Here is a 108,822-nt window from a genome sequence, read left to right on the forward strand (position 1 = left end):
CACGCCGCGGGCCTGCCGGTGCCGCGCCGGGACCGGTTCCTGCGGTTGGTCACCGCGCTGGAGCTGACAGTGGCCCGGCTCGCCGACGACCGCACCGAGGTCCGGGCCGCCGCCGCTCGCCTGCTGCGCACCCGCCCGGCGGAGGCCACGCCGACCCGGCTGCCGACGGGGGTGACCGGTTCCGCCCCGACGGCCGGTGGTGGCGGCGCCGCCGACGACCTGGACCTGCGGGCGTTCACGGGTACCGCGCTGGGGCTGGTCGAGTTGGCCGACGGGGCGCTGCCCACCGCCCGGTTCGTCCGGGCCCGGGCGGCCGCTCGGGAAGCCGGCCGGCCGCGTACCGAACTGGTCGCCGCGAGCCGCGCCGCGCTGCTGCTCGCGGTGCGCGGCGAGCTGCGGGCAGCCGAGCAGGCGGCCAGGGACGCGCTCGGCATGCCGCCCTGTCGGGGCTGGTCCTGTCGGCTCGACTGCGGCCACGCGTACCTGGCTCTCGCCGTGGTGGCGCTGCTGCGCGACCAGCCCGAGGAGGCCACCGCGAATCTCGCCCTCGCCCTCCCTGCACTCGACGTGACCGGCGGCTGGGCCGGCGACCCCGAGGTGGGCGGCGACTGGCCGGCCGCCGCCTCCGACGAACCGGTGGCGGCGGCGGTGGCCGCGCTGTGCCGGGCGCAGCTACGCCGCGACTCCGGCGACCCGGCGACCGGCCAGCGGCTGCTCGTCCGGGCCCGGGAGGCGCTGGCCGACCGGCCGTCCGCCGACGAGCTGACCGGTCTGCTGCGGGCCGCCGAGGCCGAACTGCGGGCCGCGCGGGGTGACCTGGACTCCGCCCGCGACCTGCTGGGCGACGCCGCGAACGAGGGGGCCGACCCGGTGCTCGCTGTGACGTTGGCGAAGGTGCACCTGCGGGCCGGCGACGCCGCCACCGCCGAGCGGACCCTGCCGGACTGGCAGGCGCCGGCCGCCACGGCCTGGCCGCTACCGGTACGTCTGGACGCCGGTCTGCTCGACGCGGTGCTGGCCCAGCGCGCCGGGGACGGGCGTCGGGCGGGTCGGATCCTGGAGCAGACGCTGGACCTGGCCGGCCCACAGGGCTGCCGGAGGGTCTTCACCCGCGCCGACCCACCCGTGCGGGACCTGCTGGCCGCGCACCTGGACGCGGGCACCGCGCACTTCACGCTGGTCAGTGACCTGGTGCGGGGCGCGGGACAGGGCGCGGCCGGGCCGGCCGCCGGGCCGAGGGGCGCGCTCGACGAGCCGCTCACCGAGCGGGAGCTGACCATCCTGCGCTACCTGCAGAGCATCCTGTCCAACGTGGAGATCGCCAGCGAGTTGTCCCTCTCGGTCAACACCGTGAAGACCCACGTCCGCAACATCTACCGCAAACTCGACGCGACCCGCCGGCGCGAGGCGGTCCGGCGGGCGCGCGAGTTGCGGCTGATCTGAGCGGGTCAGGCGTTGGCGGCGGCGTCCGCGGCCGTGAGCAGGTCGGGCAGGTCGTACCCGCCGTCGTGCCGGATGCCGTTGACGAACAGGGTCGGGGTGCCGTTCACCCCGCTGCGGATGCCCCCCACGAAATCCCGGCGCACCCGGTCCGCGTGCGCACGGTTCTCCACCTCGGCGTTCAACTCGTCCGGCGGCAACCCGACCTGCTCGACGCCGAGCGAGAGGTGCACCGGGTCGAGCTGGTCCTGGTGCTCGTAGAGCCAGTCGTGCATCTCCCAGAACCGGCCCCGCACCCCGGCGGCCTCGGCCGTCTCGGCGGCCCGTTCGGCGTACGGGTGCACGTTGGCGATCGGGAAGTACCGGTAGACCAGCCGTACGGTGTCGGCCCGCTGCCGCAGCAACTCGTGCAGGTTCGGGTACGCGGCACCGCAGAACTGGCACTGGAAGTCGCCGTACTCGACGATGGTCACCGCCGCGTCGGCCGGCCCCCGGATGTGGTCGTCGGTGGTCACCGGGTCTCGAAGTCGGGCGGTGACCTGCAGTGGCGTACTCATCCGGCCATCACCTTCCGATCGGCGGCGAGTTGGTCCAGCGCGTCGAAGATGCCGTCCGCGCCCGGGTTGACGTCGGGCGGCGACAGGTAGCTCCAGGTCACCTTCCCCGCCGGATCCAGCACCACGAGCGCGCGGGCCGCCTCACCGTTCGGCATGTACGCGCCGTAGCTGCGGGCCACCTCGCCCTTGGGCTCGAAGTCGGCCAGCAGGGGGAACTCGATGCCCCGGCTCTCCGCGAACGCCCGGTGTGACCAGATGCTGTCCACCGACAGGCCGAGCACCACCGCGCGGTACTGGGCGAAGACGGGAGCCGCCGACTGGTAGAGCGACATCTGGTCACCGCAGACCGGGCTCCAGTCGGCGGGGTAGAAGGCGAGCACGACCGGCCGGCCACGGAACTGCTCGGGCCCCAGCAGAGCCCCGTCCGGGGTGGCCGGCAGGGTGAAACCGGGCGCGGTGCGTCCCGGTTGGATCAGCCCGTTCGGATCACTCATGCCACCAGCCTGCTCCCGGGGTGGGTGAGAAGGACTCACCCACCCCGGGTGGTTCCGCGCCCGTTCAGCGCCCGCTGAGCGGGTGCCCGCGCCCGCTCAGCGCAGCACCGGGGCGACAGCGATGTGGTTCTGCACCTCCCGGATTCCCGGCGCGGACCAGGCCACCTGCTCGACCTCGGCCCGTTCGGGCATCGAGTGCACCAACCCGGCGAGTATCGCTGTGTCGCCGTGCACCCGGACGCTGATCCGTTCGGCCTCTGTCGCTCCGGCCCGGGCGAGGGCGTCGACGATCCGGTCGGCCAGGTCGCGGGCGTCCGGCGCGGTGGCCGGTCGGACGGTGATGCCGTTGCTCACCCCGCGTACGCCGGTCAGCCGGGCCACCGCGCGTTCGGCGGCTCGCCGTTGGTACTCCCACTCGACGTCGCCGTGCAGGGTCACCCAGCCGGCCGAGACGGTGACCTGGAGCTTCTCGATGGGCACGAACGCGTCCCACTCCAGCCCGTGGCTGGCCGCGGCGGCCAGGTCGGTGTCGGCGCGCTCGGTGTCGTCGGTGAGCTGTACGGCCACGTCGTTGGCGACCGCCCGGACCGAGGCGACCCGGTGGGCGGCCCGTTCGGCGGCCCACTTCTTGGCGTAGCTGTCCACGCGGCCGGTCAGGGTGACGACGCCCTCGGCGACGGTCACGCCGATCTCGTGCGGCTGCACCCGCGGTTCCCAGGTCAGCTCGTCGAGCACGGCGGACTGGATGTCCTGGTCGGTGCGGTTGATCTCCGCGATGGCCATCTGTCCCTCCTCCGCTGTTCCGATGGCGGACCGGGTGGTGGCCGCGGCCTGAGGTCCGCCGTGCTGCGATCCTGCCGCCGCCCCGGGTGAGCCGCCCTCGCCCGGACCGGGTGACGGCGCGGCCCGACCTGGGCGGCAGAGGTGGGAAAGGCTGACGAACATCGATGATGGGAGCGCTTCCAAAGCGAGCCGATTTCGGTTACGGTAATCGCGTTCCTCGATCGCGGGAGCCGTCGCGTCGGGTGGTGGAGCCAGGGCAGCTCTGCCCGTCCCCGTCGTCGTGCCCGTCCCCCGGGCCACGGCGTCACCCAGGCGATCGACCCCGTCCCCCGGGGCTCCATCCCGAGAGGAACCGCAGATGCGGAGAAGTCTCGCCGGCACGGTCGTGTCCGTGCTGGCCGCCGCCACAGCCGTCGTGGTGGTCCCGTTCACCGCCGCCGGGTCGGCCCCCACCCCGGCCGCGGCGGAGGCGTACACCTGGCGGAACGTCCCCGTGGGCGGTGGTGGCTTCGTGCCCGGCATCGTTTTCAACCCCACCGAGAAGAACCTCATCTACGCGCGCACCGACATCGGCGGGGCGTACCGCTGGGAACAGACCAGCCAGTCCTGGACGCCGCTGCTCGATTGGGTCGGCGCCGACCGGTGGGGCTACAACGGCGTGGTCAGCATCGCCACCGACCCGGTGCAGACCAACCGGGTGTACGCCGCCGTCGGCATGTACACGAACGGCTGGGACCCGAACAACGGCGCGATCCTGCGCTCGGCCGACAAGGGCGCCACCTGGCAGGCCACCGAGCTGCCGTTCAAGAACGGCGGCAACATGCCGGGCCGGGGAATGGGGGAGCGGCTCGCCGTCGACCCCAACCGGAACAGCATCGTGTACTACGGCGCCGAGGGTGGCAACGGGCTATGGCGCAGCACCGACCACGGCGTGACCTGGGCCCGCGTCGCCGCCTTCCCCAACGTCGGCAACTACCGGGCGGATCCCAGCGACCCGAACGGCTACAACGGCCAGAACCAGGGCCTGACCTGGGTCAGTTTCGACAAGAGCACCGGCACCGCCGGCTCCACCACACAGACGATCTACGTGGGCGTGGCGGACAAGGAGAACCCGGTCTACCGCAGCACCGACGGCGGCGTCACCTGGGCGCGCATCCCCGGTCAGCCCACCGGCTACCTGGCCCACAAGGGGGTCGTCGACCCGGTCGGTGGTCACCTCTACATCGCCACCAGCGACACCGGCGGCCCGTACGACGGCGGCAAGGGCGACGTCTGGAAGTTCACCCGGTCGACCGGGGCCTGGACGCGGATCAGCCCGGTGCCCTCCACCAGTGCCGACGCCTACTTCGGCTACAGCGGGCTGACCATCGACCGGCTTCGCCCGAACACCCTGCTGGTGGCCACCCAGGTCTCCTGGTGGCCGGACGCCATCTTCTTCCGCAGCACAGACGGCGGGGCGAGCTGGACGCGAATCTGGGAGTTCAGCAACTACCCGGAGAGGTCCCGCCGCTACACCATGGACATCAGCTCGGTGCCCTGGTTGACCTTCGGTCTCAACCCGGCACCCCCGGAGGACGCGCCCAAGCTCGGCTGGATGAACGAGTCGGTGGAGATCGACCCGCACGACTCCAACCGCATGATGTACGGCACCGGCGCCACCATCTACGGCACCACCGACCTGACCAGGTGGGACACCGGCGGTCAGTTCACCCTCCGGCCGATGGTCCGGGGGCTGGAGGAGACCGCCGTCCTCGACCTGATCAGCCCGCCCAGCGGCGCACCCCTGATCAGCGCGCTCGGCGACGTCGGCGGCTTCCGACACACCGACCTGGACGCGATTCCGTCGATGCTGTTCACCCAGCCGGTGTTCACGTCCACCACCAGCCTCGATTACGCCGAGAGCAAGCCCGCGGTGCTGGTGCGCGCCGGCAACTTCACCGACGCCGACCGGCCCAACGACAGTCACGTCGCCTTCTCCACCGACGGCGGCGCCACCTGGTTCCAGGGCACCGAACCGTCCGGGGTCAACCTCGGCGGCACGGTGGCCGCCGCGGCCGACGGCAGCCGCTTCGTCTGGGCACCCGGTGACGCGGGCCAACGCGTGGTCCACTCGGTCGGTTTCGGCAACTCCTGGGCAGCGTCGACCGGCATCCCGGCGAACGCCACGATCGAGTCCGACCGGGTCGACCCCACCCGGTTCTACGGCTTCAGCGGCGGGCGTTTCTACCTGAGTACCGACGGCGGGGCCAGCTTCACCCCGACCGCTGCGACCGGGCTGCCCAGCACCGACGTGCGGTTCAAGGCCCTGCCGGGCCGGGCCGGCGAATTGTGGCTGGCAGGGCCGGGTGGCCTGTGGCGTTCCACCGACGCCGGCGCCAGCTTCACCAGGCTGGACGGCGTCAGCGCCTCCGGCAACGTCGGTTTCGGCAAGGCGGCACCCGGGCGGACCAACCCCGCCGTGTTCCTCTACGGCACTGTGAACGGTCAACCGGGCGTGCACCGCTCCGACGACGCCGGCGCGACCTGGGTACGCGTCAACGACGACCGCCACCAGTACGGCAATCCGACCGAGGCGCTGACCGGCGACCCGCGTGTCTACGGTCGGGTCTACCTCGGCACCAACGGTCGCGGCATCCTGGTCGCCGATCGCACCGGCGGCGACCCCCCGACCACGCCGCCCCCGACCACGCCGCCGCCCACCACGCCGCCCCCGACCACTCCGCCGCCCACCACGCCGCCCCCGACCACGCCGCCGCCCACCACACCGCCCCCGACCACTCCGCCGCCGTCCGTCGGCTGCGCGGCGACCTACCGGGTGACCGGCTCCTGGTCCGGCGGTTTCCAGGCCGAGCTGGTGGTCCGCAACACCGGAAGCGCCCCCATCGCCGGCTGGACGCTGGGTTGGACCTTCACCAACGGCCAGCGGATCGACCAGCTCTGGGGCGGCACCCACACCCAGACCGGATCGGCCGTGTCGGTCCGGGACACGGGCTGGAACGGCGCGCTCGCGGCCGGGGCCAGCACCACCGCCGGCTTCCTCGGCTCGTGGGCCGGTAGCAACACGTCCCCGGCCATCACCTGCACGAGCCGCTGAACGGGTGATCCGGGTCGGGACCCCCGGATCACCACCAGACACCGGTCCGCCGGGCCGCCTGAGGGGTCCGGCACCCGGCGGACCGGGTCCACCCCGGCACTGCGGCGGGCCCCGCTCGACCTGAGTCGATCGGGGCCCGCCGTGGCGCTGTCGTTCAGATGGCGGGGGAGTTGGGGCGGTCGACGTCGACGAACTCCACGTCGTCGACGGCACTGTCGTCCCGGCTGCCGGCGGCCCGCGCGGCGGAGCCGACGGCCCAGCCGACGGCCGCGCCGACGAGCGCGGCGCCGATCAGGAGCGTCCACGGCAGTGCCGGCTGGCGGCCGGCGAGCGCGTCGAAGGCCAGCGAGGCGCGACGTCGCGCCTCCTCGGCGGCGGATCCCACCAGGTCACCCGCCCCGTCGGCAAGATCGCTGCTGTTCTGGCGGGCCGAGCGGGCGGTGTCCCGCACACTGTCTCCGGCATAGCTGACGGCCGAGAGCAGGTGCTCCCAGGCCTGGTCCGCGATCCGCTCCGGCTTGCTGCGGCGGTCCAGCAGGTTGGTTCCGAACATCGTGGTTACCTCCTCGGGTGCCGAAGCCGCCGGCCACTTCGGACTTCGGCGTCTTTCCAGCGCGTCACGGTGTCGCCTACCCCGCAGTGCCCCGCGTCAGCCGGACGCAAACCCCGACCTCCGTCGGAGCACCGGTAGCTCGGCGCGCCGGGACTCGGCGCGCCACCGAATCAGCGCACCGCCGACACGGCGACACCGCGGGCGAAGTCGTCGTCGTCATCGTCGTCATCGTCGCCCCCGCCACCGAAACCGCAGGCCAGGACGAGGGCGAGCAGAACACCGACGCCGGCCAGCCCGGCAAGTCGCTTGATCATCGAAGATCCTCTCCGTCGCGGTGGTGTCCCGGTCGATGCTAGGGCGCGTCGGCAACCGGGGCACGGGTCGCGCCGGCCGGCGGTGGGCGACACGCCGACGGCACACGGGGCAGGCGTACGTCATGGGCCGGTTGTCGGGCGCGCCGGGCCCGGACCGCTACCCTGGTTCGGCGGCGGGCCGGTCACGACCGATCGTCGATGGTCAGATAACGAAAAGTCTTGAGTAATCAGATACTGAAAAGTGCGGATATGGGTGGCTTTGTGGGCCCGGATCCGCGAATTGCTCATCCCGAGGGGTGGCGACCGAGGCCGTCGGAGGAATACTCTCGGTCGCGGCCCGCGTACTGATGAGGCGCCCGGGGGACGGGCGGGTGGAGGTGCTCGCGTGAGCCTGTCGATCGTGAAGTCGGTTCTGTCCGGTGGTGTCGTGGAGATCGCCCCGCGGGGTGAGATCGACGTCGACACAGCGTACGAGGTGCGCGAAGCGATCGCAGAGGTACTGGCCAAAGGCCGCCCTCTGCGCATCGAACTCAACATGAGGTTGGTCACCTTCATCGACTCGGTCGGCATCAGCGCCATGGTCGCCGGCTTCCAGACGGCCGAGGTCAGTGACGTCAAGCTGGTGGTCACCGAGCCGAGTCGGTTCGTGCACCGGCAGCTCTGGGTGACCGGCCTGCTCGGCCTCTTCGGCGCCCCGGAGCCCTACTTCGCCGGCGCTGCCACCCCCGAGGTGCTGCCCGGCGCCTGAACGCGCCGGGCGTCCCCGTCAGGGCTGCTCGTCCAGGCCGGTCAGGTCGATGTCGGTCGCCTCGGTGACCGCTCGGACGGCCGTCACCGACGCGTACCCGGCGGCCAGCAACGCCACGTCGGTGCCCGGCTGTGCGGCCTGCCCCGGCTCCTCCAGCGAGGTACGGACGAACCCGTGGCCGGACTCGGCCACCGTCATCTGCACCTGACCGAAGCTGGCCAGGGTGCCGCGCCGCACCCCGCGCAGCTGCCCGTGCGGCAGGTCCGGGGTGTTCACGTTGAGCACGCTCTCCATCGGCGCGGAGGTCAGGCGGGGGAGCAGGTCCAGGGCGACCCGCGCGGCGGTGCCCCAGTGCCGCTCGGCGTCGCGTACCCGGGCTGCGGCGTCCACGGCGGCGCCACCGCTCGCGGCCGTCGCCTCGCCGGCCGAGAGCACGTCCAGGGAGACCGCCATCGCCCGGCAGCCGTTGGTGGCGGCGGTGAACGCGGCCCCCACGGTCCCGGAGTGCAGCACCGCCCGGCCGGCGTTGGCGCCCCGGTTGACGCCGGAGAGCACCACCGACGGCGGTGGGCCGAACGCCCCGTGCAGGGCGATCAGCGTGATGAAGCCCGGGGACCCGGCGACCCCGTACGCCGGCACACCCGCCAGGTCCGGCAGCGGGTGGTCGTTCACGACGACTCGCCCGTCGCGCTCCATGGCGCTCATCGCGGCGCTGGTACCGCTCGCCTCCTCCATCGGCGCGGCCACCACGACGTCCAGGCCCCGCTGCCGTGCCGCCCAGGCCAACGCCTGGATCCCCGGCGCGGCGATCCCGTCGTCATTGGTGATCAACACCCGCAGCGTCATCGCTCGACCACCCGGCCGGCCAACTCGTCCGGGGTGGTCCGCTCCTGTTGCCGGCTGTCCGCCGGCACCAGCCGGACCCGGTCCACCAGGCCGGTGATCGAGTCCAGTCGTCCGGTGCCCAGGCCGTGCCGGGTCACGTTCAGCGCGCCGGCGGCGGCCCCGGTGCGGATGGCGGTCCGAATGTCCCCGCCCTTGGCCACGACCGCCGCCACTCCGGCCGTCATCGAGTCGCCAGCGCCGCGTGGGTCGGCGGCCTCCAGCCGGGGCATCTCGACCTGGAACAGCTCCCCGTCGATGAGCGCCAACGCCGGCTGGTCGGCGCGGCTCACCACCACCGTCTCGGCGCCGCCCGCGTGCAACTCGTACATGGCCCGGGTCAGCTCCTCGGTGTCGTCGCTGCGGGCGCGGCCGTCGCGGATCAACTCCTCGTGACTCACCTTGAGGAAGAACACCCCGCTCTCCAGCACCGAGCCGAGGTGATCGCCGGAGAGGTCGACCACCACCCGGCCGCCGTTCGCGCCGAGGTCGGCGGCGAAGCGTCGGTACAGGTCGGCCGGTACGAGCCACGGTTCGTTCGGCCCACTGAGGATGCTCACCGAGGCCCGTAGGCCCTCGCCGAGGGCGAGGTTGTACAGCTCGTCGATCTCGTGCCGGCTCAGCGGCTGCCCGGGCACGTCGGCGACCTCCTGCCGGGAGCCGTCGCGGCGATCGTGCACGTACCCGCCGCTGCCGGAGTCACGGACCACCACCTTGAGGTCCACGCCCTCGCTGACCAGCAGCGGCTCCAGCACCTGGCCGATCTCACCGCCGAGGGCGGCGCAGAGCACCACGTCGACTCCGAGGGAGATCACCATCCGGGCCTGCCAGACGCCCTGCCCGCCAGGGTGCAGGTGCAGCTCGGGGTGGTCGTTGGGCTGGTCCACGGTCACCGTCAGCTGTGGAGTGGGCGCGAATACCATCACGTGCCCGCTCATCGGTCGTCGCCGTTCATGCTGGCCGCCCTCCGGCATCTTCGGAAGATTTTGTACTAACCGACCTTAGTGGCGCAGGTGGTGGCGGGTCGTCGCATCGGCCCGGTCCGCGCGGCGCTGAGGGCCCGGGGCGTTGCCAGCCAGACATCGGTACGGGACGATCGGGCGACCAACGACGGCGGGAGACGGTGTGCTCAGCAGCGATACCTTCAGCTACACCGTCCAGGCCCGGTGCTCACCCGCCGAGGCGGCAGCGTTGCTCAGCGACCTGACCCGGCAGGGCGAGCTGCATCCGCTGATCGTCCGGGTTCGCCGGGTGCCGCCCCGGCCCGGCGCCCAGGCCAGCTACACGATCAACGACCGGTTGGCGGCGGGTCCGCTGCGCTTCCGGACCACCTACCACGCGGACGTGCTGATCAACGAGGCCGACGAGATCGTCATGGTGGCCCGCCAGTGGCCGGCCACCACAGTGCGAAACCACACCCGACTGCGCGCCGAGCCGGACGGCCTGGTCCGCATCGACGTCGAGATCACCCTGACCGCGCCGACGCCGCTGTTCCGGTACGCGTTCCGCCAGGCCCAGGCCGCTCATCTCGCCCTCGCCACCCGGCTGGGCGCCGCCCTCGACCGCACCGGCACCCCCCCAAACCCGGCCTGACCAGCCCCCCGCCCCACCCTGCCCCGCCCCACCCCCTGCGTCGATCTTGCAGTTTCGGTTGTCGATATCGGTGGGATGCCACATGTGTCGGGACAGTAAGTGCAAGATCGCGGGGCAGGGCGGGGCGCGACGTGCTTGGCGGGGGTTGCGTCTAGATCGTTGTTGCGGCGCGATCACGGGTTGTGCGGGCCGCTCGGGTGGCGGGACGCCGGCCCCACGGCTTGTAGGTGGACAGCACCGTCGCGATGACCATCAGGCTGGTCGACACCGCCGGCGCGATGACCAGGTCGGCGCGATCCCGGGCGGGCAGGGCGGCCCCGACCGCTCCGGCGTGACGCAGGTTCGGGGTGAGCAGGAACAGCACCAGCCCGACCATCACCGTGGTCAGCACGAGCTTGACCAGCACCCAGCGGTGGCGCAGCAGGCCCCACGGGGTGAGCAGTGAGCTGGCGACGCCGATCAGCCAGACCAGGACGCTCAGCGGCGCGAACAGCACAGTGCCGACCAGGGCCGTGACCGGATAGACCACCGCCGGGTCGGCGCCCCGCTGAACGGCGATGCCGAGGGTGAGCAGCACCAGGTCGGCGCCGAGCCAGCCGAGCGAGGTGACCAGGTGCAGGGTGAGCAGCGCCTTGCGGGTGCTGGGTCGGATCCGAGGCATACCGCGATGCTGCCCGCCGACCGCTGCCGGGTCGTCCGACGAGCGACGACATCAGGGGTACGCCCGGCGACGTAGCCCGGCCCCGGACGCACGTGATGCCTGTGAGCCACCGGGGTGACTCACAGGCATCACGACGCGTGGGTCAGTAGACCGACAGGTGTACGTGGTTGGTGTGGTCGGTCGACGGGGTGCCGTGCGCCCCGCTGTACGACTTCCACCCGCTGCTGGGCAGCCAGATCTGCCTGTACCAGATCACGTAGAGCACGGCGAGCCGGTCCGCGTTGCGGATGAAGTACGCGGCCAGGTTGTTGCCGTACGTCTTGTCGCCGCCGGTGGCGTCCCCGCCGAAGCCGCCCTTCTGCGCCGCGAAGTCGCAGGCCCGGCCCTTCGGGTGTTCACCGGAGCCGCTGGGGCGGTGGCACGAGACGTACCGGGTGAATCCTGCGGCCTTGGCCTGGTTGAGCGCGTGCAGGGTGCGTGGGGTGATGCAGCCGTTGGCCGGGGTGGGGTCGTTGACGCTGCACGACTCGGAGGGCCAGGAGCCGTCGGAGTTGCGCGGTGCGGCCTTTGCGTTGGCGCTGGAGGTGCCCCGGTTGGAGCCGCCGTCGGCGGTGGTCTGCGGTTTGGGTGTGGTGGCCACGGTCAGGGCCCGTTCGGCCTGCTCCTTGCGCTTGGCCATCACCGCGACCTGCTTGCGCTGTTCGTTGATCTCGCCGTCCAGGGCGATCCGGGTGCGGTTGGCCTTGTCCTTGCTGTTCAGCAGGTCGCGCAGCACCCGGTCTTCGTTGGCCGCCACCGCGTCCAGCGCGGCCGCCCGGTCCATGAAGCCTTCCGGAGTGTTGCTGTTGAGCAGCGCCGACATCGCACCGAGCCGGCCGGTGCGGTAGGCCACCTCGGCGATCTCGCCGACCTTGCCGTTGCGCTGGCCGATCTCGACCTCGATGGTCGTCAGCTGGGTGGCGAGCTGCTTCTGCCGTTGCACGGAGGTGTCCAGGGCGCGCTTCGCGTCCAGGTAGCCCTTGCTGGCCGCCTCGAGTTGGGCGCGCAACGCCGGGGTGCCGCCCTCCTCGTCGGAGTCGGGTGCGGCGGCCCGCAGGCCGGTCGGGGGGGAGGCCGAGGCGGTGCCGGCCGGAAGCGCGACGCCGAGGGCGAACATCGCGACGATCAGTGCCGCCAGTCGGGCGGCGGGTGGTCGTGCTGGTGCCACTGCGCATGTCCTTCCGTCAGCCGCCGACCGGGTTAGCTGACGGGTTCGGGACGGAAGATCCCTACCGCTGACGCGGATACACCCCAGGAACATGGTTCCCCGGTTCGCCCAGTTGGGCGATTAGGCGGCGACCGCCACCGGCGCCGGGAGGGCGCCGCCTGGTGGAGGCCGGGACCGAGCCTACCGGTGCCGATGGGGCCGCTGCAGCCAATGTGACGGACGGTGCGTGCGTCAGCACGGAAAATTACGGCTCCGTCACCATTCGATGGAGCCGCACGCTCCGGAAGCGGCGCCGGGCTCGATCTGCAACGTCGCGTGCTCGATGCGGAAGTCGTCGTGCAGGGCCGTACGCGCCGCGGTGAGCACCGCGCCGACCTCCGCGCCGGGTGCCATGGTCAGGTGAGCGGAGGCCACCTCCATGCCCGAGGTGAGCGTCCAGACGTGCAGGTCGTGCACCTCGACGACACCGGGGACGGCGGCGAGCCGGTCGTGCACGGCGGTCACCTGGAGGTGTTCCGGGGCGGCCTGCACCAGGATGCGGACGGCGGCGCGGGCCAGCCGCCAGGTGCGCGGAAGGATGAACACGCCGATGGCGACCGCGACCAGGGGGTCGGCCCACCACCAGTCGGTGACGGTGATGAGCAGCGCCGCGCCGATGACGCCGAGCGAGCCGAGCAGGTCACCGAGCACCTCCAGGTAGGCGCCCTGGAGGTTGATGCTCTCCCGGGCTCCGGCGCGCAGCAGCGCGAAGGCGGCGATGTTGGCGAGCAGGCCGAGCACGGCCACCGCGAGCATCGGGCCGGCGACGACCTGGTGCGGGTCGCCGAAGCGGCGGATCGCCTCGATCACCACGTAGATCGCGACGCCGGAGAGCAGGACGGCGTTGGCCAGCGCGGCGAGCACCTCGAGTCGGTAGAGCCCGAAGGTGCGCTGCGGGTCGCCGGTGGCCCGCCGGGTCGCCGTGATGGCGGCGAGCGCCATCCCGATGCCGAGCACGTCGGTGAACATGTGCCCGGCGTCGGAGAGCAGGGCGAGCGAGCCGGTGTGCAGGGCGGCCACCGCCTCGACCACCATCAGGGTGGTGAGCAACCCGAATGCCGCCCAGAGTCGACCTCGGTGCTGGTGTGCGGCATTGGCGACGGACCCATGGTGGTGGTCATGACCTGCGCCCACGAGAACCACCTTCCGCCGCTGGTCGGGACCCGGTCAAATGTATGCTCACATCGCTATGTGTGCAAGTGTACGGGCGGCGCCTTGCGCCGGCGGCAGTCCGCGCGCGTCAGCCGGTCGGGTCGATGGTGGTGAGCCGCTGGGTGGCCCGGGAGAGCGCCACGTACAGGGTGCGCACCCCGGCACCCGGATCCGCCCGGATCTCGCTCGGCGCGACCAGCACCACCCCGTCGTACTCCATGCCCTTGGCCTCCAGGCTGGTCACCACCTGCAACCTCGGCGCGCCGAGCGCGCCCAGCCACCCGGCGACCTCGTCCCGGCGGGGGACCGGCGTGATCACCCCGACCGTCCCCTCCACCTCGGCCAGCAGGCCGGCGGCGGCCTCCACTGTCGCGGTCTCCAACCCCGTCGCGGGCACCACCAGCTCCACCGGCTCGACCCCCGTGGAGCGGACGGCGGTCGGCAGCGGCAGGTCCGGGTAGAGCCGACGGATCTCCGCCGCCGCCACCGCGAAGATCTCCGCCGAGTTGCGGTAGTTGGTGGTGAGCGTGAAGTCGTGTCGCTTGCGCCGGCCCAGCGCCTGGTCGCGGGCCCGGGTCAGCTCCTCCGGATCGCCGGTCCACGCGGTCTGCGCGGGGTCGCCCACCACGGTCCAGGAGGCCAGTCGGCCGCGTCGACCGATCATCCGCCACTGCATCGGCGAGACGTCCTGCGCCTCGTCCACCACCACGTGCGCGTACTCCCGGTAGTCCTCCGGACGCTCCCGGGCCGCCGCGCGGGCGGCCCGCTGCCGTTCACCGAGGGTGCTCAGCTCACGGACGCCGCCGGCGAGCTGGAACGGATCGCGTCGCGCGCGGGCCGGCTGCGCGGGCTTACCGAGCAGCGCGTCCAACTCGTCCAGCAGTGCCACGTCGGCGATCGTCAGCCCGGCCGGGTCCAGGTTCCGGTACGCGGCGTTGAGCAGCCGGATCTCCGCCGAGGAGAGGATCCCCCCGGCGTACCGGCGTAGCCGGTCCGGTTGCGCCAGCCAGCCGAGCACGTGTCGGGGGTGCAGCCGAGGCCACCACGCCTTGAGGAACTCCCGGAACTCCGAGCGCTCGGCGATCTCCGCCTCGAAGGCCGGTTGCTCCGGCAGCCGACCGCTGCTCAGCTCACGGGCCTGCGCCCAGAGCGCGGCGAACACACCGTCGAAACCGGCCCGGCGCACCTCGTTGCGTCGTGCGCCGCGTTGCAGCGCGCGGTCCCGGATCCGGTCCAGCGCGGCCCGGTCCAGCCGCAGCAGCGTGCCCCGATAGAGCAGCCGCAGCTCACCCGGGCCGCCCGGCACCGCGTCGCGGGCCGCCCGCTCCAGCACCCGGCGCATCCGCAGCGAGCCCTTCACCGCCGCCACCTCGGGCGGGTCGGGGCGGGTGGCGGTCATCCCCGGAAAGAGGGTGCCCAGCGAGTGCAGCGTCGCGGTGTCCTCACCGAGCGACGGCAACACGGAGCCGATGTACTCGACGAAGACCGACGACGGGCCGACCACCAGGATGCCGCCGCCGGCGTAGCGGCTGCGGTCGGAGTACAGCAGGAACGCGGCCCGGTGCAGGGCGACAGCGGTCTTGCCGGTGCCGGGGCCGCCCGCGACGATCGTCACCCCGGAACCGGGCGAGCGGATCGCCTCGTCCTGCTCCCGCTGGATGGTCGCCACGATGTCGCGCATGCCCCGGCCGGTGGCCTTGGACAGCGTGGCCAGCAACGCGCCGTCACCGACGACAGTCATCCCCTCCGGGGCGGCCGTCGGGTCCAGCAGGTCGTCCTCGATCCGGGTGACCCGCTCGGCGCGGGACTGGATGGTGCGCCGCCGCACCACGTCCAGCGGCTGCGCCGGGGTGGCCTGGTAGAAGGCGGCCGCGGCCGGCGCGCGCCAGTCGACGACAAGCGTGACGGCGTTCTCGTCGCGGATCCCCAGTCGCCCGACGTGCAGCACCTGACGGTCGCGCAGGTCCAGCCGGCCGAAGACCAGCCCCTCGTGCTCGGCGTCCAGGGTGTGCCGCCGCTGCGCCGCGTGGAAGACCATCGCGTCGCGCTCGACCAGAGCGCCGTGCGTGCCCACCCGGGCCATCCGGTAGCCGTCACGCTCGGCGCGGACGGCCGACTGCCGCAGCTCGGCCAGTCTGGCGTACACCCGGTCGAGGTGTCGTTGCTCGACGGCGATCTCCTGCTCCAGGCCGGTCTGGTCGGTCAACGCACGCTCCTTCAGAGGTCGCCGGCAGGCGGCGGAAACCGCGCGGGCCAACCGAGAAGAGTACGGCCCTGGACCCGACCCGCCGCGCCCGAGGTGCGCGAACGTGCTCAGGCACCCGACCCGGCGGTGGCCGCGCCACGGTGCGCCGACGCCGATGCGCCACGGTCGGACGGCGACGATTCGGCGAGCACCCGTCGTACGACGCCCGTGAGCGCGGCGTTGACCTCGTCCGGACGTTCCATCATCAGCATGTGCCCGGCGCCCGGGCAGACGGTCAGCTCGGTGGCCGGCAGAGCCGCCGCGATCGACTCGGCGCACGGCGGTGGGGTCAGTCGGTCCCGGTCGCCGACCAGCGCGGCGGCCGGCAGGTGGGCCAACGCGGCGAGGGTGTCCAGGCGGTGCTGGGTGCCGATGGAGGCGCGGAACCCGCCGATCGAGCGCAGCGAGGCCCGAGCCACCGCCGACGTCACCAGCCGGATGTCGGCCGGCTCGCAGCGGTCACCGAAGAGCATCCACCGGATGCTCGGTTGCAGCGCGTTCAGTAGTGCCCGGGGCGCGCGCCACGAGCCACACCGGGCCAGCACGCCGGCGCCGGTCGTCTCGGCCAACCGGATCAACCGGGCGATCCGCGGCGAGAGCCCGTACACGGTGTGCGTGTGCCCCTCGGCGGTGGTCGAGACGAAGACCAGGCCGGCGGTACGGGCGGCGAAGTGCACAGGGTGGCGGTGGGCGTACTCCATGATCGTCATGCCGCCCATCGAGTGCCCGACCAGCACCACCGGGCCGGTCGGCGCGACAGCGTCGATCACCGCGGCCAGGTCGTCACCCAACTGGGCCACTGTGGCAGTGGGCAGCGCCATGCAACTGGACCGGCCGTGTCCCCGCGCGTCGTAGGCGACCACCCGCACCGCACCGCCGAACGGCGGCGCCGTGAGCGCGTCGACCTGTCGGTGCCAGGCGCGCCCGTCCAGCGTCCAGCCGTGCAGCAGGATGACGCTGACCTGGGCGTCCGTCGGACCCGTCGCCTCGACGTTGAGCCGTACGCCGTCCGGCAGACCGACCTCGAACCGCTCCGGCATCGCCACCTCCCCAGGGCCGCCCAGTACCACCAGCACCTCCGATACCCGGCGGTAACACCGGCTACCCGCCATGACACCACGCCAATCACGCCCTGGCGAAGATTCCCGACCTCGCCCGTGCCGGACGGCGGCGGGCCAAGCTGAACGGCATGGGGTCGTCGGGAGCGCCCATGGGTGCGACGTCGGGGCAGGGGCGGCAGGCCGGCGGCACGCCCCGCGCCGCGCTGGCCGACCTGCTCGCCGGCAATCGGCGGTTCGTCAGCGGCCAGCCGGTGCACGGACACGACGTCACGGCCGCCGCCGCGGCCTCCGGCGACCAGCAGCCGTACGCAGTGGTGCTGGGCTGCATCGACTCCCGGGTGCCGCTGGAGGCGATCTTCGATCAGACCTTCGGCGCGATCTGCGTGATCCGTACCGGAGGGCACGTCCTCGATCGCGCGGTCTGCGGCTCGATCGAGTACGTGGTCGGCCAGCTCGGCGTACCGCTGGTGATGGTCCTCGGCCACGAGCGGTGCGGCGCGGTGCAGGCCACTGTGGAGGCGCTGCGCACCGGGCAACGTCCCGGCGGGTCGCTGGCGCACCTGGTGGACGAGATCGCCCCGGCGGTGACCGAGGCGGGGCTCGGCGATCCGGCGGTGCAGCCGCTGGCGATCCGCCGGCACGTCCGGCGCACGGTGCGCACCCTGCGCGAGGACGTCCTGCTGGCCGGGCCGGTGGCCGCGGGCCGGGTGGCAGTGGTCGGCGGCCTCTACGACCTGGCCACCGGCGAGGTCGCCCTGCTCGATCCAGGCTGACCCGGCCCGCCGCGCAGCCCTCCGGACGTGCGAAACCGCCCGGCGGGACTTCCCGGCGGGCGGTTTCGTTGGTGCGGTGGGGGAGGGCTCAGCCCTCGAAGACGCCGGCCGCGACCAGGCGCTTCTCGGTGGCCTCCCAGCCGTCACCCGGGTGGGTGGCAGCCAGGTTGTTGATCTCCGCCCGGATCTTGGCGGCGTGGCCGGCGGCGGCCAGCACGCGGATCTCCTCGACGAAGGCGTCGGAGTCCGTGCGCAGGTGCGCGGTCTTGCCGTTGGTCAGGTTCCGCACGTAGGCGTGCTTGCCGCCGTTGAGCGGGATGAGGTACTTGAACTCGCCCAGCACGCTGAGGGCGCCACCCTGGCCAGCCTGGCCGGCCCGGACGGACGCGCGCGCGGTCTTAGAGGTGTTGCTCGCCACGGAGGTACTCCTTGCAAGACGTACGGGAGGACTGGACGTCCGGGGGCTGTGTGCGGGTCGTACGTGACTCGACCCGCGAAGGTGTAACGCGGCATAAGCCGCCGGTGGAACTGTACAGGACCACGACATCATGCTGGTCGTCGCGGTGTCCTGAGAGGCAACGGCGACCACCCGTCCGGCTATTCCACCCGGCGATTTTTCCGATTCCCTGGCGCACCACGCGTCACAGGAGTCATCATGTGTTGCAGCAGCCACCTGGGTGGACGAGGTCGTAGGGGAAGACGCACCTCGCTCTCCGGGAGGTCACCGTGCCAACGCGTGGCGTCGTATACGTCCATTCGACCCCGCTCGCCGTGTGCTCACACGTCGAGTGGGCGATCGCGCGCGTCCTAGCCGCGCCGGTCAACCTGCAGTGGACGGGTCAGCCCGTCGACCCCGGCGCACGCCGGGCCGAGTGCGGGTGGACCGGTCGTCCGGGGACGGGCGCCGAGCTGGCTGCTGCCCTACGGCAGTGGCCCATGATCCGTTTCGAGGTCACCGAGGAGCCGAGTCCCGGTGCCGACGGTGAGCGCTTCATGTACGTGCCGGCCCGTGGCCTGTTCCGGGCAACGGTCGGCGTGGCCGGCGACATCCAGCTCGGCGAGGACCGCCTTCGGGCGCTGATGGCGGCCTCCCGGGCCCCCGAGGCGCTGGCGCACGCCCTCGACAAGGCGCTCGGCACGGCGTGGGACGCTGACCTGGAGCCCTACCGGTACGCCGGCGACGGCGCCCCGGTGACCTTGCTCACTCGGGTTGGCTGACCCGGTCGGCCGGCCGCTGGCCGTGGGCCGTCACACCGGTGACGACCGGTAAGGTCAAGTTGCCCCGATAAGGGAGAAGCTGGTGGGATGGGCGGCGTGTCGAATCGCCCGTGGCGCGCCAGTGTCGCTGTCGCCGCCCTGACCGCCCTGCTCGTCTCCGGCTGCTCAGGTGACCCGGAGCGTCCCACCCCGACGCCCAGCCCGGTCGGCACGTCCGCGGGCCCGAGCGTCCCGGCCGCGCCGCCGGCCAGCGACCCCGCCGGCCGCGCCGCCGCGCTGGTGGCGACGCTGTCCGACGAAGACCTGGTCGGCCAGGTGCTGATGCCGTACGCATACGGCGACTCGGCGACGAAGGTCTCCGCCGGCTCGGCGGCCGGTAACCAGGCCCTCGCCGGGGTGGACACCCCCGCCGACATGATCGCCAAGTACCGACTGGGTGGCCTGATCCTGGTCGGCTTCAGCGCCGACGACCCGACCAAGGGCAACCAGGAGACCACGAACGTCGACAACCCCAAGCAGGTGCACGAGCTCACGGCCGGGCTGCGAACCGCCGCCGGTCGGCTCGCCGCCGGTTCGGCGCCGCTGCTCATCGGCACCGACCAGGAGTACGGCGTCGTCACCCGCGTGACCGACGGGGTCACAGTGCTGCCCAGCGCCCTCGCGGCCGGCGCGGCAGGTGACCCGAAGCTCACCGAGGCCGCCTGGCGGGCCGCCGGCGCCGAGTTGGCCGCGATGGGCATCAACATCGACTTCGCCCCGGTGGCCGACGTGCTGGCCACCCGCAGCACCGTGATCGGCTCCCGGTCGTACGGCGCCGACCCGAAGCAGGCCGCCGCGCAGGTGGGCGGCGCGGTCCGCGGCCTGCAGGCGGTCGGGGTCGCGGCCACCCTGAAGCACTTCCCCGGGCACGGCCACAGCGCCGACGACTCGCACCAGGACCTTCCGGTGCTCACCCAGTCCGCCGCGGCGTTGCAGAGCGGGGCGTGGCCGCCGTTCACCGCCGGGATGGACGCGGGCGCGATGGCCGTGATGTCCGGTCACCTGGACGCGCGCGCGATCGACCCGGGGACCCCGGCGACGTTCTCGCACAAGCTGCTCACCGACGTCCTGCGCGGCCAACTCGGCTTCCAGGGCGTGGTGATCACCGATGGGATGAACATGCCGCCCGCGATGCGCTGGGCTCCCGGCGAGGCGGCGGTCCGGGCGCTCAACGCCGGTAACGACCTCATCCTGATGACCCCGAACGTCGGTCAGGCGTACGACGGGCTGCTCGCCGCGCTGCGCGGCGGCTCGCTGACCCGCACCCGGCTGGTCGAGGCGGTCACGCGGGTGCTGACCATGAAGTTCAAGCTCGCGGAGCTGCCGGCGGCGCAGATGTCCACGCTCAACGCCCCGGAGCACCGGGCGGCGGCCGACGCGCTGGCCGCCGCCGCCGTCACGGTGCTGAAGGGCGCCTGCGGCGGAGCGGTACGCGGGCCGGTCACCGTCACCTCGTCCGGCGGTCGGGACGGCACCCGGGCCACCCTCACCGCCGCGCTGACCGCCGCCGGGGTGCAGGTCAAGCCCAGCGGCGGCACGATGGTGCACCTGGTGGGCTACGGCGACGGCGCCAAGGACCTGAGCCCCGACGCGGCGGTCACGGTCGCCATGGACACCCCGTACGTGCTGGCCGACGCGAAGTCACCGACGCTGCTGGCGACGTACTCCTCCAGCCGGGCGTCGATGACCGCCCTGGCCGCCGTGCTCGCCGGCAAGGCCCGGCCGGGCGGCCGATCCCCGGTGGCCGTTCCCGGACTGCCCGCGACGACCTGTCGCACCTGACCGACCGGGAGCGGACGGCGCAGCGCCCACCTCACTCGCCCTTCGCGAGCCCTCGCACCGCGAGCCGGTACGCCGGCAGCACGTCGGTCCGTTCGGTGATCAGCCCCTCGTTGACCGCGAAGACCAGCGTCTGCCCCGCCGACTGGACGGCCAGCGCCCAGTTCCGCGACTCCTCCTCGGCCAGCGGGTTGGTGGCGAGCCAGGTCATCTCGGTGGCGTCGAAGCCGCCGGCGCGGAGGTCGCGGAATTGTTGACCGGCGACCGTCTCGCCGGCCCCGGCGGCGAAACTCTCCAGCGCGGCGCGCGGCGTGACAGTCGGCGAGTCCGCCGCCCAGATCCGCAGGAATCCGCCGCCGGCCGAGCGGCCGTCCACCTCGCAACGCACCGTGCTGCCGCCGCGCTTGGTGAGCGCCTCGCCGACCAGCTCGGCCAGCTCACCCTTGGCAGGCTCGACCGCCTTCGCCGTCCACCCGTCGGCCAGCGGAAACGTCACCGGTACCGGGCAGGGGGAACCGGTGCCGCCGGTGGTGCCGCCGGTCGACGCCGGGGTCGTCTCGTCGTACCAGGGCTCGCCCGTGGCCTGTGGGGCCGGGCCGCCGGCCGCGGACCCGGCGGGATCGGCGGCGTCGTCGCCGCAGCCGGCCAGCAGGCCGAGGGTGAGCGCCGCCGACACGGCGACGCGGGTACGAATGTCCATCGTGGTGATCCCCGTCAGTCGATCTTCAGTTGGCCCATCTAAGCCGTGCGGTCCCTCGACGTCAATCGGGATCGTGCGCCCGCGCCACGGAAACCCGGTCGCCTCCGCGCCGGTCGGTCTGACAGCCTCACCCCATGGGAGCGGCAGCAGGATTCCGGCACGTGCAACGGGCGGACGGCACTGTGGTGATCACCCACCACGGCCGGGTCGCCGGCACGCTGCGCGGCGCTCGGGCCGCGGAGTTCCTGGCCGAGGTCGACGACGACCCGCAGTTGGTGATGGCCCGCTGGACCGGCAACTACCGCCACGGCAACGAGCGCACCGCCAAACAGCACCCCCGCAACCGAGGCTGAACGACGAAAGGGCCCCTCCTCGTCGAGAGAAGGGGCCCTTTCGCAGGATCTCAGGGGCGGGCGAAGACGAGAGCCACGTTGTGGCCGCCGAAGCCGAACGCGTTGTTCAACGCGGCCGGGATCTCCATGTGGCGGGCCTTGTGCGCGGCGACATCCAGGGTGAGGCCCGGCTCAGGGTCGTCGAGGTTGATCGTCGGAGGGACGACGCTGTCGCGGATCGCCAGGATGGTGGCGATCGACTCCAGCGCACCGGCCGCACCGAGCAGGTGACCGGTCATCGACTTCGTCGCGGACAGCACCGGGTGGTCGCCGAGCGCCTTGTGCAGCCCACCGATCTCCAGCATGTCCCCGACCGGGGTCGAGGTGGCGTGCGCGTTGACGTGCACGATGTCCCGCTTGGCCACGTCCGCGTCGGCGATCGCCTTGGCGATGGCCCGGATCGCGCCCTCGCCCTCGGCGTGCGGCTGCACGATGTCGTACGCGTCGGAGGTGATGCCGGCACCGGCGAGGCGCGCGTACACCCGGGCGCCCCGGGCCGCGGCGTGCTCGGCCCGCTCCAGCACCACGATGCCGGCGCCCTCGCCGAGGACGAAGCCGTCCCGGCCCCGGTCCCACGGGCGGGAGGCCCGCTCCGGGTCGTCGTTGCGGGTGGACATGGCCCGCATCGAGCTGAAGCCGGCGATCGGCAGCGGGTGGATGACCGCCTCGGTGCCGCCGGCCACCACCACGTCGGCCCGGCCGGAGCGGATGATGTCCAGGCCGAGGGCGATCGCCTCGGCGCCGGTGGCGCAGGCGCTGGCCACCGAGTGCACGCCGGCCTTGGCGCCCAGCTCCAGCCCGACCCAGGCGGCCGGACCGTTCGGCATCAGCATCGGGATGGTGTGCGGGGAGACCCGCCGTGGCCCGGACGCCTCCAGGATGTCGTCCTGGGCGAGCAGCGTGGTGGCACCGCCGATGCCGGAGCCGACGCTGACGGCCAACCGCTCCCCGTCGAGGTCGGAGCCGGCGAGGCCGGCGTCCGCCCAGGCCTGCTGCGCCGCGATGATCGCGATCGCCTCGGAACGGTCCAGGCGGCGCAGGCGGACCCGGTCCAGCACCTCGGACGGCTCCACGGCCAACTGGGCGGCGATTCGGACCGGCAGTTGCTCGGCCCACTCCTGGGTGAGGGCACTCACCCCGGAGCGGCCGGCGAGCATTGCGTCCCAGGTCGACGCGACGTCCCCGCCAAGCGGGGTCGTCGCGCCGAGCCCGGTGACGACGACGTCTGGACGACTCATGATCAGGACTGCGCCGCGATGTAGCTGACAGCGTCGCCGACGGTCTTGAGGTTCTGCACCTCGTTGTCCGGGATCTTGACGCCGAACTTCTCCTCGGCCGCGACCACTACCTCAACCATGGAGAGCGAGTCGACGTCGAGGTCGTCGGTGAAGGACTTCCCCTCGGCCACGTCGTCCGGGTTCACCCCGGCAACCTCTTCGAGGATCTCGGCGAGGCCGGTGGTGATCTCGTCACGGGTCATTGCGGTTGGTTCCTTTCATCGGGGTTCTCCGGCGGCCGGCGTCGCCGACCGCCACTCCTGGACGCGTACGCGCCCGAGGGGGTCAGGGGCAGCGGACGACCTGACCGGCGTAGGTCAGGCCACCGCCGAAGCCGAACAGCAGCACCGGTGCGCCCGAGGGCACCTCCCGGCGCTCTACCAGCTTGGACAGGGCCAGCGGCACGCTCGCCGCGGAGGTGTTGCCGGACTCGACGATGTCCTTCGCGATGATCGCGTCGGGGATGTTGAGCCGCTTGGCGATGCCGTCGATGATCCGGGCGTTGGCCTGGTGCGGCACGAACGCGGCCAGCTCCGACGGGTCGACCCCGGCCCGCTCGCAGGCCTGCAGCGCGAGCGGCGCGATAGCGGTGGTGGCCCAGCGGAACACCGCCTGCCCCTCCTGCTGGATGTACGGGCGCCAACCCTCGATGCGGACCGCGTCGCTCTTGTCCGGCACCGAACCCCAGACGACCGGGCCGATCCCGGTCGGCTCGTCGTCGGCGGTGGCGGAGACCACCGCGGCGCCGGCTCCGTCCGCGAAGATGATGCAGGTGGAGCGGTCGGTCCAGTCGGTGAAGTCGGACAGCTTCTCCGCGCCGATGACGATCGCGTTGCGCGACGCCCCGGCCCGGATGGCGTGGTCGACGGTGCCCAGCGCGTACGCGAAGCCCGAGCAGGCGGTGTTGAGGTCGAACGCGCCAGGGGCGGTGATGCCCAGCTTGGCGGCGACCCGGCAGGCCACGTTGGGGCTGCGGTCGATGGAGGAGCAGGTGGCGACCACGACCAGGTCGATGTCGGCGGCGGTCAGGCCCGAGTTGGCCAGCGCCTTGCCGGCAGCCGCGGCGGCCATGTCGGCGACCGTCTCACTGTCGGCGATCCGCCGGCTGACGATGCCGACCCGGTCGCGAATCCACTCGTCGTTGGTGTCGACGAGCTGGGCGATGTCGTCGTTGGTCACCACCCGGGAGGGCTGGTAGTGCCCCATCGAGACGATGCGACTGCCAGTCATGAACGACCTCCGATACGGGCGATCAGGTCCCGTGCGGCCGGCAGGTCGTCCGGGGTGTTGAGGGTGACGATCTCCGGGGCGCCGTCGCCCTTGAGTTCCCGCTTGACCAGGCCGGCGAGGGTGCCGGCCGGGGGCAGTTCGATCACGCCGGTGACCCCGAGGTCGGCAAGCGTACGCATGCACAGGTCCCACCGCACCGGTGCGGTGACCTGACGAACGAGGCGCTGCACCATGGCCGCGCCGTTGTCGACCGCGGTGCCGTCGAGGTTCGACAGCAGGGTCCGGGCCGGGTCGGCGGGGGTGATCCCGGCGGCCTCCGCGGCGAGCGCGGTCTCGGCCGGAGCCATGTACGGGGTGTGGAACGCGCCGGCCACCTGGAGTCGGATGATCCGGGTCCGTGCCGGCGGCGCGGCGGCGAGTTTGTCGAGCCCGTCCAGGGCGCCTGCGGCGACGATCTGCCCAGCGCCGTTGCGGTTGGCCGGGTAGAGCCCGTTCGCCTCGATCGCGGCGATCACCTCGTCGGGGTCGCCACCGAGCACCGCGGCCATTCCGGTCGGCTCCAACGCGCACGCGGCGGCCATCTCCCGGCCGCGAACCCCGGCCAGGGTGATCGCGGCGTCGGCCGACAGCACACCGGCCAGGGCGGCGGCACCCAACTCGCCGACGCTGTGGCCGGCGGTGAGCGCGACGCCGTCCAGGGGCAGGTGCTCGGCCGCGAGCAACGCCGCGGCGACCAGCAACGGCTGGGTGCGGGCGGTGTCCTTGATCTCGTCGGCGTCGGCCTTGGTGCCCAGGTGCAGCAGGTCGACCCCGGCCAACGCCGACCAGTCGCGCAGTCGCGCCTCGGTGCCGGTCAGGTCGAGCCAGGGGGTCAGGAAGCCGGGTTTCTGAGAACCCTGGCCGGGACTAAGTACGGCGAGCACGTCTATGACTCTCCCGGATAAAGGCGGGTAACGCGGTGCCGCCTTCGACCAAACCACACTAGGCCCTTTAGAGGTTTCCTACAAAGATCGGCGGGGATCATCCTCGGTTTGGGCGGATTTCCGGGTAGCCGGGGTCATTGTCTGAGTCGGGACCGACGAGGCCAGCGGGGCGACCGGATCCAACCGACCCACGGTCAGCGCGACCTGAAGGGCGAACGCGTCGCGCGGCGACAGCGGCGAGAACCCGGTCACCTCGGCGATCCGGCGCAACCGGTAGCGCACCGTGTTCGGGTGCACGAACAGTGCCCGCGCCGCGCTCTCCAGCGTCCCACCTGCGGCCAGGAAGGCGTCCAGCGTCGCCAGCAGTTCCCCACCGGCGCGCACCAGCGTCGCGTACACATCGTGACGCAGCCGCCGACGGGCCTCGGCGTCGCCGGCGAGGGCCCGCTCCGGCAGCAGGTCCGCGGCCGGCACCGGCCGGGGCGCGCTCGGCCAGGCTGGTGCGGCCCGAAAGCCGGACAGCGCGGCCCGCGCCGACTCGGTCGCCTCGTCGAGACTCGGTACGGCGGGACCGACCACCACCGGGCCGTCCCCGAACGCGCTCAGCAGCTTCGCGGTGGCGGTCAGCGGGTCAGGTGCGCCGCCCAGCACGATCACCAACCGGTCGCCGTGGACGCCGCCGATCACCTCCACGCCGATCCGGCGGGCCTGCCGGTAGACCACGTGCAGCACCGCGGAGACCTCGCCGCCGGGCGACCGACCGACAGCCACCGCCACCGGCGGCGCGTCCGCCCAGCCGAGCGCGGCGGCCCGACTGGCCAGGACGTCCGGCGAGTCACCGCGCAGCAGCGCGTCGACAAGCAGCGCCTGCAACCGGGCGTCCCAGGCGCCGCGCGACTCGGCGGCCCGCGCGTACACCCGGGCGGCGGAGAACGCGATCTCCCGGGAGAAGCGCAGCACCGCCTCGCGTAGCTGCTGCTCCTCACCCTCGGCGGCCAGGTGCGACACCTGCTCCTCGACCACGTCGATCGTCACCTTGATCAACGCCACGGTCTGCTGGAGGGTGATCGACCGGGCCAGCGCCTGCGGGGCGGCGGCGAAGACCTCGTCCGAGACCTCCTGGGTGCTGTCCGCAGTGCCACCGCCGTCGCGCAGCCACTGCACCAGCGACCTCGCGCCCGCCTGGGCCACCAGCATCACCCAGGAACGCTGGTCGGCCGGCAGCGCCCGGAACCAGGGCAGCGTCTCGTCCATCCGGGCCACGCTGGAGGTGGCCAACGCCCCCGCCGATCGTTCGATCCGGCGCAGCGTGGCCGACAGCTCCCCACCGCCCGGCGTGCTCACCGCCCTAGCCTGACACGTCGTGAGCAGGCCAACCACGCCGGCACCGGTCCGCCGACCACCGTCGGTGCCCGTCTCACGGCTGTGGGGGAGCGGGCAGGCCCACCTCCTGGGCAAGGATCGCTGCCTGCACCCGGCTGCGCAGGTCCAGCTTCGCCAATATCCGGCTCACATGGGTCTTTGTGGTGCTCTCCGCCAGCACCAGTCGATCGGCGATCTGCTGGTTGGACAGGCCCAACCCGAGGCAGGCCAACACGTCACGCTCACGCGGGGTGAGGGTGCCCAGCGCCGCCCGCGCGTCCGCCGACGCGCCCGGCGCGGTGGCCGCGAAGGCGGTGATCAACCGGCGGGTCACAGTGGGCGCGATGAAGCCGTCGCCCCGCGCCACCGTCCGTACCGCGCTCACCAGGCCCTCGGCGTCGGTGTCCTTGAGCAGGAACCCGGCCGCGCCGGCCCGTAACGCCCCGAAGACGTACTCGTCCAGGTCGAAGGTGGTGAGCACCAACACGTCGGCGAGCCCGTCGCCGACGATCGCCCGGGTCGCGGAGATCCCGTCCCGACGCGGCATCCGCACATCCAGCACCGCCACGTCGGGGCGCAACTCCCGGCACAGGCGCACCGCGGCGTCGCCGTCGGCCGCCTCGCCGACCACCTCGACGCCCGGTGAGCTGTTCAGGATCAGGACCAGTCCGGCCCGTACCGCCGGCTGGTCGTCGGCGAGCACCACCCGTACCGTCGCCGGGCCCGCGTCGTCCGGTGGCCTTGCCGGCCCGGTCACCCGCCCTCCCCGGTGGGCAGGGCCGCCCGCACCTGCCAACGGCCGTCGTGCGGCCCGGCGGTGAACCGGCCGGCCAGCAGCGTGGCCCGCTCCCGCATGCCGATCAGCCCGGCCCCGGCGCCCGGCAGCCCGGCCCCGCCCCGGCGCACCGGGTTCTCCACAGTCAGCACCACCTCGGCCGGCCGGTACGCGATCGTCAGCTCCGCCTCACCCGTGCCGTGCTTGAGCGCGTTCGTCAGCGACTCCTGCACGATGCGGTACGCGGCGAGGTCCACCCCCACCGGCAACGCGCCCGGCGTGCCATCGGTCCGGACCCGCACCGCGAGGCCGGCCGCCCGGACCCGGTCGACCAGTCCGTCCGCCTCGGCCAGCCGCGCGGTGACCACCTCCGGCGTGGCCGGGTCTGCGCTGGTCCCGGGCTCGCGCAGCACCTCGATCATCTGGCGCATCTCGGCGAGGCCCTGCACACTGCTCTCCCGGATCACCCGCAACGCCGATTCCACCTGACCGCGATCCAACCCGGGCACGGAGAGCACGGCGGTGGCGTGGATGGCCACCGCGCTGAGGTGGTTCGCGACCACGTCGTGCAACTCCCGGGCCATCCTGGCCCGTTCGGCGCTGACCGCCTGCCGACGGTCCAACTCGACCAGCCGGGCGGTCTGCTCGGCCCGCGCCCGCTCGGCGGCGGCCTGGTCGCGGTACTGCCGCACACTGATGCCGGTCAGGACCGGCAGCACCCCGGCGAGCACCACCAGGACCCCGAGCGCCGCCCCGCGCCACTGGCCGTACCCGAGCACGCCGACGACCACCCCGACCAGGCTCAGCGTCACGGTGATCCGCAGCAACCACCGCCACAGCCGGGGCGGGCCGTACACGCAGGCGTCGTAGAGCACCTGCGTGTAGACCAGGACCGTGCCCAGCGAACTGCCCAGCGCCGTGTCGACCACCAGCGCGCCCGTCCCCACGGCCAGGCTGGCGCGTGGTGCGACCCGCCGTAGGCCGACGGCGACGCAGACCGCCACCAGCGGCGGCAGGAACAGCGCCGACGGCACGTTCCCGTCCGGACGGACCTGCGGTTGCCAACCCAGGCCGTGCAGCACCAGGCCACCGGCCAGTGACGCGCCGGCCAGCACGAGGTCGCGGCCGAGGGTGCCGGAGTCGAGCCACGGTGGCGCACGCATGCCCCGATCCCACCACAGCCGTCGCCCGCCGAACTCCCACCGGGGGAGGACCTCGACCGCGCCGCCATGCGCCGAAAGGGGTACGCGGACCCTTGCCGACCGCCGGTGTGTGCCCTCGGCCGGGACGCCCCGGGTGAACGGCACCAGAAGAAGCTGTGAACTGCGTAACCGGCCCCCGCGCTCAGCGGCGTCTTCGAGGACCGGCCGGTCCGGACCCCGGGTACGCTGCGCGCGGCCCGTCGGTCCCGGCCAGTACGGTGACAGGGCACCTCGGGGAGAGCACCCGAGGGTGAGGCGAGCGTGAGGAGACCGGGGATGGCGCACGGGGAGGCCGAGCACGGCTGCGCCCAGGGCGAGCCCTGCCGGCCGGGGCACCACGACCCGCAGGCGGCTGGCAAGCACCGCCGGCCGGTCGGCGGCGCACCATCGCACCCGGTGGAGCCGCTGCACGGGCGCGTCGACGACGAGCCCCTGCTGCCGCGTCAGCGCTCCGCCGAGCCCGCCGGTCTCGCCGAGCCCGACTCGGACGTTCCCGCTGGTTGCCTCAGCGAACTTCCCGGCTGGGCCGGGGCACATCGGCACGGCGCGGTCCGACCGCGGCCGCGGGCCACCCGCCGGGAGCGCCCACCGCGCCGCTGGTGCTGAACACCGGCGACGCACCCGCTGACCAGCGAGTGCCTCGGGTCAGCGGGTACGCCGGCTCAGCGTGTGCGGCGGCGGATCAGTAGGGCGATCCCGGCGAGGCCGACCGTGATGGTCAGCATCACGCCGACGTTGAGCAGCAGCAGGCGTTGCAGGTCGCCGAGCGCCTCGTCGAGGTCCTTCGCCGGGTCGAGCGTGTCCTCCGGGAGGACTCGCTCGCCGCCGCCCGCGCCGCCACTGACCGTGTCGAACTGCCGCTCCAGCGGCACACCGGCGGTGCGCAGGGTCTCGGACATGCTGAGCCGACCCAGGAACCAGCCGGCGCTGGTCTTGCGGCCGTCCGGCTGCTTCGCCGGCCGGAAGACGCGGGGGCCGCCGATCGCCTTGGGATAGAGGTCGTAGGTCTGCTTCGGCGTCTCGCCGGCGAGCACCACGACAGTGTATTTCGGACCGAGGTTGGCTGCCTTCGGACCGGTCGGCATGCCGGTGCGAGCGAGGAAGTTGACCTGGTCGATGACCGCGCCCACGAGGGCGGGCTCCTTGTCCGCGTGCAGCCGCAGCGGCGCGGACAGCCCTGTGCCGGTGATGTCCACTCCGGCGGGTGCCGGCTTCGGCGCCGCCGAGGCCGAGCCGGCGGTGCCGAGCGACAGCAGTGCCACCGTCAGCGTGCCCGCCAACACGGCGGCGAACCGCCTCATGTGTCGGACCATCCCGCCTCCTCGCCCCGTTCGATGGATGGCTTCGTCGTGACGTCTGGACCGATCTGCCGGTGCGGCATCGACCGGATGGTCGCGTCCACTCCTACAGACTCCGCAGAACGTCGATGAGTTGCAGCTTTCGGAACAGTATTTGGAACTATCTGCGATCTCTGCTCGACTAATGAGGAGCCGTTTGATCAGCGGGCGGATCGTACCCTTACGGAGGGGTTCATGGGGGGCAGGGTTACACGTACGGTGCGGGTCATGCCAGTGGTGCTCGGCGTGGCGTTCGGTGTGTCGTTTCTGGTGCCGGCGACCCCGGCCGCCGCCCACAACCAGCTGACCGGCAGTAACCCGCGTGACGGCGCCCGCGTGGCGTCGGCACCCGCCCGGGTCGAGCTGCGGTTCCTCGCCAAGCCGTCGCCGACCACGACGAAGATCACAATAACCGGACCGGACAATGTGGTCGCTGGCGGGACTCCCGCCTTCGACGGCAGTCGGGTGCGGGTGCCGTTCAAGCCGGCCGCCGCGGGGCTCTACATCGTCGGCTACCAGCTCGCGTCGTCCGATGGGCACCCGGTGAAGGGCGAGGTGCGGTTCACCCTCACCACCGGCACCGCGGCCGACCCGTCCGCCTCGCCGTCGGCCGCCGGCACCAGCCCGGCCGGCTCGCCCTCGGCTGCCACGTCGGCCGAGGGCGCACCCTCTGCCGGGCCCGCGTCGGTGACCCCCGGCAGCTCGACGGCCTCCACGGTGCCGGCGGCGTCGGAGCGGTCCGACTCCGGCGGTCGCTGGTGGATCTGGGCGCTCGGCGGCCTGTTGCTGCTCGCCGCACTCGGGGCCGGCCTCGTGTTCCGCCGACAGCGACGAGCTCGGTAACCCTCTGATCCTCGCCGCCCCCCGGTGGGTCAGGTGCGCGGGTCATCCTTTGCTCTGCACCCGCGGATGCGACGGCTACGGTCTGCGACCGGCGCCTATTGGGGTGCAGAGCAAAGGACAGGGCGATGCGGAGTTGCACCGGCGACGCGCTCGTGACGCGTCGACGAGCGACAGTCAGACCAGGCGCAGGCGGGCGGCGCGCATCCGGGTCAGGGTGCGCTCGCGACCGAGCACCTCCAGCGACTCGAACAGCGGCAGACCCACGGTGCGGCCGGTGACCGCGACCCGCACCGGCGCCTGCGTCTTGCCGAGCTTGAGGCCCCGCTCGGCGCCGACCGCCTCCAGGGTCGACTTCAACGACTCGGCGTCCCAGGACTCCAGCGCCTCGAACGCCGCGACGGCGTCGTCCAGCAGCTCGGCGGAACCGTCCTTCATCGTCTTGGTCCAGGCGGCCTCGTCGATCAGCGGTGAGGCCAGGAAGAGGAAGTCGACGTTCGGCACGATCTCGCTGAGCACCGCGATCCGCGTCTGGGCCAGTGCCGCCACGGCGGCGAACGCGTCGGCGTCGAACTCCTCCGGCTGCCACGGCGGCGGCGCGATGGTCCCGGTGCCGGTCAGCCACGGCTGGCAGGCGTCGATGAACTCGGCCACCGGCAGCGCGCGAATGTACTCGCCGTTGAACGCGCGCAACTTCTTCTCGTCGAAGAACGCCGAGGAGAGGTTGACCTCGTCCAGCCGGAACTCGTCCTCGATGACCGACCAGGGAACGATCTCCCGGTCGCCGGAGGGGGCCCAGCCGAGCAGCATGAGGTAGTTGCGCATCGCGCCGGCCAGGTAACCCTCGTCGCGGTACGCCTCCAGGGCGACCTTGTCCCGGCGCTTGGAGAGCTTCTGCCGCTTCTCGTTTACCACCACCGGCACGTGCGCCCAGATCGGCGGCTTGACCCCGAGGGCTTCCCAGAGCAACTGCTGCTTGGGAGTGTTGGGCAGGTGCTCCTCGGCCCGGATCACGTGGGTGATGCCCATGGTCATGTCGTCGACGACGTTGGCCAGCAGGAAGACCGGCGAGCCGTCGCCCCGGGCGATGACGAAGTCCTCGATGAGCTTGTTCTCGAAGGTGGGCTCACCACGGATCAGGTCGACCACCACTGTCGCGCCCTCGTCAGGCGTACGGAAGCGCAGGGCGTGCCCCGGGCCGGGGCCGAGGCCACGGTCGCGGTGGTAGCCGTCGTAGCCCTGGTACTGCGAGCCGGTGCGGGCCTGCACGTCCTCGCGGGTGCAGTCGCAGTAGTAGGCGCGGCCCGACTCGTTCAGGCGCGCGGCGGCGGCCCGGTGCTCGCCTGCGTTCGCCGACTGGAAGTACGGGCCCTCGTAGCTGCCCCGGGAGATCCCGATCCAGTCCAGCGCGGAGAGGATGCCCTCGGTCCACTCGGGCTTGTTGCGCGCCGCGTCGGTGTCCTCGATGCGCAGCACGAACACGCCGCCCTGCTGCTTGGCGTAAATCCAGTTCTGCAGCGCCGAGCGGGCGCCGCCGACGTGGAACATACCGGTCGGGGAAGGGGCGAAGCGCACACGTACTGTCACGTCCCCCAGCCTACGGCGGTACACGACTGCTTTCCGCCACCGCCCCCTAGGGCACCGAGCGGATCTTGACGACCAGCGCGCTGCCGAGCAGGGTGACCACTGCGGTGACCGCGTAGAGCGTGGGATAACCGCCCAGGTACACCACGAGCGGGGCGGAGAGCGCCGGGCCGAGCACCTGCGGCGCCGAGTTGGCGATGTTGATGACGCCCAGGTCCTTGGCCCGGTCGGTGGCCCGGGGCAGCACCTGGGTGATCAACGCGGCGTCCACCGAGAGGTAGACGCCGTAGCCGGCGCCGAGCAGCAGCGCCGCGACGATCGCCATCGGCCAGACCGGCGCCACCGCGAGCAGCAGCGCCGCCACCGCCATGATCAGCCCGGAGACGATCACGTAGATCTTGCGGCGGCCGGAACGGTCGGACATCTGGCCGGCGACCACGGCGGTCAGCATCATCCCGAGCGTGTAGAGCAGGATCAGCACCAGCAGGCCGCCCTCGGGGTCGGGGTGGCGCACCCCGTCGCTGAGGAAGTACAGCAGGTAGAGGGTGCCCAGGGCATTGCCCAACTGGACCAGGAACCGGGTGATCCAGGCCCACGCGAAATCCGGGTGCCGGCGGGGGCTGATCCACATCGAGGCCAGCAGCGCCCGCGTCCGGATCGCCGGTCGATGGGTACGCGGCAGCGGTTCGTCGGGGGTGAGCAGCGCGAACGGCAGCGACAGCAGCAGGATGGCCACGGCGATGGCCAGGTAGCCGGCGGCGTTGCCGGTGACCACGGCGGTGACCAGCACAGCGCCGAGTACCAACCCGAGCGCCTGCGGGATGCCCACCCACCCCGAGACCCCGCCGCGCTGCCGCACCGGGACCCGGTCCGGGATGGCGGCGGTGAGGCTGGCCAGCATCGCGTTGAAGCAGACCTGCGCGGCGACCCAGCCCAGGGCGACGCCGAGGATGGTCCGTTGTTGGGCCAGCAGCACCAGGGCCGCCGCGCCGAGCACTGCCCCGCCCGCCGTCCAGACGTGCCGACGACCGAACTCGCGGCCGGCGATCCGCAGGCAGGTCCGGTCGGAGAACGCGCCCGCCAGGGGGTTGGCCAGCACCGCGGCCAGCGCGCCGAGGCCGGTGACCACGGCCAGCATGTTCTCCTTGTCGCCGGGCGCGATCTGCTCGATCTGCTGCGGCAGCAGCACCTGGATGGGCGTGAAGAACGCCATCCACACGCCGAGGTTCGCCGCGAAGATCAGGCCGATCCAGCCGCGCCGCACCGGCACCGTCGGTTCGGCGAGCGCCGCCGGCAGCGACGCCGGCGTCGGGTCGAGGGTGGTCACCGCGCCGACCCCGGCCGGCTGGCCGTGATCACGTCCCGCAACCAGGTGTACGACGACTTCGGCGTACGCCTCTGGGTGGCGTAGTCGACGTGCACCAGACCGAAGCGCTTGGTGAACCCCTCGGCCCACTCCCAGTTGTCCAGCAGCGACCAGACGAAGTACCCGCGTACGTCCACCCCGTCGTCGATGGCGGCGCGGACCGCCCGCAGGTGCCCGTCGAGGTACGCGATCCGCTCCGGGTCGGCCACCTGCCCGTCGGCGTCGGGTGCGTCGTCGTACGCGCAGCCGCCCTCGGTGATCTCGATGGGGGGCAGCGCGTCGCCGTAGGTGTCGCGCAGCCAGCCGAGCAGCTCGCGTAGCCCGTCGGGGTCCACCGGCCAGTCGAAGGCGGTGCGCGGGTAGCCGTCCAGCGGCACGAGGTCGAACGGCAGTGGTGAACCCTCCTCGGCCGCCCGTACGCCGGTGGGGTTGTAGTAGTTCACCCCGAGCACGTCGATCGGCGCGGCGATCGTGTCGAGGTCGCCGGGGTGGATGACGCCCGGGTCGAAGCCGGGCAGCTCCGGGTAGCCGCGGCCGAGCAGCGGGTCGGTGAAGAGCCGGTTGTGCAGCGCCTCGTACGCCGCCCCGGCGGCCCGGTCGGCGTCGCGGTCGCCGAGCACCCGCACCGGCGAGTAGTTGTTGGCGATCGCCACCGGGCTGGCGGTGTGGCTCCGCAGCGCGGCGACGGCGAGCCCGTGCCCGAGCAGTTGGTGGTGGGCGACCGGGAAGGCGTCGAAGAGCAGTATCCGGCCGGGGGCGTGCACACCCATGCCGTAGCCGAGGCTCATGTGGATGAACGGCTCGTTGAGGGTGATCCAGAGCCGGACCCGGTCGCCGAGGCGGGCGGCGCTCTTCTCGGCGTACTCGGCGAAGCGGGCGGCGGTGTCGCGGTGCATCCAGCCGCCGGCGTCTTCGAGGGGTTGCGGCAGGTCCCAGTGGTAGAGGGTGGCCACCGGGTCGACGCCGGCGGCCAGCAACTCGTCCACCAGGCGGTCGTAGAAGTCCAGGCCGGCCGGGTTGACCGGGCCGGCGCCGGTGGGCTGGACCCGGGGCCAGGCGATGGAGAACCGGTACGCGGAGACACCCAGGCCGGCCAGCAGCGCCACGTCCTCGGTGTGCCGGTGGTAGTGGTCGCAGGCCACCTCGCCGCTGCTGCCGTCGCTGATCCGCCCGGGGGAGCGCGCGAAGGTGTCCCAGATGGACGGAGCTCGGCCGTCGGCCGTGGTGGCGCCCTCGATCTGGTGGGCCGATGTGGAGACGCCCCAGCGGAAGCCGGTGGGGAACTGGGGCATCGGTGCGGTCGACATGCGCCCTCCCGGTCAACGTGAAACGTGCTCGGGACTTTAGGGCGCTCTCGATGAATGCGCCATAGGCCGGCCTGGCGCAATGCGCAATGGTTGATCGGCGTGTCTTTTTCCGAACCCGTCCAGGTAAGTCCGATTTAACGCATAGAGTGCCGATATCGTGTGATGTCCTCACCGGAGGAAAGACGGAAATGATCCTCGTGGAACGCAGTGCGCACGTGGCGGCGCCAATTGAAGTGGTCTGGGATGTCGTACAGCGGGCCGAGCAGTTGCCGGCCTGGCTGGCCGGGGTCCGAGCGGCCGAAGTGCTCTCGGGAGAGGGCTTCGGGCGGCGACAACTCGTCCAGGCTGGGCGCGGCTCGGCGCATGAGGCCGAGGTGATCGCCTATCAGGAGCCGACGCTGATCGGCTGGCGGGAACGGGCCAAGGGCGCTGGATCTCGGGCGGAGGCACGCACCGAGATCTACGTCCAGCTCACCGGAGACGAGGAGGAGGGCGGGACCATCGTGCGCCTCATCGTGGTCCGCTGGCCGGCCGGCCCGGTCAAGGCGGCCATGCTGCGCCTCGGACTGCGTCGGGTCGGCGCCGACCTGGAGGACTCGCTGGCCCGGCTCACCGACCTGGCCGCCGTCGGCTGACGAGCGCCCATCCTCCCGGCGTCACCCGCGACGGCGGTGGTCCGGATCCCCGCCAGGGCCCCCGGACCACCGCCGCTCCGTACCCCAAAAGGGCCCGGCGCTGATGCGCCGGGCCCTCCTCAATGGTGCTGAATCAGCTGTCGCCGCCGGTCTCGCCGACCGGGGCGGCGTTGACGTCGTCGATCGCGTACTTCTTGGCGGCCTCGGCCGGCACCGTGGTCGCCACCGCGCCGCTGCGGGCGAGCTGGCGCAGCGTGGCCACCACGATCGACTCCGCGTCCACGTGGAAGTGCCGGCGCAGCGCGTGCCGGGTGTCCGACATGCCGAAACCGTCGGTGCCGAGCGACGTGTAGTCGCCGGGTACCCAGCGGGCGATCAGATCCGGTACCGCGCGCATGAAGTCGCTGACCGCGATCTTCGGCCCGTCCGCCTCGGCCAGCTTCTGCTGGATGTACGGAACCTTCGCCTCGGCGCCCGGGTTGAGCAGGTTGTACTCCTCGGTCTCCACCGCGTCGCGGCGCAGCTCGGTCCAGGAGGTCACCGACCAGACGTCGGCGCCCACCCCCCAGTCCTGGGCGAGGAGCTGCTGGGCCTTGAGCGCCCACTGCATGCCGGTGCCCGAGGCGAGCAGGTTGGCCTTCGGGCCGTCGACCTGCGGTGCCGGCGAGTAGCGGTAGATGCCCTTGAGCAGGCCCTCCACGTCCACGTCGGCCGGCTCGGCCGGCTGAAGCGTCGGCTCGTTGTAGACCGTCAGGTAGTAGAAGACGTTCTCCTGCGCGTCCCCGTACATCCGGTGCAGACCCTGCTCCAGGATGTGCGCGATCTCGTACGCGAACGCCGGGTCGTACGCCACCACGGCCGGGTTGGTCGCGGCGATCAGCAGCGAGTGCCCGTCCTCGTGCTGAAGGCCCTCACCGTTGAGCGTGGTCCGACCCGCTGTGGCGCCGAGCAGGAAGCCCCGGGCCATCTGGTCGGCCGCGGCCCACAGCCCGTCGGCGGTCCGCTGGAACCCGAACATCGAGTAGAAGATGTACATCGGGATCATCGGCTCGTCGTGCGTGGCGTACGCCGAGCCGGCCGCGGTGAACGAGGCCACCGAACCGGCCTCGTTGATCCCCTCGTGCAGGATCTGCCCGGAGGTCGACTCCTTGTACGACAGGAACAGCTCGCGGTCGACCGAGGTGTAGCGCTGGCCGTGCGGCGAGTAGATCTTCGCGGTCGGGAAGATCGAGTCGAGACCGAAGGTGCGGGCCTCGTCCGGGATGATCGGCACCCAACGCTTGCCGAACTCCTTGTCCTTCATCACGTCCTTGAGTAGACGGACGAAGGCCTGCGTGGTGGCCACCTTCTGCTTGCCCGAGCCGCGCTTGATGTCGGCGAACCGCTCCGGGCCGGGGATGGCCAGCCGCTTCGTGCTGGTCCGCCGGGAGGGCAGGTACCCGCCGAGCTGCTCGCGCCGCTCCTTGAGGTACGCCAGCTCCTCGGACTTCTCGCCGGGGTGGAAATACGGCGGCAGGTAGGGGTTGTCCTCCAGCGCCGAGTCCGGGATGTCCAGGTAGAGCCGGTCGCGGAAGGTCTTCAAGTCCTCCAGCGTCAGCTTCTTCATCTGGTGGGTGGCGTTGCGGCCCTCGAAGTGCGAGCCGAGGGTCCAACCCTTGATCGTCTTCGCCAGGATGACTGTGGGCTGACCGGTGTGCTCGGTGGCCGCCTTGTAGGCCGCGTAGAGCTTGCGGTAGTCGTGCCCACCCCGCTTGAGGTTCCAGATCTCGTCGTCGCTGAGCGGCTCGACCATCTTGCGGGTCCGTGCGTCACGGCCGAAGAAGTGCTCCCGCACGTACGCGCCGGACTCCGCCTTGTAGGTCTGGTAGTCACCGTCGGTCGTGGTGTTCATCAGGTTGACCAACGCGCCGTCGGTGTCCGCGGCGAGCAGCGGGTCCCACTCACGACCCCAGACGACCTTGATCACGTTCCAGCCGGCACCCCGGAAGAACGCCTCCAGCTCCTGCATGACCTTGCCGTTGCCCCGGACCGGGCCGTCCAGCCGCTGCAGGTTGCAGTTGATCACGAAGGTGAGGTTGTCCAGCTCCTCGCGGGCGGCGACGCCGATGGCGCCGAGCGTCTCCGGCTCGTCCATCTCGCCGTCGCCGAGGAACGCCCAGACGTGTTGCTGGGAGGTGTCCTTGATGCCGCGGTGCTGCAGGTACCGGTTGAACCGGGCCTGGTAGATCGCGTTCAGACCGCCGAGGCCCATCGAGACGGTGGGGAACTCCCAGAAGTCCGGCATCAGCCGAGGGTGCGGGTACGAGGGCAGCCCACCACCGGGGTGCGACAGCTCCTGGCGGAACCCGTCGAGCTGGTGCTCGCTGAGCCGCCCCTCCAGGAACGCCCGCGCGTACATGCCCGGGGAGGCGTGGCCCTGGTAGAAGATCTGGTCGCCACCGCCCGGGTGGTTCTTGCCCCGGAAGAAGTGGTTGAAGCCCACCTCGTAGAGCGACGCCGAGCTGGCGAAGGTGGAGATGTGCCCGCCGACGCCGATCTCCGGGCGCTGCGCCCGGTGCACCAGCATGGCGGCGTTCCACCGGACGTACGCCCGGATTCGCCGCTCGACGTGCTCGTCACCCGGGAACCAGGGCTCGCGCTCCGACGGGATGGTGTTGATGTAATCGGTGGTGGTCAGGGGCGGAACCCCGACCTGGCGCTCACGGGCCCGCTCCAGCAGGCGCAGCATGACGTAGCGGGCGCGTTTGGCTCCGCGTTCGTCGATGACACCGTCAAGCGACTCGACCCATTCGCTTGTCTCTTCAGGGTCGATGTCCGGAAGCTGGCTCGGTAGGCCGTCGCTGATCACCGGGCGCTTGCGTTCCGTAGCCACAGGCGTTCCCTCGGTTGTGTGTGGGATAGGTCTCTAGCGCCATCCTGCCCCCTGGTGGCACCCGTCGTCACGTCTAGGTGCCCCCGACGCGATGCTGAACACAGGTACTCGCCGGTAACTTAGCGCGACGGCCCTGTGGAACCTGAGCGGTTTGACCGCCACTCCTACCGTTACCGCCATGAACGGACGCCGTGTCGCGGTCGCCGCGAGCATGATCGTTTTTGGGGTGGTTGGCCTGGTCATCGGCGCGGTCGCCCTCGCCTCCGGCAGCCTGCCGATGGTCGGACTGGTGGCCGTCGGCGCCCTGGTGGCCGTGCTCGGCGCGGGCCTGCTGCGCGACGCGATCCGCGCGGCCCGTCTGAGCGGCCAGGATGGCCGTCGTCGCGGGCGTCCGGACCCGGACGGCGGCGGGTACCACTTCCACCCGATGCCCGCCGGTGACGCCGGGAGCGGGCACGTCGGCCGCCAGCGGGACGGCGACCACGACCGCTCCGACGATCCGGAGCCCGCCGGCGGCAGCAGCGACTCCGGGGGAGGCTGGTCCGGCTGGGGCTGGTCCGGCGGTGACTCCGGTGGCGGGTGGTCCGGTGGCGGCGACTCTGGCGGCGGTGGCGGCAGTTCCTGACCGCACCCTGCGGCAGAATGCGACGTATGCGCAGCGACGTGATCACCGTCCAGACCGGGTCCCGACCGACCGTCCGGGACATCACCGCGGAGGCCCAGCAGTTCGTCTCGGGCGAGGGCGACGGCCTGCTGCACGTGTTCGTGCCGCACGCCACCGCCGGCCTGGCGATCATCGAGACCGGGTCGGGGTCCGACGACGACCTGCTCAGCGCCGTGGACGACCTGCTCCCCACCGAGGACCGCTGGCGGCACCGACACGGCTCGCCCGGCCACGGCCGCGACCACGTGCTGCCGGCGTTCATCCCGCCGTACGCCACGCTGCCGGTGCTCGGCGGTCGACTGGCGCTCGGCACCTGGCAGTCGATCTGCCTCGTCGACACCAACGGCGACAACCCGACCCGCCAGGTCCGCTTCTCCTTCCTCCCCGCCTGACCACCGTCCCGGTCCGTCGTCGCCGTCGTCCCGCCTCAAGATCCGCACAACATCCCGGAAACTGCTGCCTCAATGCACGGCGAGGCAACAAGATCCCTGATGTTGCGCGGATCGTGAGGCGTAGAGCGGGTTACGGGCGGACGGTCTCCTGGTGGACGGTCTGCTGGCCGGGGTCCGCGGACGGCGCGGCAGTGCGAGCCGCTGACGGGAGCGGGTTGTCCGCCGTCTGGTGCAGGCCGGGCACCCGGTCCTCGATCACGAACGAGGCCCGCGTGTACGCGGGCGCGTCCGGCCGAGTGACGTACGGCAGTACGTCGAAGTCGGCCGTGAGCTGCCCCGGAGTGATCGTCGTGCGGACGTACCCCCGCAGGTTGTTCTGGAAGCGTAGGTGCGGGTTGAACGCGAACCACGGGTGCGAGCCGGAGACCGAGTCCGCGCCGTCGCCGGTCGAGGTGATCGACGAGCAGACCAGCTCGGTGCCGACGGTGCGTGAGGTCGGGTCGGAGTAATCCAGCTTGAGGTCGCTGGCCCAGTGCGCGTGCACGTCGCCGGTCAGCACCACCGGGTTGCGCACCCCGGCGCCGAGCCAACCCCGGGTGATCCGGTCCCGGGAGGCGACGTAGCCGTCCCAGGCGTCCATGCTGGTGACGGTGAGCGGGCCGGCGTTGTTGTCCCGCTGGGCGAAGAAGACCTGCTGGCCCAGGATGTCCCACCGGGCGTCCGAACGGCGGAAGCCGTCCAGCAGCCACGCCTCCTGCTCCGCACCGGTGATGGAACGGCCCGGGTCCGATGCCGCCGCGCAGTCCCGGTAGCCGTCGCCGCAGGCCTGGTCGTCGCGGTACTGCCGGGTGTCGAGCATGTGGAACGTGGCCAGCCGCCCCCAGCGCACCCTCCGGTAGAGCTGCATGTCGATGCCCCGGGGGATCGAGGTGCGTCGTAGCGGCATGTTCTCGTAGTACGCCTGGAACGCCGCCGCCCGACGCGCGGGAAACTCGGGGTCCGGCGCCTCGGGCACCTCGTCGGCCCAGTTGTTCTCCACCTCGTGGTCGTCGAACACCACCACCCAGGGCGCCACCGCGTGCGCGGCTTGCAGGTCGGTGTCGGTCTTGTACTGGGCGTGCCGTTGCCGGTAGTTGGCCAGCGTCCGCGTCTCCGGTCCCTCATGGTCACGCGGGTTGCCACCCGGGACGTTGTACGTGTCCGGGGCGTATTCGTACTGGTAGTCGCCCAGGTGCAGGATCAGCTCCGGCTCGGTCTCGGCGAGGCGGCGGTAGGCGGTGAAGTAGCCGTGCTCGTACTGGGAGCAGGACGCGAAGCCCATCGCCAGGGCGGCCGGCATGCTCGACGGTGAGGGAGCGGTGCGGGTGCGCCCGATCGGCGAGAGGTGTCGCTCGGCGCGGAACCGGTAGAAGTATTCGCGCCCGGGCAGCAGGCCGGCCAGCTCCACGTGCACGCTGTGCGCCGAGCGGGTGCGGGCGACCGCGACCCCACGGCGCACCACGTGCCGGAACCGCTCGTCGGCGGCCAGCTCCCAGTGCACCGGCACGTCGCGGTCCGGCATGCCGCCGAGGCCGTCCTCGGCCAGTGGTTGCGGGGCCAGGCGGGTCCACAGCACGAAGCCGTCGTGGTCGGGGTCGCCGGAGGCGACACCGAGGGTGAACGGGTAGGTCAGCGGCCGGTGGGCCGCCGCCGCGCCGGCCGCCACCGGCAGCCCGGTGACCGCGCCCGCGGCGCCGAGTGCGGCGCCGGACAGCAGGATGGTACGTCGGGACAGTGACACGAAATCCTCCCCAGAATCCGATCTCTCGTGACTAGGGGGAGCCTCGCGAGCGTTGGTGGCCGGGAGGTGACGGCGAGGGCCCCGGTCCGTCGCCGGCAGTCGAACACCGATGATCGCGGTCGATCCGCCCCCGCGGGGTTCCAGTCCTCGCCGAGGAGTTTGATCGGTGACCTGGGCGGTGAGATGGCGTGCGTACGATGTGGTCGTGACGCGGCAAATGGGTTCCGCGGTGAGCGGTCCGGCGGATCGGGCCGGTCTCGCCGTCGATGTGGTGCGGCGGATGGCGCACGTCACCGCCGCGTTGCGACACCGGCAGGGTGCCGCGTTCGCCGATTTGGGGCTCACCCCGGCGGCGGCCCGGGCGCTGGGGGAGTTGGACCCGGACCACCCACTGCCGGCCCGGGATCTCGCCGGTCAGTTGGGTTGCGACCGGTCGAACGTGACGGTGCTGGTCGACAAGCTGGAGCAGGCCGAGCTGGTCGAGCGCCGCACCGACCCGACGGATCGGCGGCAGAAGACACTGGTGGTGACCGAGGAGGGCCGCGTCGTGCGAGCCCGGGTGATCGAGGTGATGTCCGACTCCCGACTCCTGTCCGGGCTGAGCGACGAGGAGCTGAGCACCCTTCGTGACCTGGTCTGGAAGGTGTCCGACGGCGGCTGTCCGGAGTCCTTCGGGCCGGAGTGAGCGCACCCCCGCCGGCCGTGTCCCACTGGGCGAGCGGGGCTTCCGTCGGTAATGCTGTCCGACGTGACCACCCCGCAAGATCTCGACGACCGGTTCCGGGAGACGCTGGCGGCGCTGCCTGCCGCCGAGCGGCGGCGTGACCCCGCCGACCCGGTCACCGACGACGCCCCGCTGAGCGGCGCGCAGGTGCTTGACCTGTTCGACGCGCAGGTGACCAGCCGGCAGCTCGACCTGGCCGGCCGCTGGTTGCGCAGCTTCGGGGAGGGCTTCTACACGATCGGCTCGGCCGGGCACGAGGGCAACGCCGCTGTCGCCGCCGCGCTACGTCCCACCGATCCGGCGCTGCTGCACTACCGCTCGGGCGCCTTCTACTGCCTGCGCGCCGCCCAGGTCGCCGCCGACCCGGTGCTGGCCACCGACTCCGAGCCGTCCGCCGACCCGACGTTGGCCACCAACTCCGAGCCGTCCGCCGCCGCCGACCAGGACGTCGACCGAGCGCGGGCCGTTGGCGTCGAGCGGTCCGCCGACAGTGAGTCGACAGTCGACGGGGCGTCGACCCGCGAACCCGAGTCGACCGCCGATCCGCAGGTGTCCGAATCGGAGCCGGCCGGGACCGCACCGACCTCGGCGACCGGAGCCGCCAACGGGTTCGCGGCGTACGCCGACGCGGCCCGGGACGTGCTGCGCGGAATGGTCGCGTCCAGCCTCGAACCGATCGCCGGGGGACGGCACAAGGTGTTCGGCCGGGCCGACCTGGCCATCGTGCCGACCACCTCGACCATCGCCTCGCACCTGCCCCGCGCGGTCGGAATGGGACTGGCAGTGGAGCGGCTGCGCCGGCTGGATAGCGCCGGACGGCGTACCGGGGCCGGCGTGCGGGTCGGCAGCGGCGCCGGCGCCACGCACGCCCCCTGGCCACCGGACGCCATAGTGGTCTGCTCCTTCGGCGACGCCTCGGTCAACCACGCCAGCGCCACCGCAGCCTTCAACACCGCCGGGTGGTACGACCACGCCGGGCTGCGGATTCCGGTGCTCTTCGTCTGCGAGGACAACGGGCTGGGCATCAGCGTCCGCTCGCCGGAGGGCTGGGTCGAGGCGACCCTGCGGGCCAAGCCGGGCATCCGCTACTTCAACGCGGACGGAGCCGACCCGGTGCGGACGTACGAGGTGGCGGCGGAGGCCGCGGCCTGGGTACGCCGCAACCGGCGGCCGGCCGTGCTGCACCTGCGCACCGTGCGGCTGATGGGGCACGCCGGGGCGGACGCGGAGTCGGCGTACCGGAGTCCGGCCGAGCTGGCCGAGGACCTGGCCCGGGACCCGGTGGCCGCCACCGCGCGGCTGCTTGTCGACGCCGGCGTCGCGACCGGCGAGGAGCTGCTGGCCCGGTACGACGAGACCGGCTGGCAGGTACGCCGGCTGGCCGAGGAGGTGCTGGGCGAGCCGAAGCTGGCCTCCGCGGCCGACGTGGTGTCGACGCTGGCCCCACGACGTCCGGTGCGGGTGGCGCGGGCGGTGGCCGACGCCGCGGCGCGGGCCAGCGGGCCGGGCGCCGGCGCCCGGGCGGAGGCGTTCGGTGGGAAGCCGCCGGAGCTGGCCGGGCCGATGACCCTGGCGCAGAGCATCAACGCCGCGCTCGCCGACGGGATGCTCGACCACCCGCAGATGGCGCTCTTCGGTGAGGACGTGGCGGCCAAGGGCGGCGTGTACGGGGTGACGAAGGGGCTGCGCGACCGGTTCGGGGCGGCCCGGGTCTTCGACACCCTGCTCGACGAGACGTCGGTGCTCGGGCTGGGCCTCGGTGCCGGGCTGGCCGGGATGCTGCCGGTGCCGGAGATCCAGTACCTGGCGTACCTGCACAACGCCGAGGACCAGCTGCGCGGTGAGGCGGCCACCATGCGGTTCTTCTCGCAGGGTGCGTTCCGCAACCCGATGGTGGTGCGGGTGGCGGGCCTGGCGTACCAGGAGGGGTTCGGCGGGCACTTCCACAACGACAACTCGGTGGCCGTACTCCGGGATGTGCCCGGTCTGGTGGTCGCGGTGCCGGCGCGGCCGGACGATGCCGCGCCCATGCTGCGGACCTGTCTGGCGAGCGCGGCGGTGGACGGCAGCGTCTGCGTGTTCCTGGAACCGATCGCGCTTTACCATACCCGCGACCTGTACACGGAGGGTGACGGGGAGTGGCTGGCCGGCTATCCGGAGCCAGGTGGGTGGGTGGCCGGTCACGTGCCGATCGGGCGGGCCCGGGTCTACCGGGTCGGCTCGGCGGACGACCTCACCATCATCACCTTCGGTAACGGGGTACGGATGTCGCTGCGGGCCGCAGCCGTCCTCGCCGAGGAGGGGGTGGGCACCCGCGTGGTGGATCTGCGCTGGCTGGCTCCGCTGCCGGTGGCCGACATCATCCGGGAGTCCTCGGCGACCGGCCGGGTGCTGGTGGTGGACGAGACGCGCCGCTCCGGCGGGGTCGGCGAGGGCGTGATCGCCGCGCTGGTCGACGCCGGATATGTCGGTGCCGCACGTCGAGTGGCGGGAGTTGACTCGTTTGTACCATTAGGTCCGGCAGCACGTCACGTACTGGTCTCCGCCGAAGCCATTACCGACGGTGCCCGTACGCTGCTGGCACGGTAAATTCCGTTCCACCCGGTGCGCCACTTGCGCGAAGACCAACAACTGTGTGGACTTTGCCTGACGGCGTCGCACCGACGCCGCGAGCAGGGACGAGATGAGGAGGCACGCGACAGTGAGCGCGACCGCTGGTCAGGCCGCCGACGGGGTACGCAGCCTGGCGGACCGGTTCGGAATCGAACCGGGGATGGTCGTCATGGAGATGGGGTACGACGACGACGTCGACCAGGATCTCCGAGACGCCCTGACCGACCGCTGTGGAGATCTGGTCGACGAGGACACCGACGAGGTGGTCGACGCGGTGCTGGTCTGGTACCGGGACGGCGACGGTGACCTTTTCGAGTTGCTCGTCGATGCCCTCGGCCCGCTGGCCGACAACGGCGTCGTGTGGCTGCTCACCCCGAAGGCGGGGCGCGAGGGTCACGTCGAGCCGAGTGAGGTCGCGGAGTCCGCGCCCACCGCCGGCCTTCAGCAGACCTCGACCGTCAACGCCGGCCGGGACTGGAGCGGCGCCCGTCTGGTGCTGCGTCGAGGGGCCAAGGCCAAGAAGTAGCCAGCGCCGATCCGCTCGCCCGACGGTCCGCCCACCGCCGGGTAGCAGGCTGACGCGGTCGCCCCGACTCGACGCGAGGAGAGTTCGCATGCCCATCGAGGTTGGTGCCGAAGCACCCGACTTCGTGCTCAAGGACCAGAACAACCAGGAGGTCCGCCTATCGGACTTTCGGGGCAGGCGCGCCGTGCTGCTGGTCTTCTACCCGCTCGCCTTCACCGGCACCTGCCAGGGCGAGTTGGGCGAGGTGCGCGACAACCTCGGCGAATACGTGAACGACGACGTGCAGGTGCTGACCGTCAGCGTCGACTCGGCCTACAGCCACAAGATCTGGGCCGACCGTGAGGGCTACCAGTTCCCGATGCTCGCCGACTTCTGGCCGCACGGCGCCGTCGCCCAGGCGTACGGGGTCTTCAACGACGTGGCCGGCTTCGCCAACCGGGGCACCTTCCTCATCGACAAGACCGGTGTGGTCCGCTTCGCCGAGATGAACGGCGCGGGCGAGGCCCGCGACCAGCAGGGCTGGCGCAAGGCCATCGCCGAAGCGACAACCTGACCGGGGTACGCCGTGCGCCCGGGTCGGTGGCGGGCAGGTAAGCTTGCCAGCCACCGGCCCGCCACACGGGCGATCCGGGCGCGTAGCTCAGTGGGAGAGCACTCGCCTTACAAGCGAGGGGTCGCAGGTTCGAAACCTGCCGCGCCCACCCTTCACCGCCAACGAAGCCTCCCCGAGAAAATCAGTTCCCGGGGCGGAGCACTCGGAGCAGGGCGGTACGCAGCGCGTCGGCAGCCTCGGCGTGGGTCATCCGGCCGGCGTCGACCTCCTCGCCTGCGGCGTGGCCGATCTTGATCGTGATCGCGGCGAGCCAGTCGGCGGGGAGTCCTCTGTCGAACTCGCCGCTCGCCTGACCGCGCTGGATCACCCGAGTTATTCGTTCGGCGACCGGGGCGTGGCGTGCCACGTCGACGTCCGGGCTCACCGGAAGTGCCGCGATCTGCTGGACCAGGACCGGATAGCGCGCCGCGATCTGGGCACCGGCCTCGAGCACCCGGATCAGCGCGTCTGCGGCGGCACCGGTGTCTGGCTCGGCGGCGTCCATCGCGGCGACGGCGTCGTCGGTGATCCGGTCGACGATGGCGGCCATCAGGTGCTCGCGGGATGGAAAGTGGGCGTAGACGGTCTGCCGGGTCAGCCCTGCATCGGTGGCGATGGCGTCGAGGCTGGCATCGGGCTGCGCGTCGAGTAGCCGGATTGCCGCATCGAGGATCGCCCTGTAGTTGCGACGGGCGTCGGCGCGACGGTTGCGCTCCACTGAACGACTCATCTCTTACACCTTGCCAAATTTCTCGGAGATAGATATTTACGAGCTGTAAAGATTCAGCGGGGATCACGAGCTGATGGTGGGTGAGATGGGCGCGCTCGATGGCACCGACCCGAAGAAGTTCATCACCGACTTCTTCACCTCCTTCATGAGCGACCTGGCTCGCGGTGACGAAGACCCGACGGTGATCGTTGATCGGTACCACACGCCCGACATTGTGCAGGTCGCCGACGGCAACCTGATGGACCGCGCCAAGCTCATCGCGCACACCCGACCGGCCCGGAAACACCAGACCGGCGCCCGGTGGGAGGTGCATGAGGCGATAGCGGACGAGGACCGTATCGCCGCCCGCTACACCCTGCACTTTCAGACCTCCAAGCGCGAGGGCAGCGTCGACGTCCACTTCTTCGGGCAGTTCGCTGCTGATGGGCGGATGCGCCGGGCGCACATGCTCACCCGATCGGTCCCCGCCAAGGTCAGCGGTGCCGCTCCAGCCGAGGTCAGCTCAGAGTCCTCGCCACCAGAGGCACCCGACCGACGGCAGTCGCCGGCATGACCGTCAGCAGCTATCGGGTGATCGGTATGGCCTGCGGGCACTGCGCAGGCTTCGTCACCGAGGAGATCGGACGGATTCCCGGTGTCACCACTGTGGCAGTGGACGTCGAACGCGACACCGTCACGGTGACGAGCGATGGACCTCTCGACATCGCCGAGGTACGTGCCGCAGTCGAGGAAGCCGGCTACGAACTGCCCTGACGTCCAGCGGTACCGCAAGCCCGGCGGCACACCTGGATCGGTCCAGGTCAAATACGAGCGATCCCTGGCAGTTCAGCAGGGCGGCACTCGGCGTTTCCAGTTGCTGAGTTGCCACCGATCAGGCAGAAGGCCAGCGCACCTAACGAGAGGTGACAGGGACGCAAATTGCCACCGGCGACGGCTCCAGATTCGGGCACCGCCATGATGGGCTGGTGCAGGACACCGTCGCCGTCGCGCTGATCACCTCACTGTCCACGCTGGCCGCCGCCGCCCTGACCGGGCTGGTCGGCGCGCTCAGCACCCGTCGGCAACTGGCCCACCAGCTCACCGTCGCCAGACACGAGAGTGTCGAGCGCCGGGCGACGCGTCGCGATGAGCTGCGGCGGGACGCGTACGTCGGGTTCCTGAGCGCCTGCGACCAGGCGTACCGGCAGTTGGACCGGCGGTGGCTCGACGTCGGCGGGGGCGAGCCGGTGCCCGGCTACGACGAGGCGTACGCGGCCATGCGCGCCGTGGACGAGGCGTACAACCTGGTGTTGCTGGAGGGCCCGGCGGAGGTCGCGGTGGCCGGCCGGGCCGTGTTGACCAGCCTCACCACCGAGTACGCCGACCAGCGCCGGCTCGCCGACGAGCCGGGCGACGGGGGCGCGCCGCTGCGCGACCGGCACCGGGAGCGCTGGCTCGCGGCGATCGAGGTACGGACGAAGCGCCGAATCTCGTTCGTCGACGCGGTGCGCGCGGTGTTGGGTCACGAAGGGTGACGAGCCGCGTTCCTGCGTTGAGGCCGGGCGGCGCCGGATGGCGCGGCGGCACCGCCCGGGTTCCTCAGCTGGTGAAGCCGCCGTCCACGTTGACCACCGCACCGGTCACGTAGCTGGCCTCGGGGCTGGCCAGGTGTGCGACGGTGGCCGCGATATCGGCGGGGCGAGCGTACCGGCCGACGGCGGTGAATCCGCTGATCGCCGCCGCGTTCGGTCCGTCCGCCGGGTTGGCGTCGGTGTCCGTCGGCCCGGGGTTGACCAGGTTGACGGTGATGGCCCGTGGGCCCAGTTCACGGGCCAGGCCCCGGGTCAGCCCGACCAGAGCGGTCTTGCTCATCGCGTAGAGCGTCAGCCCGGGAAATACCGCCCGTTCACCGACGTTGCTGCCGATGCTGATGATCCGTCCGCCGTCGCCCAGGTGCCGCAGCGCCGCCCGCGCGGCGACGTACGGTGCCCTGATGTTGACCGCGATCGTCTGGTCCACCTCTGCCGAGCCCAGCTCGTCCAGGGCGCCGACCAGGAACACCGCGGCGTTGTTGACCAGGATGTCCAACCGACCCAGTTCGGCGGCCGCCCGGTCGACCGCGCCCCGCACGGCGGCCGGGTCGGCGCCGTCCGCCTGGATTGCCAGCGCTCTGCGGCCCAGCGCCTCGATCTGCTTCACCACGGTTGCGGCCCGCTCGGCGTCCTGCCGGTAGGTCAGCGCCACGTCGGCCCCGTCCTGTGCAAGGCGCAGCGCGATGCCGGCTCCGATGCCCCGGGAACCCCCGGTCACCAGGGCGACCCTGTTGTTGAGTGTCGTCGTCATGCAAACGATCATCTGGCCGCGCAGCCCTCCCGTCTGGCGGCCATCGGACGTCTCGCTCCGACCTCGAAGTCCGATACCCGCGATCATCGACGGCCTGCGGACCCGGCGGTCCGCCATGATCCGCGCAACGTCGCGGATCCTGCCGCCTCACCAGGCGACGAGACAGCAGGATCACCGAAGTTGCGCGGATCTTGCGAGGTGGGGGAGGGTGGGGCGAGCGATTCGGGGAGCGTGGTCGTGGAACTGGCAGGCATTGGCGCGGTGCTCTTCGACATGGATGGCACCCTTGTCGACTCCGACGCCGCCGTGGAACGGGCCTGGGAGCGGTGGGCCGCCGAGTACGGCGTCGACCCGGCGGCGGCGTTGGCGATCGCGCACGGCAGCCCGGCCGACCGGACCATCCGCCGGCTGCTGCCCGCGCTCGACGAGGCGGCGGTCGCCGCCGCCGCGGCACGACAGCTCGCGTTGCAGTACGACGACCTGTCCGACGTGACGGCCACCCCCGGGGCGCACGAGCTGCTGAACGCGCTGGCCCGGCTGGGGTTGCCCTGGGCGGTGGTGACCAGCGCCGACACGCCGCTCGCCGAGGCCCGGCTCGGCGCCGCCGGCATCAAGGCGCCGGTGCTCGTCACGGTGGAGGACGTCAGCGTCGGCAAGCCGGACCCGGAGGGCTACCTGCGGGGCGCGGCGCTGCTGGGCGTACCGGTGGTGCGGTGCCTGGTCGTCGAGGACGCCGAGGTCGGCCTGCGGGCGGGGCGGGCGGCCGGGGCGATGACTGCCGCGCTGAAGGGCCTCGACGGCGACCTGCGCCTGCACGACCTGGCCCAACTGGCGCACCAGCTGGAGTCGGCACCCACTGTGCCCTGACCCGCTCGCGACGACGAAGGGGAGACGCTGTGGAGTTGACGTTGACGCCGATGACGGCACAGGAGTTGGCCCGCCTGCTCGGATCACTGGAGCAGGGGTACGCCGAGGACCTGGTGGCGCACCGGGGGATGACCCCGGAGGCGGCCCTCGACCGGTCGGTCAACCAGATCCGGGAGTCGCTGCCGGCGGGCGCGGCCACCGAGAGGGCCCTGCTGCGGGTGGGCCGGGTCGGCGACACCGAGATCGGCTGGATCTGGGTGACCCTGCCGACGGCCGCCGCCCCGGACCAGGCCTGGATCCACAACATCGAGGTGCACGAGGAGCACCGGGGACGCGGGTACGCGCGGCGGATGATCCAGCTCATCGAGGCCGAACTCGCCCAGCTCGGCGTGCCCGAGCTGGGTCTGAACGTCTTCGGTACGAACACCGTGGCGATCGGCCTCTACCGCAGTCTGGGCTTCGAGGTCACCTCGCAGCAGATGGCGAAGCGCCTCACCACGGCGGGCTGAGCCGGCGGCGGCCCCGCTGACGGGTCCCTTCGGCAGGACTGTTCACCTGCCCAGCGGGAAACCGGCGCGGACCGCACCTGGGGAGGAGCGACGGATGACGCACGGCGCCGGACTGACCATCGGTGTGCTCGGCTCGTACGGTGGGCGAAACCTCGGCGACGAGGCGATCCTCACCGGCCTGCTCACCGATCTGCGCACGCAGGAACCGAACGCCCGGATCATCGTCTTCTCTCGGAACCCGGAGCACACCCGGGCCGCACACCCGGACGTCGAAGCGGTGCCCTGGGAGGGCGTGAGCCGTACCGACTCGGCCCTGGTCCTGGCCCAGCTCGACCTGCTCATCCTGGGCGGTGGCGGCATCCTGTACGACCGGGAGGCCCGCCGTTACCTGCGGGTGGTCCGGGTGGCCCAGGAACGCGGCCTGCCGCTGATCACGTACGCGGTGGGGGTCGGGCCGCTCAGCGACGGGGTGGACACCGGCATGGTCCGGGAGACGCTCGCCAGCGCGACCCAGGTGACCGTCCGGGACCAGGAGTCCCGGATGGTGCTGGAGGAGGCCGGCCTGCTCAACCCGATCACGGTCACCGCGGACCCGGCGTTCCTCCTGCAACCGGAGGAGTTCCCGGCCCACCTGCTGGCTGAGGAGGGTGTGCCGGTCGGCAAGCGCCTCGTCGGGATCAGCGTGCGGGAGCCGGGCCGGGCCGCCGAACGCCTCGACGTGGACGGCTACCACCGGCTGTTGGCCCAGATCGGTGACTTCCTGGTGCACCGGATCGACGCGTACGTGCTGTTCGTGCCGATGGAGCGCGACGACATCCGGCACTCCCACGGCGTGCTGTCGCACATGGTCGCCGCCGAACGAGGTCGAATCCTGCACGGCACCTACTCTCCGCAGCAGGTGCTGGGGCTGATGCGCCACTTCGACCTGGCCGTCGGCATGCGCCTGCACTTCCTGATCTTCGCGGCGATGGTCGGTACGCCGTTCCTGCCCCTGCCGTACGCCGGCAAGGTCTTCGACCTGGCCCAACGGCTCGGCGTGCCGGCGCTACGCGGCGTGGAGCGGGAGGTCGAGGGGCCGCTGCTGGCCGAGGTGGACCGGCTCTGGGACGAGCGGGAGCAACGCGCCGAGGCCACCGCACGACGGGTGGCGGAGGTGTGCGATCAGGCGCGGGGCACCTCGGAGGTCACCCGCGGCGTGTTGGAGAGCCTGCGCAGCCAGGCCCTCACCCGGGTCTGAGCGGGCGGTCACACCGCCGGGCCGGTCCACCGGTAGCGCCACTCGCGGGCCTCCTCGCGGGCGGTCTCCAACTCGTAGATCTGCGCGTTGGCCAGCCCACCGGAGCCGAGGTGGTGGTGGGTCAGCGGCGGGCGGCCGTTGCTGTCCAGTTCGACGGTGATGGTCTGCCCGTCCGCCGTGCCGCCGACGAGAAGGATCTGCACGGATGAAGCCATGCGCCCATCCTGCCCGGCGAAGCGCCCGACCGCAGCGGATAGCGGGGCAGCGGGGCGCCCGGCCCGTGGCTAGGGTCGGCGGATGGAGCAGACGATCGATCCCACGCTCGGTCCGGTGCTCGCCCGCACCGGCGACGAACGCGCCGTCCTGACCTCGTTCCTCGACTTCCACCGGGCCGTGGTGCTGCGCAAACTGCGCGGTCTCTCCGACGCCGACGCCCGACGCCGGCTGGTGCCGTCGACGACCACGCTCGCCGGGTTGGTCAAACACCTGACAGTGGTCGAGCGGAACTGGTTCCCGACCCTGTTGGCCCCCGAGCCCGGCGACGTCTACCTGACCTCCGAGGAGGACGCGCTCGCCAGCTTCACGCTGAGCGACCAGGAAAGCATCGGCGGGCTCACCGAGGCGTACGAGCGGGCCTGTGCCCGCTCCCGGGCGGTCGCCGCGAGCATCGACCTCGACCACGTGGTGCCGCACCCGCAGCTCGGTGAGGTGTCGCTGCGCTGGATTCTGGTGCACATGATCGAGGAGACGGCCCGGCACGCGGGCCACGCCGACATCCTGCGCGAGCTGACCGACGGCGAGGCCGGCGCGCTCTGAGCCCCGCGATCTTGCACATTCTGTGGCGACAAAAGGTGCACTGTTCGCAGAACGACGACACGAACTGCAAGATCGCGCAGTGGGCCGGTGGGTGCGGCCGTCAGGTCGGGCGGGCCGCCTATTCTGGGGGCGGGCGGCGACTAGGGGGAGCAGGTGCTGGTCATCCACGGGCTGTGGTTGCCCGGCGGCAGCTCGACGGGCGGCCTGGCCGTCTGGGCCGAGGACAGCGCCGCACCGATTCCCGCTGCGCGTTCGGGCCGGCCGGCCCGGGAACGCCGGCATCCCTTCGCCGCCGGGCACACCGACCTGGCCGCCGTCCTCGCCGACGCCGCCGAGCCGAGCCGGCCGGACACCGCGCTGCTCACCCTGCCCACCCTGGCGGGCGCGCCGACCGACTCACCAGAGCTGATCCGGACCACCGTCGCACCTGCGGTCCGCGGCCGGCTCACACTGGCCGGGTGGCGGGTCCCGACCCTGGTGTACGCCCCGGACGACGCCCTGTCGCTGCTGCGAGCCCTGGACGACATCCCAGCGGTGGCCGGGGCCACAGTGCGGCACCTCGCCGAGCTGGCCGACTTCGCCGCCGACCTGGTGACCCGTGGCCGCGTCCTCCCCGGCGTGCGCACGACGACGGGCGACCAGCCTCCCGGTGCTGGCACGACGGCGGGTGACCGGATGCCCGGCGCTGGCGCGGCGGCGGTGTCGGGCGATGCCGGGCAGGTGCCCGCGCAGGCGGTCTGGCGTCCGCTGCTGACCGGCACCGACGCCGCCTGGGCGCGCTCGCTGGCGCTGGCCCTGCCACCGGCCGCCCGAGCCGCCGTCCTGCCGCCTGCCGTCGCCGCGCTAACGGCGCCGACCGCCGCCGCGCAGGGGCTCACCGGGAGCGCCGCCACGTCTGCTGCGGCGACCGTTGGTTCGGGTGGGCCTGAGCTGACCGCTGCCGCCCTGGTCGCGGATGCGTTGGACGCGTTGACCGACGCCGCCGCGAGGGCTGCGCTGGCGAGCACCACGCTGGCCCGGGGGCTGCGCCCGGGTGGTCCGGCGCCGGCCTGGTTGGCAGCGCTCGCCGGCCCGCAGCGGGACTTCACCATCGACCCGGCCGGGCTGTCCACTCTCTCCGCCGAACTGGACGCCTGGCAGCGCGACGCCGCCGGTGGCCCGGTGCGGGCCAGTTTCCGCCTTGTGGAGCCGGCCCCCGACGAGGTCACCGAACCGATCCTGGCCACCCGAGCGGTGCCCGCCGACGGTATGCCGGTGCCTGCCGACAGCGCGCCGGTGTCGGTCGGGTCGATCGGTGCCGGGCGCTGGCGGTTGGAGTTCGGATTGCAGGCCGCGGACGAGCCCGGCCTGCACGTCGACGCCGGGGACATCTGGCGGGCGTCGCAGACCCTCGGCGGCCTGGTCGGCCGGACGTCCAGCCCACAGGAGACGCTCCTCGCCGAGCTGGGCCGGGCCAGTCGGCTCTGGCCGGACCTGGACGCCGCGCTGCGTACCGCCGCCCCGGAGGCGATGGAACTCGACGTCGAGGGGGCGCACCGGTTCCTCAGCGCGGGTGCCCCGGTGCTGCACGCGGCCGGTTTCGGGGTGCTGCTGCCGTCCTGGTGGCAACGTCCGTCGGCGCGACTGGGCGCCCGGTTGCGAGCGCGCAGCCGCACCGCGCCGGGCACTGTGGGTGGCGCCGATGCCGGAGTCGGCCTGGACGCCCTGGTCGACTACCGCTGGGAGATCGCGCTCGGTGACCAGCCGCTCTCCGCCGAGGAGTTGGCGGCGCTGGCCGAGACGAAGACCCCGCTGGTGCGGCTCCGTGGCCGGTGGGTGGAGCTGGACCCGGGGCGGCTCGCGGCTGGGCTGCGCCTGCTCCGCTCCGCGGGCGAGCTGACCGTCGCCGACCTGCTCCGCCTCGGGCTGGCCGACGGCGAGGCCACCGGCGAACTGCCGGTGCTGGAGGTGACCGCCGACGGGGCGCTGGGCGACCTGCTCGCCGGCGCTGTCGAGCGGCGGCTCACCCCGCTGGACCCGCCACCGGGCTTTCGGGGGACGCTGCGGCCGTACCAGCAGCGAGGGCTGGCGTGGCTTGCCTTCCTGCGCTCGCTCGGTCTGGGCGGTGTGCTCGCCGACGACATGGGGCTGGGCAAGACGGTGCAACTGCTCGCGCTGCTCGCCGGGGACCCGCCGGAGGCCGGGCCGACGCTGCTGGTCTGTCCGATGTCGCTGGTCGGCAACTGGCAGCGGGAGGCGGCCCGGTTCACCCCGGAGCTGCGGGTGCACGTACACCACGGTGCCGAGCGGGCGCGGGGGGCGGAGTTCACAGCGGCCGCGCACGGCGCGGACCTGGTCCTCACCACCTACTCGGTGGCCGCCCGTGACGCCGCCGACCTGGCCGGCATCGACTGGCACCGGGTGGTGGTGGACGAGGCGCAGGCGATCAAGAACGCGTCGACCCGGCAGGCCGAGGCGGTTCGCGCGCTGCCCGCCCGACAGCGGGTGGCGGTGACCGGCACGCCGGTGGAGAACCGCCTCGCCGACCTCTGGTCGATCATGCAGTTCGCCAACCCGGGTCTGCTCGGGCCGGCCGCGACGTTCCGCAAACGGTTCGCCGAGCCGATCGAGCGGCACGGCGACGTCGAGGCCGCCGAGCGGCTCCGCCGGATCACCGGCCCGTTCGTGTTGCGCCGGCTCAAGACCGACTCGTCGATCATCTCCGACCTGCCGGAGAAGCTGGAGATGGAGGTGCTCTGCAACCTCACCGCGGAGCAGGCCGCGCTGTACCGGGTGGTGGTCGACGACATGCTCGCCCGGATCGAGACCAGCGACGGCATCGAACGGCGCGGCCTGGTGCTGGCCACCATGACCCGCCTCAAGCAGGTCTGCAACCACCCCGCCCAGCTGCTGCGCGACGGCTCACCGCTGGAGGGCCGCTCCGGCAAGCTGGCTCGGCTCACCGAGATCCTGGAGGAGGTGCTGGCGGCGGGGGAGCGGGCACTGCTCTTCACCCAGTACGCCGAGTTCGGTGCGATGTTGCGGGGTCACCTGTCGGCGCGGTTCGGCCGGGAGGTGCTGTTCCTGCACGGTGGCCTCGGCAAGGCCGAGCGGGACGCCCTGGTGCAGCGTTTCCAGTCGGCGGAGGGTCCGCCGCTGTTCGTCCTCTCCCTCAAGGCCGGCGGCACCGGGCTGACCCTGACCGCCGCGAACCACGTGGTGCATGTGGACCGGTGGTGGAACCCGGCGGTCGAGGACCAGGCCACCGACCGGGCGTTCCGGATCGGGCAGCGCCGACGGGTGCAGGTCCGCAAGTTCGTCTGTGCCGGCACTGTCGAGGAGAAGGTGGCCGCGATGATCGCCGACAAGCGCAGCCTGGCCGAGCGGGTGGTCGGCACCGGCGAGCAGTGGATCACCGAGTTGTCCACCGGCCAGTTGCGGGACCTGTTCGCCCTGGAAGCCGGCGCGGTGGTCGAGTGACGGATTTTGCCGACTACGGGCGCCCGCGTCGGGTCGACGGGGGTCTGCGGGCGCGCAGTGCCCGGGGCGCGATCGGCCGGTCCTGGTGGTCGCGGCGTTTCCTGGAGGTGCTGGAGTCGTTCGCGCTCGGCACCCGGCTGACCCGGGGCCGGTCGTACGCGCGGGCCGGTCAGGTGCTCACCCTCGACATCACACCTGGGCGGGTCAAGGCGGTGGTGCAGGGCTCCCGGCCGCAGCCGTACCAGGTGTCTATCGCGCTGAAGCCGTTCCCGGCGGCGCTCTGGTCCCGAATCGAGGACGAGCTGGCCGGGCAGGCGTTCTTCAGCGCCCGGCTGCTCGCCGGAGACCTCCCCGACGAGTTGGAGGAGCTGTTCGCCGCCGCCGGCGCGCCGCTCTTCCCGGCCGCCGTGGACGAGTTGACCCAGCGCTGCAACTGCCCCGACTTCGCGGTGCCGTGCAAGCACCTCGCGGCGACGTTCTACCTGCTGGCCGAGGCGTTCGACGCGGACCCGTTCGAGCTGCTGCACTGGCGCGGTCGGTCCCGGGCGGAGTTGCTCGACGCACTCCGCGCCCGGCGGGCCGCGACCACCGGTGCCATACCGCCGCCCCCGCCGGTCGACCCACCGTCCGGACCGGACGGTGCGGTGTCGACAGTGGACGCCGGTGCGCCGGTCGGTGCCGCCCGGGCGCTCGCCGGGCTGTCGGCGACGCCGCTGGCGGAGGCGGCGGACCGGTTCTGGTCAGCGTCGGTGCCGCTGCCGGATCGGCCGCCCCGGCTGGTGACCGGCACCGACCTGCTGCTGCGCCAGCTCGGAGCGCCAGCCCCGGCCATCGGTGGGCCGGGACTGCTCGAACGGTTGCGCCGCGCGTACCGGGCGTTCGGTCCGGCCGACAGGTGAGCTGTCACGTCCACCGGTTGAGCCGTCCCGTCGAGCGGTCGAGCAGTCACGTCCAGCGGCGGCGGAACCGCCACATGATCGCGGCGTTGGCTACCAGCACCACCGCGCAGATCGCGCCGGTGAGTCGGCCGGCGAACACGGCTATCGCCGGCAGCGACGCCCACAGCACGATGGTCAACAACATCAGGTAGCGGCCCCTGCGGGCTCGGGCCCGATGGTCCAGCCGGTTGAAGAAAGCCGGGTCACTTTCCCGGAGCTGACGGGTGATCTGGTCGAATCTGCGCTGATCCTCTTTGCTGAGCATGGCGCTGCCTTCCCCTCACGCGTTCAGCGGTTCGGCGGCATACCCGCTGCGGTGGCGGCTCACGCTCGCCCGTTGCTGCCACTTTTCCTCCACGCGAGCGCGCTTCATGTCCGGCTTACCTGAACCTTAAGTTTGCCTTTGGTGGTGAACGGCGCCGAAACTGTCGCGTACGGCAGCGTGGTCCGATCCGTGCTCGGCTGCCGCGCGTAGGCCCTGCTGGGAAGGTCTGCGGGCAGATCGATCCCACCGCCCACCGCCGGGGTCGCGCTGAGCGCTGTCTTAAGTGCCCTCACGAGTGGGTTCCGGCCACCTTGAAGGGCCCTGGGGCCTTGGTTACCTTGCCGTAGCAACCCCCTCAGGCAACAGTCGCCGCACCTGCCGCACCTGCCCGGTAGCAGCTTCCGGCGCTCATCAGAAATCGGGATTGGTACATGGCCGACCAGAATGTGCCACCACGTCGACCGCGGGACGACCGCGGTTGGGACGGACATCAGCACCCCAGCGCTGACGGCTACGGCGACCCCCACACGCCCGCGCCCTACGGCTACGACTCGCCCCACCCCCACCAGGGCGGCTACGCCGCGCCGGCCGACCCGCGTGAGCAGTACGCCGGGCAGCCCGCGCCCGCCCCGCGCGGTCCGCAGTGGGTCGGCCCGGAGGGCCTCGGCCGTCCGGCCCCGGCACGACCGGCCGGCACCGGACTGCCCACCCTCGACGATGACAACGAGCCGGGTCGCAAGGTCGGCCGACGTAAGGCGATGGTGGCCCTCGGTGGCACCGCCGCCGTCGTCGCCGGTGGTGCGGCGCTCGCCATGACCCCGCAGATCCGTGGCCTCTTCGGCGACGAAGCGGCGGCCGGCGACGCGACCGGCAGCACGGTGACCGACGGCACCGCGGCGCGGCCCAGCGGCCAGCAGCCCAGCACCGTGCGTACCTACACCGAGCAGAACGAAAGCTACATGGGTTCGCGGGCCGGTGAGGCGCTGAAGAAGAACGCGCCGGCCGGTGGGCGGACCTTCTCCGGCCCGGCAGCGGCCGCGGCGGCGACCAAGGTGACAGTGAAGACGGTGCTGGCCAAGGACCCGATCCTGCACCTGGCCCGGCGCGCCACCTTCGGCGCGACGCCCGCTGTGGTCGCCGACATCAAGCGCGAGGGCATGGACGCCTGGATCCGCGCCCAGCTGGACCCGGAGAAGTTGGAGCCGAGCAAGGGCGAGCTGAAGCTCGCCGAACTGCCGACCCAGAAGCTCTCCGTGCAGCAGCTGCGTGACCAGCGGGACAAGCTCAACGAGCAGGACGCGAACCCGGAGCGGGAGATGGTCGACGCCACCATCGCCCGGCAGATCTGGTCCAAGCGCCAGCTGTTCGAGGTGATGGTCGACTTCTGGAACGACTTCCTGCACGTCGCCGCGGACTTCGACGGCGGCGAGGTGTACCGCAGCTCGTTCGACCAGGACGTCGTGCGCAAGCACGCGCTGGGCAGCTACCCGGAGATGCTGGTCGCCGCGAACAAGCACCCGGCGCTGCTGATCTACCTGAACCAGAAGGACTCCCGCAAGGACGCGATCAACGAGAACCTCGCCCGGGAGAACCTCGAGCTCTACTCGGTCGGCGTCGACGGCGGCTACAAGGAGCCCGACGTCCGGCAGGCCGCCATGTTGCAGACCGGCCGCGGTGTGGACGACAAGGGCAAGTACGTCTTCCGCCCCGAGCAGCACTACGTCGGCAAGGTGAAGATCCTCGGCTTCACCCACGCGAACAACTCGGCCGACCCGAAGAAGGCCGAAGCGGCGATCGACGCGTACATCACCTACATCGCGACGCACCCGTCGACAGCGAAGTACGTGGCGCAGAGCCTGGCCACCCGGTTCGTCTCGGACACCCCACCGAAGTCCCTTGTGGACCGGTTGGCCAAGACGTACACCACGAACAAGGGCATGATCAAGCCGGTCCTGATGACGCTGTTCTGCTCCTCGGAGTTCTGGGCCGGTGTGGGCCAGAAGGTGCGCCGGCCGATGGAGTACCTGGTCGCCACGTACCGCACCCTGGGCGTCTCGCCGGAGGCGTCGCCGAAGCACAACAACGGCGACAGCAAGCGCACCGCGTACGCCCGGGGGCTGCGCCAGATCCACGACAAGATGCGCGAGCTGGGCCAGTCCCCGATGGGTCATCCGACCCCGGACGGCTACCCGGACGTCTACGTCGCGTGGACCTCGGCCGGCACGATGGTCAACGGCTGGAACGAGGCGGGCGAGATCCTCGCCGGCTACCGCACCACCTTCACGTACACGGCGCCGGAGAAGCTGGTCGCCAAGCCACCGGCGACGGCCGGGGCGTACGTGGACGCGCTCTCGCTGCGGCTGGTGGGCCAGAAGTTGAGCACGCGGGAGAAGAACCTCATCCTCGGCGTGGCCGGTGTGGCGGCGACCACCAAGGTCGACGCCACGTTCAACGGGGCCATCACCGCCGTCGCGCGGGCGATCCTCGCTTCCCCCCAGCACCACCTCCGGTGAGGCACCCGATGGAGAAGACTGTGTACAACTCTTTCCCCCTGCACCCCGAATGCCCCGACGTGCGACGGCTGGCCGACAACCCGGCCGAGGCGTTGCTGCGCGCCGAGGCGGACATCGTCGCCGCCGAGAACGCCGCCGAGTTCGACAGGTACCGCACCCTGGAGGACCTGGAGGAGGCCCAGCAGGACGGTCGCGGCGTGACCCGGCGGACCTTCGTCGCCGGTGCCGCGGCCACCGCCACCGCGCTGGCCACCGCCCAGTTCGTCACCACCTCGGCGTCGTTCGCGGCGACCAAGACCGGCACCCTGATCCACGTCTTCCTCTACGGCGGGCTGGACGGCCTGAGCCTGATCGCGCCGGACAACGACGCGGTGCTCAACAAGGCCCGGCCCGACCTGCTGCTCGGCAACGACTCGCTGTCCCTGGGCCGCGGCTTCAAGCTGACCGGCGCGTTCAAGCCGCTGGAGAAGTGGCTCACGGCCGGCCAGTTGGGCTTCATCCCGGCGGTCTCCGACGAGCGGCTGTCCCGCAGCCACTTCCAGGCCGCCGACGCCTGCAACCTGGGTGGGCTGCCCAACGAGACCGGCGGCCGGGGTTGGCTCGACGGTCTGGTCGACAACCTGGGCAAGGGCACCGCGTTCCGCAGCGTCGGCATCGGCAGCACCCTGCCCCGCTCGCTGGTCGGCAACAACGGCGCGCTCTCGCTGAACAACGTCGGCTCCCTGCGGCTCAACGGTGACGAGCGGTTCCGGGCCGCCACGGAGAAGGCCATCAAGGGCCTCTTCACCGGGATCAACCACCCGGTCGAGGAAGCCGTGCAGGAGGGCATGGGCGCGCTGGCCACCGCCCAGAAGCTCGCCGCCAAGCCGTACCAGCCCGCCGAGGGCGTCAAGTACGAGGGCGTCGGCAACGCGTTCCAGCAACTCGCCCAGCTGATCAAGGGTGGCGCCAACGTCCGGGTCGCCACCGTCGGCATGGGTGGCTACGACACCCACGAGAACCAGGGCACCCGCGAGGGCGGCCAGCTGTACCGCCGGCTGAACGAGCTGGCCAGCGCGATGGCCGCCTTCTTCACCGACCTCGGCCCGAAGGCCGCCGACGTGACGATCATGGTGTCCAGCGAGTTCGGCCGTCGGGTCGGCTCCAACAACAACGGCACCGACCACGGGCACGGCGGCGTGGTCACCCTGCTGTCCGGCAAGAAGCTGGCCGGTTCGCTGCTGGGCACCTGGAACGGTCTGGACAAGCTGGACTCCGGTGACGTGCCGGAGTACAACAACATGTTCAACGTCTACGGCGCTGTGGCGCAGGGCCGGTTCGGGCTCACCAACGCGGAGGTCGACAAGGTCTTCCCCCGCCAGAAGTACGCCCCGATGAAGCTGTACGCGTGACGCATTCGCACACCCACGCCGCCGGCCGTCGTACCGGGACCTCGTCCCGGCACGGCGGCCGGTCGGCTGCGCCCGTACCCCCGCAGATCCCGGACCGGCGCGGGCCCGGCGGCCGCCGGCTGCTCGGCGTGCTGCTCCTGGTCGGCCTGCTCGCCAGCGTGCTGCCCTGGTGGCTGGGCACCCCGGCCGGATCGCTGCGGACCACCGCGGCCACCGTCACCTCGGCCGGCCGGATCACCGGCCTGGTCGCCGGCTACCTGCTGCTGGTGCAGGTGCTGATGATGAGCCGACTGCCGGTGCTGGAACGGTGGATCGGCGGCGAGCACATGGCCCGCTGGCACCGGGACATCGGCGCCACCCTGCTGGTCAGCGTGCTGGCGCACATGTCGCTGATCCTGGTCGGCTACGCCGACCTGCGTAACCAGTCGGTCCTCGCCGAGGTCGGCACGTTGCTCGGCGACTACGAGGACATGGTCTCGGCGTTCGTCGCCACCGGCATCATGATGCTTGTCGGCTTCAGCAGCATCCGGGCGATCCGGCGGGCGTTGCCCTACGAGCTGTGGCACCTGCTGCACCTGTCCAGCTACCTGATCCTGCTGCTCGGCTTCGGCCACCAGTTCGCCCACGGCGCGCAGCTCTACCGGCCCGGCCCGGTGCGCACCGGCTGGATCGCGCTCTACCTGCTGGTGGTCGCCGCCCTGCTCTGGGGCCGCGTCATCGCGCCGCTGGCGTTCAACCTGCGCTACAAGCTGCGGGTCGCCGACGTGGTCGCCGAGAGCCCCGACACCATCTCCATCTACCTCACCGGGGAGCGGCTCGGCAGGCTGGCGATGCTCGGCGGTCAACACTTCCGCTGGCGGTTCCTCACCCGGGGCTGCTGGTGGCAGTCGCACCCGTTCTCCGTCTCCGCCGCCGCCAACGGCCGCTGGCTGCGGGTCACCGTCAAGGTGGTCGGCACCCACACCGCCGACCTGCGCGACCTGGAACCGGGCACCCGGGTCTGGGCCGAAGGCCCGTCGGGCACCTTCACCTCCGCGCACCGGCTCCGGGAGCGGGCGCTGCTGATCGCCGGTGGCAGCGGCATCACGCCGATCCGGGCCATGCTGGAGGAGTTGCCGCCGGGCGCCGCGCTGATCTACCGGGCCCGCACCCCTGCCGACGTGCTGCTCAGCCGCGAGTTGGACTGGCTGGCCCAGGAACGCGACACCTCCGTCTGGTACGTCATCGGCTCCCGCGACGACCCCGGCCCCCGCCAGTTGATGAGCCCGGACGGGCTGCGGCAACTGGTGCCCGACGTGGCCCGGCGCGACGTCTACCTGTGCGGGCCGCCCGGTCTGGTGGAACAGTCGGTGCGGGCGCTGCGGCGAGCCGGCGTGCCCCGACGGCAGATCCACCTGGCCACGTTCGAGCTGTAGGAAGGGCATCCCCATGCGTCGCGCACTCCTCGCGATCACCGGCCTGGCCGCCAGCACCACCGCGCTCGTGGTGTTCAAGGGCTCGCCCGGCACCAGCCAGGTCGCCCAGAACCTGCCGACCGCCCAGCCGGTCAACCCCTCCGGGGCGGGCACCGACCCCGGCGCCGCCGCGGGCGCGCCGGGCACCGACCCGGCCGCCGGCACGCCGACGTCATCGGGAAGCGCCAAGCCGTCGACGTCGCCCAAGCCCGGCAAGACCACCGCGCGCCCGTCGGGCACCAAGACGACGAAGGCCCCCAGCGCTCCGCGGACCACCACCAAGGCGCCCCAGTCGACCACCCGCCGGGTCACCGGCAACGGCTTCGAGAACGAGTACGGGTACGTGCAGGTGCAGATCGTGGTCTCGGGTAACCGGATCGTCGAGGCCGTCGCGCTGTCGCTGCCCAGCGGGGGTGAATCCGACATCCACAGCGGCGACGTCCGCAACCGTTACGACGGCAGGGGCGGCGAGGTGGTGCAGAAGCAGAACGCGAACCTCAACACCGTCTCCGGTGCCTCCGAGACCAGCAACTCCTACAAGCAGTCGCTGAGGTCCGCCATCGAGCAGGCCTTCTGACGTGCGGGCCACGCTGACCCGACCCGGGCTGTGCCGGGTCGAACAGATCATGGGTACGGCGATCACACTGGACCTCGCCGACGATCTGCCGCCGGCGACGCTACGCGAGCTGGCGGACGAGGTCTTCGCCTGGATGCACGAGGTGGACACGCGGTTCAGCACCTACCAGCCGGACAGCGAGGTGTGCCGCTTCGACCGGGGTGAGGTGCTGCTCTCCGAGGCGTCAGCGGACCTGCGGTACGTGCTGGAGACCTGCGCCGACCTGTGGGGCGCCACCGACGGGTTCTTCGACGCGTACGCCACCGGTCGGCTCGACCCGTCCGGCTACGTCAAGGGCTGGGCCGCTCAGGTCGCCTCGGACCGCCTCGTCGCCGCCGGTGCCGTCAACCACTGCGTGAACGCCGGCGGCGACGTACGGGTGCGGGGCCTGTCGCCGTCGGGGGAGCCGTGGCGCATCGGCATCCGGCACCCGTGGGACGCGATGGCGGCCTGCCTGGTGCTCAGCGGGACCGACCTGGCCGTTGCCACGTCCGGCGTGTACGAGCGGGGCCGGCACGTGCTGGACCCGCGCCGGGGCGCACCGGCCAGTGGGCTGCGCTCGGTGACTGTGGTCGGCACCGACCTCGGGGTGGCCGACGCGTACGCCACCGCCGCCCTCGCCATGGGCACCCCCGGCCTCAACTGGCTGGCCCGCCTGGACGACCACACCCACGCGGCGATAACCGACAACGCCCGCCAGTACCACTCGACCGCCCTCCCCCTGACCAACTAGGGCCTTGCGCGCCCCTCCGCTCCCCGCGATCTTGCACTTTCTGTTGCGCTTTTGTCCCGTTCCGTGGAGATTGTCGGGACAGAAAGTGCAAGATCGCCGGGGAGTTGGGTGTGGGGGCGCGGCGACCGGCTAGCGGATGGGGCGGTGGGTGCCGGCTGGGCGGGAGCCGGTGGGGCGTGGACGGCCGGGGCGGGACCCGGACGGACGGGTGCCGGCCCAGCGGCGCCCCGGGTGGCTGCGCCGGGGCGGCTCGGTGCCGCCGGGGTGAGGCGCTCTGTCGTTTGTGGACATCGTTCCCCCGTTCGTGGCGCGCGTTCGCACCGTCCCCCTGTCAACGAGGACCGACGCCTCGGCGACGCTGTCGGGCACCGGATCGAATCGTCGACAGGGCCGGTTTCACATGCCTCGTCGGGGCAGCGGCAGGTGACCGGGGAGCAGGTCGGGGGCGAGCGTCACCCCGGCGGCGCGCAGCGCCCCGATCAACGTGTTCTGCACGAGGTACGAATCCGGAAGCTGCCAGCGCGCCTGCTCCGGGGCGACAGCCCAACGGACGGTGCCCTCCGGCAGCCGGGTGGGCGGCGCGGGGATCCACGAGCCCGGCCCGTGCCGGACCACGTGGAAGCAGTGCTCCAACTCCGGCCGGAGCGGGTCGCCGGGGCGGACCAGGAACATCCACCGCCCGGTGGGCGTGACCAGCACCGGTCCGCGTACGCCGGTGCCGGCCGGGTGGATCTGGACCGCGTCGAGCACGTGTCGGCCGAGGTGGGCTGGCACCTCCAGCACGTCGAAGGCCCGGCCGGTGGGCAGCAGCACCCCGTGTGGTCGGCTCCGCCACCAGGTCGCCACCCGGGCCGGGTCGGCGCTGGCGGCCAGCTCCCAGTTTTCCAGGGCGGGGTGGCAGCCCACTGTGGGACAGCCGGCCCGGCCGCAGACGAAGCGGCTGCGGGCCAGACAGGCGCCCGGGGTGACCTCCCAGCCGTGTACCGCGTACCGGATGGCGACCCGGCGCAGCCGGACCCGTTCCAGCGGCGACAGTTCGGCAACGCGCGGTACGACATTCCCCCACATGTGTGCCAACTCCTCTCGTCGGGCCCGGCGTTCGCCAGGTCGCATGTCGAGCACCGTCACTGCCGTAACCCACGATCGTTGAGGTTGACGAACGGCTCGTGCAACTTGCACGAAAAGTACGAGGAGTAGCTGTACGGCTGACGTACATCCTGTGCGACCAGCGAAAACCTGAAAATGAACCACAGTCGCCGCACCCGCGGACATCGCCCCGACTCGATTGGTCGTCGGTGGCAGGGGAGGATGGGGAGATGGACGAGCTACCCATAGGACGGCGAGTGGCCTACTGGCGGGGGCGACGCAAGATGTCGCAGCAGGTCTTCGCGGACCGGCTGGGCAAGTCCAAGAGCTGGGTGGACAAGGTCGAACGCGGCGTCCGCCGATTGGACAAGTTCTCCGTCCTCTACGAGATCGCCGACATCCTCCAGATGGACGTGCAGCTGCTGATGGGCAAGGACCCGGAGCGGCGCGCCGACGCCCTCAACTGCATCGACCAGGTCGAGGTGCAGGAGATCCGGGCGGCGCTGGAGCGCTACGACTCGATGAGCGCGTACTTCGACGCGGCGCCGTACCCGCCGCCGATGGACGACATGCGCAAGGCCGTCAACCACGCCTGGCTCACCTACCAGTACGGCCGCTACGGGATGCTCACCCGGGCGTTGCCGAAGCTGCTGCGCGACGCCCAGGCGGGCGACGCCGCCTACGGCGGTGAGCAGGCCGCCGAGGCGGCCCACCTGCTCGGCCAGGTCTACCAGATCGCCTCCTCGGTGCTGCGCAAGCTCGGCGAGTGCGAGCTCGCCTGGTTGGCCGCCGACCGGTCGATGGCGGTGGCCCAGCGGGCCGACGACCCGCTGCTCGCCGGGATCGCGACCACCCGGGTGTGCAACGCCCTGGTCGCGATGGGCCGGGCCCGCCCCGCGCTGGAGCTGAACGTCCAGATCGCCAACCGGCTGGCGCCGGGTGGCAGCAACGAGGTCTCCCCGGCCCGCCTCTCCGTCTACGGGATGCTGCTGCTCCAGGGCGCGATGGCCGCGTCCCGCATCGGTGACTCGGCCAGCGTCGACGACCTGATCAACTGCGCGCAGGAGGCCGCCACCCTGCTCGGCGGCGACCACAACCACTACTGGACGTCGTTCGGCCCGACAAACGTCGAACTGCACCGGGCCGCCGCCGCTGTGGAGCTGGGAGACGGGGGGCGGGCCGTCGAGGTGCACCAGCTGCGCATCGCGGAGCCCGCTTTCAACGCGCTGCTGCCCGAGCGCCGCGCCCACCACCTGCTCGACATCGCCCGCGGGTACGCCCAGATAGGTGACGTGGCGAACGCCGGCGAGATGCTGCTGCTCGGTGATCGGCTCGCCCCGTCGGAGATCCGCTGCCGGCCGATCGCGCACGAGGTGATGTCCGACATCCTCCGTCGCACACGTGGTGCGCCGCCTTCTCCGGTAGCGGAGTTGGCTGAGCACATGGGAGTAGGGGTATGAGCGCGGAGCCGGTCTGATGGCCGGTGCAGCGCGCAACAGCGGGCACCGCGAGGTGCTCTACGTCATCGCCTGCGGTTCGCCGCTGGCCCGGCACGTCGGTCGGCTGGTCGACCTCGCCCAACAGGACGGTTGGGACGTCTGCGTGGTCACCACGCCGGACGGCGCGAAGTTCGTCGACCAGTCGGCCCTGATTCGGCAGACCGGCCATCCGGTGCGGACGCACTACAAGAACCCCGGTGACCCGGACGTGCTGCCGCCCGCCGACGCCATGATCGTCTGCCCGGCCACAGTCAACACTGTCAACAAGTGGGCGGCCGGGATCACCGACACGCTGGCGCTCGGGCTGTTGGTCGAGGCGCAGGGCAAGGGCGTCCCCATCGTGGCGGTGCCGTACACCAACGCGGCGATGGCCTGCCACCCGGCGTTTCGTGCCGGGGTGGCCCGGTTGGCCGAGTGGGGTGTCACTGTCCTCTTCGGCGACGATGTGATCGCTCTGCATCCGCCCGGAACGGGGGAACAGCACCTGCACGCCTTCCCCTGGGCGATGCCGCTGGCCGCATTGCAGACCGTCTCCTGGAGCGCCGCCTAACGCGTCCGGCAGATCTTCCACCCGACGCGGCCGGGCCGGGTGTCACCGCCCGGTGGCCCCGACGCCGGTAAGCTGGCCCGCCGTGAGCACAAGCGGATCCGCCCCCACAGTCAGCGACGTGGTGGCCGCGCTGGAACGGCGCTTTCCGCCGGTCTGGGCGGAGGAGTGGGACCGGGTGGGCCTGGTGCTCGGTGAACCGGCCACCCCGGTCCGCCGGGTGCTCTGCGTGGTCGACGTGGTGCCCGAAACTGTCGACGAAGCCCTCGCCGCCGACGCGGACATGATCGTCGCGCATCACCCGCTGCTGCTGCGCGGGGTGTCGTCGGTCGCCGCGACGACCTTCAAGGGGCGGATCATCCACCAGTTGATCCGGGCCGGGGTGGCGCTCTACGCGGCGCACACCAACGCCGACGTGGCCTCGCCGGGCGTCTCCGACGCCCTCGCCGCCCGCTTCGGGCTCACCGGTCTGCGCCCACTTCAACGACCCGCGCCCGGCTCGCCCGCCCACGGCGACGACCGGGGCTTCGGCCGGATCGGCGAACTGCCCCAGCCGATGACCCTCGCCGAGCTGACCCGGCACGCGGCAGCGGTGCTCCCCGTCACGTCCTGGGGAGTTCGCGCGGCGGGGGATCCCGGGCGTATGGTTCGTACCCTCGCCGTCAGCGGCGGGTCGGGGGACAGCTTCCTCGGCGCCGCGACCGCCGCCGGGGTGGACGCGTTCCTCACCGCCGACCTGCGGCACCACCCGGCCGGCGAGCACCTCGCCGCCGATGGTCCCGCCCTGATCGACGCCGCCCACTGGGCGACCGAACGACCGTGGCTGGACGACCTGGCCGCCTTCCTCCGGGAGGCGCTGGACGTCGAGACGCTGGTGTCCGACCTGGACACCGACCCGTGGACCGTGCACGCCGCCGCACCCGCTGTGGACGACAAGGAGCCCGACCGTGAAGGCTGACCCCAAGGTGCAGCGCCGCCTGCTCGACCTCCAGGCGATCGACACCAACCTCGCCCAGCTCGCCCACCGCAGGCGAACGCTCGCCGAGCGGGCCGAGCTGGAGTCGCTGGCCCGGGAACTGTCGTCGATGGAGGACGAGCGGGTCCGCGCCCAGGTGGCGGTCGACGACCTGGACCGGGACATCGCCCGGTTGGAGAAGGACGTCGAGCAGGTCCGGGCCCGCAAGGAGAAGGACGAGAACCGGCTGGCCGCCGGCACCGGCCCGGCCCGCGAGCTGGAGGCGCTCCAGCACGAGCTGGTCTCCCTCAAGCGCCGCCAGGGCGACCTGGAGGACGCCGAGCTGGAGCTGATGGAGCAGCGGGAGACCGCGCAGGGCGTACTGGACGGCGTCGAGCAGCGGCTGGCCGAGACCCGCGACAAGCGGGCCGCTACCGAGCAGCGCCGCGACGAAGCGCTGGCCGAGATCGCCAAGGAGGAGGAGTTCAAGCGGGGCGCCCGTCAGCCGCTCGCCGCCGACCTCCCCAGCGAGCTGGTCAACCTGTACGACAAGATCCGCGAGGACACCGGGTTGGGTGCCGCGCTGCTCACCGGGGGCCGCTGCGGCGGGTGCCGCCTGGACCTGTCCGGCGCCGACCTGGCCCGGATCCGCAAGGCCGCCCCCGACGACGTGGTCCGCTGCGAGGACTGCCGACGGATCATGGTCCGCACCAACGAGTCGGGCCTGTAGGTCGTGGCGCCGCGCGTGGTCTCCATGGAGGCCGACGGTGGGTCCCGGGGCAACCCCGGCCCCGCCGGCTACGGCGCGGTGGTCCGCGACCCGGAGACCGGCGAGGTGCTCGCCGAGCGCTCCGAGTCGCTCGGCACCGCCACCAACAACGTCGCCGAGTACCAGGGCCTGATCGCCGGGTTGACCGCCGCCGCCGAGTTGGGCGCCGCCGAGGTGGACGTCCGGATGGACTCCAAGCTGGTGGTCGAGCAGATGTGCGGCCGGTGGCAGATCAAGCACCCCGGTCTGCGGCCCCTCGCCGCCCAGGCCGCCGCGCTGGTGGGCCGGTTCACAGCGGTCCGGTTCAGCTGGATTCCGCGCGAGCAGAACCGGCACGCCGACGCCCTCGCCAACGCCGCCATGGACGCCGCAGCGGGTCGTCCGTCGGCGACCGCGGCCCCGGCCCGTCCTGCCACGACTGCGGCCGCCGGCCAGCCCTCGACGCCGCCCGCCGTCCCGATCGTCGGCAGCGACCCGGCGACCGCGCCGGCCTCCTGGGAGCCACGGCCGACCTTCACCGCCACCCGACTGATCCTGGTCCGGCACGGCGAGACCGCCTACACCGAGCAGCGGCGCTACTCCGGGCGCGGCGACGTTCCGCTCTCCGAGCGTGGCCGGGCCCAGGCCCGCGCCACCGGCACCCGGGTGGCCGAGCTGGCCCCGTCCGTCGCGGCCGTGCTCAGCTCACCGCTGTCCCGGTGTACGGCCACCGCGGCGTCGATCGCCGAAGCGCTCGGCGGCGACGTGCCGGTCCGCACCGAGGACGACCTGATCGAGTGCGACTTCGGCCAGTGGGAGGGGCGCACCTTCGCCGAGGTACGCCAGCAGTGGCCGGGGGAGATGGACGCCTGGCTCGCCTCACCCCGGATCGCGCCGCCGGACGGGGAGTCGTTCACCCAGGTCGCCGAACGCGCGCACCGCGTCATCTCGGGGCTGCTCACCGCGTACCCCGGTGAGACCGTGGTGGTCGTCTCGCACGTCTCGCCGATCAAGCTGATGCTGCGCGACGCCCTCGCGGCCGGCGACGGTTTCCTGCACCGGCTCTTCCTTGACGCGGCCGGCATCTCGGTGCTCGACATGTGGCCCGACGGCGGCGTGGCAGTGCGCACCGTCAACGACACCGCCCACCTCGCCACCCTCGACTGAGCCGCCACACCCTTCGTTCGTAACGGCCGGTCGGCCGCGCCGTTCGGCGCAGCCGACCGGCCGTTCGGCGCAGCACCTTCCGAACGGGTCAGGTGACCGCCGTCACAGAGTCGTAGCCTCCGGCCGTTACATCGGAAGCCACGACTCCCCGGAGGTGTGTCAGATGGCTGCACCCGAACCGGAGGCGCCGCCCACGGCGCCGACCAGGGCGAAGGACCACAGCCCCTGGAACTGGTTGCTCTTCATCCCCATCGTGGTGCCGCTGATCCCGGCGTTCTTCAATGGCGACTCGCCCCGGGTCTTCGGCTTCCCGCGCTTCTACTGGCTGCAACTGGCCTTCATCCTGCTCGGCGTCGGCACCACCACGTTGGTCTACCAGATGACGAAGAAGCGGGGAGGCCGCTGATGTGGCGCGACCATCTCACCGAGATCATCGTCTTCTCCCTGTTGTTCCTCCTGGTCAGCGTGATGGGCTTCGTGGCCGCCCGGTGGCGGGCACCGAAGGACATGGCGCACCTGGACGAGTGGGGGCTGGGCGGGCGCAGCTTCGGCGGCTGGATCACCTGGTTCCTGGTCGGCGGTGACCTCTACACCGCGTACACCTTCGTGGCGGTGCCGGCGTTGATGTTCGGTGCCGGCGCGGCCGGGTTCTTCGCCGTGCCGTACACCATCGTCATCTACCCGCTGGTCTTCCTGGTGCTGGTGCGGCTCTGGTCGGTGTCGCACCGGCACGGGTTCGTCACGCCTGCCGACTTCGTCCGCAACCGGTTCGACTCGCCGGTGCTGGCGCTGCTGATCGCCATCACCGGCATCGTCGCCACCATGCCGTACATCGCGTTGCAGCTGATCGGCATCGAGGCGGTGCTCAAGACGATGGGCGTCACCGGCGACAACGCGCTGGCCCGGCACCTGCCGATCATCATCGCGTTCGCCATCCTGGCCGCCTACACGTACCAGTCGGGGTTGCGCGCGCCCGCCCTGATCGCGTTCGTCAAGGACAGCCTGATCTACATCGTCATCCTGGTGGCGGTCATCTACCTGCCGTACAAGCTGGGCGGCTGGGGTGACATCTTCGCCGCCGCGGACGCGAAGTTCGACGCCTCGCCCAACCCGAACGACGGCATCCTGCTCAACGGCAACAACCAGCTTCAGTACGTGACGCTGGCGCTCGGCTCGGCGTTGGCGCTCTTCCTCTACCCGCACAGCATCACCGGTGTGCTGGCCAGCAGGAACCGCGACGTGATCAAGCGGAACATGTCGGCGCTGCCCGCGTACAGCCTGCTGCTCGGGCTGATCGCGCTGCTCGGCTACATGGCCATCGCGGCCGGTGTGAAGCCGCTGCCCGGCAACTCGGCCGGCTCGGTGGACAACAACACCATCGTCCCGCTGCTGTTCGACCAGCAGTTCCCGGACTGGTTCGCCGGTGTCGCGTACGCGGCGATCGGCATCGGCGCGCTGGTGCCCGCGGCGATCATGTCGATCGCGGCGGCGAACCTGTTCACCCGCAACATCTACAAGGAGTACCTGAAGCGGGACGCCTCCCCGGCCCAGGAGGCGAACGTCTCGAAGATCACCTCACTGGTGGTGAAGGTCGGCGCGGTGGCCTGCATCGTCTTCCTCGACCCGCAGTTCTCCATCGACCTCCAACTGATCGGTGGCGTGATCATCCTGCAGACGCTGCCGGCGGTGGCGCTGGGCCTCTACACCCGCTGGTTCCACCGCGCCGGCCTGATCGTCGGCTGGGTCGCCGGCATGGGCTTGGGCATGTGGATGCTCTACCAGGTGGCCAGCCCGACCCGGAAGCACTTCGGCGGCTCGGCGTTCCCGCTGTCGGAGTTCGGGTTCGACACCACCCGGACGATCTACGTCGGCATCGTGGCGGTGGCTGTCAACCTGGCCGTGGCGGCGCTGGTGACGCTCGCGCTGCGGGCCGCGAAGGTCGAGGAAGGAGTCGACGGCACCGAGCCGGACGACTACTTCGCCGACGAGGGCGACCCCCGGGTCACCCCGGGCACCGACAGCGACGCCGACTCGGCCCGCGAACCGGTCGCCTGACCTGAGGTACGCCCGGGCGCCGACGTGGGTCGGTGCCCGGGCGCACCTGCCCCGTGCGCTGTCCCCCGTGCACTGTCCCCCGCGCCCCTGTCCTCGCGCCCCGTGTCCTCGCGCCCGGCGTCTTCCGCGTCGATCTTGCAGTTATGGTGCCCGGCAGGTGGTGATTCAGACCGTTTGTCCCCCACCATAAGTGCAAGATCGACGGGGCAGGGCGGGGCAGGGCGGGGCAGGGCGAGGCTGGACAGGAGGGCTGGGCTGGGGCTCGGCGGGGTGGGGGTGGATCAGCGGATCAGCGGGGGCGGTTGCGGTTGATCAGGGCCTGGTTCAGGCGGCCTAGCAGGGCCGCCAGGGTGGAGCGGTCCTCGGGGGTCCAGTCGGCCAGCATGTCGCCGTAGAGGCGGGTGCGGGCGGCCTGGACGGCTGCCATCCGTTGCAGACCGGCCGGGGTGGGGGAGATGACGGTGCCGCGGCCGTCGGACGGGTCCGGGGTGCGGGTGATCAGGCCGTCGCGCTGAAGCGCCGACACCTGCCGGGTGACTGTCGAGCCGTCCAGGTTGAGTCGGGCGGCGAGCGCCGAGACGTTCTGCGGGCCGGCGTCGGCCAGGTGGCGCAGGATGACGTACGCCGCGCGGTCCAGCACCCGGTGCTCGGCGGTGCCGGTGGCCCGCCGGGTGGCCTCGCCGAAGCGCATCAGCAGGGCCACCTCGGTCTCGATCCGGCCGAGGGTGCTCTCGTCGTGGTCGTCGCTCATAGCTGTACGATACAGGATAAGTAACTGTACGATACAGCTATCTGAGGAGTCGGAGTGGATCGGCGTTCCGAACCGAACCGCAGTGCCATCTACGCCACCACGCTGGTGGCCTTCCTCGCCATCGCCGGCATCGCCGTCGTCGACCCGATCCTGCCCGCCATCGGCGAGGCGATCGGGGTCACCGCCTGGCAGGTCGAGCTGCTGTTCACCGCGTACATCGCGGTCATGGCCCTCGGCATGATCCCGGCGACGCTGGCCAGCGGCCGGTTCGGCTTCAAGCCGGTGCTCATCACCGGCGTCTCAGTGGTCGGCCTCGCCGCGATCCTCGCCTCGTTCAGCGACAACATCGTGCAGCTGTCAGTGCTGCGCGGCGTCTGGGGACTGGGCAACGCGATGTTCTTCGCCACCGCCATGGTGGTGCTGGTCAACCTGGCCGTCGACCGGGAATGGGTGGTGGGACTCTTCGAGACCGCACTCGGTCTCGGCTTCGCCGTCGGACCGCTGATCGGTGGCCTGCTCGGCGAGGTCAGCTGGCGGCTGCCGTTCTTCGTCTGCGGCGTCTTCATGGTCCTCGCCCTCGGCGTGGCGTCCCGCAAACTCCGCGAACCCACCAACCGGCAGGCCCCGGTACGCGTCGGTCAGATCTTCGCCACCTACCGCCGGCCGGCGTTCATCGCCCTCTGCGTGGTGACGGCCGCGTACAACTTCGTGTTCTTCGTGGTGCTCGGCTACACGCCGCTCTTCCTCGGCCTGGACGTCATCCCGCTGGGGCTCGCGTTCACCGGCTGGGGGCTCGGCCTGGCCGCCGGCATCATGGTGATCGGCCACCGGCTGGCCCACCGCATCGGCGCGGTGCAGACCGTCGGCGTGGCCATCGCCGGGCTGCTGGTCTGCATGGTCCTCTTCGCCACCTCCACCAGCACCGCCGAGGCGCTCGTGGTGCTGGTGCTCGCCGGACTCTGCATGGGGCTGGCCAACGCCAACCTCACCGACCTGGCGCTCGGCCTCGGCTCCAGCGACCGGCGCGTCGCCACCGGCGCGTTCAACCTGGTCCGCTGGGGCGCCGCCGCGCCGGCACCGATCATCTCCGGCAAGCTCGCCGAGCAGTCGCTGTCGCTGCCGTTCTGGGTCGGCTTCGGGGTGCTCGCCGTCGGAGTGCTGGTCTACCTGGCCTTCGCGCACGTGATGGCCGCCGGCTATGGCGAACGGGTCCTCTGGTCCCGCTGGAACCGCGCCGCCGCCGACACCGAACACGAGCCCGTCGGCGAGACCTACTGACCGCCGGGCGAGCGGTTCAGTTCAGGGCGCGCCAGAGCAGGTAGAGGCCGATCGTCGTACCGAACACCACGATCACCGTCTTGAGCACCACCGGCGGCAGCCGGCGGACGAGCCGGGCGCCCGCGTACCCCCCAATCAGGGTGGCGGGCGCGACCACCGCGACCGCCGCCCAGTTCAAGGGGCCGAACAGGGCGAACACCACGAGCGTCGTCAACCCCACCACTGCGGAGAGCAGATTCTTGATCGCACTCACCCGGGCCAGGGTCGCGTCCAGCACCAGGGCCAGCCCGGCCACCAGCATCACCCCGAGCGCCGCACCGAAGTAACCGCCGTACACCGCACCGAGCGCGACCATCGTCTGCACCGCGATCGTCCGCCGCCGTGGCGACAGGTCCCGGGGGTGACCGACCAGCCGGCGCAGCGGGTCCTGGAAGGCCAGAACCGCTGTCGCGCCGAGGACCAGAAACGGTACGACCAGCTCGAACGCGCGGGCCGGAGTGGCCAGCAACAGCAACGCCCCGAGGATCGTGCCCACGATGGTGGTGGGCACCAGCGTGGCCAGCGCGCGGGGGCGCGGCAGGTCCTGCCGGCTGCCCGCCACGCTGGCCAGGTACCCGGGGAAGACGGCGACGGAGTTGCTGACGTTCGCCGGAACCGGGGGCAACCCGATCGCGATCATCGCCGGAAAGGTGATCAGCGAACCGCCACCGGCCACCGCGTTGACAGTGCCGGCGGCGAGACCGGCGGCGAGCAGCAGCGCGGCGTGGGAGAGATCCATAGCCCCACGAGGCTAGCCGTCGCCCTACGGCACGCATTCGCCGGATCGTCCTTGAGCAGCGCGCTCTTGCCCAGGCGGGGCGGCAATACCGGCAGCACGCTCGTCGTTAGGATGAGAGCGCGACGGACGAGTCGACCGGGCGGCCGCGTCGGCGGGCTTAGGCCCGCCGCCGAGGAACGTCCGGACTCCACAGGGCAGGGTGGTTGTTAACGGCAACCCGGGGCGACCCGCGGGAAAGTGCCACAGAAAACAGACCGCCGACCCCAACGGGGACGGTAAGGGTGAAACGGTGGGGTAAGAGCCCACCAGCACCCCGGGTGACCGGGGTGGCTCGGTAAACCCCACCCGGAGCAAGGCCAAGCAAGGGCCGTCACCGCAAGATGACGACCCGGCGCAGACGCTTGAGGGCTGCCCGCCCGATGTCTGCGGGTAGGCCGCTGGAGCCTGCCGGCAACGGCAGGCCGAGATGGATGGCCGCCGCCGGCGCAACCCCTCGGGGTACGCGTCGCGCACAGAATCCGGCGTACAGGTCGACTCGTCCGTCGCCCACCAGCTCAGAGCCGTGATCAAGGCTCTGAGCACGGCTGGACGGCGCTCCCTGCCTCCGACGACGCCAGCCTCCATCTGGCCGCGAGCGCGATCAGCGACGGCTGCTTCACCCGTCAACACGGCCTGGCCTACCGCAAGTGGCCCGCTCAGGTCACCGGCGAAGCCGCCCACCGCGAACCCGTCGAGTACGAAGGCCGGATGAAGATTATCGAGGCCAGAGCTGAAGCCCTGGCCTCGATGCTCCCGAACAGACTGCCAATTACTCCTATGGCGTAGCTTCATGCCCCGGCATCCCATGGGTGCGCCGACGCTCTTTCATCTCCGCCTCGTAGATGTGTCGTCGACCGTCGACCAGCTTCTCCCGCGCGTCCCGCTCGATCTCCAGGAACCCGGTGTAGTAGCCATCGTGGAACTCCTCCACGATCCGAAACGTCCACCGGCCAGGTAGCACGTTGCGCCCCAACAGTTCGCGCTCGACTCGGTCCGCCATCTCACCGCGTCCAGCTTCGCGAAGCAGCTTCACCACTCGATAAGGCTGGATCCGCGCCGCCGACGAGCTGGGTGAGCCGAATACAGGCGCCGCGTGCCTGGTGAATCGTCTCTGGAGCTTTGCTGAGCTTGCCTAATGCTTCCACCGTCGTGTCGTCCATGACGGCAGAACATGAATGATCATCCACATTTCCGTTACCGTGCGTCCGCGTCCATGACGCATTTTTACCAACCTCAAAGGTCTCGATCAGGTGCTCTGGCGGCTCACTGCACTGCCGGCACCAAGCTGATGAACAGCAGCAGGATGCAGACTACGACGACGATGGGGACTTTGAGCGAAACATTAACCGAAAGCATGGAACTCTCCATTCTTGGGACTCGCCGCCACTCGCGACCACTAGAAGGTAAAGCCGCGGGCGGTTCGAGCGCAAGTGTCAATTTCTGCGCCACTAGGCGATAAATGTCCGTCACCGCGTCGTTCACTAAATCTAGCCAATCCCCTTTCCTTGGTGTCGGTCGACATAAATGCACTACGCGCTGACGTGCATTTAGTGGGGAGCATCAGGGTCGCCTAGTGCCAGCGGTGGAGTTTCAATCGCGGTGGCCTCGCCCAGCCGGTACCGCGCGATGGTCGACCTGGTGCCGGCTGCGGGCTGCGCCAGGGCGAGAGCCTGGGGCGCAGTGTCAACGACGTCGACCTTGACGTGGGATGGGTGCACGTCTCACGTCAGGTCAAGCTTGTCCGCTAGCGGCTCGTCTTCGGGCTACCCAAGAACGACCGGGACCGCCGGGTGTCGCTGCCGGACTCTGTCGTCGCCGGAGAACGCGCCGCGTGCGGTAACACCGTCGCCACCATGATGTGCGCCATTAACACCTGATCCGTCGTTGCGGCCGGGACGATGCGGTCCCGGTCGCAACCCGGACCTCCGCAGTGAGAGCCACTCGGGTCTCGGTCGACAGCCAAGCCGCTACGCGCCCACTCGTGATCAACGAGCCGAAGCGACCGATGCCACGGCGAATACTAATAGTGCTGCGGCGCAGGGATCACTAATTGTCATCAGTGTGTGACACGGTCGGGATCGCAAGTTGACGCGGCGCTGCGACCGTCGGGGCATGGCCGTTCAAATGCTGCTGAGGGCACGGCGGATCGGTCCCTTGCTGGTTGCTGGCGTTCTCGCGTTGACCGGGTTGAGCGCTTGCACGCCTACGATCAAGGGCATCACCGGCGTGGGCGTGGACGCCGATAGGCAGCCCGTTGCGGTCTTGTCCTGGTGTGCGGACCGGCCGCCAGACGTTGTTACGTTCTTTGCCCAACGGGCTTCGATCTCGCCATCCCCGTCCACGGTGGCGACTTCGACGGGCTGGCCCTACTGGCCGGGACGAAGGTACGCCGTACCGCGTGCGGCGACCTCGCCGACAACGGTGCGTCTGGAGGGCTTCCCACCTGACCCGACCCCTGGTCGGCACGTGGCCTTCCGGCTGTTCGGGGTCGCCAGCGACAACAGCTTTACCTCGCATTCGGTGACCTTCCGACTTGCTGAACTGGAAGACATGCAGCCCGGATCGGTCCTGATCACCGACATCGTGGACAACGGTGAGGTGCAGAGAAGCGTATCTGTCGATGAGTTCGCGAGTCTCGGACAGAACGCATGCTGATCAGCAGTAGTGGGCCCCAGTCGCATGTTGGGAACCCGCCCGGTTTGTGAAGTCCCCGAAGCGCCGGGTGAGGCGAAGCGCGTCGAGGCGGTTAGGGCCGCCCGGCGACCTGGGCGACGAATGCGGTCCAGGCTGCCGGGCCGAAGATTAACGCTGGCCCGGTGACGTCCTTGGAATCTCGCACGGCCACAACACCGGGCAGGTCGCTTGCCACCTCGACGCAGTTCCCGCCGCTCGCGCCGCTGCGGGTGGACGTGCGCCACAGGGCGTTCCTGAGGTCCATGATGGCTCTCAACTTCCTTCAGCAGGTCGATGGATTGCCGGCGCGGTAGCGCGGTGATCTGGGACGTGGTCGGTTGCTTTGGTCCAGCGCAAAGCCCTTCGCGCGACTGGCCGTTGGTTAGGGCCGCCCGATGACCTGAGTGACGAACGCTTGCCACGCAGCCGGACCGAAGGTCAGGGCCGGGCCGGCGGGGTCCTTGCTGTCCCGGACGCCGACGATGCCCGGAAGGTTGTCAGCGACCTCGACGCAGTTGCCCCCGGACGATCCGCTGCGTCGGGACGTGCGCCAGATGGCGTTAGTGAGGTCCATGATGGCTGTGCACTTCCTTCATCAGCTCGTTGGACTGTCGGCGCGGGAGTGCTTCGTTCCTCACGTTCTCCCACCTCGTCTGAAGAGTATGGAGCCCATCTTCGTTGTCGACCACGATCCCGCCCAGCTGATTTTCGAGGTGCCCGACCCAGGTCCCGTCACCAGCCCGCGCCAGCGCGAACGGCCCGGACAACCCGATGTGGAGGCCGGCGCCCGCCGGGATCACGTGGACGTGCACGTGGGGCAGTTCGGCGACGGTGATGAGGTGGGCGACCTGCTCCGCCATGATGCCGGCGTGTTCGTCGCCCGCGCGGCGGAGCGTGGACTCATCCAGCACGGCCACCACCTGCGGCGGGCTGTCACCGGTGAGGATCTTGTGTCGGCTCATGCGAGCGCTTACCTGTTGGTCGACCTCCGTGGCGGACATGAGGTCGTTCAGGCGCATCACGACGCGGGCGTAGTTCTCGGTCTGGAGCAGGCCCGGGATCAGTAGTGGCTCGAAGAGTCGAAGCTGTCGTGCGCCACGCTCGGCGTCCAGCCACGGCAGGAACCACGACGGTGCGCCGAGTTTCACCACCAGACGTCCGAACAACCCGTCGTTGTTGAAGGCGCGGTCTGCTCCCCGGATGAAGTCCATCGTCAGCGCCCGGGTGCCGCTCTCGACGGCGCTGACGTGCGAAGCGCTGAAGCCCGCTGCCCGGCCGAGCGACTCTTGCGTCATCCCGGACGCTCCACGAGCGCGGCGTATCTCGCTCACGATGAAGTCCGCGAGGGGACTTGGCACGTCAGCCATACAACTCTCCTCAAATCGGAGATCGACTACCCGAGGTGCCACACGTCTAGAGCCTGTCTGCCAGCTCCGGCCCGGACACCTGGAACGCCTTCCGAGCGTAGTGGTCTCCACAGCAGAGTGTCACCAGGCGGCGCGGCTGGCAGGCCCACGAGATCCGGCGGTCGCGTTCGTAGCGGGGCCGCTCCCGACGGGCGAGCACTCACGGGAGCGGCCCCTTCCCAACAGCACCAAGGGGGAGACCGTGCCCGACGACAAACCCGAGAAGATGGAGGCCGGTGACGTGATCCTCCTGACCACCGCGGCGAGCGTGCAGTTCCTGCGCCCGATCTTCGTACGCGTCATTCGCGAGCTGCCCGAGCGGCACACGTACGCCGGGTGGGTCTGGATTGAGGGCTACCAGCTGAACGCGGCCGACGACGCTGTGGCGCGGCGCGAGTTGTTCGTGATGCGCGCGGGCGTGCGGCTGCAAGCCCTGCCTGCCAAACCGGCCAGGCCAACCAAGCGTCCGCGACGTCCGGTGCGGGTCAGATGACTCCGCACCTGCCGATGCGTCCAGCCTGGCTGTGCCGCAACTGCGCCGCGCCCTGGCCGTGCAGCCCGGCGCAGCTCGCCCTCGTGACCGAGTTCTACGGTCATTCGATCGCGCTGGCGTTCTACCTGGCCGCGTCGATGCAGGAGGCGATCGACGACGTGTATGGCCTGGGGCTGCGCGCGGACCTGCCCGCGATGCACGCCAGATTCCTCGGGTGGTTGTCCCTGGCCCGCCGGCCCCACCGACGCTGAGCCCAGCCAGCCAGCCAGCGAGCCAGCCAAGCAACGAACCGGCCGGCTGGGTTGCCCCACCCGGCCGATGTCCGGACCCCATGCAAATAGGACCTAGTGCTTCTTGAACACCGGCATGGTGTCCAGCGTGGTGGTGATGTTCTGCGTGGTGCCGCCCCGGTACGTCTTCCCGGTGAAGATGTCGGTCCAGCTGTTGCCCGGCGGGAACCACACCGACGTCGTGGCGGTGTTGCCTGGCGTCGTCACGGGTGCCACCAGGTAGTCCGGGCCGTAGAGGTACTGGGAACCGCGGTGGCGTACGCGGCCTGCTCATTCGGGTAGGCCAGGTACATGGAGCGGACGATGGGCGTACCCGTGCGGGTGGCCTCCTTGGCGGCGGCGTAGGTGTACGGCCGCAGGTTCAGGAACTTCTTGGCCAACGCGTTCGCCGCCGGGCCGTACTGCCAGGGCAGCCGGTCGCTGTGGTTGGAGTGCAGCCGGTCGATCGGCTGGAACGTGCCGAACTGCACCCACCGGGCGTAGAGGTCGTCGGGCAGCTTGGTGCTGCCCGGTTCGCTGCCCGGCTCCTGGAGGCCGCAATCGAGCACACGGCACCGTATGGCTGACTGCGGTGGCTGGTCTCGATCTGTCCTGCTGGCTCGCGGTCGACAGGGTTGGCCTCGGCCCTCAGTGCGGGCGGCCCGGCCTGGCCATTCGGCGGACAACCCTGAGCGTGTCGCCTGGGGTGACGTCGAGGCGGTCAACATAGGTGAGCCCGCCGCGCGCATCGAAGGTCTTCGAGATCATCGTCGGATGGTACGGCGGGTCCCGAGGCCGAGGCGCGGCTGTGGCAGCTACCAGAGAAGCGCGCGCTCGTCGATGAATCGAGGCGGTTCGCCGAGGAAGGTGTTGGCCGGAACGTCGCCGTGTGCCAGGTTGAGCGTGTCCAAGCGGTACAGCCAGTCGCCATCAGTCGTCCTGATGAAGCGGTAGTTGATCTGCCAGCGCAGCCATTCGCCGTGGGCGAGTCGCACCGCGGGCGGCCGGCGGTGACGGCGCGGCCTACCCCAGGCCGACGCGAGCAGTTCAACCCGGAGTTGGCCGTCCAGCAACCGGAGACGCACCTCGCTCCGGTACGGCGGGTGTATCAGGCGCTCGCGTGGCTCGAACCCGTCGGCCTCCGCCATGTCTATCTCGTGGGTGAGCGGCGCCGCCCGTGCCGGCAGGGCGAACGACACCGGTACGGCGTTACGCCGGGCCGCCTCGGCTCCGCCGCGCGAACGCTTGGTCCACGACGTGCGAACCCACTGCACCACAGCATCCATTCGGCGATGCTCGGGCGCTACGGGTCCTGACGCAACCCAGATTCGCCCTCCCAGCGTTTCCACACGGCGGGCTGCCCAGGCGCTGCGGCCACATCTGCACCCGCAACCGCTCCATCGTCTGCGGGCCTCGTCGGAGTCGAGCCCCAAGCGCTCCGCCTGCGATGAAATGGGGATTCATGAGGCGTGTCACCGAATGCTGTCAAGGGGTGGGTCGAAGCCGCCCATGCTCGACCTACTACGCGCGGTTACCGCACCCGGTGCCGCCGCCCGACCGCAGCCGGGCGCTACCGGCAGACGCCGTCATCCGGCTGCTCAACGACGACGACAGCGGCGTACGTACGACCATGGCCACACACGCCCCACACCTTGTCGATCTGACCACAGCCGAACGCATCGACCGTGAGTTCCGTCCGGACAAGATGACGAACTGGCGGCCGGCCGACGAGTTCACCTTTCCGCCATCAACTCTGCGCCGGCTGGCCATCGACCCGGATCCACGGATGCGATGCCTGGCACCCCGAGATCTGGGCCTGCCCGTCGAGCTGACCGAACGTCTGGCCACCGACCCCGAGAGCGAGGTTCGCCACGCAGTCGCCGGGCATCCAAACCTACCGGCCCACGCGCGTCGCGCCCTGCTCGCCGATCCGGACGAGTCGGTAGCGCGCGCGACCGCCGCCGCACCGACGCTACCGGTGGCCGAGATGGGATCGGCTCCTCACCCTCGCAGGCGTCTGACCCTCACCGTCGTTGACACGTACCCGGAAACAGGTTCGGCTGGTTGTCGGATCGGGAGCCTCGCTGGTCGTCTGGTTGGTGGAGGCGCATCACCCGCCTCGTCCCGTTGACCGCCGTTGGAGGAACGATGAAGTACGTGTTGATGTTCGTCGACACGCCACAGTTCGCCGCTGACCTGGCCGCGATGGATGAGCCCGAGCGGAATCGGGCCTACGCCCGGGTGCAGCAGTGGTTCGCCGACCACCAAGACAAGATCACTCATCATGCCCACCTGATGCCGCCGGACACCGCCACCACTCTGCGGCTGGACCGGGGCGAGCCGCTGGTTTCCGATGGTCCGTTCGTGGAAGGCAAGGAGATCGTCAGCGGCTATGCCGAGATCGAGGTGGCCGACCTTGACGAGGCACTGCGGATCGCCAGGTCCTGGCCAGCCTGCCCGGTGGTGGAGATTCGCCCCATCGCCGGATGAGCCGACCGACGTACGCCGAGCTGGCCCGGGTGGTCCGCGATCACGCGGGCCAGCTCGCCGCGGCCCTGGTGCATCTGGTCGGTGATTTCAGCGCCGCCGAGGACCTCGTCCAGGACGCCGTCGAGGCCGCACTGACTCATTGGCCGGTGGAAGGGATTCCTGACCGGCCGGCTGCCTGGATGTATACGGTGGCCCGTCGCCGCGGTCTGGATCAGATCCGCCGCGAGCAGCGCCACCGCCGGAAGCTGGCGTCGGTGGCGTGGCCGGTCGAGCCGCCAGCGGACGACCGGCTTCGGCTGATCTTCACCTGTTGCCATCCGGCTCTGCCCCGGGCCGCCCAGGTCGCCCTCACCTTGCGGGTGGTGTGCGGTCTGACCACCGCGCAGATCGCCCGAGCGTTCCTCGTCCCGGAGAGCACCGTCGGGCAGCGCATCACCCGCGCAAAACGGAAGATCAGCGACGCGGCCATCCCGTACCGGATCCCGTCGGCGGACGATCTCGGCTCCCGGCTCACCGAGGTCCTTGCGGTGATCTACCTGCTCTTCAACGAGGGGTACCTGTCCACGGGCGGCGGCCAGGCCCAATCCCGCGACCTGGCCGACGACGCCGAGTTCCTCGCCGCTCTGCTGCATCAGCTCATGCCCACCGAACCGGAGGTCGCCGGCCTGCTGGCGCTCATCCGGCTGCACCGAGCCCGCGCCAGCGCCCGCTTCGACCGGGACGATGAGATCGTCCAGCTCCAGCACCAGGACCGATCTCTGTGGAACCGCCGCGCCATTGCCGCCGCCGGCCGGCTGATCGCCCAGGCGGCAACGCAGAAGAAACCAGGCCCGTACCAGCTGCAAGCCGCCATCGTCGCCTGCCATGCCGAGGCCACCAGGTGGGAGGAGACCGACTGGACTCAGATCACCGTTCTCTACGACCTGCTGTTGCGCCTGGCACCGTCACCGGTCACCCGGCTGCACCGGGCAGTCGCGCTGCGCTACGTCAGCGGACCGTCAGTCGCGCTCGCCGAAGTCGATGCCCTGGCCGGTGAACTGAACGGCTACCACCTGTTCCACGCCACCCGAGCCGAGCTGCTCCGCGACCTCGGCGCAGCCACCCCGGCCCGGATCGCCGACGAACGCGCCCTCGCCCTCGCCACCAACCCGGCCGAACGGTCCCTCCTGCGCCACCGCCTCAACTGGGCCTGACAGTGCGGACTTTGACCGACCGCAGCTCATTGCGATGCCGTGACAGGGCCAGCCAAGGGCGAGCGGTCAGCAGCGGGGGCGGTCGAGTGGAGCGGCGGCACCCGCGAGCGCTTCGACCGTCGCCGTCGGCGCGACCGACTCCGTCGGCGTCGGTGCGGGCGCGATGGTGGGGCTCGGCGGGGCCGAGGGCGAGCTGCTGGGCGTGGGGGAGGCGCTGGCGAGGGCAGCGGTGCTGCGTTGCACCTGCTTGGTGACCATGCGGATGCCGGTGGCGGTCGCCTGGCGTCCGTACACGTCGGTGACCCTGATGCTGTACGGCCCGGGGCCGATCCCGCCCTCGATGGTCCAGTGGTTGTCGCTCTGCCGGGCGGCCTTGCGGAAGCCACCACCCGGCCCCTTCGCCTCGACCGAGCGGAGCGGGTTGCCGTGGTTGCCGACCTGCACCGCGAACCAGTACTTCGACGCGCCACCCTTCATCCGGAAGGTGAGCCCTCCGTCGAGCGGCGGGTTCACCACCGCCCGGTACGTCACGGGCGCGATGCCCTGCGACCGGTCGGCGATCTTGGTGAACGCCTCGGTGGAGAGATCAATCTTGCTGGGTCCGCAGCCGCCGCACTGGTCCATCACCATGACCCGAACCTTGCCCTTCGGACCGGTCACCTCCAGGTAACTGCCGCAGGCCGCCGATCCGGAGTACTGGGACGCGCCGAGGGCCACGTAGAGCCGGTCCGCCGGCGGGCCCGGGAAGGAGCAGTTGCCGCCCGAGCGGCCCGCGTCGTAGAAGCTGGCAGTTCCCTTGTGGACGGCGTTGCCCGTCGGCGGCGCGGCGCAGGCCGGGGTGGCGCCGCCGCGGACGGCGAGGGTGATGCCCAGCACGGCGGCCAGGGCGGTGACGCCGGCGCCGGCCAACCAGTGTCTGACCCGCCGACTCGACCGGGGCGTGCCGTCGTCGCCGGCCGGGATGTCGTTGTCGGGGGCCGTGCCTGGTGCCGTCACGGCACCTGATGTTGCCGCACCGCGCTGGGGCAGCGCAAAGCCGTCCCACCGATCGTCACTCGCCGGATCGGCGGGGGCGCAGTCCGTTGAGGGCGGTGGCGACGACGAGGTCGGCGTACTCGGCGGTGAGCGGCCCGCTGCGTTGCAGCCAGCGGTTGAGCACCGGCCCCCAGATCATGTCCACCGCCACGCCGAGGTCGACGTCGTCGGCGATCTGCCCGGCCTGCTGGGCGCTGCGCAGGCGCTGCCGTTTGGCCTCCTTCAACGGCCCGTCCAACCGTTCGGCGTACGCCGCGGCCAGCTCGGGGTCGAGCGCGATCTCGGTGGCCAGCGCCCGCATCGGTTGCTCGTACCGGGGGTCGTTCATCTCCTCGACCGTGGCGCGCAGCACCACTGTCAGGTCCGCCGCCAGGTCGCCGGTGTCCGGCAGCGTCGGCGGCCCACCCTCGGTGGTCTCGCTGAGCATGAGGAAGGCGTCGAAGATGACAGCGCCCTTCGACGGCCACCAGCGGTAGATGGTCTGTTTGCCGACGCCGGCCCGCGCGGCGATGCCCTCGATGCTGAGCTTCGCGTACCCCGTCTCCTGGAGCAGGTCGAAGGCCGCGGTGAGGATGGCGCGTCGGGAGGTCTCTCTCCGCCGGGCCGTGTTGGGCGTCATGAGCAGAACGATACCAGCGTACGAGACGAACCGTCTCGTCTTGACGTAGGCAACGTCGCGGTTCTAGTCTCGGCACATCACGAGACGGACCGTCTCGTCTTGAAGCGCTGGGAGAACACATGCGTACCTGGTTCATCACCGGTGCCAGCCGCGGCCTGGGCCGCGCCTTCGCTGACGCCGCGCTCGACCGGGGTGACCGGGTGGTCGCCGCCGCCCGGACCATCGCCCAGGGCGACTTCGACGAGAAGTACGCCGACCGGCTGCTGACCCTGCCCCTCGACGTGACCGACCGCGCGGCGGTCATCGCCGCCGTGAACACCGCCGTCGAGCACTTCGGCCGGCTCGACATCGTGGTCAACAACGCCGGAACCCTGTCCATGGGCATGATCGAAGAGTTCACCGAGGCCGAGGCACGCGCCCAGTTCGAGGTCAACCTCTTCGGCGCGCTCTGGGTCAGTCAGGCAGTGCTGCCGCACCTGCGCGCCCAACGGTCCGGCCACATCGTGCAGGTCTCCAGCATCGCCGCGCTCGGCGGCTTCCCGAGCACCGGCCTCTACAGCGCGAGCAAGTTCGCCCTGGAGGGCATGAGCGAGGCGTTGGCGATGGAGGCGGCGGCCTTCGACATCAAGCTCAGCATCGTGCAGCCGGGCGGATACTGGACCGACCTCTACACCAGCGTGCGAGCCACCACCCCGATGGACGCCTACGCGCCACTGCGCGCCGAGTTGGAGCGCCAGTGGGCGGAAGGGTCGATCGACAGCGAACCGCGGCTGGCCGCCGACGCGCTGCTGCAACTGGTCGACAGCGACGAGCCGCCGCTGCGGCTCCTGCTCGGCAGCATGGTGTACGACCTGGCGTTCGACATCGCCCGCCGACGGATGGACACCTGGGCGGGCTGGGAGCAGGTCAGCCGCGCCGCCGAACACGCCGTCGCGGCCCCCGGAGCTGACGGATGAGAGTGCTGCTCGTATCGCCACGAGCAACCGGTGCGGCGTTCTAGGCTCCGAGATATGGCGGCGGCGTGCCCATCGTTGGCACATAAGTCCGGGCAGAGCCTTTCACCCATGATTTCTTTTCGCGAGGCGCAAACCTAGACGGAGAGGAAACACGCATGGCTGTCAAAACCAAGACTCGTCCGGGCACCACGGAGATTCGGCCGTTCTCGATCGACATTCCCCAGGCCGACCTTGACGACCTGAAGAGGCGCATCAAGGCCACCCGCTGGCCGGACAAGGAAACGGTGAACGACCAGTCGCAGGGCGTGCCACTCGCCACCATTCAGGCCGTCGCCCGCTATTGGGAGAAAGAGTACGACTGGCGCAAGGTCGAGGCGCGGCTGAACGCCGTACCGCAGTTCATGACCGCCATCGACGGGGTGGACATCCACTTCATCCACGTGCGTTCGAAGCACGAGGACGCGCTGCCGCTCATCGTCACCCACGGGTGGCCTGGGTCGATCATCGAGCAGATGAAGATCATCGAGCCGCTCACCGACCCGACGGCGCACGGCGGCAGCGCGTCGGACGCCTTCCACCTGGTCATCCCGTCGCTGCCCGGCCACGGCTTCTCCGGCAAGCCGACCGAGTCGGGGTGGAACCCGCAGAAGATCGCGACCGCCTGGACGGAGCTGATGAAACGGCTCGGCTACAACCGGTTCGTCGCGCAGGGCGGCGACTGGGGTGCGGTGATCGTCGACCAGATGGGCCTCCAGGCACCTCCGGAACTGCTCGGCATCCACACCAACATGCCCGGTGCGATCCCACCGGAGATCGACCTGCTTTTTCAGGGCGACATCACCGGCGCGAACAACGCCCTGGGCTCGCTGCCATCCGGGCTCTCCGACGACGAAATGCGTGCCGCCGAGGAAGCCAACTACGTCTGGAAACACGTCGCCTACGCCCTCATGATGGCGACACGTCCGCAGACGCTGACCGGGCTGGCGGATTCTCCGGTCGGTCTGGCGTCCTTCCTGCTCGACCACGACGCGAAGAGTCTGGCCCTGATCGCGCAGGTGTTCGACGGGGCCAAAGCGGGCCTCACCCGCGACGACATCCTGGACAACATCTCGCTCTACTGGTTGACGAACACCGTGATCTCAGCGGCCCGTCTGTACGCGGAGAACAAGCTGTCGTTCTTCGCCGCCAAGGGCGTGAACGTCCCGGTCGCCGTGAGCGTCTTCCCCGACGAGCTGTACGAGGCGCCGCAGAGCTGGGCCGAGCAGGCGTACTCCAACCTCATCTACTACAACAAGCTCGACGTGGGCGGGCACTTCGCGGCCTGGGAACAGCCGAAGATCTTCTCCGAAGAGCTTCGCACCGCCTTCCGGTCACTGCGCTAGATGGCCGTGCACCTGCCCCCGCTGAACGGGGCGGCCGAGTGGCTCAACTCCGAGCCACTCGGCCTCGCCGACCTGGGCGGGCGCGTCGTCCTGGTCAACTTCTGGACGCTGACCTGCATCAACTGGCTGCGCCAGGAGCCGTACGTACGTGCCTGGTCGCAGGCCTACCGCGATGACGGGCTGGTCGTCGTCGGTGTGCACACCCCGGAGTTCGGATTCGAGCACGACGTCGACCGGGTGCGGCGGGCGGTGGCGGCCCGTTCGATCGACTACCCGGTGGCGGTCGACAACGACTACGCGATCTGGAGTGCGTTCGACAACCACTACTGGCCGGCGCTCTACTTCGTCGACAGAAACGGTGTCATCCGCGACGAGCACTTCGGCGAGGGACGCTACGAGCAGTCCGAGCGGGTGCTCCAGCAACTGCTCGGCATCGAGCGGGAACCCGTACCCGTCAAGGGGCTCGGCCCGGAGGCGGAGGCCGACTGGGACAACCTGCGCACACCCGAGACGTACCTCGGTTTCAGTCGCGGCGAACACTTCGCGTCGCCGAACGGTCCGGCGCTCGACGAACGCCGCGCCTACCAGGTGCCGGAGAGCCTCGACCTCAACCAGTGGGCGTTGGCGGGGGAGTGGACGATCGGGTCGGAGAACGTCGTGCTGGACCGGGCCGGCGGTGGCATCGCCTTCCGGTTCCACGCCCGCGACGCGCATCTCGTGCTGGCCCCCGGGGCGGGAGCGTCGATCCCGTTCCGCGTGCTGCTCGACGGCGCGGCCCCCGGCCCGGCACACGGCGTTGACGTCGACGAGGACGGCAACGGCGTACTCCAGGACGGCCGGCTCTACCAGCTCGTCCGCCAGGACGGCGCGGTCCGGGAGCGGGCCCTGGAGATCACGTTCGGCGAGCCCGGCGCCGAGGCGTACGCCTTCACCTTCGGCTGACGCGCAGATCGACAGTGTTCACCGTGCCGGAGACCGGGGAGAAGCTGCGTACCTGAGCACCGGGACGCAGACGGCTGTCGGTCGCGTACCGGTCGGCGAGCGCATTCTCCGCGGCCTCGTCGCCGTCGTCGGCTTCGAGCAGCAGGGCGGCGATCTCGTCGGCGAGCGTGAGGTCGGCGTTGGCGAGGTCGTCGGTCATCGCGCCGAAGCTGTCCCACAGCAGCAACTCGTCCTTCTGCCGATGGGCCAGTTCGTGCAGGACGTAGTCGTAGATGAACCAGGCGCCGTGGACCGGCACGTCGGGGGCCACGCCGTAGACGTTCGGATCAATCGTCCCGGCCCGGTACGCCGACCACACCCGCGCTGCCGAGTCGAACAGCCCTGCCGTCGGGTCGATGTCGTAGCCGTCGAACCGCCAGTCGCCGGCCGGGTCGAGCTCCGGGTCGGCCCAGACCCAGCGTTCGCCGTCCCAGTACTCCATCAGCACGTGATCGTGGTGCCAGCCCTGGGTGAAGTACGAGGCGAAGCCGACCCGGCTACGGCTGGGAATGCCGTGCTGACGGAGGATCGCGATCGATAGCAGTGTGTGGTCCCGGCAGCAGCCGGCCACCCGGTCCACGGCCGGGCGCTCAGCGCTCAGTGGCAGGGGAAAGCGGGACTGGTCGGTGTCGAGGATGCGGTCCATCCAGCGGCGGTTCACCTCGTCCAGCCGGTCGTCGGGCAGCTCGACGCCGCCGGCCCGGTAGTGAACGATCACGTTGCGGGCGGTCGCCGCCGCGGTGGGGATGTCGGTCGCCACGGCGTCGAGGAGCCCGCCGTGTCGACCGGGGTCACTGTAGGGGGAGTGGCTCCGGTAGTCATCGAGGTCCATGGGGCAAGTCTCCGGTCCGCCACCGTGTCAGGGTCAAGGCGCTTTTCCGGATAGTGTCGACTGCTGTGACAGCGCCCGAGATCACCATCGCCACCCCGGCGGACCGCGATGCGGTGGTTCAAACGCTGGTCGCCGCGTTCGTCAAGGATCCGATCCTGCGGTGCCTCTTTCCCGACGAGGAAACCTATCCGCGGTACGCCGCAGCCTACTTCGGGCACCTTTTCGACAACCGGGTGCACCAGTCGTCGATCTGGACGCTCGGTGGGGGTGCGTCGGTCGCCATCTGGGAGCCACCGGCCGGGTCGTCGACCGGGTCACCGAAGGGTGGGCTCGCCGCCCACTACCCCGCCGACGTGATGGCCCGCGTCCAGGGCTACGACGACGCCGTGCACGCCGCACTGCCGACGTTCCCGTTCTGGTACCTCGGCGTCCTGGGCACCCACCCCGACAACGCCGGACGCGGTTGGGGACGTGCCGTCATGCGGGCCGGCCTGGCCCGTGCCGCCGCCGAGGGCCTGCCGGCGATCCTGGAGACCAGCAACCCGGGCAACGTCGAGCTGTACCGCAGGGCCGGCTGGGAGGTGGCGGGCTTCCTGCCGGAGCCCTTGCCCACCTGGATCATGCAGCAGCCGCCGCGCTGAACACGCTGATTGCGCGCCTCCTACGATCGGCGGCGTGCTGCTGTGGCCGGCAGACGAAGCCTGGCCGATGTGCGACGGGCCGGAGCCCGGCGACCACTACCTCGATTCTCCGGGTGAACCGGCGGCGCCGCTGGTGCCGGTGATGCAGTTGCTGGCCGAGGACGTGCCCGAGGTGCCGTTCCCGGCCGGCGCGGACGTCCTACAGGTGTTGTGGTGCCCATTCGAGCATGAACCGTGGACGTCACCTCGCCCCGAACTGCGGTGGCGTCGCCGCGCCGACATCGGCGCCCGGCTTCAAGAAATGCCCGTACCGGATGTGGAGTCAGATCCATCGCACGTCCCCCGCCGCTGTGTGCTCGACCCGGAGCGGGTTACCGAGTACCCATCCTGGGACCTCCCGCGTGCCGTCTGGCCGCAGATCGAGGACACGATGAAGCGGGTGGCGCAGGAGACCGGTTGGAAGTACGAAGCCGATCTGGCGGTCGCCTCGGGGATCAAGGTCGGCGGTTACCCCGGCTGGACCCAGTCTCCGGACTGGCCGGTCTGCGGGTGCGGCTCGCTGATGGACCATCTGCTGACGGTCGCCAGCTGGGAGTTCAGCCGCGGTGACGAAAAGCGGTGGATTCCGGTAGAGGATCGTCCGGCGATGTCCGGTTGGGAGACGGCCACCACCGACGATCATCCGTGGTCGACGATCCAGAACCCCACCGGGCTCATGCTGGGCGACGTCGGCGGGATCTACCTGTTCGTCTGCACCGCGTGCCCCACCAGGCCGTTCGACTACCGCTTTGACTGTTCCTGACGGATTCGGATGGTCACCGGCGGGCTCACATCCTCGGCCTACGGCCCAATCTTGGACAGTTTCCGTTAACTGATAACGGAAACTGTCCAAGATCTGCGCGTGACTGCCGCGCTGAACACGCTGATCGCGCTCACCTGAGGGTGAGCGGGACCGGTTGCCCTTGGCGTACGTCGAGGACCGGCCGCCTGCCCAGCGGTTGGGCCAGATTGAGGGTTGCGGTACGCGAGTAGCCCGCGAGGGTGCACGCCTCGCCGCTGTTGTGGTGCTGCGCGATGACGATGACCACGACGGCGTTGGCCGACTCGACCGACTCCGCGTGGTAGTCGGCGCCACAGCGTCCGGTCGCCGGCCCGAAGGCGCCGGTGAAGTCGACGGTCAGATGCGTACCGGCACCGGTTGTGGTCGCCGACTCGATCGCGATCCCCGGCGGGGAGTTCCACGGTGGTGGCGTCGGGGTGACGGCGCCAGCGCCACCTGCGTCGATGACGGCCTGGTCGTACCGGGCCAATGCCTCCCGTGCCTGCTGACGCAGCTCGCCGAGGCTCTCCCCGCGGGGTAGCGCGGCGTCGACAGGGTGGGTCGTGTCGGTGCCACAACCAGCGAGCATCGCCGCCGCCACCACCGGAACGACCCAGTGCCATCGCACCATCGAAGACCCCTTTCCGGCAGAGCGACCGTCAGGATTATCAACCGTCGGCCCGGGTGGTTCCGCCCGGCTGCTCGACCTCGGCTGCTGCCGCCGAGGCGGCGTCGACCTGTTCGGGGTTGCCGTGGAAGCGCTGTACGACGTCCTGCGGATACTCGGCCACGTCAACCTCCTCGGTAAGCAAAGTCCGCCAGGCTACGACATGGCGGTTCGTGCGGTCGCACCCGACCGATGCGGGCATCGGATGTCGGGTGGGCGACCCACCCCGCGACCTAGCGTCAGTGCTCGAAAGGGAAGGAGGCCCGGGTGCTGGATCGGCTCAACGAGGCCATGGCGTACATCGAGCGCCACCTCGACCAGAAGATCGAGGTGGCCGAGCTGGCGCGGATCGCGCTGACGTCGGAGTACCACTTCCGGCGGCTGTTCTCCGCGCTGGCCGGGATGCCGCTGTCGGAGTACATCCGGCGGCGTCGGCTCACCGTCGCGGGCGCGGACGTGCTGGCGGGGGAGCGGACGTTGCTCGACGTGGCCGTGCAATACGGCTACGGCTCGGCGGAGGCGTTCGCCCGGGCGTTCCACGCCGTGCACGGCGTGGGCCCCGGAGAAGCTCGGCGTACGGGCGCAGCGCTGCGCGCCCAGCCCCGGATGTCCTTCCGACTCACGGTCGAAGGGAGCGGCAGCATGGAGTACCGAATCGTCGACAAGGACGCGTTCGCGCTGGTGGGGCGCAAGGCCCGGGTCCCGCTGGTGCACGAGGGGATGAACCCGGCGATCGTCGCGTTCATCAGGAGCATCGACAAGGAGACGACCGAGCGGATCGAGGCGCTCTCCGATCAGGAGCCGAAGGGAATCGTCAACGTCAGCGACAACCTCGCCGACAGCCGGCAGGAGGGCACCGAGCTGGACTACTGGCACGGGGTGGTGACCGGCGCCGTGCCGCCGGAGGACCTGGACGCGCTGCCGGTGCAGGCCGGCTCGTGGGCGGTGTTCACCATCTCCGGTGCGTTTCCGCAGGCGGTGCAGTTCCTGTGGCGTGACGTGTTCACCCAGTGGTTTCCGTCCAACCCGTACCGCAGCCGACCTGGACCGGAGATCTCCCGGGTCCGGGTGTCGGCGGACGGCACCCAGGCGGACGCCGAGCTGTGGATCCCGGTGGAGCGGGTTCCGTCCTGAGCTGCGGCGCCGGGTCGACGTGCGCAACGTCGGCCCGGCGCCTGCCAAGTCTGCCGTTCACCGCCACCGGCCCGGCGGGTGGTCGGGCAGCCGCAGGTCCGCGAGTACGCCGAAGTGGTCGCTGGCCCAGACCCCGTCGACCGGTTCGTCGAAGACCCGCTGGCAGTACGCCACGGCCAGGTTCGGCCCGTGGGGGCCGCAGCGGACCATGACGTAGTCGATCCGACGTCCCGTCTCCAGTGGCATCGTGCCCGCTCGTACCAGCGGGTTGTGTGGGGTGAAGGTGTGCCCGGGGTCGTCCGGGTGCACCGTCGGCCAGGCATCCTGGTAGGCGACGCTGCACCCGTGCAGCGACTGTTTGCCGCGCCAGAAGCGCACGCTGGCGGAGTCGACGTCGTCGTCGAAGTCGCCGACGAGGACGACGGGCAGGTCCCGTCCGGCCAGCAGTGTCTCGACGAAGGTCGCGGACCGGGCGGCCTGCAACTCCCGCTCGTGGGCGTACCCGAACTGGTAGGTGGGTTTGTGGTGGGCGACCAGCACGGTGCCGACGGGCGGTGGCACCTCGATCTCCGCCACGACCACCGCGGACCAGGGAATGTCGACCCGTTCAGTGACGTGTAGGTCGAGTTCGCGGACGGTCCCGACCGGCCAGCGGCTGACCAGCGCGGCGCCGACCCCGTCGGCGGAGCGCCCGCTGTGGCGTATCACGTGGTGGTTCGGGCCGAGCAGGTCGGTCGCCTGGTCGTAGCCGTTGCCCCAGACGGTTTCCTGAAGGGCGACCACGTCCGGTCGCAGGCGGGCCAGGCCCGGCTTGAGGACGGCTCGGCGGCGTTCCCAGTCGGCGAATTCGGGGGCGAGCAGGTTGAGGGTCAGCACCCGCAGCCCGGCGGGCTCGTCGTCCGTCGTCATGCCCGCTGTGCTTACCCGCGCCGGCCACGGCGGAATCCTGACGTCCCCCACCCCTATGTAGAGTTCCAATACAGTGGTCGGATGCGGATGACGATTCCGGTCGCGAAGGTGCTCGCGGCGCTGCTCGCCGAGCCCGACGAGCAGCGCTACGGGCTCGACCTGATGCGATTGACCGGCCTGCCCAGCGGCACCCTCTACCCCGTGCTGCACCGGTTGCAGGGGGCCGGCTGGCTGGTCGCCGACTGGGAGGAAATCGATCCCGTCGCGGCCGGGCGACCGGCCCGCCGCTACTACCGACTGACCGCCGTCGGGGTGACGCAGGCCCGCCAGGCGCTCGCCGACCTGCGGGCAGCGATCCCCGACGGTGGCCGTCGCTCGTGGGGCGGCACCGAGCCCACCGGAGCACCGGCGTGGTGACCCGCCGGGCCGCCGAGTTGCTGTTGGAGTTGGCCGCGCGCCGCTGGCCGGCCGAGGTTCGCGACGACCTGCGCCGCGAGTGGGCCGCCGAGCTGCACGTGCTCGCCGAGAGCCGCCGCCGGACGAAGATGGTCGGCTTCGCGGTGAGCCTGGCCGTCAGCCGCGCCGGTGCCCCGATCGTCGATCGCACAGTGATGCGTGCTCGGGCCGGCCGCACCGTCGCCGCACTACTGCTCTCCCCGATCGCCTGCGTCGGAATCGTGCTCGTCAGCGCGTACGCCCTCATGCCGGTCGAGCGCGTGGTGACCCAGGACTGGTCCGAGCGGATGCAGAGGCCGATCTGGACGGCGCTCACCGTCGGGTTGGCGGTGCTGCTGGCGGTGTTCGCCGCGCGCTGGGCCCGGCACACCGCACTCGACGGCCCGCTGCGCATCGCGCTCGGCGTGGTGCTTCCCATCGGCGTGACCGCTGTCGTGTTCCTGTCAGCCATCTCCCCGGACGACCTGGCCACGTTCGTGCCCGGGGTGCTGCTCTGGTTGGCCGGCCTGACGCTGGCCCTCTGGGCCGCGGCGAGCCTCGCGGGCCGGAATCGCCTCCGTGCGGCCTGGTGGGTGGGCGTCCTCGGCGCGCTCGGCGCCGCCGACCTCGCGGTGATTCTCGCTGTCGTCGACGTCGTCGCGGCGGGCGGTCGCGCCGGCCCGGTCAGCAGTCCGACGCCATTGGGCGGCGTCGACTGGCTCTCCTCGCCGCTGTGGCTCCTCGCCACGTGGACCGAATGGAACATCAGCCTGCCCCGGCCCACCATCTCATGGGAGATCTTCCACATCGTCACCAACGAGGTGCGGGCGGAACCCATGCTCTACCTGGCCTGCACGCCGTACGCGCTCGCCTACACCATCCGGGCGGCCCGGTCGGCGCCCGCCGCGCCCGCCGCCCTCGCGCCGACCCCGGTGTGAACCTCAGTCGGGTACGTCGTCCCACGTCGTACCCGGCTCCAGGTAACCGGCCAGCTGGTTCTCGCGCAACGCGTACGCGATGACCAGCAGGGCGTGCTTGTCCAGCTCGGGCAGCCGGTCCAGCGGGAACCACCGCACGGCCAGCGACTCGTCGTCGTTGACCCGGGCGGTGCCGGCCACCAAACGGCACAGGAACCCCAGGTTGAGGTAGTCGCAGCGGTCCCCGTTCGGGTACGTGTGCGGGTGCGACACGGCGCTGGACATCCGCACCGGCGCCACCTCCAGACCGGTCTCCTCGCGTACCTCGCGGACCAGCGCGGTGGCCGGCTGCTCGCCCGGCTCGACGAAACCGCTGATCACCGACCAGCGCCCGTCGTCGGCACGCTGGCCGAGCAGCAGCTCACCGGCGTCGTTGCGGACCACCGCGCTGACGCTCGGCAGCCAGAGCAGGTCGTGACCGACGTGCTTGCGCAGCCCCACGATGTAGTCCGGTGTCGCCATCCGGCGATCATAGATGTGCCCTATAGCGAGGCTCACCTGCGCATCTTCTGGAGTTCCAGTCCCACGCGTTTCGCCATTTCGGCCCGACGAACGCAATGCATATCTACTGTGGAGATCGTCGGCGACTTGTGCGATCCGGTGGCGGCCGGCCGGTTCGCGGTGCACAGTGATTCCCATGAGCGACAGCGGACGTGGTGGGCAGTTCTACTGGTGCACCCGGCATCACCGGGTCGAGACGGACACCAACGTGTGTCCGGCGAAGCACGTTCTCGGCCCGTACGACTCGGCGGCCGACGCGGAGAACGCCCTGCAACGAGTGCAGGAGCGGAACGAGGCGTGGGATGCCGAGGACGCTCGTTGGGCCGGGGACGACAGATAGGCGGCGCGGGACGGCTCGCGCCGAGGTATTTCGTGCTCCGCGAGGACGCACGCGAGAGCACGTCCCCCGAGGAGGGAACCACGATGGCCGAAGCACAGCAGGCCACCAAGCGCCCGGCCGCCCGACGCACCACCGCGAAGAAGACCGCCGCGGCGGAGCGGAACACGGCGGCGAGCCGGACCACCCCCGTGCGCAAGTCCACCGCGGCTGCCGCGAAGGCACCGGCCCGCAAGGCCGCCGGCGGGGCGGGTCGCGCCCCGGCCAGGAAGACCACCACGGCGGCCACGAAGGCCCCCGCGAAGAAGGCCACGACCAAGACCACCGCAGCGGCCAAGAAGGCCCCAGCGAAGGCCGTGACCACCACCCGTAAGACGACCACCGCCGCCAAGGGGGCCCCGGCGTCCACCGCGCGCAAGACCACCACCGCCGCGAAGAAGACCACGGGTACGGCGAAGAAGACGGTGAGCGCGGCGAAGAAGACCACCGCCTCGGCGGCGAAGAAGACCACCACCGCGGCGAGGAAGACCACCACCGCGGCGAAGGCGCCGGCGCGCAAGACCACCAGCGCGGCGAAGGCGCCGGCGCGGAAGGTGGCGACCAAGGCGTCCGCCGCCAAGAAGACAGCGACGAAGAAGACGGCCGCGGCGAAGAAGACCGCGTCGACCCGCCCCAGCGGCGGCGCGCGCAAGGCTCCGGCCAAGAAGGCCCCGGCCGCGAAGGCGACGGGTACCTCGTCGACCACCGCCCGCAAGGCGGCGGCGAAGAAGGCCCCCGCGAAGAAGACCGTCGCGGCCAAGGCACCGGCCCGCAAGGTGACCGCCCGCAAGTCTCCGGCCCGCCCGGTCGCCGCCCGAGCCACCGCCCCCAAGGGGGCCCGCAGCGCCGCCCGCAAGGCGACCGGCTGAGCACGGAGCATCCCCTCACCGGTCGGATTTCCGGCCGGTCACCGGAAGCGGATCACCCATGGCGCTGTCAGGATTGACCCGTGGTCATCCGACGCGTACTCGCGCCCCGCATCGACTTCGGCGCGTTGCGCCGCGAACTCGGCCTGCCCGAGGAGTTTCCGGCCGACGCCCAGCGTGAAGCCGACGAGGCGGCTGCGGCACCGCTGCAGCCGCCCGTCGACCGCACCGACATACCGTTCGTCACCGTCGACCCCGCCACCTCGCGGGACCTGGACCAGGCGATGCACCTCAGCCGCCGCCCCGGTGGGGGCTATCGGGTGCGGTACGCGATCGCCGACGTCGCCGCGCACGTCACCCCGGGTGGGGCGTTGGAGGCGGAGACCTGGCGGCGGGGGCAGACCATCTACCTGCCCGACGGCAACGTACCGATGCACCCGCACACCCTCAGCGAGGGTGCTGCCAGCCTGCTGCCCGACGACGACCGGGCCGCGGTGGTCTGGACCATCGACCTGGACGCCGACGGCGGCACCGTTGCCGTCGAGCTGGAACGCGCCCTGGTCCGCAGCCGCGCCAAACTCGACTACGCCGGGGTGCAGGCGGCAGCCGAGGCCGGGCGGCTACCCGACCCGATCGCGCTGCTGCCGGAGATCGGCGACCGGCTGACCGCCCGTGGGCTGAGCCGAGGCGCCATCAACCTGCCACTGCCCGAGCAGGATCTGGAGCCCGACGGTGAGGGCTGGCGGCTGGTGCTGCGCGCGCCGGTGCCGATGGAGGAGCACAACGCGCAGATCTCCCTGCTGACCGGGATGGCCGCCGCCGACATCATGCTGGCCGGCCGGGTGGGTCTGCTGCGTACGATGCCGGCGCCCAAGCCGGAGGCGGTGCAGCGGCTGCGGGCCGCCGCCGCGCCGCTGGGTGTGCACTGGCCGGACGACGTGGGCCCGGGGCAGGTCATCGCCGGTCTGGACGCCGCCCAGCCGCGCGCCGCAGCGTTCATCGACCAGGCTGCCGAGCTGATGCGCGGTGCCGCGTACACCGCCTTCGACGGGGAGCTGCCGGAGCAGCCGGAACATGGTGGCGTGGCAGCCGCGTACGCCCATGTGACGGCGCCGTTGCGGCGACTGGCCGACCGGTACGCCACCGAGGTCTGCCTGGCCCTGCACGCGGGCCAGGCGGTGCCCGACTGGGCTCGCGCCGCGTTGCCCCGGCTGCCCGAGGTGATGGCGAGCACCGACCGGGTCTCCTCGGCGGCGGCGCGTGGCGCCGTCGAGTTGGCCGAGGCGGCGGTGCTGGAGCAGCGGGTGGGCGAGACCTTCGACGCGGCCGTCCTCGACGTCGACGCCCCGCCCAACGGCAAGTCCCGGCCCCGACCGCCCGGTGGCACCGTCGCGCTGGACGCCCCGCCGGTCCGGGCCCGCTGCCTCGGCCAACTGCCGCTCGGCGAACGCGTCCGGGTCCGCCTGGTCACCGCCGACCCGACGGCCCGCACCGTCCTGTTCGAGCTGGCCTGACCGGACCGCCGTCGCTGGCCCACTCCTCGCCCGCCGGCGCGACCAGCTCGCGGCAGCGGGGATTCTCACAGCGCTCGGCGCTGCTGACCGACCGAGCGGTTTGCGAGGATGAGGCCATGGCATACGACGCGAGCACGCTGCCCGACGTGTCCGGGCTGACGGTCGGCATCATCGGCGGCACCGGCGACCAGGGGCGGGGCCTCGCCTACCGGTTCGCGCGGGCCGGCCAGACGGTGCTGATCGGGTCCCGGTCGGCTGAGCGGGCCGCCGAGTCCGCGGCCGAGATCGCCGCCCTGCCCGGCGTGCCGGCCGGCGGCAGCGTCACCGGTGCGGCCAACGACGAGGTGGCCCGACGCAGCGACGTGGTGATCATCGCGGTGCCGTGGGACGGGCACGCCGCCACCGTCGCAGCCCTCGCCGAGCCGCTCGCCGGCCGGATCGTCGTCGACTGCGTCAACCCGCTCGGCTTCGACAAGCAGGGCCCGTACGCGCTGACCGTCGCCGAGGGCAGCGCCGTGCAGCAGGCCGCCGCGCTGCTGCCCGACTCCCGGGTCTGCGCCGCGTTCAACCACGTCAGCGCTCCGCTACTGGCCGACCCCGAGGTCGACCGGATCGACCTGGACGTGCTGATCTGCACCGAGGACCGTGAGCTGGTCGACATCGTCGGCGCGTTGGCCGCCCGGATTCCCGGCATGCGGGGCGTCTACGCCGGCCGGTTGCGCAACGCCCACCAGATCGAGGCGTTCACCGCCAACCTGATCGCCATCAACAAGCGCTACAAGGCGCACGCCGGCATCCGCGTCACCGACCTCTGACAGGAGCGGCGTGATCCACCCCTGATCTCGGCAAAGGCAAAGCCGGGTGGATCACGCCGTGCCCGGTACTAGAAGGTGTGTTCGGCGGCGGGGAACTCGCCGCCGCGGACCTCGTCGGCGAAACGGCGGGTGGCGTCGGTGAGAGCGCCGGCCAGATCCGCGTACCGCTTGACGAAACGGGGTGCCTTGCCCGTCCGAAGCCCGGCCATGTCCTGCCAGACCAGCACCTGCGCGTCGGTGTCCGGGCCCGCGCCGATGCCCACAGTGGGGATCGGCAGCTCGTGGGTGATCCGCTTGGCCACCTCGCCGGGCACCATCTCCAACACCACGGCGAACGCGCCCGCCTCCGCCACCGCCCGCGCGTCGGCCAGCACCTCGTCGGCGGCGTCGCCGCGACCCTGCACGCGGTAGCCGCCCAGGGTGTGCTCACTCTGCGGGGTGAAACCGATGTGCGCCATCACCGGAATACCAGCGCCGACGATCGCGGCGATCTGCGCGGCGTTTCGGCGGCCACCCTCCAACTTCACCGCGTGACAGCCACCCTCCTTCATGAACCGGACGGCGGTGCGCAGCGCCTGGGCCGGGCCCTCCTCGTACGAGCCGAACGGCAGGTCACCGACGACCAGCGCCTGCCGGGTCGCCCGCACCACGGCCCGGACCAGCGGAAGCAGCTCGTCGGCGGTGATCGGCAGGGTGGTCTCGTAGCCGAACACGTTGTTCGCGGCCGAGTCGCCGACCAGCAGCACCGGAACACCGGCCTGGTCGAAGATCGACGCCGTGTACTGGTCGTACGAGGTGAGCATCGGCCACCGCTCGCCGCGCTCCTTGGCGGCCGTCAGGTCGCGGGTGCGGACCCGTCGGGTGGCCGGGCCGCCGTACAACGCGGTCACCTCGTGCGGAGTGGACTCCACCATCTCTGTCTCCCTTCCTCGAGGCCGCCTGCGCGGTCCCCGGGTTCCGCCGCGATCGTCGCACCGCGAGACGGGCTGACGGCAGGGCCCAGTGCAAGATGTCACTCCACCAGCGCGGGGCCGCCCCACCTGGCCACCCGCGACCGCGCCGCGAGGTCACCGCGCGGCGGCGCCGGGCCGCGCCACCGACCCGGCACCCCCAGGGGTACGGCTCAGCCGTGCTCGCGCCACCGGTTGGTGATCGGCAGACGGCGGTCCCGGCCGAACGCCTTCATGGAGATCTTCGTGCCCGGCGCCGACTGCCGTCGCTTGTACTCGGCGGTATCCACCAGCCGCAGCACCTTGTCCACGATCGCCGGGTCGTGACCCGACTCGACCAGCCCGTCGCGGCCGAGGTCACCGTCGACGTAGCCGATCAGGATCGGGTCCAGGACGTCGTAGTCGGGCAGGCTGTCGCTGTCGAGCTGGCCCGGGCTCAGCTCGGCGCTCGGCGGCTTGCCGATCGAGTTCTCCGGGATCGGGGCGGTCTCACCGCGCCGTGCCGCGTCCCTGTTGCGCCACTTCGCGAGCCGCCAGATCAGCGTCTTCCAGACGTCCTTGACCGGGTTGAAGCCGCCCACCGAGTCGCCGTACAGGGTGGAGTAGCCGACCGCCAGCTCACTCTTGTTGCCGGTGGTCAGCACCAGGTGGCCCTCCTGGTTCGACAGCGCCATCAGGATCACGCCACGGACCCGGGCCTGCAGGTTCTCCACTGCCACGCCGGACAGCGACAGGTTGGCCAGGAAGCCGTCGACCATCGGCTGGATCGGCTCGACGCGGTAGTCCAGGCCGGTGCGCTTGGCCAGGTCGGCGGCGTCCTCCCGGGAGTGCTCCGAGGAGTGCTGGCTGGGCAGCGACACCCCGACCACCCGGTCCGGCCCGAGCGCGTCGACGGCGAGCGCCGCCACCACCGCCGAGTCGATGCCGCCGGAGAGACCGAGCACCACCGACGGGAACCGGTTCTTGTTGACGTAGTCGCGCAGACCCAGCACCAGCGCCTGCCACACCTCGGCCTCGTCGGCCACCGGCTCGATCAGCCCGCCGGTGGCGGCCGGGCCGGACGGCGTGGGCGGAATGCCGTCCAGCGTGCTGTGCACGATCCGCATCCCGTCGGCCAGCGTCTCGGTGGTCGGCCCGGTGGCGGCGGCCGGCAACTCGACGTCGTGGACGAGCAGGTGTTCGACGAACTGCGGGGCCCGGGTGAGCAGCTCACCGTCGGCGCCCACGATCATCGAGTCGCCCTCGAAGACCAGCTCGTCCTGGCCGCCGGTCATGTTGACGTACGCGATGGCGGCGCCCGCCTCGGCGGCCCGGCGGCGGACCAGCGGCAGCCGGATGTCGTCCTTGTTCAGCTCGTACGGCGAGCCGTTGATGTTGACGACCAGGCCGACGCCGGCCCTCCGGGCCGCGGCGAACGGACCGCCGGCCTGCCACAGGTCCTCGCAGATGGTCAGCGCGACGTCCACGCCGCCGATCCGCACCACTGTCAGCGCGTCACCGGAGACGAAGTACCGGTCCTCGTCGAAGACCCCGTAGTTGGGCAGGTGGTGCTTGAAGTAGCGGGCGGCCACGACGCCCCGGTGCAGCAGCGCGGCGGCGTTGCGGGCACCTCGGCCCGGCTCGGCGTCCCCGCTGACCTGCGGCGGACCGTCGGCGTCCAGGTAACCGACCACGACCGGCAGCTCGCCGAGACCGTCAGCGGCCAGGTCGGCGGCCAGCCGCTCCACGGCGGCCCGGGACGCGGCGACGAAGGAACGCCGGAAGACGAGGTCCTCGACCGGGTACCCGGTCAGCATCATCTCCGGGAAGAGCACCAGCTGGGCACCGGCATCGGCGGCCTGGCGAGTCCAGCTGCGGACCAGGTCGGCGTTTCCGGCGAGGTCGCCGACGCTCGGGTTGACCTGGGACAGGGCGAGACGCAGGGTGGGCATGCCTTCATCTTGCCCCAGCCTCGTCGCGACAATCCGTACCCTCCGACGAGATTGCCGCCACCCGCCGCGACGGGCGTCCCCGAGGCCGCGGCGGCGGGAGCTCGGCCATCGTGGCGGCGGCCTCGGCGGCCCGGCACTGGCCCCGCGCTCGCCGGGCGGGACACGAGAGGACGGCCGGCGGCAGTTCGCGTAACGTCTGCGTAACCAGGCCCGGGAACACTGGGCGATCAGGTCGGGTACAGCCCGGCCAAGGCGGACAAAAGAGTGTCGCGAGGGGTTGGGGAAGTGGACCGTCAGCAGGAGTTCGTCCTCCGCACGCTGGAAGAGCGGGACATCCGGTTCGTCCGGCTGTGGTTCACCGACGTTCTGGGCACGCTCAAGAGCGTTTCGGTGGCACCCGCCGAGCTCGAGGCGGCCTTCGAGGAAGGCATCGGCTTCGACGGCTCGGCGATCGAGGGCTTCGCCCGGGTCTTCGAATCGGACATGGTTGCCATGCCCGACCCGACCACCTTCCAGGTCTTCCCCTTCGAAGGCGGCGTCAGCGGCGAGAGCGCCCGGATGTTCTGCGACATCCTGCTGCCCGACGGCGGCCCGTCCTGGGCCGACCCCCGGCACGTGCTGCGCCGTGCGCTGTCCAAGGCAGCCGAGAAGGGTTTCACCTTCTACACCCACCCCGAGATCGAGTTCTTCCTGCTCGAGAACGGTCCGCAGGACGGCTCGGTGCCCACCCCGGTCGACACCGGCGGCTACTTCGAGCACACCACCCACGCCGTGGCCCGGGACTTCCGCCGCCAGGGCGTACTGGCCCTGGAACGGATCGGCATCTCGGTGGAGTTCAGCCACCACGAGGTCGCCCCCGGCCAGCAGGAGATCGACCTGCGCTACGCCGACGCGCTCACCACCGCCGACAACATCATGACCTTCCGGCACGTGGTCAAGGAGGTAGCACTCTCCACCGGTGTGCAGGCCAGCTTCATGCCGAAGCCGTTCACCGACCAGCCGGGCAGCGGGATGCACACCCACCTGTCGCTGTTCGAGGGGGAGCGCAACGCCTTCCACGACAGCGGCGACCCGATGAAGCTGTCCAAGGTGGCGAAGTCGTTCATCGCCGGTCTGCTGGTGCACGCCCGCGAGTACACGGCGGTCACCAACCAGTGGGTCAACTCGTACAAGCGGCTCTTCCCGCAGCACCTGCCCGACCGGATCACCGAGAGCCCGGCGTACGTCTGCTGGGGTCACCTCAACCGGTCCGCGCTGGTCCGGGTTCCCGCCTACGGCAAGCCCAACTCGGCCCGGGTCGAGGTCCGCTCGCTGGACTCGGCGACCAACCCGTACCTCGCCTTCGCGGTGCTGCTCGGCGCCGGCCTGAAGGGCATCGAGGAGGGGTACGAGCTGCCGCCGGGCGCCGAGGACGACGTCTGGTCGCTGACCAGCGCGGAGCGGCGCGCCATGGGCTACGAGGCGCTGCCGGAGAACCTCGCCGAGGCGATCGACGTGATGGCCGGGTCCGAACTGGTCGCCGAGGTGCTCGGCGAGCACGTCTTCGACTTCTTCCTGCGCAACAAGCGGGCCGAGTGGGAGCAGTACCGCCGTGAGGTCACCCCGTACGAGCGGCAGCGCTACCTGGCCCTGTAGACGCGGGGGCTGACGCCGTTGCGCGCTGCCGCTATCGTCTCGATCACCGCGCCGGTACCCCTCCGGGCGGAGAGTCGGGAGGCAAGTCGGTGCTGGAGGATCTGTTCAGCGGTGCCTGGCAGAGCGTCGTGTTCGGGCTCGTCGGCGTCGGCCTCATGGCCGCCGGCTTCGGGCTCGTCGACCTGCTCACCCCGGGTCGGCTGCGAGACCTGATCTGGGTCGAGCGCAACGCCAACGCGGGGTTGCTGCTCGCCGCCAACCAGCTCGGCATCGCCGGAATCGTCTTCACCGCGATCCTCACCAGCTACAGCGACTTCGGCAAGGGGCTCGCCTCCACCGTGGTCTTCGGACTGGTCGGGTTGGCGATCATGGCGTTGGCCTTCGTGGTGCTGGACCTGCTCACCCCCGGCAAGCTCGGCGAGGTCATCTGCTCGCCCGAGCCGCACCCGGCCGCCCGGGTCAGCGCCGCCACCCACTTCGGGGCCGCGCTGATCGTCTGCGCCTGCATCGCCTGAGCCAGCTGCCCGCGTCGCTGTGCGGGCGGTTGTCCGCGTCGCCGTGGCTGCTGTCCGCGTTGCCGGGTGGGCGGTTGTCGGCGTCGTTGTGGCGGTCGTCCGCTTTGCCGTGCGGGCGGTCGCCGGAGGGCGTCGTACCCCGGCCGTAGCGTGCGGGGCATGAACCGCACGGATCGCCTCTACGCACTGGTCGAGGAGCTGCGGGCGGTGTCACCTCGGCCGCGCAGCGCCCGCTGGCTGGCCGCGCGCTTCGAGGTGAGCAGCCGGACCATCGAACGGGACCTCGGCGCGTTGCAGGAGGCCGGGGTGCCGATCTGGGCCGAACCCGGGCGCACCGGCGGCTACGTCCTGGACCGCGCCCGCACCCTGCCGCCGGTAAACCTGACCGCCGCCGAGGCGGTGGCGATGGCAGTGGCGCTGCACCGGCTCGCCGGCTCGCCGTTCGCCGGGCCGGCCGCCACCGCGCTGCGCAAGCTGGTCGCTGTGCTGCCGGCCGCCGACGCCGCCGAGGCGCACCGTCTCGCCGGCCGGGTGCACCTGATCGGCGACGGGCCAGCCGCGCCCGTCCCGGCCACCGTCGCCGACGCGGTCGCCGCGCGGCGCGTGCTGCGCATCCGGTACGCCGACCGTGCCGGCGCCGACTCGACCCGTGACGTCGAACCAGTCGGCTACCTCGGCAACTCCCGACACTGGTACCTGGTCGCCTGGTGCCGTCTCCGCGATGAGCTGCGGTGCTTCCGCACGGACCGGATCCGGAGCGTCTGGGCGCTGCCCGACGTGGTGACCCGGGAGCTACGCCTGACGGATCTCGACATCCCGCACGAGCGGGTCCGCCCACTGAGCCTGGTCTGAGACCCGTCCGCGGCGCGGCGGGCCAGGGTGGGTCTCGTCGCTGGAAACCCCGCCGGGTGATCCGGAAACACCGACAGGACGCTGTCGCCAACGGCCCCGAGACTGCTCCAGACGACGGCCGAACGGCCGGCACGGAAATTCTGGAGGCAGTAGATGTCCAGGTCCACCACGCCCATCACCTGGTTCGAGATCGGCACCGACCGGCCCGAGGACGCGGAGCGGTTCTACGGAGAGTTGTTCGGCTGGACCTTCGAGGAGCAGGGCTCGACCAACGGCGGGTCCTACCGCGTGACCGGGGCCGGCGGCGACACCGGGATCGGCGGGGCGATCCGGGCAACTGACGGGACGTCGCCGAACTACGCGGTGTTTTACGCCGAAGTCGCCGACGTGGCGGAGACCTGCCGACAGGCCGAAGCTGCCGGCGGCCGGGTCCTGGTGCCAGCGCGTACGGCACCGAGCGGTCTCACACTGGCCCACCTACTCGACCCGGCCGGCAACCACCTGGGTGTTTTCACGCCCCCGCCCCCGCAGCCCTGACCCCTTCCAGGGCCGGGCTGATGCCCGGCTGGCCTGACTGTCGCTCGGGCTGGCTCTGGGTCGGGCCAACAGGGCGGACCGGGTCTGCCCCGGGGCGTGCCGAGGCCGGCCGCGGGCTGCCCGGGGCGTGCGAGGCCGGCTGCCGGCTGCCGGGGGCGTGCCGAGGCCGGCCCCGGCCTGCCCGGGCCGTACCGAGTTCGGCCCCGGCCTGCTCGTGCCTGCCGGGGCCGGACTCGCCGGACTACTTGCCGGGCGTACCAGCGCCGTGGTGGCCGCCTGGACCGCGGTGGCCGCCGGGGCCGGGGAAGACGCCGGCCTCGACGGCCTTGGTGATGGCGTCGGCCTGCTCCTGGGTGAGCTTGCCGTCCTTGACGGCCTGGTCCAGGCGCTGCTTGAGCGCGGCCTGCCGGTCCTCGGCGGACGGGCGCTGCGGGCGGTCGGTCGGGCGGTGCTGCTCGCGGATCTTCTCCAGTGCGGCGGTCACCTTGTCGGTGGGCACGCCCAGCTCCTTGGCGAGCGCCTCGGCGAACTCGCCCTGCCGGTCGGCCTTCGCACCCGGAGCCCCGCCGGGAGCCGGGGCGGTGCTGGCGCTCGGTGTCGGCGTGGAAGTGTCGGCGGCGAACGCGATCGTCGGGGCCGCGATCCCGACGCCGAGGACGCCGGCGGTGGCCAGGCCGGCCAGCAGGTGCTTCCTGCGGATGGTGCGGGACATGCTGTCCTCCAGAGGTTCGGTCATCGTGCGCTGTCGTCACCGACAGTGACCGGGCAGTCTGGGCGGAAGCCGTGGCGACCCTGTCAGCGAGCTGACAATCAGGGCCGGCAGTGGACGAAATCGGTTGTGTGGGCGGTGGCCGAGCGGTCAGGGTGGACGATCCACCGACGGAAGGACCCCACGGCATGACCGTCGAGATTCGGGAGATTCCACTCGTCGAGCCGGGCGCCGGGCCGTACGGCATCACGCCCGGCCCGGACGGCGCGCTGTGGCTGACGCTGGCCCAGGCCGGCGGCATCGCCCGGTTGTCGCCCGACGGCGCGGTCCGGACCTACCCGCTGGAGCCGGCCGGCGGTCGCCCGCTGATCATCACGGCCGGGCCGGACGGGGCGCTCTGGTTCACCCGCTCGGGAGACGACCGGATCGGTCGGATCACCGTCGACGGTGAGCAGCGCACCGTCGCCCTGCCGGCCGGTGCCGGGCCGGGTGGCATCGCGGCTGGGCCTGATGGCGCGCTCTGGTACGCCGGGATGACCTCCGACACCATCGGCCGGGTGGAGACCGACGGCACCCACACCGCATTCCCGCTGCCGGTGACCGGCGGATTCGCCTCGATGATCACTGCTGGCGCGGACCAGGCTCTCTGGTTCACCCTCAACCAGGCCAATGCGATCGGTCGCATCGACCTCGACGGCAGGGTGACGCTGCATCCGTTACCCACATTGAAGGCGGGGCCGGTCGGCATCACGCTGGGCGATGACGGCGTCATCTGGTTCGTGGAGATCGCCGCCGGTCAGCTCGGCCGGATCGACCCGGACGGCGAGATCGCCGAGTTCCCGCTGCCGGACCGGGCGGCCCGCCCGCACGCGATCGTGGCCGATCCGGACGGCGGCGCGTGGTTCACCGAGTGGGGCGCCAACCGGATCGGTCACCTCGACCCCGCCGGACGGATCGAGGGCTACGCCCTACCCACTCCCAACGCCGAACCGCACGGCATCACCCGCACCTCCACCGGCATCTGGGCCGCCCTGGAAATCGGCGCCATAGCCCACCTAACCCCACCCCCCTAAGCCCACCGACCCCCGCCTGAACTGGCGACCCGCCCATCCCCCTCAGCCCCGCCCTGGTTGATCAAGAGGTTTCCGTCAGGATCCGCTCCGGACATGACGCAAACCTCTTGATCACCGGGGAGGGGGGAGGGGAGGGGTGGGGGTGGGGGTGGGGGGTTAGTGGACTGCGGGGGTTGCGGTGAGGGTGGCGGTGGTGGTGTCGAGGGTGGCGGTTGTGCCAACCGGGACTGTGAGCTGGTTGGGGCCGTGGCCGATGGGGAGGCCGCCGAGGACCGGTACGCCCAGGTCGCCCAGGCGTTCGGTGAGTACGTCGACGATTGTGGTGTCCCAGCCGTCGCCGCAGTCGGTGAACTGCCCGACAGCCACCCCGGCCAGTCTGTCCAGCGCGCCGGCCCGGCGCAGGTGGGTGAGCATCCGGTCGACCTTGTACGGGGGTTCCTGCACGTCCTCGATCAACAGCACCGCACCGGTCAGGTCGGGCAGGTCGGGCGTGCCGATCGACGCGGCGATCATGCACAGGTTGCCGCCGAGCAGGGTGCCGGTGGCGCGACCCGGGACGCGTACGCCGAAGGTCTCCTCGGTGGGGACCGCGGTGATCGACACCGGTTCGGTGGTCATCAGCGCCGCGTGCAGGGATTCGGCGGAGCGCAGCGGCGTCCGCTCGTCGCGCCAGGCTGCCCCGGGGCCGTGCACTCCGGCCAGGCGGGCGCCCCGCCACAGCGCGAACTGCAACGCGGTGATGTCCGAGAAGCCGGCCACCACCTTCGGGTCGCGGCGGACGGCGGCCATGTCGATGGCGTCCACGATCCGTTGGGCGCCGTAGCCGCCGCGAGTGCAGATCACCCCTCGCACGTCCGGGTCGGCGAAGGCCGCGTTCAGGTCGGCGGCGCGCAGGTCGTCGGTGCCCGCGAGGTAGCCGTGGCGGGCGTACGCGTTCGGCGCCGGCACCGGGCGCAGGCCCCAGCCGGTGAGCAGTTCCATGCCCCGGGCCACCCGCTCCGGCGAGGTCGGCCCGGACGGCGACACCAGCAGCACCGTGTCACCCGGGCGCAGCACGGGCGGGCGTACGGCTGGGGTGTCCTCGCTGATCACAACCGCAGAGCCTAATCACCCCGCCGTGGTCGGGACCCGTGCACGGGCGGCGGGAGGAAGCGCGGCCCGTGCCGGGGCGTGGTGCCGTGGGGCGTACCGGCTAGCCTCGACGGGTGGCAACCGCGCTGGTGATCGAGAACGACCCGACGGACGACGCGCGCCGGCTGGGTGAGTGGCTGACCGAGGCTGGGCTGGAGCTGTGGGTGGTGCGCCCGCACGCCGGCGACGAACTCCCCGCCGACCTGGAGGGGTACGCGGCGCTGGTGGTGCTCGGCGGCGACCAACAGGCGTACCCGTTGCCGGACGGCTCGCCCGGCGCGCACTGGTTTCCCGCCGTGGAGGGCCTGCTGCGCAAGGCGGTCCGGTACCGGGTGCCGACCCTGGCGGTCTGCCTGGGCGCGCAGCTGCTCGCCACCGCGCACGCCGGGTTGGTGGAGCGCAGCCCGTCCGGGCCGGAGATCGGCCCCGGCGTGGTCGGCCGGCGCGACGCCGCCGAGAACGACCCGTTGTTCCGGTACGTGCCGCTGATCCCGGACGTGCTCCAGTGGCACTCCGACGAGATCACCGAGCTGCCTCGGGGCGCGACCCTGCTGGCCGCGTCCACCCGCTACCCGCATCAGGCGTTCCGCCTCGGTGACCGGGCGTGGGGGTTGCAGTTCCACATCGAGTGCGACGCCGCGATGATCGCCGACTGGGCCACCGACTCGACCCAACTCGCCGAGCTGGGCTACGACCCGGAGCTGGTGGTCGCGGCCTGCGCCTCGGTGCTGCCCGACGTCGAGGAGGTCTGGCAGCCGTTCGCCGCCCGGTTCGCCGCGTTGGCCCTCGGCGAGTTGGACGACAGCACGATGCGGCGCGGCCTGCCGCTGCTCGGGCACTGATGAGCCGGCCGACCAGGGCACCGGGCCGGCTCGCCCGGTACGGCTTCGGCACCGCCGAAGGCGACGGCGGCGCGCGCGCCGCGGACCTGCTCGGCCCGGAGGGGCTGCGGCTGTGGCAGCCGGCCGAGCAGGAGCCGGTCGACGAGGCCGCCGCGGAGTTGCTCGCCGCGCTGTCCCGGGCCGCC

115 protein-coding genes, 1 tRNA gene, 1 other RNA gene, 2 pseudogenes and 1 riboswitch (1 of these 120 only partly in view) are annotated in these 108,822 nt (G+C 71.5%); of the genes and pseudogenes, 66 read left to right on the forward strand and 53 right to left on the reverse strand.

Features of this window, described 5'->3' with window-relative positions; all coding sequences use genetic code 11:
* Positions 1-1,443: helix-turn-helix transcriptional regulator (locus ABZ794_RS25420; RefSeq protein WP_357517913.1), on the forward strand; the 1,443-nt coding region annotated here is incomplete at its 5' end.
* A gap of 5 nt (positions 1,444-1,448) precedes the next feature.
* Here ABZ794_RS25420 and ABZ794_RS25425 read toward each other — a convergent pair.
* The 3 genes from ABZ794_RS25425 to ABZ794_RS25435 form a co-directional block, all read right to left on the reverse strand.
* Positions 1,449-1,997 carry a DsbA family protein gene (locus ABZ794_RS25425; protein WP_091409221.1) on the reverse strand — a complete coding sequence of 183 codons (549 nt, stop codon included), beginning with the start codon at positions 1,995-1,997 and terminating at the stop codon, positions 1,449-1,451.
* Positions 1,994-2,491 (reverse strand): redoxin domain-containing protein, encoded by a 498-nt coding sequence (locus tag ABZ794_RS25430; RefSeq protein ID WP_210783399.1) that lies wholly within the window; start codon positions 2,489-2,491, stop codon positions 1,994-1,996. The genes ABZ794_RS25425 and ABZ794_RS25430 overlap by 4 nt, the downstream gene beginning before the upstream one ends.
* A gap of 96 nt (positions 2,492-2,587) precedes the next feature.
* Positions 2,588-3,274, reverse strand: coding sequence for a BON domain-containing protein (locus tag ABZ794_RS25435; protein WP_210783401.1), 687 nt, complete (start codon positions 3,272-3,274; stop codon positions 2,588-2,590).
* A gap of 358 nt (positions 3,275-3,632) precedes the next feature.
* On the opposite strand from ABZ794_RS25435, the gene ABZ794_RS25440 reads away from it, so the two are divergent.
* Positions 3,633-6,368 carry a cellulose binding domain-containing protein gene (locus ABZ794_RS25440; RefSeq protein WP_357517916.1) on the forward strand — a complete coding sequence of 912 codons (2,736 nt, stop codon included), beginning with the start codon at positions 3,633-3,635 and terminating at the stop codon, positions 6,366-6,368.
* 154 nt (positions 6,369-6,522) lie between these two features.
* Here ABZ794_RS25440 and ABZ794_RS25445 read toward each other — a convergent pair whose 3' ends face one another.
* Positions 6,523-6,921 (reverse strand): hypothetical protein, encoded by a 399-nt coding sequence (locus tag ABZ794_RS25445; RefSeq protein ID WP_112582570.1) that lies wholly within the window; start codon positions 6,919-6,921, stop codon positions 6,523-6,525.
* 170 nt (positions 6,922-7,091) lie between these two features.
* The gene (locus ABZ794_RS25450; protein ID WP_158629639.1) at positions 7,092-7,235 is read right to left on the reverse strand and encodes a hypothetical protein; all 144 of its coding nucleotides are present in this window, start codon (positions 7,233-7,235) and stop codon (positions 7,092-7,094) included.
* A 385-nt stretch (positions 7,236-7,620) separates the two neighbouring features.
* Between ABZ794_RS25450 and ABZ794_RS25455 the strand changes: the two genes are divergently transcribed.
* Positions 7,621-7,983, forward strand: a complete 363-nt coding sequence (locus tag ABZ794_RS25455; protein ID WP_030330302.1) for an STAS domain-containing protein — start codon at positions 7,621-7,623, stop codon at positions 7,981-7,983.
* Between the two features lie 18 nt (positions 7,984-8,001).
* Here ABZ794_RS25455 and ABZ794_RS25460 read toward each other — a convergent pair whose 3' ends face one another.
* Both ABZ794_RS25460 and ABZ794_RS25465 read right to left on the reverse strand, forming a co-directional pair.
* On the reverse strand, positions 8,002-8,829 hold the full coding sequence (locus ABZ794_RS25460) for a 5'/3'-nucleotidase SurE (RefSeq protein ID WP_210783405.1): 828 nt from the start codon (positions 8,827-8,829) through the stop codon (positions 8,002-8,004).
* Positions 8,826-9,788 carry a PfkB family carbohydrate kinase gene (locus ABZ794_RS25465; RefSeq protein WP_238690684.1) on the reverse strand — a complete coding sequence of 321 codons (963 nt, stop codon included), beginning with the start codon at positions 9,786-9,788 and terminating at the stop codon, positions 8,826-8,828. The genes ABZ794_RS25460 and ABZ794_RS25465 overlap by 4 nt, the downstream gene beginning before the upstream one ends.
* 202 nt (positions 9,789-9,990) lie before the next feature.
* Here ABZ794_RS25465 and ABZ794_RS25470 point away from each other — a divergent pair, with 202 nt between their 5' ends.
* The gene (locus ABZ794_RS25470) at positions 9,991-10,458 is read left to right on the forward strand and encodes an SRPBCC family protein (RefSeq protein WP_210783409.1); all 468 of its coding nucleotides are present in this window, start codon (positions 9,991-9,993) and stop codon (positions 10,456-10,458) included.
* Positions 10,459-10,609: 151 nt separating this feature from the next.
* On the opposite strand, the gene ABZ794_RS25475 is transcribed toward ABZ794_RS25470, so the two are convergent.
* The 5 genes from ABZ794_RS25475 to ABZ794_RS25495 form a co-directional block, all read right to left on the reverse strand.
* Positions 10,610-11,119, reverse strand: coding sequence for a hypothetical protein (locus ABZ794_RS25475; RefSeq protein WP_238690529.1), 510 nt, complete (start codon positions 11,117-11,119; stop codon positions 10,610-10,612).
* Positions 11,120-11,261: 142 nt separating this feature from the next.
* Positions 11,262-12,275, reverse strand: coding sequence for a hypothetical protein (locus ABZ794_RS25480; RefSeq protein WP_210783555.1), 1,014 nt, complete (start codon positions 12,273-12,275; stop codon positions 11,262-11,264).
* 56 nt (positions 12,276-12,331) lie between these two features.
* Positions 12,332-12,463: riboswitch (cyclic di-AMP (ydaO/yuaA leader) on the reverse strand.
* Positions 12,464-12,581: 118 nt separating this feature from the next.
* Positions 12,582-13,499: a cation diffusion facilitator family transporter gene (locus ABZ794_RS25485; RefSeq protein ID WP_238690530.1), complete on the reverse strand. Its 918-nt coding sequence runs from the start codon at positions 13,497-13,499 to the stop codon at positions 12,582-12,584.
* Between the two features lie 106 nt (positions 13,500-13,605).
* Positions 13,606-15,723, reverse strand: a complete 2,118-nt coding sequence (locus ABZ794_RS25490) for an AAA family ATPase (RefSeq protein WP_357517918.1) — start codon at positions 15,721-15,723, stop codon at positions 13,606-13,608.
* Positions 15,724-15,830: 107 nt separating this feature from the next.
* Complete coding sequence (locus ABZ794_RS25495) at positions 15,831-16,802, reverse strand: alpha/beta hydrolase (protein ID WP_210783417.1); 972 nt, start codon at positions 16,800-16,802, stop codon at positions 15,831-15,833.
* Between the two features lie 170 nt (positions 16,803-16,972).
* Here ABZ794_RS25495 and ABZ794_RS25500 point away from each other — a divergent pair, with 170 nt between their 5' ends.
* Complete coding sequence (locus ABZ794_RS25500) at positions 16,973-17,596, forward strand: carbonic anhydrase (protein WP_210783419.1); 624 nt, start codon at positions 16,973-16,975, stop codon at positions 17,594-17,596.
* A gap of 88 nt (positions 17,597-17,684) precedes the next feature.
* Here the strand turns inward: ABZ794_RS25500 and ABZ794_RS25505 are convergent, their stop codons facing one another.
* On the reverse strand, positions 17,685-18,014 hold the full coding sequence (locus tag ABZ794_RS25505; protein WP_030330285.1) for a hypothetical protein: 330 nt from the start codon (positions 18,012-18,014) through the stop codon (positions 17,685-17,687).
* Positions 18,015-18,322: 308 nt separating this feature from the next.
* Here ABZ794_RS25505 and ABZ794_RS25510 point away from each other — a divergent pair, with 308 nt between their 5' ends.
* Together ABZ794_RS25510 and ABZ794_RS25515 are read left to right on the forward strand one after the other, a co-directional pair.
* Positions 18,323-18,814: a DUF3145 domain-containing protein gene (locus tag ABZ794_RS25510; protein WP_210783421.1), complete on the forward strand. Its 492-nt coding sequence runs from the start codon at positions 18,323-18,325 to the stop codon at positions 18,812-18,814.
* An 87-nt stretch (positions 18,815-18,901) separates the two neighbouring features.
* Positions 18,902-20,635, forward strand: coding sequence for a glycoside hydrolase family 3 N-terminal domain-containing protein (locus ABZ794_RS25515; RefSeq protein WP_357517921.1), 1,734 nt, complete (start codon positions 18,902-18,904; stop codon positions 20,633-20,635).
* 31 nt (positions 20,636-20,666) lie between these two features.
* On the opposite strand, the gene ABZ794_RS25520 is transcribed toward ABZ794_RS25515, so the two are convergent.
* A complete protein-coding gene (locus ABZ794_RS25520) occupies positions 20,667-21,332 on the reverse strand; it encodes a lipoprotein (protein WP_238690535.1) in 666 nt (221 codons plus the stop codon).
* A 134-nt stretch (positions 21,333-21,466) separates the two neighbouring features.
* Here ABZ794_RS25520 and ABZ794_RS25525 point away from each other — a divergent pair, with 134 nt between their 5' ends.
* Positions 21,467-21,685, forward strand: coding sequence for a hypothetical protein (locus ABZ794_RS25525; RefSeq protein WP_112582579.1), 219 nt, complete (start codon positions 21,467-21,469; stop codon positions 21,683-21,685).
* Between the two features lie 50 nt (positions 21,686-21,735).
* On the opposite strand, the gene fabF is transcribed toward ABZ794_RS25525, so the two are convergent.
* From fabF to ABZ794_RS25560, 7 genes and pseudogenes are all read right to left on the reverse strand, one after another.
* A complete protein-coding gene (gene fabF, locus ABZ794_RS25530) occupies positions 21,736-22,962 on the reverse strand; it encodes a beta-ketoacyl-ACP synthase II (protein ID WP_124855678.1) in 1,227 nt (408 codons plus the stop codon).
* A 2-nt stretch (positions 22,963-22,964) separates the two neighbouring features.
* Entirely contained in the window at positions 22,965-23,204 is a 240-nt protein-coding gene (locus tag ABZ794_RS25535) for an acyl carrier protein (RefSeq protein ID WP_030330276.1), read from the reverse strand.
* An 82-nt stretch (positions 23,205-23,286) separates the two neighbouring features.
* Positions 23,287-24,231, reverse strand: coding sequence for a beta-ketoacyl-ACP synthase III (locus tag ABZ794_RS25540; RefSeq protein ID WP_091409280.1), 945 nt, complete (start codon positions 24,229-24,231; stop codon positions 23,287-23,289).
* A 14-nt stretch (positions 24,232-24,245) separates the two neighbouring features.
* Positions 24,246-25,154, reverse strand: a pseudogene (locus tag ABZ794_RS25545) (ACP S-malonyltransferase); the annotation flags it as partial.
* A 78-nt stretch (positions 25,155-25,232) separates the two neighbouring features.
* A complete protein-coding gene (locus tag ABZ794_RS25550) occupies positions 25,233-26,534 on the reverse strand; it encodes a helix-turn-helix domain-containing protein (RefSeq protein ID WP_357517924.1) in 1,302 nt (433 codons plus the stop codon).
* Between the two features lie 37 nt (positions 26,535-26,571).
* Positions 26,572-27,273 (reverse strand): response regulator transcription factor, encoded by a 702-nt coding sequence (locus ABZ794_RS25555; RefSeq protein ID WP_210783431.1) that lies wholly within the window; start codon positions 27,271-27,273, stop codon positions 26,572-26,574.
* The gene (locus ABZ794_RS25560) at positions 27,270-28,454 is read right to left on the reverse strand and encodes a histidine kinase (RefSeq protein ID WP_357517926.1); all 1,185 of its coding nucleotides are present in this window, start codon (positions 28,452-28,454) and stop codon (positions 27,270-27,272) included. Before ABZ794_RS25560 ends, ABZ794_RS25555 begins: the two co-directional genes overlap by 4 nt.
* A 315-nt stretch (positions 28,455-28,769) precedes the next feature.
* Here ABZ794_RS25560 and ABZ794_RS25565 point away from each other — a divergent pair, with 315 nt between their 5' ends.
* On the forward strand, positions 28,770-29,099 hold the full coding sequence (locus ABZ794_RS25565) for a hypothetical protein (RefSeq protein WP_210783435.1): 330 nt from the start codon (positions 28,770-28,772) through the stop codon (positions 29,097-29,099).
* Between the two features lie 56 nt (positions 29,100-29,155).
* Here ABZ794_RS25565 and ABZ794_RS25570 read toward each other — a convergent pair whose 3' ends face one another.
* Positions 29,156-29,806 (reverse strand): hypothetical protein, encoded by a 651-nt coding sequence (locus tag ABZ794_RS25570; protein WP_210783437.1) that lies wholly within the window; start codon positions 29,804-29,806, stop codon positions 29,156-29,158.
* 252 nt (positions 29,807-30,058) lie between these two features.
* Between ABZ794_RS25570 and ABZ794_RS25575 the strand changes: the two genes are divergently transcribed.
* Positions 30,059-30,673, forward strand: coding sequence for a copper resistance CopC family protein (locus ABZ794_RS25575; protein WP_238690538.1), 615 nt, complete (start codon positions 30,059-30,061; stop codon positions 30,671-30,673).
* Positions 30,674-30,847: 174 nt separating this feature from the next.
* Here ABZ794_RS25575 and gltX read toward each other — a convergent pair whose 3' ends face one another.
* From gltX to ABZ794_RS25590, 3 genes are read right to left on the reverse strand one after another with little or no spacing between them, the layout of a single operon-like run.
* Positions 30,848-32,257 (reverse strand): glutamate--tRNA ligase, encoded by a 1,410-nt coding sequence (gene gltX / locus ABZ794_RS25580; RefSeq protein WP_307850521.1) that lies wholly within the window; start codon positions 32,255-32,257, stop codon positions 30,848-30,850.
* Positions 32,258-32,303: 46 nt separating this feature from the next.
* The gene (locus ABZ794_RS25585; protein ID WP_357517930.1) at positions 32,304-33,581 is read right to left on the reverse strand and encodes an MFS transporter; all 1,278 of its coding nucleotides are present in this window, start codon (positions 33,579-33,581) and stop codon (positions 32,304-32,306) included.
* A complete protein-coding gene (locus tag ABZ794_RS25590) occupies positions 33,578-34,927 on the reverse strand; it encodes a GH1 family beta-glucosidase (protein WP_357517931.1) in 1,350 nt (449 codons plus the stop codon). The genes ABZ794_RS25585 and ABZ794_RS25590 overlap by 4 nt, the downstream gene beginning before the upstream one ends.
* Before the next feature lie 188 nt (positions 34,928-35,115).
* Here ABZ794_RS25590 and ABZ794_RS25595 point away from each other — a divergent pair, with 188 nt between their 5' ends.
* The gene (locus tag ABZ794_RS25595; protein ID WP_210783445.1) at positions 35,116-35,562 is read left to right on the forward strand and encodes an SRPBCC domain-containing protein; all 447 of its coding nucleotides are present in this window, start codon (positions 35,116-35,118) and stop codon (positions 35,560-35,562) included.
* A 133-nt stretch (positions 35,563-35,695) separates the two neighbouring features.
* Here the strand turns inward: ABZ794_RS25595 and aceE are convergent, their stop codons facing one another.
* Positions 35,696-38,434, reverse strand: coding sequence for a pyruvate dehydrogenase (acetyl-transferring), homodimeric type (gene aceE / locus ABZ794_RS25600; RefSeq protein ID WP_210783447.1), 2,739 nt, complete (start codon positions 38,432-38,434; stop codon positions 35,696-35,698).
* Positions 38,435-38,612: 178 nt separating this feature from the next.
* Between aceE and ABZ794_RS25605 the strand changes: the two genes are divergently transcribed.
* The gene (locus tag ABZ794_RS25605; RefSeq protein ID WP_210783449.1) at positions 38,613-39,059 is read left to right on the forward strand and encodes a hypothetical protein; all 447 of its coding nucleotides are present in this window, start codon (positions 38,613-38,615) and stop codon (positions 39,057-39,059) included.
* 26 nt (positions 39,060-39,085) lie between these two features.
* Positions 39,086-39,490, forward strand: coding sequence for a YjbQ family protein (locus ABZ794_RS25610; RefSeq protein WP_167457620.1), 405 nt, complete (start codon positions 39,086-39,088; stop codon positions 39,488-39,490).
* A gap of 130 nt (positions 39,491-39,620) precedes the next feature.
* On the opposite strand, the gene ABZ794_RS25615 is transcribed toward ABZ794_RS25610, so the two are convergent.
* Entirely contained in the window at positions 39,621-41,270 is a 1,650-nt protein-coding gene (locus ABZ794_RS25615) for an alkaline phosphatase D family protein (protein WP_210783451.1), read from the reverse strand.
* A 217-nt stretch (positions 41,271-41,487) separates the two neighbouring features.
* Here ABZ794_RS25615 and ABZ794_RS25620 point away from each other — a divergent pair, with 217 nt between their 5' ends.
* The 5 genes from ABZ794_RS25620 to ABZ794_RS25640 all read left to right on the forward strand — a co-directional run bounded on the left by ABZ794_RS25620 (position 41,488) and on the right by ABZ794_RS25640 (position 45,834).
* Positions 41,488-41,955: a MarR family winged helix-turn-helix transcriptional regulator gene (locus ABZ794_RS25620; protein WP_357517998.1), complete on the forward strand. Its 468-nt coding sequence runs from the start codon at positions 41,488-41,490 to the stop codon at positions 41,953-41,955.
* A gap of 51 nt (positions 41,956-42,006) precedes the next feature.
* Entirely contained in the window at positions 42,007-44,583 is a 2,577-nt protein-coding gene (locus tag ABZ794_RS25625) for a thiamine pyrophosphate-dependent enzyme (RefSeq protein WP_210783453.1), read from the forward strand.
* 112 nt (positions 44,584-44,695) lie between these two features.
* Positions 44,696-45,133: a DUF3052 domain-containing protein gene (locus ABZ794_RS25630; RefSeq protein WP_030330240.1), complete on the forward strand. Its 438-nt coding sequence runs from the start codon at positions 44,696-44,698 to the stop codon at positions 45,131-45,133.
* 88 nt (positions 45,134-45,221) lie between these two features.
* On the forward strand, positions 45,222-45,686 hold the full coding sequence (locus tag ABZ794_RS25635) for a peroxiredoxin (protein WP_357517935.1): 465 nt from the start codon (positions 45,222-45,224) through the stop codon (positions 45,684-45,686).
* Between the two features lie 76 nt (positions 45,687-45,762).
* A tRNA-Val gene (locus ABZ794_RS25640) sits at positions 45,763-45,834 on the forward strand.
* Positions 45,835-45,867: 33 nt separating this feature from the next.
* On the opposite strand, the gene ABZ794_RS25645 is transcribed toward ABZ794_RS25640, so the two are convergent.
* Entirely contained in the window at positions 45,868-46,455 is a 588-nt protein-coding gene (locus ABZ794_RS25645; RefSeq protein ID WP_210783457.1) for a TetR/AcrR family transcriptional regulator, read from the reverse strand.
* An 85-nt stretch (positions 46,456-46,540) separates the two neighbouring features.
* Between ABZ794_RS25645 and ABZ794_RS25650 the strand changes: the two genes are divergently transcribed.
* The 3 genes from ABZ794_RS25650 to ABZ794_RS25660 all read left to right on the forward strand — a co-directional run bounded on the left by ABZ794_RS25650 (position 46,541) and on the right by ABZ794_RS25660 (position 47,969).
* A complete protein-coding gene (locus tag ABZ794_RS25650) occupies positions 46,541-47,008 on the forward strand; it encodes a nuclear transport factor 2 family protein (RefSeq protein WP_210783459.1) in 468 nt (155 codons plus the stop codon).
* Positions 47,005-47,208 (forward strand): heavy-metal-associated domain-containing protein, encoded by a 204-nt coding sequence (locus ABZ794_RS25655; protein ID WP_357517938.1) that lies wholly within the window; start codon positions 47,005-47,007, stop codon positions 47,206-47,208. The genes ABZ794_RS25650 and ABZ794_RS25655 overlap by 4 nt, the downstream gene beginning before the upstream one ends.
* A 212-nt stretch (positions 47,209-47,420) precedes the next feature.
* Positions 47,421-47,969: a hypothetical protein gene (locus ABZ794_RS25660; protein WP_210783463.1), complete on the forward strand. Its 549-nt coding sequence runs from the start codon at positions 47,421-47,423 to the stop codon at positions 47,967-47,969.
* A gap of 64 nt (positions 47,970-48,033) precedes the next feature.
* Here ABZ794_RS25660 and ABZ794_RS25665 read toward each other — a convergent pair whose 3' ends face one another.
* Positions 48,034-48,777 carry an SDR family oxidoreductase gene (locus ABZ794_RS25665; protein WP_357517940.1) on the reverse strand — a complete coding sequence of 248 codons (744 nt, stop codon included), beginning with the start codon at positions 48,775-48,777 and terminating at the stop codon, positions 48,034-48,036.
* Positions 48,778-49,014: 237 nt separating this feature from the next.
* On the opposite strand from ABZ794_RS25665, the gene ABZ794_RS25670 reads away from it, so the two are divergent.
* The 3 genes from ABZ794_RS25670 to ABZ794_RS25680 all read left to right on the forward strand — a co-directional run bounded on the left by ABZ794_RS25670 (position 49,015) and on the right by ABZ794_RS25680 (position 51,390).
* Complete coding sequence (locus ABZ794_RS25670) at positions 49,015-49,644, forward strand: HAD-IA family hydrolase (protein ID WP_357517942.1); 630 nt, start codon at positions 49,015-49,017, stop codon at positions 49,642-49,644.
* A 29-nt stretch (positions 49,645-49,673) separates the two neighbouring features.
* The gene (locus tag ABZ794_RS25675; protein WP_238690545.1) at positions 49,674-50,153 is read left to right on the forward strand and encodes a GNAT family N-acetyltransferase; all 480 of its coding nucleotides are present in this window, start codon (positions 49,674-49,676) and stop codon (positions 50,151-50,153) included.
* A gap of 94 nt (positions 50,154-50,247) precedes the next feature.
* Complete coding sequence (locus tag ABZ794_RS25680; protein ID WP_210783469.1) at positions 50,248-51,390, forward strand: polysaccharide pyruvyl transferase family protein; 1,143 nt, start codon at positions 50,248-50,250, stop codon at positions 51,388-51,390.
* 8 nt (positions 51,391-51,398) lie between these two features.
* On the opposite strand, the gene ABZ794_RS25685 is transcribed toward ABZ794_RS25680, so the two are convergent.
* Positions 51,399-51,605 (reverse strand): hypothetical protein, encoded by a 207-nt coding sequence (locus ABZ794_RS25685; RefSeq protein ID WP_210783471.1) that lies wholly within the window; start codon positions 51,603-51,605, stop codon positions 51,399-51,401.
* Between the two features lie 82 nt (positions 51,606-51,687).
* Between ABZ794_RS25685 and ABZ794_RS25690 the strand changes: the two genes are divergently transcribed.
* From ABZ794_RS25690 to ABZ794_RS25700, 3 genes are all read left to right on the forward strand, one after another.
* The gene (locus tag ABZ794_RS25690; protein ID WP_210783473.1) at positions 51,688-52,206 is read left to right on the forward strand and encodes a DinB family protein; all 519 of its coding nucleotides are present in this window, start codon (positions 51,688-51,690) and stop codon (positions 52,204-52,206) included.
* Positions 52,207-52,359: 153 nt separating this feature from the next.
* Positions 52,360-55,665 carry a DEAD/DEAH box helicase gene (locus tag ABZ794_RS25695; protein WP_357517945.1) on the forward strand — a complete coding sequence of 1,102 codons (3,306 nt, stop codon included), beginning with the start codon at positions 52,360-52,362 and terminating at the stop codon, positions 55,663-55,665.
* The gene (locus tag ABZ794_RS25700; protein WP_210783477.1) at positions 55,662-56,564 is read left to right on the forward strand and encodes an SWIM zinc finger family protein; all 903 of its coding nucleotides are present in this window, start codon (positions 55,662-55,664) and stop codon (positions 56,562-56,564) included. The genes ABZ794_RS25695 and ABZ794_RS25700 overlap by 4 nt, the downstream gene beginning before the upstream one ends.
* A gap of 46 nt (positions 56,565-56,610) precedes the next feature.
* On the opposite strand, the gene ABZ794_RS25705 is transcribed toward ABZ794_RS25700, so the two are convergent.
* Positions 56,611-56,868 carry a DUF3040 domain-containing protein gene (locus tag ABZ794_RS25705; protein WP_091409372.1) on the reverse strand — a complete coding sequence of 86 codons (258 nt, stop codon included), beginning with the start codon at positions 56,866-56,868 and terminating at the stop codon, positions 56,611-56,613.
* A 431-nt stretch (positions 56,869-57,299) separates the two neighbouring features.
* Between ABZ794_RS25705 and ABZ794_RS25710 the strand changes: the two genes are divergently transcribed.
* The 5 genes from ABZ794_RS25710 to ABZ794_RS25730 are packed head-to-tail and all read left to right on the forward strand — an operon-like array spanning position 57,300 to position 63,575.
* Entirely contained in the window at positions 57,300-59,381 is a 2,082-nt protein-coding gene (locus ABZ794_RS25710; protein WP_357517948.1) for a DUF1800 family protein, read from the forward strand.
* A gap of 8 nt (positions 59,382-59,389) precedes the next feature.
* Positions 59,390-60,772, forward strand: a complete 1,383-nt coding sequence (locus ABZ794_RS25715) for a DUF1501 domain-containing protein (protein WP_238690547.1) — start codon at positions 59,390-59,392, stop codon at positions 60,770-60,772.
* A complete protein-coding gene (locus ABZ794_RS25720; protein ID WP_357517950.1) occupies positions 60,769-62,187 on the forward strand; it encodes a ferredoxin reductase family protein in 1,419 nt (472 codons plus the stop codon). Before ABZ794_RS25715 ends, ABZ794_RS25720 begins: the two co-directional genes overlap by 4 nt.
* A gap of 13 nt (positions 62,188-62,200) precedes the next feature.
* Positions 62,201-62,803, forward strand: coding sequence for an FMN-binding protein (locus ABZ794_RS25725; RefSeq protein ID WP_238690549.1), 603 nt, complete (start codon positions 62,201-62,203; stop codon positions 62,801-62,803).
* A 49-nt stretch (positions 62,804-62,852) separates the two neighbouring features.
* On the forward strand, positions 62,853-63,575 hold the full coding sequence (locus ABZ794_RS25730; protein ID WP_357517999.1) for an FAD:protein FMN transferase: 723 nt from the start codon (positions 62,853-62,855) through the stop codon (positions 63,573-63,575).
* Between the two features lie 396 nt (positions 63,576-63,971).
* Here ABZ794_RS25730 and ABZ794_RS25735 read toward each other — a convergent pair whose 3' ends face one another.
* On the reverse strand, positions 63,972-64,643 hold the full coding sequence (locus tag ABZ794_RS25735; RefSeq protein WP_091409390.1) for a bifunctional DNA primase/polymerase: 672 nt from the start codon (positions 64,641-64,643) through the stop codon (positions 63,972-63,974).
* Positions 64,644-64,891: 248 nt separating this feature from the next.
* On the opposite strand from ABZ794_RS25735, the gene ABZ794_RS25740 reads away from it, so the two are divergent.
* The 7 genes from ABZ794_RS25740 (at position 64,892) to mctP (ending at position 71,632) form a co-directional block, all read left to right on the forward strand.
* Entirely contained in the window at positions 64,892-66,121 is a 1,230-nt protein-coding gene (locus tag ABZ794_RS25740; RefSeq protein WP_210783487.1) for a helix-turn-helix domain-containing protein, read from the forward strand.
* A 16-nt stretch (positions 66,122-66,137) separates the two neighbouring features.
* Positions 66,138-66,710 carry a flavoprotein gene (locus ABZ794_RS25745; protein WP_357517952.1) on the forward strand — a complete coding sequence of 191 codons (573 nt, stop codon included), beginning with the start codon at positions 66,138-66,140 and terminating at the stop codon, positions 66,708-66,710.
* Positions 66,711-66,792: 82 nt separating this feature from the next.
* Positions 66,793-67,665: a Nif3-like dinuclear metal center hexameric protein gene (locus ABZ794_RS25750; RefSeq protein ID WP_238690552.1), complete on the forward strand. Its 873-nt coding sequence runs from the start codon at positions 66,793-66,795 to the stop codon at positions 67,663-67,665.
* Positions 67,655-68,392 carry a C4-type zinc ribbon domain-containing protein gene (locus ABZ794_RS25755; RefSeq protein WP_210783496.1) on the forward strand — a complete coding sequence of 246 codons (738 nt, stop codon included), beginning with the start codon at positions 67,655-67,657 and terminating at the stop codon, positions 68,390-68,392. Before ABZ794_RS25750 ends, ABZ794_RS25755 begins: the two co-directional genes overlap by 11 nt.
* A 3-nt stretch (positions 68,393-68,395) precedes the next feature.
* A complete protein-coding gene (locus ABZ794_RS25760; protein ID WP_210783498.1) occupies positions 68,396-69,577 on the forward strand; it encodes a bifunctional RNase H/acid phosphatase in 1,182 nt (393 codons plus the stop codon).
* Between the two features lie 163 nt (positions 69,578-69,740).
* Positions 69,741-69,983, forward strand: coding sequence for a DUF3311 domain-containing protein (locus ABZ794_RS25765; RefSeq protein WP_091409411.1), 243 nt, complete (start codon positions 69,741-69,743; stop codon positions 69,981-69,983).
* Positions 69,983-71,632, forward strand: coding sequence for a monocarboxylate uptake permease MctP (mctP, locus tag ABZ794_RS25770; RefSeq protein WP_210783500.1), 1,650 nt, complete (start codon positions 69,983-69,985; stop codon positions 71,630-71,632). Before ABZ794_RS25765 ends, mctP begins: the two co-directional genes overlap by 1 nt.
* A 289-nt stretch (positions 71,633-71,921) precedes the next feature.
* Here mctP and ABZ794_RS25775 read toward each other — a convergent pair whose 3' ends face one another.
* A complete protein-coding gene (locus tag ABZ794_RS25775) occupies positions 71,922-72,383 on the reverse strand; it encodes a MarR family transcriptional regulator (protein WP_210783502.1) in 462 nt (153 codons plus the stop codon).
* A 54-nt stretch (positions 72,384-72,437) separates the two neighbouring features.
* Here ABZ794_RS25775 and ABZ794_RS25780 point away from each other — a divergent pair, with 54 nt between their 5' ends.
* Complete coding sequence (locus ABZ794_RS25780; RefSeq protein WP_357517955.1) at positions 72,438-73,661, forward strand: MFS transporter; 1,224 nt, start codon at positions 72,438-72,440, stop codon at positions 73,659-73,661.
* Between the two features lie 16 nt (positions 73,662-73,677).
* Here the strand turns inward: ABZ794_RS25780 and ABZ794_RS25785 are convergent, their stop codons facing one another.
* On the reverse strand, positions 73,678-74,439 hold the full coding sequence (locus ABZ794_RS25785; RefSeq protein ID WP_210783504.1) for a sulfite exporter TauE/SafE family protein: 762 nt from the start codon (positions 74,437-74,439) through the stop codon (positions 73,678-73,680).
* A gap of 127 nt (positions 74,440-74,566) precedes the next feature.
* Here ABZ794_RS25785 and rnpB point away from each other — a divergent pair.
* An RNA gene (gene rnpB, locus ABZ794_RS25790) (RNase P RNA component class A) lies at positions 74,567-74,981 on the forward strand.
* 272 nt (positions 74,982-75,253) lie between these two features.
* Here rnpB and ABZ794_RS25795 read toward each other — a convergent pair.
* Positions 75,254-75,638: pseudogene (locus tag ABZ794_RS25795) on the reverse strand (hypothetical protein).
* A 103-nt stretch (positions 75,639-75,741) separates the two neighbouring features.
* Complete coding sequence (locus ABZ794_RS25800) at positions 75,742-75,960, reverse strand: hypothetical protein (RefSeq protein WP_210783506.1); 219 nt, start codon at positions 75,958-75,960, stop codon at positions 75,742-75,744.
* A gap of 630 nt (positions 75,961-76,590) precedes the next feature.
* Here ABZ794_RS25800 and ABZ794_RS25805 point away from each other — a divergent pair.
* Positions 76,591-77,133: a hypothetical protein gene (locus ABZ794_RS25805; protein ID WP_357517958.1), complete on the forward strand. Its 543-nt coding sequence runs from the start codon at positions 76,591-76,593 to the stop codon at positions 77,131-77,133.
* Positions 77,134-77,224: 91 nt separating this feature from the next.
* Here the strand turns inward: ABZ794_RS25805 and ABZ794_RS25810 are convergent, their stop codons facing one another.
* From ABZ794_RS25810 to ABZ794_RS25820, 3 genes are all read right to left on the reverse strand, one after another.
* Positions 77,225-77,416, reverse strand: a complete 192-nt coding sequence (locus ABZ794_RS25810; RefSeq protein ID WP_210783510.1) for a DUF397 domain-containing protein — start codon at positions 77,414-77,416, stop codon at positions 77,225-77,227.
* A 117-nt stretch (positions 77,417-77,533) separates the two neighbouring features.
* A complete protein-coding gene (locus ABZ794_RS25815) occupies positions 77,534-77,725 on the reverse strand; it encodes a DUF397 domain-containing protein (protein WP_210783512.1) in 192 nt (63 codons plus the stop codon).
* Positions 77,712-78,518, reverse strand: a complete 807-nt coding sequence (locus ABZ794_RS25820; RefSeq protein WP_210783514.1) for a helix-turn-helix transcriptional regulator — start codon at positions 78,516-78,518, stop codon at positions 77,712-77,714. Before ABZ794_RS25820 ends, ABZ794_RS25815 begins: the two co-directional genes overlap by 14 nt.
* Before the next feature lie 265 nt (positions 78,519-78,783).
* Here ABZ794_RS25820 and ABZ794_RS25825 point away from each other — a divergent pair, with 265 nt between their 5' ends.
* A complete protein-coding gene (locus ABZ794_RS25825) occupies positions 78,784-79,050 on the forward strand; it encodes a hypothetical protein (protein WP_210783564.1) in 267 nt (88 codons plus the stop codon).
* Positions 79,047-79,301, forward strand: coding sequence for a hypothetical protein (locus ABZ794_RS25830; RefSeq protein WP_210783516.1), 255 nt, complete (start codon positions 79,047-79,049; stop codon positions 79,299-79,301). Before ABZ794_RS25825 ends, ABZ794_RS25830 begins: the two co-directional genes overlap by 4 nt.
* A gap of 93 nt (positions 79,302-79,394) precedes the next feature.
* Here the strand turns inward: ABZ794_RS25830 and ABZ794_RS25835 are convergent, their stop codons facing one another.
* The 3 genes from ABZ794_RS25835 to ABZ794_RS25845 all read right to left on the reverse strand — a co-directional run bounded on the left by ABZ794_RS25835 (position 79,395) and on the right by ABZ794_RS25845 (position 80,518).
* Complete coding sequence (locus ABZ794_RS25835; protein ID WP_357517961.1) at positions 79,395-79,547, reverse strand: hypothetical protein; 153 nt, start codon at positions 79,545-79,547, stop codon at positions 79,395-79,397.
* Positions 79,544-79,888 carry a TIM-barrel domain-containing protein gene (locus tag ABZ794_RS25840; RefSeq protein WP_357517963.1) on the reverse strand — a complete coding sequence of 115 codons (345 nt, stop codon included), beginning with the start codon at positions 79,886-79,888 and terminating at the stop codon, positions 79,544-79,546. Before ABZ794_RS25840 ends, ABZ794_RS25835 begins: the two co-directional genes overlap by 4 nt.
* 246 nt (positions 79,889-80,134) lie before the next feature.
* The gene (locus ABZ794_RS25845; RefSeq protein WP_357517964.1) at positions 80,135-80,518 is read right to left on the reverse strand and encodes a hypothetical protein; all 384 of its coding nucleotides are present in this window, start codon (positions 80,516-80,518) and stop codon (positions 80,135-80,137) included.
* Between the two features lie 587 nt (positions 80,519-81,105).
* Here ABZ794_RS25845 and ABZ794_RS25850 point away from each other — a divergent pair.
* Genes ABZ794_RS25850 through ABZ794_RS25860 form a run of 3 tightly spaced genes read left to right on the forward strand, consistent with a single transcriptional unit; the run spans position 81,106 to position 83,002 of the window.
* The gene (locus tag ABZ794_RS25850) at positions 81,106-81,450 is read left to right on the forward strand and encodes a hypothetical protein (RefSeq protein WP_357518002.1); all 345 of its coding nucleotides are present in this window, start codon (positions 81,106-81,108) and stop codon (positions 81,448-81,450) included.
* A 17-nt stretch (positions 81,451-81,467) separates the two neighbouring features.
* Positions 81,468-81,809, forward strand: a complete 342-nt coding sequence (locus ABZ794_RS25855; RefSeq protein WP_210783520.1) for a YciI family protein — start codon at positions 81,468-81,470, stop codon at positions 81,807-81,809.
* A complete protein-coding gene (locus ABZ794_RS25860; RefSeq protein WP_357517966.1) occupies positions 81,806-83,002 on the forward strand; it encodes a sigma-70 family RNA polymerase sigma factor in 1,197 nt (398 codons plus the stop codon). Before ABZ794_RS25855 ends, ABZ794_RS25860 begins: the two co-directional genes overlap by 4 nt.
* Before the next feature lie 66 nt (positions 83,003-83,068).
* On the opposite strand, the gene ABZ794_RS25865 is transcribed toward ABZ794_RS25860, so the two are convergent.
* Together ABZ794_RS25865 and ABZ794_RS25870 are read right to left on the reverse strand one after the other, a co-directional pair.
* Complete coding sequence (locus tag ABZ794_RS25865; RefSeq protein WP_238690565.1) at positions 83,069-83,998, reverse strand: expansin EXLX1 family cellulose-binding protein; 930 nt, start codon at positions 83,996-83,998, stop codon at positions 83,069-83,071.
* A 55-nt stretch (positions 83,999-84,053) separates the two neighbouring features.
* Entirely contained in the window at positions 84,054-84,656 is a 603-nt protein-coding gene (locus ABZ794_RS25870; protein ID WP_238690566.1) for a TetR/AcrR family transcriptional regulator, read from the reverse strand.
* Positions 84,657-84,775: 119 nt separating this feature from the next.
* Between ABZ794_RS25870 and ABZ794_RS25875 the strand changes: the two genes are divergently transcribed.
* The 3 genes from ABZ794_RS25875 to ABZ794_RS25885 all read left to right on the forward strand — a co-directional run bounded on the left by ABZ794_RS25875 (position 84,776) and on the right by ABZ794_RS25885 (position 87,936).
* Complete coding sequence (locus ABZ794_RS25875) at positions 84,776-85,612, forward strand: SDR family oxidoreductase (RefSeq protein WP_210783526.1); 837 nt, start codon at positions 84,776-84,778, stop codon at positions 85,610-85,612.
* A 155-nt stretch (positions 85,613-85,767) separates the two neighbouring features.
* On the forward strand, positions 85,768-86,994 hold the full coding sequence (locus ABZ794_RS25880; protein ID WP_357517969.1) for an epoxide hydrolase family protein: 1,227 nt from the start codon (positions 85,768-85,770) through the stop codon (positions 86,992-86,994).
* A complete protein-coding gene (locus ABZ794_RS25885; protein ID WP_357517971.1) occupies positions 86,995-87,936 on the forward strand; it encodes a redoxin family protein in 942 nt (313 codons plus the stop codon). It begins immediately after the preceding gene.
* Here ABZ794_RS25885 and ABZ794_RS25890 read toward each other — a convergent pair.
* Entirely contained in the window at positions 87,923-88,807 is an 885-nt protein-coding gene (locus ABZ794_RS25890; RefSeq protein ID WP_238690569.1) for a transglutaminase domain-containing protein, read from the reverse strand. The two genes, ABZ794_RS25885 and ABZ794_RS25890, sit on opposite strands and share 14 nt — an antisense overlap.
* Before the next feature lie 65 nt (positions 88,808-88,872).
* On the opposite strand from ABZ794_RS25890, the gene ABZ794_RS25895 reads away from it, so the two are divergent.
* Complete coding sequence (locus ABZ794_RS25895) at positions 88,873-89,448, forward strand: GNAT family N-acetyltransferase (protein ID WP_210783535.1); 576 nt, start codon at positions 88,873-88,875, stop codon at positions 89,446-89,448.
* Between the two features lie 34 nt (positions 89,449-89,482).
* Positions 89,483-90,250 carry a hypothetical protein gene (locus ABZ794_RS25900; protein WP_210783537.1) on the forward strand — a complete coding sequence of 256 codons (768 nt, stop codon included), beginning with the start codon at positions 89,483-89,485 and terminating at the stop codon, positions 90,248-90,250.
* Positions 90,251-90,380: 130 nt separating this feature from the next.
* Here ABZ794_RS25900 and ABZ794_RS25905 read toward each other — a convergent pair whose 3' ends face one another.
* Positions 90,381-90,899: a hypothetical protein gene (locus tag ABZ794_RS25905; protein WP_357517974.1), complete on the reverse strand. Its 519-nt coding sequence runs from the start codon at positions 90,897-90,899 to the stop codon at positions 90,381-90,383.
* 37 nt (positions 90,900-90,936) lie between these two features.
* Positions 90,937-91,059 carry a hypothetical protein gene (locus ABZ794_RS25910; RefSeq protein ID WP_255751071.1) on the reverse strand — a complete coding sequence of 41 codons (123 nt, stop codon included), beginning with the start codon at positions 91,057-91,059 and terminating at the stop codon, positions 90,937-90,939.
* A gap of 143 nt (positions 91,060-91,202) precedes the next feature.
* On the opposite strand from ABZ794_RS25910, the gene ABZ794_RS25915 reads away from it, so the two are divergent.
* Positions 91,203-92,069 (forward strand): GyrI-like domain-containing protein, encoded by an 867-nt coding sequence (locus tag ABZ794_RS25915; protein ID WP_357517976.1) that lies wholly within the window; start codon positions 91,203-91,205, stop codon positions 92,067-92,069.
* Positions 92,070-92,126: 57 nt separating this feature from the next.
* Here ABZ794_RS25915 and ABZ794_RS25920 read toward each other — a convergent pair whose 3' ends face one another.
* Positions 92,127-92,978, reverse strand: coding sequence for an endonuclease/exonuclease/phosphatase family protein (locus ABZ794_RS25920; protein ID WP_210783545.1), 852 nt, complete (start codon positions 92,976-92,978; stop codon positions 92,127-92,129).
* A gap of 81 nt (positions 92,979-93,059) precedes the next feature.
* Between ABZ794_RS25920 and ABZ794_RS25925 the strand changes: the two genes are divergently transcribed.
* Positions 93,060-93,395 carry a PadR family transcriptional regulator gene (locus tag ABZ794_RS25925; RefSeq protein WP_357517978.1) on the forward strand — a complete coding sequence of 112 codons (336 nt, stop codon included), beginning with the start codon at positions 93,060-93,062 and terminating at the stop codon, positions 93,393-93,395.
* Positions 93,389-94,351 (forward strand): hypothetical protein, encoded by a 963-nt coding sequence (locus ABZ794_RS25930; protein WP_357517980.1) that lies wholly within the window; start codon positions 93,389-93,391, stop codon positions 94,349-94,351. The genes ABZ794_RS25925 and ABZ794_RS25930 overlap by 7 nt, the downstream gene beginning before the upstream one ends.
* A gap of 3 nt (positions 94,352-94,354) precedes the next feature.
* On the opposite strand, the gene ABZ794_RS25935 is transcribed toward ABZ794_RS25930, so the two are convergent.
* On the reverse strand, positions 94,355-94,852 hold the full coding sequence (locus ABZ794_RS25935; protein WP_238690572.1) for an NUDIX domain-containing protein: 498 nt from the start codon (positions 94,850-94,852) through the stop codon (positions 94,355-94,357).
* Positions 94,853-95,027: 175 nt separating this feature from the next.
* Here ABZ794_RS25935 and ABZ794_RS25940 point away from each other — a divergent pair, with 175 nt between their 5' ends.
* From ABZ794_RS25940 to npdG, 4 genes are all read left to right on the forward strand, one after another.
* Entirely contained in the window at positions 95,028-95,231 is a 204-nt protein-coding gene (locus ABZ794_RS25940) for a hypothetical protein (protein WP_238687280.1), read from the forward strand.
* A gap of 83 nt (positions 95,232-95,314) precedes the next feature.
* A complete protein-coding gene (locus tag ABZ794_RS25945) occupies positions 95,315-96,136 on the forward strand; it encodes a histone (RefSeq protein ID WP_210783551.1) in 822 nt (273 codons plus the stop codon).
* Positions 96,137-96,216: 80 nt separating this feature from the next.
* A complete protein-coding gene (locus tag ABZ794_RS25950) occupies positions 96,217-97,647 on the forward strand; it encodes an RNB domain-containing ribonuclease (RefSeq protein WP_238690574.1) in 1,431 nt (476 codons plus the stop codon).
* Positions 97,648-97,763: 116 nt separating this feature from the next.
* Entirely contained in the window at positions 97,764-98,462 is a 699-nt protein-coding gene (npdG, locus tag ABZ794_RS25955) for an NADPH-dependent F420 reductase (protein WP_112620287.1), read from the forward strand.
* Positions 98,463-98,530: 68 nt separating this feature from the next.
* On the opposite strand, the gene panB is transcribed toward npdG, so the two are convergent.
* Together panB and ABZ794_RS25965 are read right to left on the reverse strand one after the other, a co-directional pair.
* The gene (gene panB / locus ABZ794_RS25960) at positions 98,531-99,376 is read right to left on the reverse strand and encodes a 3-methyl-2-oxobutanoate hydroxymethyltransferase (RefSeq protein ID WP_210787422.1); all 846 of its coding nucleotides are present in this window, start codon (positions 99,374-99,376) and stop codon (positions 98,531-98,533) included.
* A 209-nt stretch (positions 99,377-99,585) separates the two neighbouring features.
* On the reverse strand, positions 99,586-101,343 hold the full coding sequence (locus ABZ794_RS25965; protein WP_210787423.1) for an NAD+ synthase: 1,758 nt from the start codon (positions 101,341-101,343) through the stop codon (positions 99,586-99,588).
* Positions 101,344-101,628: 285 nt separating this feature from the next.
* On the opposite strand from ABZ794_RS25965, the gene glnA reads away from it, so the two are divergent.
* From glnA to ABZ794_RS25985, 4 genes are all read left to right on the forward strand, one after another.
* Complete coding sequence (glnA, locus tag ABZ794_RS25970) at positions 101,629-102,978, forward strand: type I glutamate--ammonia ligase (RefSeq protein WP_210787424.1); 1,350 nt, start codon at positions 101,629-101,631, stop codon at positions 102,976-102,978.
* 89 nt (positions 102,979-103,067) lie between these two features.
* Positions 103,068-103,493: a DUF350 domain-containing protein gene (locus tag ABZ794_RS25975; protein WP_210787425.1), complete on the forward strand. Its 426-nt coding sequence runs from the start codon at positions 103,068-103,070 to the stop codon at positions 103,491-103,493.
* 159 nt (positions 103,494-103,652) lie between these two features.
* On the forward strand, positions 103,653-104,345 hold the full coding sequence (locus tag ABZ794_RS25980; RefSeq protein ID WP_210787426.1) for a WYL domain-containing protein: 693 nt from the start codon (positions 103,653-103,655) through the stop codon (positions 104,343-104,345).
* Positions 104,346-104,498: 153 nt separating this feature from the next.
* Positions 104,499-104,882 carry a VOC family protein gene (locus ABZ794_RS25985; protein WP_112582648.1) on the forward strand — a complete coding sequence of 128 codons (384 nt, stop codon included), beginning with the start codon at positions 104,499-104,501 and terminating at the stop codon, positions 104,880-104,882.
* Between the two features lie 241 nt (positions 104,883-105,123).
* On the opposite strand, the gene ABZ794_RS25990 is transcribed toward ABZ794_RS25985, so the two are convergent.
* The gene (locus tag ABZ794_RS25990) at positions 105,124-105,594 is read right to left on the reverse strand and encodes a hypothetical protein (RefSeq protein ID WP_210787427.1); all 471 of its coding nucleotides are present in this window, start codon (positions 105,592-105,594) and stop codon (positions 105,124-105,126) included.
* 185 nt (positions 105,595-105,779) lie between these two features.
* On the opposite strand from ABZ794_RS25990, the gene ABZ794_RS25995 reads away from it, so the two are divergent.
* Positions 105,780-106,664: a virginiamycin B lyase gene (locus tag ABZ794_RS25995; RefSeq protein ID WP_357517986.1), complete on the forward strand. Its 885-nt coding sequence runs from the start codon at positions 105,780-105,782 to the stop codon at positions 106,662-106,664.
* A 156-nt stretch (positions 106,665-106,820) separates the two neighbouring features.
* On the opposite strand, the gene ABZ794_RS26000 is transcribed toward ABZ794_RS25995, so the two are convergent.
* Positions 106,821-107,756 (reverse strand): LD-carboxypeptidase, encoded by a 936-nt coding sequence (locus tag ABZ794_RS26000; RefSeq protein WP_357517988.1) that lies wholly within the window; start codon positions 107,754-107,756, stop codon positions 106,821-106,823.
* 113 nt (positions 107,757-107,869) lie between these two features.
* Here ABZ794_RS26000 and ABZ794_RS26005 point away from each other — a divergent pair, with 113 nt between their 5' ends.
* Together ABZ794_RS26005 and ABZ794_RS26010 are read left to right on the forward strand one after the other, a co-directional pair.
* On the forward strand, positions 107,870-108,637 hold the full coding sequence (locus ABZ794_RS26005) for a type 1 glutamine amidotransferase (protein WP_210787071.1): 768 nt from the start codon (positions 107,870-107,872) through the stop codon (positions 108,635-108,637).
* Positions 108,637-108,822 carry the 5' portion of a bifunctional [glutamine synthetase] adenylyltransferase/[glutamine synthetase]-adenylyl-L-tyrosine phosphorylase gene (locus ABZ794_RS26010; protein WP_238690578.1) on the forward strand. The gene runs 2,835 nt beyond the window's last position, so the window shows 186 of its 3,021 coding nt (coding positions 1-186); the start codon lies at positions 108,637-108,639; the stop codon falls past the right edge of the window. Before ABZ794_RS26005 ends, ABZ794_RS26010 begins: the two co-directional genes overlap by 1 nt.

This window comes from Micromonospora sp. NPDC047187, from assembly GCF_040643355.1.
In the GTDB taxonomy this organism is placed as follows: domain Bacteria; phylum Actinomycetota; class Actinomycetes; order Mycobacteriales; family Micromonosporaceae; genus Micromonospora; species Micromonospora salmantinae.

What these genes read in the sequence shown, in the direction of transcription:
- ABZ794_RS25610 (WP_167457620.1), top strand. Translation starts at nt 39,086, where the DNA reads ATGCGCAGCGACGTGATCACCGTCCAGACCGGGTCCCGACCGACCGTC.
- ABZ794_RS25540 (WP_091409280.1), bottom strand. Translation starts at nt 24,231, where the DNA reads ATGACTGGCAGTCGCATCGTCTCGATGGGGCACTACCAGCCCTCCCGG.
- ABZ794_RS25935 (WP_238690572.1), bottom strand. Translation starts at nt 94,852, where the DNA reads ATGGCGACACCGGACTACATCGTGGGGCTGCGCAAGCACGTCGGTCAC.
- ABZ794_RS25565 (WP_210783435.1), top strand. Translation starts at nt 28,770, where the DNA reads ATGGCGCACGGGGAGGCCGAGCACGGCTGCGCCCAGGGCGAGCCCTGC.
- ABZ794_RS25870 (WP_238690566.1), bottom strand. Translation starts at nt 84,656, where the DNA reads ATGACGCCCAACACGGCCCGGCGGAGAGAGACCTCCCGACGCGCCATC.
- ABZ794_RS25740 (WP_210783487.1), top strand. Translation starts at nt 64,892, where the DNA reads ATGGACGAGCTACCCATAGGACGGCGAGTGGCCTACTGGCGGGGGCGA.
- ABZ794_RS25465 (WP_238690684.1), bottom strand. Translation starts at nt 9,788, where the DNA reads ATGGTATTCGCGCCCACTCCACAGCTGACGGTGACCGTGGACCAGCCC.
- ABZ794_RS25590 (WP_357517931.1), bottom strand. Translation starts at nt 34,927, where the DNA reads ATGTCGACCGCACCGATGCCCCAGTTCCCCACCGGCTTCCGCTGGGGC.
- ABZ794_RS25635 (WP_357517935.1), top strand. Translation starts at nt 45,222, where the DNA reads ATGCCCATCGAGGTTGGTGCCGAAGCACCCGACTTCGTGCTCAAGGAC.
- ABZ794_RS25765 (WP_091409411.1), top strand. Translation starts at nt 69,741, where the DNA reads ATGGCTGCACCCGAACCGGAGGCGCCGCCCACGGCGCCGACCAGGGCG.
- ABZ794_RS25575 (WP_238690538.1), top strand. Translation starts at nt 30,059, where the DNA reads ATGCCAGTGGTGCTCGGCGTGGCGTTCGGTGTGTCGTTTCTGGTGCCG.
- ABZ794_RS25885 (WP_357517971.1), top strand. Translation starts at nt 86,995, where the DNA reads ATGGCCGTGCACCTGCCCCCGCTGAACGGGGCGGCCGAGTGGCTCAAC.
- ABZ794_RS25880 (WP_357517969.1), top strand. Translation starts at nt 85,768, where the DNA reads ATGGCTGTCAAAACCAAGACTCGTCCGGGCACCACGGAGATTCGGCCG.
- ABZ794_RS25645 (WP_210783457.1), bottom strand. Translation starts at nt 46,455, where the DNA reads ATGAGTCGTTCAGTGGAGCGCAACCGTCGCGCCGACGCCCGTCGCAAC.
- ABZ794_RS25725 (WP_238690549.1), top strand. Translation starts at nt 62,201, where the DNA reads ATGCGTCGCGCACTCCTCGCGATCACCGGCCTGGCCGCCAGCACCACC.
- mctP (WP_210783500.1), top strand. Translation starts at nt 69,983, where the DNA reads ATGTGGCGCGACCATCTCACCGAGATCATCGTCTTCTCCCTGTTGTTC.
- ABZ794_RS25425 (WP_091409221.1), bottom strand. Translation starts at nt 1,997, where the DNA reads ATGAGTACGCCACTGCAGGTCACCGCCCGACTTCGAGACCCGGTGACC.
- ABZ794_RS25460 (WP_210783405.1), bottom strand. Translation starts at nt 8,829, where the DNA reads ATGACGCTGCGGGTGTTGATCACCAATGACGACGGGATCGCCGCGCCG.
- ABZ794_RS25705 (WP_091409372.1), bottom strand. Translation starts at nt 56,868, where the DNA reads ATGCTCAGCAAAGAGGATCAGCGCAGATTCGACCAGATCACCCGTCAG.
- ABZ794_RS25710 (WP_357517948.1), top strand. Translation starts at nt 57,300, where the DNA reads ATGGCCGACCAGAATGTGCCACCACGTCGACCGCGGGACGACCGCGGT.
- ABZ794_RS25655 (WP_357517938.1), top strand. Translation starts at nt 47,005, where the DNA reads ATGACCGTCAGCAGCTATCGGGTGATCGGTATGGCCTGCGGGCACTGC.
- ABZ794_RS25825 (WP_210783564.1), top strand. Translation starts at nt 78,784, where the DNA reads ATGGAGGCCGGTGACGTGATCCTCCTGACCACCGCGGCGAGCGTGCAG.
- ABZ794_RS25525 (WP_112582579.1), top strand. Translation starts at nt 21,467, where the DNA reads ATGGGAGCGGCAGCAGGATTCCGGCACGTGCAACGGGCGGACGGCACT.
- ABZ794_RS25685 (WP_210783471.1), bottom strand. Translation starts at nt 51,605, where the DNA reads ATGGCTTCATCCGTGCAGATCCTTCTCGTCGGCGGCACGGCGGACGGG.
- ABZ794_RS25850 (WP_357518002.1), top strand. Translation starts at nt 81,106, where the DNA reads ATGCGATGCCTGGCACCCCGAGATCTGGGCCTGCCCGTCGAGCTGACC.
- ABZ794_RS25875 (WP_210783526.1), top strand. Translation starts at nt 84,776, where the DNA reads ATGCGTACCTGGTTCATCACCGGTGCCAGCCGCGGCCTGGGCCGCGCC.
- ABZ794_RS25495 (WP_210783417.1), bottom strand. Translation starts at nt 16,802, where the DNA reads ATGCCGGAGCGGTTCGAGGTCGGTCTGCCGGACGGCGTACGGCTCAAC.
- ABZ794_RS25515 (WP_357517921.1), top strand. Translation starts at nt 18,902, where the DNA reads ATGGGCGGCGTGTCGAATCGCCCGTGGCGCGCCAGTGTCGCTGTCGCC.
- ABZ794_RS25920 (WP_210783545.1), bottom strand. Translation starts at nt 92,978, where the DNA reads ATGACGACGGACGACGAGCCCGCCGGGCTGCGGGTGCTGACCCTCAAC.
- ABZ794_RS25890 (WP_238690569.1), bottom strand. Translation starts at nt 88,807, where the DNA reads ATGGACCTCGATGACTACCGGAGCCACTCCCCCTACAGTGACCCCGGT.
- ABZ794_RS25625 (WP_210783453.1), top strand. Translation starts at nt 42,007, where the DNA reads ATGCTGTCCGACGTGACCACCCCGCAAGATCTCGACGACCGGTTCCGG.
- ABZ794_RS25440 (WP_357517916.1), top strand. Translation starts at nt 3,633, where the DNA reads ATGCGGAGAAGTCTCGCCGGCACGGTCGTGTCCGTGCTGGCCGCCGCC.
- ABZ794_RS25940 (WP_238687280.1), top strand. Translation starts at nt 95,028, where the DNA reads ATGAGCGACAGCGGACGTGGTGGGCAGTTCTACTGGTGCACCCGGCAT.
- ABZ794_RS25860 (WP_357517966.1), top strand. Translation starts at nt 81,806, where the DNA reads ATGAGCCGACCGACGTACGCCGAGCTGGCCCGGGTGGTCCGCGATCAC.
- ABZ794_RS25595 (WP_210783445.1), top strand. Translation starts at nt 35,116, where the DNA reads ATGATCCTCGTGGAACGCAGTGCGCACGTGGCGGCGCCAATTGAAGTG.
- ABZ794_RS25690 (WP_210783473.1), top strand. Translation starts at nt 51,688, where the DNA reads ATGGAGCAGACGATCGATCCCACGCTCGGTCCGGTGCTCGCCCGCACC.
- ABZ794_RS25535 (WP_030330276.1), bottom strand. Translation starts at nt 23,204, where the DNA reads ATGACCCGTGACGAGATCACCACCGGCCTCGCCGAGATCCTCGAAGAG.
- ABZ794_RS25430 (WP_210783399.1), bottom strand. Translation starts at nt 2,491, where the DNA reads ATGAGTGATCCGAACGGGCTGATCCAACCGGGACGCACCGCGCCCGGT.
- ABZ794_RS25665 (WP_357517940.1), bottom strand. Translation starts at nt 48,777, where the DNA reads ATGACGACGACACTCAACAACAGGGTCGCCCTGGTGACCGGGGGTTCC.
- ABZ794_RS25605 (WP_210783449.1), top strand. Translation starts at nt 38,613, where the DNA reads ATGAACGGACGCCGTGTCGCGGTCGCCGCGAGCATGATCGTTTTTGGG.
- ABZ794_RS25650 (WP_210783459.1), top strand. Translation starts at nt 46,541, where the DNA reads ATGGGCGCGCTCGATGGCACCGACCCGAAGAAGTTCATCACCGACTTC.
- ABZ794_RS25990 (WP_210787427.1), bottom strand. Translation starts at nt 105,594, where the DNA reads ATGTCCCGCACCATCCGCAGGAAGCACCTGCTGGCCGGCCTGGCCACC.
- ABZ794_RS25445 (WP_112582570.1), bottom strand. Translation starts at nt 6,921, where the DNA reads ATGTTCGGAACCAACCTGCTGGACCGCCGCAGCAAGCCGGAGCGGATC.
- ABZ794_RS25570 (WP_210783437.1), bottom strand. Translation starts at nt 29,806, where the DNA reads ATGGTCCGACACATGAGGCGGTTCGCCGCCGTGTTGGCGGGCACGCTG.
- ABZ794_RS25945 (WP_210783551.1), top strand. Translation starts at nt 95,315, where the DNA reads ATGGCCGAAGCACAGCAGGCCACCAAGCGCCCGGCCGCCCGACGCACC.
- ABZ794_RS25980 (WP_210787426.1), top strand. Translation starts at nt 103,653, where the DNA reads ATGAACCGCACGGATCGCCTCTACGCACTGGTCGAGGAGCTGCGGGCG.
- ABZ794_RS25435 (WP_210783401.1), bottom strand. Translation starts at nt 3,274, where the DNA reads ATGGCCATCGCGGAGATCAACCGCACCGACCAGGACATCCAGTCCGCC.
- ABZ794_RS25680 (WP_210783469.1), top strand. Translation starts at nt 50,248, where the DNA reads ATGACGCACGGCGCCGGACTGACCATCGGTGTGCTCGGCTCGTACGGT.
- ABZ794_RS25805 (WP_357517958.1), top strand. Translation starts at nt 76,591, where the DNA reads ATGGCCGTTCAAATGCTGCTGAGGGCACGGCGGATCGGTCCCTTGCTG.
- ABZ794_RS25500 (WP_210783419.1), top strand. Translation starts at nt 16,973, where the DNA reads ATGGGTGCGACGTCGGGGCAGGGGCGGCAGGCCGGCGGCACGCCCCGC.
- ABZ794_RS25815 (WP_210783512.1), bottom strand. Translation starts at nt 77,725, where the DNA reads ATGGACCTCACTAACGCCATCTGGCGCACGTCCCGACGCAGCGGATCG.
- npdG (WP_112620287.1), top strand. Translation starts at nt 97,764, where the DNA reads ATGGCATACGACGCGAGCACGCTGCCCGACGTGTCCGGGCTGACGGTC.
- ABZ794_RS25985 (WP_112582648.1), top strand. Translation starts at nt 104,499, where the DNA reads ATGTCCAGGTCCACCACGCCCATCACCTGGTTCGAGATCGGCACCGAC.
- ABZ794_RS25820 (WP_210783514.1), bottom strand. Translation starts at nt 78,518, where the DNA reads ATGGCTGACGTGCCAAGTCCCCTCGCGGACTTCATCGTGAGCGAGATA.
- ABZ794_RS25965 (WP_210787423.1), bottom strand. Translation starts at nt 101,343, where the DNA reads ATGCCCACCCTGCGTCTCGCCCTGTCCCAGGTCAACCCGAGCGTCGGC.
- panB (WP_210787422.1), bottom strand. Translation starts at nt 99,376, where the DNA reads ATGGTGGAGTCCACTCCGCACGAGGTGACCGCGTTGTACGGCGGCCCG.
- ABZ794_RS25905 (WP_357517974.1), bottom strand. Translation starts at nt 90,899, where the DNA reads ATGGTGCGATGGCACTGGGTCGTTCCGGTGGTGGCGGCGGCGATGCTC.
- ABZ794_RS25745 (WP_357517952.1), top strand. Translation starts at nt 66,138, where the DNA reads ATGGCCGGTGCAGCGCGCAACAGCGGGCACCGCGAGGTGCTCTACGTC.
- ABZ794_RS25995 (WP_357517986.1), top strand. Translation starts at nt 105,780, where the DNA reads ATGACCGTCGAGATTCGGGAGATTCCACTCGTCGAGCCGGGCGCCGGG.
- ABZ794_RS25520 (WP_238690535.1), bottom strand. Translation starts at nt 21,332, where the DNA reads ATGGACATTCGTACCCGCGTCGCCGTGTCGGCGGCGCTCACCCTCGGC.
- ABZ794_RS25620 (WP_357517998.1), top strand. Translation starts at nt 41,488, where the DNA reads ATGGGTTCCGCGGTGAGCGGTCCGGCGGATCGGGCCGGTCTCGCCGTC.
- ABZ794_RS25830 (WP_210783516.1), top strand. Translation starts at nt 79,047, where the DNA reads ATGACTCCGCACCTGCCGATGCGTCCAGCCTGGCTGTGCCGCAACTGC.
- ABZ794_RS25785 (WP_210783504.1), bottom strand. Translation starts at nt 74,439, where the DNA reads ATGGATCTCTCCCACGCCGCGCTGCTGCTCGCCGCCGGTCTCGCCGCC.
- ABZ794_RS25715 (WP_238690547.1), top strand. Translation starts at nt 59,390, where the DNA reads ATGGAGAAGACTGTGTACAACTCTTTCCCCCTGCACCCCGAATGCCCC.
- ABZ794_RS25775 (WP_210783502.1), bottom strand. Translation starts at nt 72,383, where the DNA reads ATGAGCGACGACCACGACGAGAGCACCCTCGGCCGGATCGAGACCGAG.
- ABZ794_RS25730 (WP_357517999.1), top strand. Translation starts at nt 62,853, where the DNA reads ATGGGTACGGCGATCACACTGGACCTCGCCGACGATCTGCCGCCGGCG.
- fabF (WP_124855678.1), bottom strand. Translation starts at nt 22,962, where the DNA reads ATGAGTCGTCCAGACGTCGTCGTCACCGGGCTCGGCGCGACGACCCCG.
- ABZ794_RS25450 (WP_158629639.1), bottom strand. Translation starts at nt 7,235, where the DNA reads ATGATCAAGCGACTTGCCGGGCTGGCCGGCGTCGGTGTTCTGCTCGCC.
- ABZ794_RS25925 (WP_357517978.1), top strand. Translation starts at nt 93,060, where the DNA reads ATGCGGATGACGATTCCGGTCGCGAAGGTGCTCGCGGCGCTGCTCGCC.
- ABZ794_RS25475 (WP_238690529.1), bottom strand. Translation starts at nt 11,119, where the DNA reads ATGCCTCGGATCCGACCCAGCACCCGCAAGGCGCTGCTCACCCTGCAC.
- ABZ794_RS25735 (WP_091409390.1), bottom strand. Translation starts at nt 64,643, where the DNA reads ATGTGGGGGAATGTCGTACCGCGCGTTGCCGAACTGTCGCCGCTGGAA.
- ABZ794_RS25855 (WP_210783520.1), top strand. Translation starts at nt 81,468, where the DNA reads ATGAAGTACGTGTTGATGTTCGTCGACACGCCACAGTTCGCCGCTGAC.
- ABZ794_RS25480 (WP_210783555.1), bottom strand. Translation starts at nt 12,275, where the DNA reads ATGTTCGCCCTCGGCGTCGCGCTTCCGGCCGGCACCGCCTCGGCCTCC.
- ABZ794_RS25810 (WP_210783510.1), bottom strand. Translation starts at nt 77,416, where the DNA reads ATGGACCTCAGGAACGCCCTGTGGCGCACGTCCACCCGCAGCGGCGCG.
- ABZ794_RS25560 (WP_357517926.1), bottom strand. Translation starts at nt 28,454, where the DNA reads ATGCGTGCGCCACCGTGGCTCGACTCCGGCACCCTCGGCCGCGACCTC.